Origin of the sequence: Leisingera sp. XS_AS12, assembly GCF_041224635.1 — a bacterium.
Taxonomy (GTDB): domain Bacteria; phylum Pseudomonadota; class Alphaproteobacteria; order Rhodobacterales; family Rhodobacteraceae; genus Leisingera.
This window is the reverse complement of record NZ_JBGFGM010000101.1, coordinates 1-95,224: the sequence shown is the minus strand read 5'-3', so window position 1 is coordinate 95,224 and position 95,224 is coordinate 1. Positions and strand designations below refer to the sequence as shown.

General features: G+C 62.7%; 90 protein-coding genes, 1 tRNA gene and 1 pseudogene. 59 read left to right on the top strand and 33 right to left on the bottom strand.

Annotation, left to right across the window (positions count from 1 at the left end):
- Positions 1 to 145: 145 nt before the first annotated feature.
- The gene (locus tag AB9K35_RS12375) at positions 146 to 760 is read right to left on the bottom strand and encodes a TetR family transcriptional regulator C-terminal domain-containing protein (RefSeq protein ID WP_369926467.1); all 615 of its coding nucleotides are present in this window, start codon (positions 758 to 760) and stop codon (positions 146 to 148) included.
- Between the two features lie 282 nt (positions 761 to 1,042).
- Here AB9K35_RS12375 and AB9K35_RS12370 point away from each other — a divergent pair, with 282 nt between their 5' ends.
- The 7 genes from AB9K35_RS12370 (at position 1,043) to AB9K35_RS12340 (ending at position 8,851) form a co-directional block, all read left to right on the top strand.
- Positions 1,043 to 2,293 carry a Zn-dependent hydrolase gene (locus AB9K35_RS12370; protein ID WP_369926465.1) on the top strand — a complete coding sequence of 417 codons (1,251 nt, stop codon included), beginning with the start codon at positions 1,043 to 1,045 and terminating at the stop codon, positions 2,291 to 2,293.
- Positions 2,294 to 2,423: 130 nt separating this feature from the next.
- Entirely contained in the window at positions 2,424 to 3,878 is a 1,455-nt protein-coding gene (hydA, locus tag AB9K35_RS12365; protein ID WP_369926463.1) for a dihydropyrimidinase, read from the top strand.
- 60 nt (positions 3,879 to 3,938) lie between these two features.
- The gene (locus AB9K35_RS12360; protein ID WP_369926461.1) at positions 3,939 to 4,778 is read left to right on the top strand and encodes an ABC transporter ATP-binding protein; all 840 of its coding nucleotides are present in this window, start codon (positions 3,939 to 3,941) and stop codon (positions 4,776 to 4,778) included.
- A 57-nt stretch (positions 4,779 to 4,835) separates the two neighbouring features.
- Complete coding sequence (locus AB9K35_RS12355; protein ID WP_369926460.1) at positions 4,836 to 5,753, top strand: ABC transporter permease; 918 nt, start codon at positions 4,836 to 4,838, stop codon at positions 5,751 to 5,753.
- A gap of 85 nt (positions 5,754 to 5,838) precedes the next feature.
- The gene (locus AB9K35_RS12350; protein WP_369926458.1) at positions 5,839 to 6,684 is read left to right on the top strand and encodes an ABC transporter permease; all 846 of its coding nucleotides are present in this window, start codon (positions 5,839 to 5,841) and stop codon (positions 6,682 to 6,684) included.
- A gap of 69 nt (positions 6,685 to 6,753) precedes the next feature.
- On the top strand, positions 6,754 to 7,740 hold the full coding sequence (locus AB9K35_RS12345; RefSeq protein ID WP_369926457.1) for an ABC transporter substrate-binding protein: 987 nt from the start codon (positions 6,754 to 6,756) through the stop codon (positions 7,738 to 7,740).
- A 322-nt stretch (positions 7,741 to 8,062) separates the two neighbouring features.
- The gene (locus AB9K35_RS12340; RefSeq protein ID WP_369926455.1) at positions 8,063 to 8,851 is read left to right on the top strand and encodes a 4Fe-4S dicluster domain-containing protein; all 789 of its coding nucleotides are present in this window, start codon (positions 8,063 to 8,065) and stop codon (positions 8,849 to 8,851) included.
- Positions 8,852 to 8,911: 60 nt separating this feature from the next.
- On the opposite strand, the gene AB9K35_RS12335 is transcribed toward AB9K35_RS12340, so the two are convergent.
- From AB9K35_RS12335 to acs, 8 genes are all read right to left on the bottom strand, one after another.
- A complete protein-coding gene (locus AB9K35_RS12335; protein WP_369926453.1) occupies positions 8,912 to 9,412 on the bottom strand; it encodes a flavin reductase family protein in 501 nt (166 codons plus the stop codon).
- Positions 9,413 to 9,472: 60 nt separating this feature from the next.
- Positions 9,473 to 10,882, bottom strand: a complete 1,410-nt coding sequence (locus AB9K35_RS12330; RefSeq protein ID WP_369926451.1) for an exonuclease domain-containing protein — start codon at positions 10,880 to 10,882, stop codon at positions 9,473 to 9,475.
- Between the two features lie 2 nt (positions 10,883 to 10,884).
- Positions 10,885 to 11,400, bottom strand: coding sequence for a hypothetical protein (locus AB9K35_RS12325; protein WP_369926449.1), 516 nt, complete (start codon positions 11,398 to 11,400; stop codon positions 10,885 to 10,887).
- Between the two features lie 85 nt (positions 11,401 to 11,485).
- On the bottom strand, positions 11,486 to 13,309 hold the full coding sequence (locus tag AB9K35_RS12320) for a DUF294 nucleotidyltransferase-like domain-containing protein (protein ID WP_369926447.1): 1,824 nt from the start codon (positions 13,307 to 13,309) through the stop codon (positions 11,486 to 11,488).
- A 193-nt stretch (positions 13,310 to 13,502) separates the two neighbouring features.
- Complete coding sequence (locus AB9K35_RS12315; protein WP_369926445.1) at positions 13,503 to 15,287, bottom strand: sodium:solute symporter family protein; 1,785 nt, start codon at positions 15,285 to 15,287, stop codon at positions 13,503 to 13,505.
- Position 15,288: 1 nt separating this feature from the next.
- A complete protein-coding gene (locus AB9K35_RS12310; RefSeq protein WP_222453707.1) occupies positions 15,289 to 15,573 on the bottom strand; it encodes a DUF4212 domain-containing protein in 285 nt (94 codons plus the stop codon).
- Positions 15,574 to 15,775: 202 nt separating this feature from the next.
- Complete coding sequence (locus tag AB9K35_RS12305; protein ID WP_369926443.1) at positions 15,776 to 16,459, bottom strand: adenylate kinase; 684 nt, start codon at positions 16,457 to 16,459, stop codon at positions 15,776 to 15,778.
- 7 nt (positions 16,460 to 16,466) lie between these two features.
- Positions 16,467 to 18,428 carry an acetate--CoA ligase gene (gene acs / locus AB9K35_RS12300; protein WP_369926441.1) on the bottom strand — a complete coding sequence of 654 codons (1,962 nt, stop codon included), beginning with the start codon at positions 18,426 to 18,428 and terminating at the stop codon, positions 16,467 to 16,469.
- Positions 18,429 to 18,915: 487 nt separating this feature from the next.
- Here acs and AB9K35_RS12295 point away from each other — a divergent pair, with 487 nt between their 5' ends.
- The 3 genes from AB9K35_RS12295 to AB9K35_RS12285 all read left to right on the top strand — a co-directional run bounded on the left by AB9K35_RS12295 (position 18,916) and on the right by AB9K35_RS12285 (position 22,097).
- On the top strand, positions 18,916 to 19,932 hold the full coding sequence (locus AB9K35_RS12295; RefSeq protein ID WP_222453704.1) for a C4-dicarboxylate TRAP transporter substrate-binding protein: 1,017 nt from the start codon (positions 18,916 to 18,918) through the stop codon (positions 19,930 to 19,932).
- An 84-nt stretch (positions 19,933 to 20,016) separates the two neighbouring features.
- A complete protein-coding gene (locus tag AB9K35_RS12290; protein ID WP_222453703.1) occupies positions 20,017 to 20,688 on the top strand; it encodes a TRAP transporter small permease in 672 nt (223 codons plus the stop codon).
- A gap of 5 nt (positions 20,689 to 20,693) precedes the next feature.
- Entirely contained in the window at positions 20,694 to 22,097 is a 1,404-nt protein-coding gene (locus tag AB9K35_RS12285) for a TRAP transporter large permease (RefSeq protein ID WP_369926438.1), read from the top strand.
- Here the strand turns inward: AB9K35_RS12285 and AB9K35_RS12280 are convergent.
- Positions 22,073 to 22,999, bottom strand: a complete 927-nt coding sequence (locus tag AB9K35_RS12280; RefSeq protein WP_369926436.1) for a LysR family transcriptional regulator — start codon at positions 22,997 to 22,999, stop codon at positions 22,073 to 22,075. The two genes, AB9K35_RS12285 and AB9K35_RS12280, sit on opposite strands and share 25 nt — an antisense overlap.
- 93 nt (positions 23,000 to 23,092) lie before the next feature.
- On the bottom strand, positions 23,093 to 24,250 hold the full coding sequence (ampC, locus tag AB9K35_RS12275) for a class C beta-lactamase (protein WP_369926434.1): 1,158 nt from the start codon (positions 24,248 to 24,250) through the stop codon (positions 23,093 to 23,095).
- A gap of 100 nt (positions 24,251 to 24,350) precedes the next feature.
- Between ampC and AB9K35_RS12270 the strand changes: the two genes are divergently transcribed.
- From AB9K35_RS12270 to AB9K35_RS12230, 9 genes are all read left to right on the top strand, one after another.
- On the top strand, positions 24,351 to 25,079 hold the full coding sequence (locus tag AB9K35_RS12270) for a FadR/GntR family transcriptional regulator (protein WP_369926432.1): 729 nt from the start codon (positions 24,351 to 24,353) through the stop codon (positions 25,077 to 25,079).
- A gap of 137 nt (positions 25,080 to 25,216) precedes the next feature.
- Positions 25,217 to 25,981, top strand: coding sequence for a serine acetyltransferase (locus AB9K35_RS12265; protein WP_369926430.1), 765 nt, complete (start codon positions 25,217 to 25,219; stop codon positions 25,979 to 25,981).
- Positions 25,978 to 26,874 carry a VOC family protein gene (locus tag AB9K35_RS12260; protein WP_369926428.1) on the top strand — a complete coding sequence of 299 codons (897 nt, stop codon included), beginning with the start codon at positions 25,978 to 25,980 and terminating at the stop codon, positions 26,872 to 26,874. Before AB9K35_RS12265 ends, AB9K35_RS12260 begins: the two co-directional genes overlap by 4 nt.
- Positions 26,875 to 26,910: 36 nt before the next feature.
- Positions 26,911 to 28,050, top strand: a complete 1,140-nt coding sequence (locus tag AB9K35_RS12255; protein ID WP_369926426.1) for a M20 aminoacylase family protein — start codon at positions 26,911 to 26,913, stop codon at positions 28,048 to 28,050.
- An 8-nt stretch (positions 28,051 to 28,058) separates the two neighbouring features.
- The gene (locus tag AB9K35_RS12250) at positions 28,059 to 28,967 is read left to right on the top strand and encodes a LysR family transcriptional regulator (protein WP_369926424.1); all 909 of its coding nucleotides are present in this window, start codon (positions 28,059 to 28,061) and stop codon (positions 28,965 to 28,967) included.
- A 130-nt stretch (positions 28,968 to 29,097) separates the two neighbouring features.
- Positions 29,098 to 30,009, top strand: coding sequence for an NAD(P)-dependent oxidoreductase (locus AB9K35_RS12245; protein WP_369926422.1), 912 nt, complete (start codon positions 29,098 to 29,100; stop codon positions 30,007 to 30,009).
- Complete coding sequence (locus AB9K35_RS12240; RefSeq protein ID WP_369926420.1) at positions 30,009 to 31,544, top strand: aldehyde dehydrogenase family protein; 1,536 nt, start codon at positions 30,009 to 30,011, stop codon at positions 31,542 to 31,544. The genes AB9K35_RS12245 and AB9K35_RS12240 overlap by 1 nt, the downstream gene beginning before the upstream one ends.
- Positions 31,545 to 31,644: 100 nt before the next feature.
- A complete protein-coding gene (locus AB9K35_RS12235; RefSeq protein ID WP_222453692.1) occupies positions 31,645 to 32,460 on the top strand; it encodes a DUF3100 domain-containing protein in 816 nt (271 codons plus the stop codon).
- A 3-nt stretch (positions 32,461 to 32,463) separates the two neighbouring features.
- Positions 32,464 to 32,943 carry a hypothetical protein gene (locus AB9K35_RS12230; RefSeq protein ID WP_369926417.1) on the top strand — a complete coding sequence of 160 codons (480 nt, stop codon included), beginning with the start codon at positions 32,464 to 32,466 and terminating at the stop codon, positions 32,941 to 32,943.
- Between the two features lie 195 nt (positions 32,944 to 33,138).
- On the opposite strand, the gene AB9K35_RS12225 is transcribed toward AB9K35_RS12230, so the two are convergent.
- The gene (locus AB9K35_RS12225) at positions 33,139 to 33,342 is read right to left on the bottom strand and encodes a hypothetical protein (protein ID WP_222453690.1); all 204 of its coding nucleotides are present in this window, start codon (positions 33,340 to 33,342) and stop codon (positions 33,139 to 33,141) included.
- 157 nt (positions 33,343 to 33,499) lie between these two features.
- Between AB9K35_RS12225 and AB9K35_RS12220 the strand changes: the two genes are divergently transcribed.
- The 5 genes from AB9K35_RS12220 to AB9K35_RS12200 all read left to right on the top strand — a co-directional run bounded on the left by AB9K35_RS12220 (position 33,500) and on the right by AB9K35_RS12200 (position 38,616).
- The gene (locus AB9K35_RS12220; protein ID WP_369926415.1) at positions 33,500 to 34,444 is read left to right on the top strand and encodes a LysR family transcriptional regulator; all 945 of its coding nucleotides are present in this window, start codon (positions 33,500 to 33,502) and stop codon (positions 34,442 to 34,444) included.
- A gap of 122 nt (positions 34,445 to 34,566) precedes the next feature.
- Positions 34,567 to 35,391, top strand: a complete 825-nt coding sequence (locus AB9K35_RS12215; RefSeq protein ID WP_369926414.1) for a YdiY family protein — start codon at positions 34,567 to 34,569, stop codon at positions 35,389 to 35,391.
- Between the two features lie 429 nt (positions 35,392 to 35,820).
- The gene (gene dusA, locus AB9K35_RS12210) at positions 35,821 to 36,843 is read left to right on the top strand and encodes a tRNA dihydrouridine(20/20a) synthase DusA (protein ID WP_369926413.1); all 1,023 of its coding nucleotides are present in this window, start codon (positions 35,821 to 35,823) and stop codon (positions 36,841 to 36,843) included.
- An 89-nt stretch (positions 36,844 to 36,932) separates the two neighbouring features.
- On the top strand, positions 36,933 to 37,787 hold the full coding sequence (locus AB9K35_RS12205; protein WP_369926412.1) for a sulfite exporter TauE/SafE family protein: 855 nt from the start codon (positions 36,933 to 36,935) through the stop codon (positions 37,785 to 37,787).
- Between the two features lie 31 nt (positions 37,788 to 37,818).
- The gene (locus AB9K35_RS12200) at positions 37,819 to 38,616 is read left to right on the top strand and encodes a hypothetical protein (RefSeq protein WP_369926410.1); all 798 of its coding nucleotides are present in this window, start codon (positions 37,819 to 37,821) and stop codon (positions 38,614 to 38,616) included.
- Positions 38,617 to 38,745: 129 nt separating this feature from the next.
- Here AB9K35_RS12200 and AB9K35_RS12195 read toward each other — a convergent pair whose 3' ends face one another.
- The 3 genes from AB9K35_RS12195 to ccmI are packed head-to-tail and all read right to left on the bottom strand — an operon-like array spanning position 38,746 to position 40,691.
- The gene (locus tag AB9K35_RS12195; protein ID WP_222453684.1) at positions 38,746 to 38,979 is read right to left on the bottom strand and encodes a DUF1289 domain-containing protein; all 234 of its coding nucleotides are present in this window, start codon (positions 38,977 to 38,979) and stop codon (positions 38,746 to 38,748) included.
- A 3-nt stretch (positions 38,980 to 38,982) separates the two neighbouring features.
- On the bottom strand, positions 38,983 to 39,456 hold the full coding sequence (ruvX, locus tag AB9K35_RS12190) for a Holliday junction resolvase RuvX (RefSeq protein WP_222453683.1): 474 nt from the start codon (positions 39,454 to 39,456) through the stop codon (positions 38,983 to 38,985).
- Positions 39,453 to 40,691 (bottom strand): c-type cytochrome biogenesis protein CcmI, encoded by a 1,239-nt coding sequence (ccmI, locus tag AB9K35_RS12185; protein WP_369926407.1) that lies wholly within the window; start codon positions 40,689 to 40,691, stop codon positions 39,453 to 39,455. The genes ruvX and ccmI overlap by 4 nt, the downstream gene beginning before the upstream one ends.
- Positions 40,692 to 40,879: 188 nt before the next feature.
- Between ccmI and AB9K35_RS12180 the strand changes: the two genes are divergently transcribed.
- From AB9K35_RS12180 to rarD, 11 genes are all read left to right on the top strand, one after another.
- Entirely contained in the window at positions 40,880 to 42,124 is a 1,245-nt protein-coding gene (locus AB9K35_RS12180) for a sarcosine oxidase subunit beta family protein (protein WP_222453681.1), read from the top strand.
- Between the two features lie 115 nt (positions 42,125 to 42,239).
- Positions 42,240 to 42,449 (top strand): hypothetical protein, encoded by a 210-nt coding sequence (locus tag AB9K35_RS12175; RefSeq protein WP_222453680.1) that lies wholly within the window; start codon positions 42,240 to 42,242, stop codon positions 42,447 to 42,449.
- 249 nt (positions 42,450 to 42,698) lie between these two features.
- Positions 42,699 to 43,052 (top strand): sarcosine oxidase subunit delta, encoded by a 354-nt coding sequence (locus AB9K35_RS12170; protein ID WP_222453679.1) that lies wholly within the window; start codon positions 42,699 to 42,701, stop codon positions 43,050 to 43,052.
- Between the two features lie 37 nt (positions 43,053 to 43,089).
- The gene (locus AB9K35_RS12165) at positions 43,090 to 46,122 is read left to right on the top strand and encodes a sarcosine oxidase subunit alpha family protein (RefSeq protein ID WP_369926404.1); all 3,033 of its coding nucleotides are present in this window, start codon (positions 43,090 to 43,092) and stop codon (positions 46,120 to 46,122) included.
- Positions 46,115 to 46,681 (top strand): sarcosine oxidase subunit gamma, encoded by a 567-nt coding sequence (locus tag AB9K35_RS12160; protein ID WP_369926402.1) that lies wholly within the window; start codon positions 46,115 to 46,117, stop codon positions 46,679 to 46,681. Before AB9K35_RS12165 ends, AB9K35_RS12160 begins: the two co-directional genes overlap by 8 nt.
- 176 nt (positions 46,682 to 46,857) lie before the next feature.
- Positions 46,858 to 47,319, top strand: coding sequence for a hypothetical protein (locus tag AB9K35_RS12155; protein ID WP_369926401.1), 462 nt, complete (start codon positions 46,858 to 46,860; stop codon positions 47,317 to 47,319).
- A 40-nt stretch (positions 47,320 to 47,359) separates the two neighbouring features.
- Positions 47,360 to 47,827, top strand: coding sequence for a hypothetical protein (locus AB9K35_RS12150; RefSeq protein WP_369926399.1), 468 nt, complete (start codon positions 47,360 to 47,362; stop codon positions 47,825 to 47,827).
- Positions 47,828 to 47,932: 105 nt separating this feature from the next.
- The gene (locus AB9K35_RS12145; protein WP_222453674.1) at positions 47,933 to 48,535 is read left to right on the top strand and encodes a superoxide dismutase; all 603 of its coding nucleotides are present in this window, start codon (positions 47,933 to 47,935) and stop codon (positions 48,533 to 48,535) included.
- Between the two features lie 153 nt (positions 48,536 to 48,688).
- Positions 48,689 to 48,883 (top strand): hypothetical protein, encoded by a 195-nt coding sequence (locus tag AB9K35_RS12140; RefSeq protein ID WP_369926397.1) that lies wholly within the window; start codon positions 48,689 to 48,691, stop codon positions 48,881 to 48,883.
- A 4-nt stretch (positions 48,884 to 48,887) separates the two neighbouring features.
- Positions 48,888 to 49,343, top strand: coding sequence for a host attachment family protein (locus AB9K35_RS12135; RefSeq protein ID WP_369926395.1), 456 nt, complete (start codon positions 48,888 to 48,890; stop codon positions 49,341 to 49,343).
- A 72-nt stretch (positions 49,344 to 49,415) separates the two neighbouring features.
- Positions 49,416 to 50,327, top strand: coding sequence for an EamA family transporter RarD (rarD, locus tag AB9K35_RS12130; RefSeq protein WP_369926392.1), 912 nt, complete (start codon positions 49,416 to 49,418; stop codon positions 50,325 to 50,327).
- Here the strand turns inward: rarD and AB9K35_RS12125 are convergent.
- Together AB9K35_RS12125 and AB9K35_RS12120 are read right to left on the bottom strand one after the other, a co-directional pair.
- Positions 50,264 to 50,815 carry a TIGR00730 family Rossman fold protein gene (locus AB9K35_RS12125; RefSeq protein ID WP_369926391.1) on the bottom strand — a complete coding sequence of 184 codons (552 nt, stop codon included), beginning with the start codon at positions 50,813 to 50,815 and terminating at the stop codon, positions 50,264 to 50,266. The two genes, rarD and AB9K35_RS12125, sit on opposite strands and share 64 nt — an antisense overlap.
- 82 nt (positions 50,816 to 50,897) lie before the next feature.
- Positions 50,898 to 51,260 (bottom strand): hypothetical protein, encoded by a 363-nt coding sequence (locus AB9K35_RS12120; protein WP_369926389.1) that lies wholly within the window; start codon positions 51,258 to 51,260, stop codon positions 50,898 to 50,900.
- Positions 51,261 to 51,413: 153 nt separating this feature from the next.
- Between AB9K35_RS12120 and AB9K35_RS12115 the strand changes: the two genes are divergently transcribed.
- The 4 genes from AB9K35_RS12115 to AB9K35_RS12100 all read left to right on the top strand — a co-directional run bounded on the left by AB9K35_RS12115 (position 51,414) and on the right by AB9K35_RS12100 (position 55,455).
- Complete coding sequence (locus tag AB9K35_RS12115) at positions 51,414 to 52,607, top strand: LysM peptidoglycan-binding domain-containing protein (RefSeq protein WP_369926387.1); 1,194 nt, start codon at positions 51,414 to 51,416, stop codon at positions 52,605 to 52,607.
- A 111-nt stretch (positions 52,608 to 52,718) separates the two neighbouring features.
- Complete coding sequence (locus tag AB9K35_RS12110; protein ID WP_369926385.1) at positions 52,719 to 54,551, top strand: ABC transporter ATP-binding protein/permease; 1,833 nt, start codon at positions 52,719 to 52,721, stop codon at positions 54,549 to 54,551.
- A 308-nt stretch (positions 54,552 to 54,859) separates the two neighbouring features.
- The gene (locus tag AB9K35_RS12105; RefSeq protein WP_222453666.1) at positions 54,860 to 55,108 is read left to right on the top strand and encodes a hypothetical protein; all 249 of its coding nucleotides are present in this window, start codon (positions 54,860 to 54,862) and stop codon (positions 55,106 to 55,108) included.
- A 74-nt stretch (positions 55,109 to 55,182) separates the two neighbouring features.
- Positions 55,183 to 55,455 carry a hypothetical protein gene (locus AB9K35_RS12100; RefSeq protein ID WP_222453665.1) on the top strand — a complete coding sequence of 91 codons (273 nt, stop codon included), beginning with the start codon at positions 55,183 to 55,185 and terminating at the stop codon, positions 55,453 to 55,455.
- A gap of 165 nt (positions 55,456 to 55,620) precedes the next feature.
- Here the strand turns inward: AB9K35_RS12100 and AB9K35_RS12095 are convergent, their stop codons facing one another.
- Together AB9K35_RS12095 and AB9K35_RS12090 are read right to left on the bottom strand one after the other, a co-directional pair.
- Positions 55,621 to 59,445 (bottom strand): efflux RND transporter permease subunit, encoded by a 3,825-nt coding sequence (locus AB9K35_RS12095; RefSeq protein ID WP_369926382.1) that lies wholly within the window; start codon positions 59,443 to 59,445, stop codon positions 55,621 to 55,623.
- Positions 59,442 to 60,557, bottom strand: a complete 1,116-nt coding sequence (locus tag AB9K35_RS12090; protein ID WP_369926380.1) for an efflux RND transporter periplasmic adaptor subunit — start codon at positions 60,555 to 60,557, stop codon at positions 59,442 to 59,444. Before AB9K35_RS12090 ends, AB9K35_RS12095 begins: the two co-directional genes overlap by 4 nt.
- Positions 60,558 to 60,849: 292 nt before the next feature.
- On the opposite strand from AB9K35_RS12090, the gene AB9K35_RS12085 reads away from it, so the two are divergent.
- From AB9K35_RS12085 to AB9K35_RS12065, 5 genes are all read left to right on the top strand, one after another.
- Complete coding sequence (locus AB9K35_RS12085; RefSeq protein WP_369926378.1) at positions 60,850 to 61,521, top strand: hypothetical protein; 672 nt, start codon at positions 60,850 to 60,852, stop codon at positions 61,519 to 61,521.
- 94 nt (positions 61,522 to 61,615) lie between these two features.
- On the top strand, positions 61,616 to 62,938 hold the full coding sequence (locus tag AB9K35_RS12080; protein WP_369926376.1) for a PQQ-binding-like beta-propeller repeat protein: 1,323 nt from the start codon (positions 61,616 to 61,618) through the stop codon (positions 62,936 to 62,938).
- 63 nt (positions 62,939 to 63,001) lie between these two features.
- Entirely contained in the window at positions 63,002 to 64,465 is a 1,464-nt protein-coding gene (gene der, locus AB9K35_RS12075; RefSeq protein ID WP_369926374.1) for a ribosome biogenesis GTPase Der, read from the top strand.
- Positions 64,466 to 64,722: 257 nt separating this feature from the next.
- Positions 64,723 to 65,676, top strand: coding sequence for a fatty acid desaturase (locus AB9K35_RS12070; RefSeq protein ID WP_369926372.1), 954 nt, complete (start codon positions 64,723 to 64,725; stop codon positions 65,674 to 65,676).
- Between the two features lie 66 nt (positions 65,677 to 65,742).
- Positions 65,743 to 66,330, top strand: coding sequence for a helix-hairpin-helix domain-containing protein (locus tag AB9K35_RS12065; RefSeq protein WP_369926370.1), 588 nt, complete (start codon positions 65,743 to 65,745; stop codon positions 66,328 to 66,330).
- Between the two features lie 82 nt (positions 66,331 to 66,412).
- Here the strand turns inward: AB9K35_RS12065 and serS are convergent, their stop codons facing one another.
- A complete protein-coding gene (gene serS / locus AB9K35_RS12060) occupies positions 66,413 to 67,705 on the bottom strand; it encodes a serine--tRNA ligase (protein WP_369926368.1) in 1,293 nt (430 codons plus the stop codon).
- Positions 67,706 to 67,913: 208 nt separating this feature from the next.
- On the opposite strand from serS, the gene yajC reads away from it, so the two are divergent.
- From yajC to AB9K35_RS12010, 10 genes are all read left to right on the top strand, one after another.
- The gene (gene yajC / locus AB9K35_RS12055; RefSeq protein WP_222453656.1) at positions 67,914 to 68,198 is read left to right on the top strand and encodes a preprotein translocase subunit YajC; all 285 of its coding nucleotides are present in this window, start codon (positions 67,914 to 67,916) and stop codon (positions 68,196 to 68,198) included.
- A 34-nt stretch (positions 68,199 to 68,232) separates the two neighbouring features.
- Positions 68,233 to 69,894: a protein translocase subunit SecD gene (gene secD, locus AB9K35_RS12050; RefSeq protein WP_369926365.1), complete on the top strand. Its 1,662-nt coding sequence runs from the start codon at positions 68,233 to 68,235 to the stop codon at positions 69,892 to 69,894.
- 1 nt (position 69,895) lies between these two features.
- A complete protein-coding gene (gene secF / locus AB9K35_RS12045; protein WP_369926363.1) occupies positions 69,896 to 70,864 on the top strand; it encodes a protein translocase subunit SecF in 969 nt (322 codons plus the stop codon).
- A 133-nt stretch (positions 70,865 to 70,997) separates the two neighbouring features.
- Positions 70,998 to 71,351, top strand: coding sequence for an Mth938-like domain-containing protein (locus AB9K35_RS12040; protein WP_369926473.1), 354 nt, complete (start codon positions 70,998 to 71,000; stop codon positions 71,349 to 71,351).
- 84 nt (positions 71,352 to 71,435) lie between these two features.
- Positions 71,436 to 72,050: a heme ABC exporter ATP-binding protein CcmA gene (ccmA, locus tag AB9K35_RS12035; RefSeq protein ID WP_369926361.1), complete on the top strand. Its 615-nt coding sequence runs from the start codon at positions 71,436 to 71,438 to the stop codon at positions 72,048 to 72,050.
- Entirely contained in the window at positions 72,047 to 72,703 is a 657-nt protein-coding gene (gene ccmB / locus AB9K35_RS12030; RefSeq protein ID WP_369926359.1) for a heme exporter protein CcmB, read from the top strand. The genes ccmA and ccmB overlap by 4 nt, the downstream gene beginning before the upstream one ends.
- A 56-nt stretch (positions 72,704 to 72,759) precedes the next feature.
- Positions 72,760 to 73,491, top strand: a complete 732-nt coding sequence (locus AB9K35_RS12025; protein WP_369926357.1) for a heme ABC transporter permease — start codon at positions 72,760 to 72,762, stop codon at positions 73,489 to 73,491.
- Positions 73,491 to 73,646, top strand: a complete 156-nt coding sequence (gene ccmD, locus AB9K35_RS12020; RefSeq protein WP_369926471.1) for a heme exporter protein CcmD — start codon at positions 73,491 to 73,493, stop codon at positions 73,644 to 73,646. Before AB9K35_RS12025 ends, ccmD begins: the two co-directional genes overlap by 1 nt.
- Positions 73,639 to 74,178, top strand: coding sequence for a DsbE family thiol:disulfide interchange protein (locus AB9K35_RS12015; RefSeq protein WP_369926355.1), 540 nt, complete (start codon positions 73,639 to 73,641; stop codon positions 74,176 to 74,178). Before ccmD ends, AB9K35_RS12015 begins: the two co-directional genes overlap by 8 nt.
- Positions 74,179 to 74,486: 308 nt before the next feature.
- Complete coding sequence (locus AB9K35_RS12010; protein WP_369926353.1) at positions 74,487 to 75,257, top strand: substrate-binding periplasmic protein; 771 nt, start codon at positions 74,487 to 74,489, stop codon at positions 75,255 to 75,257.
- Between the two features lie 180 nt (positions 75,258 to 75,437).
- On the opposite strand, the gene acnA is transcribed toward AB9K35_RS12010, so the two are convergent.
- Complete coding sequence (gene acnA / locus AB9K35_RS12005) at positions 75,438 to 78,212, bottom strand: aconitate hydratase AcnA (protein WP_369926351.1); 2,775 nt, start codon at positions 78,210 to 78,212, stop codon at positions 75,438 to 75,440.
- A 180-nt stretch (positions 78,213 to 78,392) separates the two neighbouring features.
- Here acnA and AB9K35_RS12000 point away from each other — a divergent pair, with 180 nt between their 5' ends.
- Positions 78,393 to 79,151 carry a DUF1223 domain-containing protein gene (locus AB9K35_RS12000; protein ID WP_369926349.1) on the top strand — a complete coding sequence of 253 codons (759 nt, stop codon included), beginning with the start codon at positions 78,393 to 78,395 and terminating at the stop codon, positions 79,149 to 79,151.
- A gap of 83 nt (positions 79,152 to 79,234) precedes the next feature.
- Here AB9K35_RS12000 and AB9K35_RS11995 read toward each other — a convergent pair whose 3' ends face one another.
- The 6 genes from AB9K35_RS11995 to AB9K35_RS11970 all read right to left on the bottom strand — a co-directional run bounded on the left by AB9K35_RS11995 (position 79,235) and on the right by AB9K35_RS11970 (position 85,440).
- The gene (locus AB9K35_RS11995; protein ID WP_369926469.1) at positions 79,235 to 80,167 is read right to left on the bottom strand and encodes a lysophospholipid acyltransferase family protein; all 933 of its coding nucleotides are present in this window, start codon (positions 80,165 to 80,167) and stop codon (positions 79,235 to 79,237) included.
- Positions 80,168 to 80,308: 141 nt separating this feature from the next.
- Positions 80,309 to 81,436, bottom strand: coding sequence for a flagellar motor switch protein FliG (locus tag AB9K35_RS11990; protein ID WP_369926347.1), 1,128 nt, complete (start codon positions 81,434 to 81,436; stop codon positions 80,309 to 80,311).
- A gap of 76 nt (positions 81,437 to 81,512) precedes the next feature.
- Positions 81,513 to 82,085, bottom strand: a complete 573-nt coding sequence (locus tag AB9K35_RS11985) for a tetratricopeptide repeat protein (RefSeq protein WP_369926345.1) — start codon at positions 82,083 to 82,085, stop codon at positions 81,513 to 81,515.
- A gap of 94 nt (positions 82,086 to 82,179) precedes the next feature.
- Positions 82,180 to 82,317 carry a hypothetical protein gene (locus tag AB9K35_RS11980; RefSeq protein ID WP_369926343.1) on the bottom strand — a complete coding sequence of 46 codons (138 nt, stop codon included), beginning with the start codon at positions 82,315 to 82,317 and terminating at the stop codon, positions 82,180 to 82,182.
- A gap of 254 nt (positions 82,318 to 82,571) precedes the next feature.
- Positions 82,572 to 83,876: an adenylosuccinate lyase gene (purB, locus tag AB9K35_RS11975; protein ID WP_222453641.1), complete on the bottom strand. Its 1,305-nt coding sequence runs from the start codon at positions 83,874 to 83,876 to the stop codon at positions 82,572 to 82,574.
- Positions 83,877 to 84,207: 331 nt separating this feature from the next.
- Complete coding sequence (locus AB9K35_RS11970) at positions 84,208 to 85,440, bottom strand: alpha/beta fold hydrolase (protein ID WP_369926340.1); 1,233 nt, start codon at positions 85,438 to 85,440, stop codon at positions 84,208 to 84,210.
- Between the two features lie 94 nt (positions 85,441 to 85,534).
- Here AB9K35_RS11970 and AB9K35_RS11965 point away from each other — a divergent pair, with 94 nt between their 5' ends.
- Together AB9K35_RS11965 and AB9K35_RS11960 are read left to right on the top strand one after the other, a co-directional pair.
- Entirely contained in the window at positions 85,535 to 86,077 is a 543-nt protein-coding gene (locus tag AB9K35_RS11965; protein WP_369926338.1) for an NUDIX hydrolase, read from the top strand.
- A 92-nt stretch (positions 86,078 to 86,169) separates the two neighbouring features.
- Complete coding sequence (locus AB9K35_RS11960; protein ID WP_369926336.1) at positions 86,170 to 86,943, top strand: DUF3445 domain-containing protein; 774 nt, start codon at positions 86,170 to 86,172, stop codon at positions 86,941 to 86,943.
- 35 nt (positions 86,944 to 86,978) lie between these two features.
- Here AB9K35_RS11960 and AB9K35_RS11955 read toward each other — a convergent pair whose 3' ends face one another.
- From AB9K35_RS11955 to AB9K35_RS11935, 5 genes are all read right to left on the bottom strand, one after another.
- The gene (locus AB9K35_RS11955; RefSeq protein WP_369926334.1) at positions 86,979 to 87,995 is read right to left on the bottom strand and encodes a hypothetical protein; all 1,017 of its coding nucleotides are present in this window, start codon (positions 87,993 to 87,995) and stop codon (positions 86,979 to 86,981) included.
- Positions 87,996 to 88,272: 277 nt separating this feature from the next.
- The gene (locus tag AB9K35_RS11950; protein ID WP_222453636.1) at positions 88,273 to 89,067 is read right to left on the bottom strand and encodes a lytic murein transglycosylase; all 795 of its coding nucleotides are present in this window, start codon (positions 89,065 to 89,067) and stop codon (positions 88,273 to 88,275) included.
- Between the two features lie 109 nt (positions 89,068 to 89,176).
- Positions 89,177 to 90,424 (bottom strand): Hsp70 family protein, encoded by a 1,248-nt coding sequence (locus AB9K35_RS11945; protein ID WP_369926332.1) that lies wholly within the window; start codon positions 90,422 to 90,424, stop codon positions 89,177 to 89,179.
- Between the two features lie 131 nt (positions 90,425 to 90,555).
- On the bottom strand, positions 90,556 to 91,962 hold the full coding sequence (gene glnA, locus AB9K35_RS11940; RefSeq protein WP_222453634.1) for a type I glutamate--ammonia ligase: 1,407 nt from the start codon (positions 91,960 to 91,962) through the stop codon (positions 90,556 to 90,558).
- A 44-nt stretch (positions 91,963 to 92,006) separates the two neighbouring features.
- Positions 92,007 to 92,345, bottom strand: a complete 339-nt coding sequence (locus AB9K35_RS11935) for a P-II family nitrogen regulator (protein ID WP_008554830.1) — start codon at positions 92,343 to 92,345, stop codon at positions 92,007 to 92,009.
- Between the two features lie 173 nt (positions 92,346 to 92,518).
- Between AB9K35_RS11935 and AB9K35_RS11930 the strand changes: the two are divergent.
- Positions 92,519 to 94,101 (top strand): annotated as a pseudogene (locus AB9K35_RS11930) (NAD(P)H-hydrate dehydratase).
- 9 nt (positions 94,102 to 94,110) lie between these two features.
- Here the strand turns inward: AB9K35_RS11930 and AB9K35_RS11925 are convergent.
- The gene (locus tag AB9K35_RS11925; RefSeq protein WP_369926328.1) at positions 94,111 to 94,629 is read right to left on the bottom strand and encodes a Hint domain-containing protein; all 519 of its coding nucleotides are present in this window, start codon (positions 94,627 to 94,629) and stop codon (positions 94,111 to 94,113) included.
- 235 nt (positions 94,630 to 94,864) lie between these two features.
- Here AB9K35_RS11925 and AB9K35_RS11920 point away from each other — a divergent pair.
- Positions 94,865 to 94,949: transfer RNA gene (locus AB9K35_RS11920), tRNA-Leu, on the top strand.
- Positions 94,950 to 95,224 lie beyond the last annotated feature (275 nt).

Sequence of the window (95,224 nt, the reverse complement as noted above, 5' to 3'; positions counted from 1 at the left end):
CCCCCCCCTCCCTCCCCCCCCTCTCCCTCCGCTCCCCCCCCCCTCTTTCCCCCCCCCCCCCCCCCTCCCCCCCCCCCCCCCCCCAACGCCGTCAAGGGAGCGGTGGCATCCCACTGAGGGGTGCCCGCGCAGGAGTGTTATTGGGTTAGCTTTGGGGTGTAAGCATCCGCCGATAAAGCGTTTCCAGGTAGTCCGGGGCGGCATCGAAGGGATCTTCGTCGCCCATCAGAAGCCGCACTTGGGCGTCGAAGTCGGCATAATGCTGCGTCAGTGACCAGATCGAGAACAGCAGGTGCTTGGGATGCGCATGATTGATGCGACCGTCGTCCATCCAGCTTTGCAGCAACGCGGTCTTCTCCTCCACCAGATCCTTCAACTCGCCCGCGATGACCCCATGCAGGCGCGGCGCTCCTTGCACGATCTCATTTGCATAAAGGCGGCTTTCCCGCGGAAAATCGCGGCTCATCTGAAGTTTGCGCTGAACATAGGCGAGGATTTCCTCAAGCGGGTCACCGTCTGCATCCAGACGCCGCAGCGGATCCAGCCAGCTGTCCATCAGCCCGGCCATCAACTCGTTGAAAATGGCTTCCTTGGAGGGAAAGTAATACAGAAGGTTCGGCTTGGAGAGCCCCGCCGCCTTGGCGATCTGATCGACGGTCGATCCACGAAAGCCGCTGCGTGAGAACACATCCAGGGCGGCTTCGAGAATGGTCGCTCGATTCTTTCGCTGAATCCGGGTCGGCGCGCGGGGTGCGGGCATGGTCGTCCTCGTCTGTTGTCGCCGTCCCAGTGTGCGACTGCACGATTCAACGCCTGTTTTTTGGGGGCAGCGCGGTTTTTTCCGGGGCTATGCGTCAATTTCTTGACTGATACCCGTCCCGTGATAGCGTGAGTTTGACCAGTTGGTCAAATCAATGACCGGAACAAAATCCGGTCCGGCACAGGCTGGCACGCAAGTGACCAGCGCCGCGAAGCCACCGAACTCGGAACCATAATCCGAGGCGAGCCTGCAACGACAGGCCCACAGGGAAGGAAGCTCGTGATGACGTCGCTAGGACAAAATCTGAAGATCAATGGCGACAGGCTGTGGGACAGTCTGATGGAGATGGCCAAAATTGGTCCCGGTGTGGCGGGCGGAAACAACCGTCAGACGCTGACCGATGCCGATGCCGAGGGCCGCGCCCTGTTCCAGAAATGGTGCGAGGAGGCGGGGTGCTCCATGGGCTTGGATCAGATGGGTAACATGTTCGCGCGGCGCGACGGAACGGACCCGGATGCGCTGCCGGTCTACGTCGGATCGCACCTCGATACCCAGCCGACGGGTGGCAAATATGACGGTGTCCTGGGCGTCTTGGGCGGGCTGGAACTGATCCGCTCGCTCAATGACATGAACATCAAGACGAAGCATCCGATCGTGGTGACCAATTTCACCAACGAGGAGGGGACACGTTTTGCGCCTGCCATGCTGTCCTCGGGGGTGTTCGCGGGCGTGCACACGCAGGACTGGGCCTACGACCGGGAGGATGCCGAAGGCAAGAAATTCGGCGATGAGCTGAAGCGCATTGGCTGGCGCGGTGAGGAGGAAACCGGGGCCCGCAAGATGCATGCCTTTTTCGAGTTGCACATCGAGCAGGGACCGATCCTGGAGGCGGAAGGCAAGGACATTGGTGTCGTCACCCATGGCCAAGGGCTGAGCTGGACGCAGGTGACGATTACCGGAAAGGATGCCCATACGGGGTCGACCCCGATGCCGATGCGGCGGAATGCCGGTTTGGCAATGGCGCGGATTCTGGAGGAAGTTGACAAGATCGCGTGGTCGCATGCGCCACATGCGGTGGGGGCGGCTGGTCACATCGATGTCTACCCGAATTCGCGGAACGTGATCCCGGGCAAGGTCGTCTTTACGGTCGACTTCCGCAGCCCGGAACTGGACGTGATCACCGATATGGAGAACCGGTTGCGCGAGAAAGGCACCGAGATCGCAGAGGCGATGGGGGTGGAAATCGGCTTTGAAAAGGTCGGTGGATTTGACCCGGTCGCCTTTGATGAGGGCTGCGTCAGTGCGGTGCGCAATGCGGCGCAGCGGCTGGGCTATTCGCATCTCGATATCATTTCCGGTGCGGGCCATGACGCCTGCTGGATCAACCGGGTCGCCCCAACCGCGATGGTGATGTGCCCCTGTGTGGATGGCCTCAGCCACAATGAGGCGGAGGAAATCAGCAAGGAGTGGGCTGAGGCCGGTGCCAACGTGCTGTTCCACGCGGTGGTCGAGACGGCGCAGATTGTTGAATAGGGGGCGCTGCCCCCGCGGCCCGTTGGGCCGCTCCCCCGGAGTATTTCGGGAAAGATGAAAAAATGCCGCGCCAGACGGCGGAAGAGATAAGGAAAGCGCGAGAAGCGCTCCGTTCCAGGGAGATTAAATCATGAGCACAGTCATCCGAAACGGCACCATCGTGACGGCGGACCTGACCTACAAGGCCGATGTTCTGATCGAGAACGGTGTCATTACCCAGATCGGACCGAACCTGAAAGGGGACGAGGAGCTGGATGCCACCGGCTGTTACGTGATGCCGGGCGGGATCGATCCGCATACCCATCTGGAGATGCCCTTCATGGGCACTTACAGCTCGGATGATTTCGAGAGCGGCACCCGGGCGGGGCTTGCGGGTGGGACGACCATGGTGGTGGACTTTGCGTTGCCCAATCCGGGCGAAAGCCTGCTGGACGCGCTGAAGCGCTGGGACAACAAGTCGACCCGCGCCAACTGCGACTATTCCTTTCACATGGCGGTCACCTGGTGGGGTGAGCAGGTCTTTGACGACATGAAGACCGTGATCGAGGAGCGCGGCATCAACACCTTCAAGCATTTCATGGCCTACAAGGGCGCGTTGATGGTCAATGATGACGAGCTTTATGCGTCGTTCCAGCGTCTGGCGGAGCTGGGCGGCATAGCCATGGTACATGCCGAGAACGGCGATGTGGTGGCTGAGCTGTCGGCCAAGCTGTTGGCGGCCGGCAACACCGGCCCCGAGGCGCATGCCTATTCCCGCCCGCCGCAGGTGGAAGGCGAGGCGACCAACCGCGCGATCATGATCGCGGATATGGCTGGCGTGCCGCTGTATGTGGTGCATACTTCCTGCGAGGACAGCCACGAGGCCATCCGCCGCGCCCGCATGCAGGGGAAACGGGTCTGGGGCGAGCCGCTGATCCAGCATCTGACGCTGGATGAGAGCGAGTATTTCAACAAGGACTGGGATCACGCCGCCCGCCGGGTGATGTCGCCGCCGTTCCGCAACAAGCAGCATCAGGACTCCTTGTGGGCCGGTCTGCAGTCGGGCTCCTTGTCGGTGGTGGCCACGGACCACTGCGCCTTCACGACCGAGCAGAAGCGCTATGGCGTCGGCGACTTCACCAAGATCCCGAATGGCACCGGCGGGCTGGAGGACCGGATGCCGATGCTGTGGACCCATGGCGTGGAGACCGGGCGTCTTACGCCGAATGAATTTGTCGCCGTGACCTCGACCAATATCGCCAAGATCCTGAACTGCTATCCCAAGAAGGGTGCAGTTCTGGTCGGCGCGGATGCCGACCTGGTGGTCTGGGATCCGGCCAAGACCAAGACCATCTCTGCCGCCAGCCAGCAGTCTGCGATCGACTACAACGTGTTCGAGGGCCAGAAGGTCAAAGGCCTGCCGCGCTATACGCTGACCCGCGGCCAGGTGGCGGTCGACGACGGCGAGATCAAGTGCCAGGAGGGCCATGGCAAGTTTGTCGCCCGCGAGGCCAACACCACGGTGAACAAGGCGCTATCGACCTGGAAGGAACTGACAGCGCCGCGCCCGGTAGAGCGTAGCGGCATTCCGGCGACAGGCGTGTAATTCAGGAACGGGCTGCCCTTCGGGGCGGCCCGTTTTCCTTTTGGAACTCAAGGCGAAGAAATGAATATGGAAACTCCACCCGAGGCCCTCCGGCCCGCAAGTGCCGCCCCCGATGCCAGCCTTGGCGCGCCAGTGATCGCCGCGCGCAACCTGGACCTGACGTTCGGATCGGGCGAAGGCGCGGTGCATGCGCTGAAAGATGTGAGCCTGGACATCAACAAAGGTGACTTTGTCTCCTTCATCGGGCCGTCAGGCTGCGGCAAGACCACCTTTCTGCGCTGTATCGCGGCGCTGGAAACCCCGACAGGTGGCTCGCTGACCGTCAATGGCATGACGCCGGATGAGGCGCGGCGCAATCGCGCCTATGGTTATGTGTTCCAGGCCGCGGGGCTGTACCCTTGGCGGACGATTTCCAAGAACATCAAGCTGCCGCTTGAGATCATGGGATACTCCAAGGCTGAGCAGGAAAAGCGCGTGAAAGACGTGCTGGAACTGGTTGAATTGTCAGGCTTTGGCGGCAAGTTTCCCTGGCAGCTGTCCGGCGGAATGCAGCAGCGGGCCAGCATTGCGCGGGCGCTTGCATTCGACGCCGATATCCTGCTGATGGATGAGCCCTTCGGGGCGCTGGACGAGATCGTGCGCGATCACTTGAACGAGCAGCTCTTGAAGCTCTGGGCGCGCACCAACAAGACCATCGGCTTCGTCACCCACTCGATCCCCGAGGCGGTGTATCTTTCGACCAAGATCGTCGTCATGTCGCCGCGGCCCGGCCGCATCCACGACGTGATCGACAGCACCCTGCCCAAAGAGCGCCCGCTGGACATCCGCGACAGTCCGGAGTTCATCGAGATTGCCCACCGGGTGCGCGAAGGCCTGCGGGCGGGGCATGCCGATGACTGAACTTGGAATCTCCGGCCGCTCCGCGTTTGCCGCCGACGGGCTGCGGGGGGCGTGGGCATGAAGACGTTTTTTGCCGTTCTGACCGTGCTCGCCGCGATCATTGCGCTGTGGTACGCGGCCTGCGTACCAATGAACATCAAGGGCGTGCTGGACCAGGCCGAACGCGCGGGGGCCGAGGTGACGCCCGCAACCCCCAAGGCGCGCCGCGATCTGGGCACGCTGGGGCTGGTGGCGAACAACAGCTTTGCCATCGGGGATACCTGGGTGCAGGAACGCCCGCGCCTGCCTGCGCCGCACCAGGTGGTGGTTGAGCTGTGGCAGACCACGGTCGAGAAGAAGATCACCTCGAAACGCAGCCTGATCTACCACGGGCAGGTGACGTTGTCGGCGACGCTTCTTGGTTTTGCCATTGGTACGGGCCTCGGGATCCTGCTGGCGGTGGGGATCGTGCACAGCCGCGTGATGGACATGTCGGTGATGCCCTGGGCGATTGTCAGCCAAACCATCCCCATCATCGCACTGGCGCCGATGATTATCGTGGTGCTCTATTCCATCGGCGTGCAGGGGATCATCCCAAAGGCGGTGATCTCAGCCTATCTCAGCTTCTTTCCGGTGGTCGTCGGCATGGTCAAGGGGCTGCGCGCGCCGGACGCGATGCAGCTGGACCTGTTGAAAACCTATAACGCCAGCACTGCGCAAGGGTTCTGGAAACTGCGACTGCCGTCATCGATGCCCTATCTGTTTGCGTCGCTCAAGATCGGCATCGCAGCGTCCTTGGTGGGGGCCATCGTGGGCGAGCTGCCGACTGGCGCGGTGTCTGGTCTGGGCGCGCGGCTGCTGGCAGGCAGCTATTACGGGCAGACCGTGCAGATCTGGTCGGCGCTGTTTGCGGCGGCGATCCTGGCGGCGCTGCTGGTGGCGCTTTTGGGGCTGATTGAACGGCTGGTTCTGAAACGCATGGGGGTCAGCGCATGATCGACCATTTAATTGAGGGCTTCGCCCTCGCCGCTGCGCGACCCACCCAGGGGTATCTCGGCAAGAGGCAGAAAGGCGGTGCGCCATGGTGATGGTCGTGCTTGCGGTGGTGGTGTGGTGTCTCGGCTGGTGGCTGAACGCGCGTTTGGCAACCAGTCCGGCAGCGCAGACCCGAACAGTGCAGCTGCTGGTGCCGGCGATCTTTGGCATGACAGTTCTGCTGGTCTGGGAGCTGTTGGTGCGCGGGCTGGCGGTGTCCCTGGTGATCCTGCCGGCGCCTTCGGTGATTGCAGCGCGCTTTGCCGACAGCCTGCCGATCCTGTGGCAGGACTTCGTGCAGACCATCCTGAAGGGCGCGCTGGGGGGGTATGTGATCGGCTGCGCGGCAGCCTTCCTGACCGCAATCCTGGTGGACCGCAGTGATTTTCTGCGCCGCGGGCTGCTGCCCGTGGGCAACTTCGTGGCCGCGCTGCCCATCGTCGGCACCGCGCCGATCCTGGTGATGTGGTTCGGCTTTGACTGGCAGTCCAAGGCTGCGGTCGTCGTGGTGATGGTGTTCTTTCCGATGCTGGTGAACACCGTGGCGGGCTTGCGCGAAACCACGGCCATCCAGCGCGATCTGATGCAGACCTACGCGGCAAGCTATTGGCAGGCTTTCTTCAAGCTGCGGCTTCCCGCGGCGTTGCCGTTTGTCTTCAACGGGCTGAAGATCTCGACCACCCTCGCGCTGATCGGCGCGATTGTGGCAGAGTTCTTCGGCTCACCCACCGTAGGCATGGGGTTTCGCATATCCACCAGCGTCGGTCAGCTGGCACTGGACATGGTCTGGGCGGAAATCGTGGTAGCGGCGCTGGCAGGCTCGGCCTTTTACGGGCTGGTTGCGCTGATCGAGAAGACCCTGACCTTCTGGCACCCGTCGCAGCGCAGCTGAGGCCGGGCAGGGAAGGACCAACAACAAGAATAAACAGAAGTCAAAAACAACCAACTGGGAGACTATGCGATGAAAAATATCATGACAGCGGCGGCCTTGGCTTTGGCGGCTGGCTCCGCGGTGCAGGCCGCGGATGATGTGACCCTGCAGCTGAAGTGGGTGACCCAGGCGCAGTTCGCCGGCTACTACGTGGCACAGGACAAGGGGTTCTACGAGGAAGAAGACCTCAATGTCACCATTCTGCCCGGCGGCCCCGACATTGCCCCGACCCAGGTGATCGCAGGCGGCGGTGCCGATGTCACTGTGGAATGGATGCCTGCCGCCCTCGCGGCACGCGAAAAGGGCTTGCCGCTGGTCAACATCGCCCAGCCCTTCAAGTCCTCCGGGATGATGCTGACATGTTGGAAGGACACCGGCATTTCCGAGCCCGCGGACCTGGCCAACCGTACCTTGGGCGTGTGGTTCTTCGGCAATGAATTCCCATTCATGAGCTGGATGAGCCAGCTGGGCATTTCCACGGAAGGCAAAAGCGAAAATGGTGTCGAGGTCTTGAAACAAGGTTTCAACGTGGACCCGTTGTTGCAGCGACAGGCCGACTGCATCTCGACCATGACCTACAATGAATATTGGCAGGTCATCGACGCGGGTGTCTCCGAGGATGAGCTGATCACCTTCAAATACGAGGATCAGGGCGTCGCAACGCTGGAGGATGGTCTCTATGTGCTGGAGGACAAGCTGGAGGACCCTGAATTCGTCGACAAGATGCAGCGTTTCGTGCGGGCCTCCATGAAGGGTTGGAAATACGCTGAAGAGAACCCGGATGAAGCGGCAGAAATCGTGCTGGACAACGATGCTTCGGGCGCCCAGACGGAAACCCATCAGCAACGCATGATGCGTGAGATTGCCAAGTTGACGTCCGGAAGCGACGGCGCACTTGATCCCGCAGATTACCAGCGCACGGTGGACACGCTGCTGACCGGCGGTTCGTCGCCCGTCATTACCAAGGAGCCGGAAGGTGCCTGGACCCATGTGATTACCGACGCAGCCTTGAAATAGGCTGCAGGCGTTCGCTGCGTTGTCGCGTGCAGTACACTGCTGCGACCCGCAGCGTCAGCGTAGCCACACCCGCCGTGTCAGATGATGCGGCGGGTTTTGTAATTCCATCGTGAAGTTAAAGGGGCGATAAAACAGAGGAATTTCCCACATACAAGTTTGCGGTGTGGATAAATGTGTTAATATACATCCTATGGGAGAAATGCGCGCCTATATCTCGGAAGGGCAAGCATGGGCTGGCAGTCCACCTCAGAAGTTGTGCCTGTGCGCCTCGTCGGATGTGGATGGCTGTTGCAAGCGTGATGCCGTTCAGGGCCGTCCTGCCTTGCGGTCTCTGATCAAGCGCAGCTGCGACCTCCCTTTGATTTCCCAATGCGATGCGGCCTACCTGCGCAAGCAGGAGACGGGACGCGCGCAGATCTTGCTGCTGTTCGAAGTCGAGCCGATGGTGCCAGAGATGAGCGGCCCTCTGCAGGGGGATGTTTGTCCGGTGGCGGTCTGCTGCCTCGAGAATATAACGCACCCGGATCTGCTGCACGCCTTGGCAGGCGGGTTCGACATGATTTTCCTTCAGACCATTGGTCGCCATGGTCTTCGTGACCAGTTGCGGGAGGTCGAGTTGGCTTGCAGATTGGGCGCTGCCGATCGGATCAAGCTGTTCAACACCTCCAGGGAGTTGCTGCAAGGGTTGTCGCAAGGGGTTGAGTGGCACGCGCCTGTCGACCCCAGAGTGTTGGCCGTGGGCAGCCGTCGTGATTCAGCCCGGGCCAGTGCTGCGGCGCTTCTGCCCCTGGAGCGGAAGCTGGTGCCGTTGCCTGACCAATCGCCCTACGGGGCGGTCGTGCTGGATCGCGACCTGTGCAACAGCTGCAGCAGCTGCGTCTGGGTATGCCCTTCAGACGCGTTGAGCCTGTCGGAAAACGGCTGCGAATTGAACCTTGTTGAAACAAACTGCGTTCAATGCGGATTGTGTGTTTCGATATGTCCGCAACGCGCTCTGGGGTTGGCGCCACAGATGGACTTGTCCGCGGGCGCGGTTCTTCCGTTGCGACTTGCGCCTGCTTCGCCCCGTTCCGTTTCTCCAGCGGAGACGCGGAGGCAGAACGTGTCCTGACCGCAAATGCATCCCCATGCTGCCAGGCGGACAATTCGCGAACTATTGCCTCGACGTGTCTCAGCTTTGCTGCAGGAAGCCGCCGTATTGACCACGTTTGAACATCAGCCCTTTGCCGGGGCGGGTGGTCACATTGTCGACCTGGCCCAGAATGATGCTGTGATCGCCTGCTGGATGGGTCGCGTAATGGCGGCAATCGAACCGCGCTAGAACGCCCTCCAGGGCGGGGGCGCCATTTGCATTGGGCGTCCAGGAGAAGGGGGAAAAATCCTCACCATGGGCGGCAAAATGTTTCGCCATCAGCAGCTGGTCTTCCGCCATTACGTGAATGGCAAAATGCTGTGCGGCGACGAAAGTGTCGTGGCGCAGCGAGCTGCGGGCGGGGCACCACAGCAGCAGCGGAGGATCCAGCGAAACGGAGGTGAAGCTGTTGACGGTGATTGCAAGTGGTCCGTTGGGGGTCATGGTCGTGACGACGGTCACGCCGGTGCCAAAGCAGCCGAGCGCATCGCGGTAGGCCCGGACCATGTCCGGACCGGGAATAAAGCTGGTGTCGGCCATGTCCTGCGCCTTCTCTCCGGTTCGGGCAGTGACCTGCCACGCATGGGCGCAATTGTCTACCTAGTTCATATCCGCAATCAAACGCGAATGCCGTCGGGTTTCCTCGAGCAGCGCCTCAAAGGTGGTCAGACCACGCGCCTGCAGCATGGGCAGCATCTTGCAGAAGGCCTCCGCCGTGGCCCGCGCATCCCCCATCGCGGTGTGGCGCAGCTTCGCAGGGATCGAGATCTCCAGCCGGTCGCAGATCGCATCCAGTGTGTGCGATTGTGAGGCGCCAAACAGCACGGCGCTCAGCAGGACGGTGTCGAGGACAGGCTGGTCCCATGTCACGCCACTGCGCTTGGCGTGGCGGTGCAGAAAGGCCAGGTCGAAAGGCGCGTTATGGGCCACGATCACGGCGTCGGAGGCAAAACGATGAAAGGCGCGTGCCGCTTCGGCGATGCCTGGCGCGCCCTCGACCATGGTGTCGGTGATCCCATGCACCCGCGTGGCGCTGGCGGGGATTTTGATGGCGGGATCAACCAGTGTCTCGAAGGTTTCGCCCGGAATGATGCGGCCGCGGACGACGCGCAGGGCGCCGATCTGCACGATCTCGTCCTTGTGGGGCAACAGCCCGGTGGTTTCGGTGTCGAACACCACGTAGCTGAGACTGTCGAGCGTGCGGTCGTTCAATTCCGCGTGGTTCGAATCGAGCAGGGCAAAATCATAGATCAGAGGGCGGGCCTCCGGCGGGGCAGCGTCTGCTGCGGTGCCTTCGAACAGGATGATATAGCCCGGCGCGTCGCCCAATGGCTTCAGGTGGAGGTCATGAACTCTCTCGCCATTTGCGCTTTTGACGCGCGTGCGCAAGTCGCGACCGCTGCGCATCATGCGGCCATAGGCGGCCTGCAGACCGTTCAGGTCCAAATAGTCCGACAAGGGGGCGTTCAGGCGGGGCGGGGCCTCCTGTGCCAGCACAGCGGCGGCCTGTCCATCATACAGCACGATCTGGTGGGTGGTGCTGGCCATGACCGTCGCGATGGGAATATCGGTGAGCAGGGCGGCGAGACGCTTCTTTTCGGCTTCCAGATGTTCGGTTTCCCGGGCGATGGCTTCGGCAGAGGCGAGCGCCGCCTGACCTAGCTGCCCCGCCAGCCCCTGTGCCGCCGGGGCGAGGTCGCCAAGGTAGCGCGCGCCATGGGTGTCCAGCTCGCGGTTGACGCCTGCATGGGCGCGGGCGCGCATGGCTGCCGCCAGCTGCTCGATGGGTTTGGCGACGTTTTCGTCGAACAGCAGCCAGATCGCGGCGCATAGGCCGAGCATGCAGAACCCGCTGAAGAGGCCGACAAAGACGAACGCATCGCGCAACGCCGGTTCGCCTGCACGGCTGTACCCAAGCCAGAGAGCGGCCAAAGTGACCGCAATGGCCCCGAGGGCCAGGAGGCAGAAAAAGAGGAAAATGCGCAGGCGCAGGCCAAGAGCGGACAGCATGGTCAGGCTCCGCAAGCAACGCGCAGGATGGGGTCATCCTCAGCGGCGGGGATCCAGTTTTCTGCCGCGGGGCGTCCGTCGATGAAGGGCGTGCCGCTCGTGGCAAGGGCGCGGCGCCCACCCGCGCAGTCGAGCCAGACCGGCCGTTTCTGCACGGCGGACCAGCGACCGAAGAAATACACATCCGCGAGGTAGATGCCGGGATGGTCCGCGTGGGACTTGAGGGTGGCCGTGTCGACGGCTGCAAAGCGGTCGACGTAGGGCACAGCATAGGTCCAGGGGCGGTAGAAACTGCGGTTTTCGACGGTTTGTGCGACCACCACCCCCTCGGGCAGGGCAGCCGCGCTGCGCGTGTACCACCCGTATTCCGAGGTGATTGTCGCTGCGATCATGGCTAGGCCCGCAGCCACGGGTGCCAGCCAGCGCGGCAGGCGACCGCCCAGCAACTTGCCCAGCAGCATTACCAGACCCGCAGCTGCGAAACCTGCGAAAATCACGCCGATCAGTTCCAGAAACATGTCTCTTCTCCATAGGCCCGGGGCCGTCCTGTCTTGCTCAATCGGCGCTGGCGTCCAGCGCCCGGCAGGCTGCGAGGGACAAGCATCAGCTCAGCAGTCTCCTGCCGTAACCCACCGCCGATTGCATGGTTTTTACCACAACGAACGCATCACGCAGATGACTTCTCTCAAGATCCGACAAATCAGAAGGCGCCAGATAGTTGTCTGGCATTTCGCCGCTTCGGATTTGCTGCGCCTGATGTTCCAGCCGTGTCTGGGCGATCAGGTCGTAGGCGTCGAGTAGATCCTGCGCACCTGCCGGGCTCAGCAGTCCGGTGGCGGCAGCGGCTTCGAGGCGGGCGCGGGTGTTGACGGAGTGAATGGCGCCGGTCAGCGCATAGATGCGGCCCAGGTCGACCACGGGCACAACGCCGTTGTGCTTCATGTCCAGCGTGTTGCGGTGTTCGCCCGACCGAATGGTCGCCAGACCGCGCAGCAATCCCAGGGGTGGTTGGTGTTTTAGGGAATTGGCCACCATGTGGGCGGTGAAGATAGAATTTTGACGCGCCGCCCCAAGGGTTTCTCCCTGCAGATCGCCATACAGCGAATGGTCGCCGCCGATCGGCCGCAGGTCAAACATGACCGAGGCCAGCATCTGCGCTTCTGGATCGGGGCGCGCGATCCAGTTGCGGAAATAGCTGCGCCAGATGTGAACCGGCTGGCGCCATCTTGCGTTGGTCGCCATCATGTCGCCGGGGCAATAGATGTAACCGCAATGGTGAAGGCCATCGCAGACGATCTTCGCAAGTTGGGCGAAATATGCGTCGTCGCCCGGTGCCAGCCCGTCCGCCAGAATGAGACAGTTATCCTGATCCGTCACGCCGGTCTGCTCGCGCCGACCTTGCGATCCGCAGGCCAGCCACAGATAGGGCACCGGCGGTGGTCCCAGTGTCTTCTCGGCCAGCGCGAGCATACGGCGGGTCACGCTGTCGGCGATGTCGGTGATCAGACGTGTCACGACCTCGTGCCGGTTTCCGGCAGCGACCAGCTGCACCAGCAGACGGGGGATTTCGGCAGTGGCCCGCGCCATGTCCTCGACACTGGTGGCGCGTGCGATGGTCAGCACCAGCTCGCCGGAGTTCACGGCCTGAAACCGCGTGAGGTCGGTCTGCGTGACGATGCCGACCAATGCGTCGCCTTGGACCACCGGGATATGTCCGATGCCGTGTTCCATCATCATCTGCAGGACCTCCGAGCCGAGAGCGGAGGGTGATAGCGTCAGCGGATCCCGGCTCATCACATCGGCGACCGGCGTGGTGGCGGGCCATCCCTGTGCCAGCAGTTTCGACGTGAGGTCGCGGGTGGTGAGGATACCCTTCAGTTGGTCGTGCTGGGTAACGCAGACCGAGGAGATATTCTGATCGCGCATCAGCTGCGCGGCGCCCTGGCAGGTCTGTTCAACCGGGCAGGTGACAGGGGGGCGGGACATGATGTCTGCGACCCGCATGGTGGCCAGGGTGTTGTTCGCCGGGCTACCGGGACGGCGACGGTCAAAGAATCGGGCGACCTTTGGCTGGCTGGCCATCAGGCCGTGAAAGTCCGCTGCGGGCAGCAGCAGCAGCAGGCTGTCGGTGGTGGTCACGGCCGAGGTTACGGCCCGCCCGCCGCGGGTCAGCCCGCGTTCGCCGAAGGAATTGCGCGGCCCGAGGTTGGAGACGGGAATGCCGTTTTCATCGGTGACTTCCACCTCGCCGGTGTGCACCAGGTAAAGCCCGTCCAGATTTTCACCGAGGGTATAGACCTGCGTTCCGGCCGGAGCCTCGATCAGATGGAATTTGGGGGCCAGTTCCCGAAGCTCGACCGGCGGCAGGCTGTCATAGGGATGAACCGAGTTCAGAAAACGGAGCAGGGCGGTGTCGGACAGGGGCATCAGCAGGGCGTCTCCGTCTTCGGGATATCGTTGCCTTCACGGGCCATGGGCCTAGTCTGGCCCGGATGGTCTCCGCAATTGGAGGCTTTGCCTTCAATACGGGGGAGGCAAAAATGGTCCCGCCACGTGTGAACCGGGCGGGACCAAGAGGAAAGAGGCGGGCCGCAGGGAGGACAGCCCGCCTCTGCGGGGATTAGTGGTCCTGCGCGGCACCTGCGCCGCGGGGGATGCGCACGCTTTCCACCAGCTCTTCGATCTCGGCGGGGATCGCCTCGGTCGATTTCGACACGAAGTAGGCCACCGCAAAGTTCACCATCGCCCCGATCGCACCAAAGGAGGTGGATTTGACGGTGCCCAGCAGCGGGTCCGCATCGGTGAAGGAGTTGGTGTCCGGGATGAACAGCCAGCCCTTGTGCAGGAAGATGTAGACCAAGGTCACGATCAGACCTGCCAGCATACCAGCCACGGCGCCCTTGTTGTTCACCTTGGTGAAGATGCCCATCATCAGCGCCGGGAAGATCGAGGCAGCTGCGAGGCCGAAGGCCAGCGCCACGGTCTGCGCCGCAAAGCCCGGCGGGTTCAGACCCAGATAGGTCGCCACCGCAATGGCTACGGCCATGGCGATACGCGCCGACAACAGCTCGCCTTTTTCCGAGATGTTCGGATTGATCGACCCCTTGATGAGGTCGTGCGACACCGCGGACGAGATCGCCAGCAGCAGGCCCGCCGCAGTCGACAGCGCCGCCGCCAGACCGCCCGCCGCCACCAGGCCAATCACCCAGCCCGGCAGGTTGGCAATCTCAGGATTGGCCAGCACCAGGATGTCGCGGTTGAAGTTGGTCAGCTCATTGCCCGCCCAGCCGTTGGCTTCGGCCACGGCCTGCATGTCAGCGTTCTTGTCGTTGTAGTACTGGATCGCACCGTCGCCGTTCTTGTCTTCCCAGCCCAGAAGGCCGGTTTGCTGCCAGGTCGCCATCCAGTCGTACTTGGGATCATCCTCGATCTGCTGCACTGTCACGGCGCCGCCTTCGATGCCGCCGTTCGGCCACATCATCTCGGTGATGTTGAGGCGCGCCATGGCACCGACAGCCGGGGCGGTCAGATACAGCAGCGCGATGAACACCAGCGACCAGCCGGCCGACCAGCGGGCGTCCGCCACGCGCGGCACGGTGAAGAAGCGCATGATGACATGCGGCAGGCCCGCGGTGCCGATCATCAGCGACAGGGTGAACAGCACCATGTTGAAGGTGTCGCCGTGATGCGCGGTGTACTCGTTGAAGCCCAGCTCGGTCACGATGGCGTCCAGCTTGGCCAGCAGTGGCTCGCCGCTTGCAGCGTGGTCGCCGAACAGGCCCAGCGCCGGGATCGGGTTGCCGGTCAGCTGCAGCGAGATGAAGATGGCCGGGATGGTATAGGCCATGATCAGCACGCAGTACTGTGCCACCTGAGTGTAGGTCACGCCCTTCATGCCGCCAAACACGGCATAGGCAAAGACCACACAGGCGCCGATCAGCAGGCCCGCAGTGTTGGAGACCTCGAGGAAGCGGCCGAAGGCCACGCCAACGCCGGTCATCTGGCCGATCACGTAGGTGGTCGAAGCCACGATGAGGCAGATCACAGCCACCACGCGCGCGGTCGGGGAGTAGAACCGGTCGCCGATGAACTCGGAAACGGTGAACTTGCCGAACTTGCGCAGGTAGGGGGCCAGCAGCAGCGCCAGCAGCACGTAACCGCCGGTCCAGCCCATCAGGAAGGTCGAGTTGTCATAGCCGGTGAAGGCGATGAGGCCCGCCATCGAGATGAAAGACGCCGCCGACATCCAGTCGGCCGCTGTGGCCATGCCGTTGGTGACCGGGTGAACGCCCCGGCCCGCGGCATAGAATTCAGATGTGGAGCCCGCGCGGGCCCAGATCGCGATGCCGATGTAGAGCGCGAAGGACGCGCCCACAAACAGCAGGTTGATGGTAAACTGGTCCATCTTATTCTTCCTCCACGCCGTATTCGCGGTCCAGCTTGTTCATCCGGAACGCGTAGAAAAAGATCAGCCCCAGGAACACCAGGATCGATCCCTGTTGGGCGAACCAGAATCCCAGATCGCTGCCGCCGACCTTGATGCCTGCAAGCATCGGGCGCAGCAGGATGCCAAAGCCGAATGACACGACAGCCCAGATCACCAGGCTGACCAGAATGATGCGCACGTTTGCCGCCCAGTAGCCCTTGTCGGACTCGGCGGTCTGCGCAGAATGTGTGGTTTGTTCCGCCATCAGCGGCTCCTCCTTCTTCCTCTCCTGTGCGGCCCGGCCTTCGGGGGCTGGGCACACGCTCTCCGTTTGCCCGGCGCGGGTCAGGGCGCGCAGGCATGCAACCTCCGTGCCGACAGGCGCTGGGCCTGCCGGATCCGGCGGGTATTTCCATTTCGGATAAGACGGGGTCCGGCGCGGTCGGCACCGGCCCCGTTTCTGTTTGTTAGCTGGTGGCCGTCGTCACGATGGCCGCCATGTCACGGGCGATATCGTCGATGCCGCCCATGGCATTTGTCGATTTCAGCACGCCTTTGCCGCTGTAGTAGGCAATCAGCGGCGCGGTCTGCGCGTGATAGGCCTCCAGTCGGCTGGCAACGGTTTCGGCATTGTCGTCGGCGCGGCGCTTCATCTCCGTGCCGCCGCATTTGTCGCAGGTGCCTGCCTTGGCGGGCTGCTTGAAGCTGTCGTGATAGCCTTCGCCGCAACCAGCGCAGGTGTAGCGACCCGAGATGCGTTCGACCATCGCGGCATCGTCCACCTCGAGGCTGATGGCGGCGTTGATCTTCTGGCCGGTCTCGCCCAGCAGATCGTCCAGCGCCTCGGCCTGCACCGTGGTGCGCGGAAAGCCGTCGAGGATCACCCCTTTGGCGCAATCCGGCTCCGCCAAACGGTCGCGCAGGATGTTGATCACGATCTCGTCGCTGACCAGCTGGCCGGCTTCCATCACTGCCTTGGCAGCGAGGCCCGCAGGCGTGCCCGCAGCCACCGCCGCACGCAGAAGGTCGCCCGTGGACAGCTGCACATAGCCAAACTCATCCTCCAGCATCCGCGCCTGGGTGCCCTTGCCGGCGCCCGGAGGCCCCAGCAGGATCAGCACCGCGGGTCGTGTCATAACGTCCGTCGTCATCAGCTGATCACCCCTTGTTTGCACGGTTTGCGATCAGGTCGTCGACCACCGACGGATCCGCCAGCGTCGAGGTGTCGCCGAGGCTGCCAAAGTCGTTTTCGGCGATCTTGCGCAGGATGCGGCGCATGATCTTGCCCGAGCGGGTCTTCGGCAGGCCGGGGGCCCACTGAATGACGTCCGGCGAGGCAATCGGGCCGATTTCCGTCCGCACCCAGGTGCGCAGTTCCTTGCGCAGCTCCTCGGAGGGTTCGCGGTCGTTCATCAGGGTCACGTAGCAGTAGATGCCCTGGCCCTTGATGTCATGCGGATAGCCCACGACGGCGGCCTCGGCCACGGCGGCATGGGCCACCAGCGCGCTTTCGACCTCGGCGGTGCCCATGCGGTGGCCGGAGACGTTGATCACGTCATCGACACGGCCCGTGATCCAGTAATCGCCGTCCTCGTCGCGGCGGCAGCCGTCGCCGGTGAAGTAGTAGCCCTTGTAGTCGGAGAAATAGGTCTTCTCGAAGCGCTCATGATCGCCCCAGACGGTGCGCATCTGGCCCGGCCAGCTGTCCTTGATGCACAGCACGCCCTCGACGCCGTTGCCCTCGATCTCGACGCCGCTGGTGGGGTCCAGAACCACTGGCTGGATGCCGAAGAAGGGCTTCATTGCCGCGCCCGGCTTGGTCGCGTGGGCACCCGGAAGCGGCGTCATCAAATGGCCGCCGGTCTCGGTCTGCCACCAGGTGTCGACGATCGGGCATTTGCCCTCGCCGACCACGTCATTGTACCAGTTCCAGGCCTCCGGGTTGATCGGCTCGCCCACGGTGCCCAGCACCTTGAGGCTGCTGAGATCGCATTTCTCGACGAACTCCGGCCCCTGACCCATCAGCGCGCGGATGGCGGTGGGGGCGGTGTAGAACTGGTTCACCTTGTGCTTTTCGCAGACCTGCCAGAAGCGGCTGGCATCGGGGTAGGTCGGCACGCCCTCGAACATCAGGGTGGTGGCGCCATTGGCCAGCGGGCCATAGACGATGTAGCTGTGGCCGGTGACCCAGCCCACGTCCGCGGTACACCAGTAGATGTCGCCGTCGTGGTAATCGAATGTGACCTCATGGGTCAGCGCCGCATAGGTCAGATAGCCGCCGGAGGTGTGCACCACGCCCTTGGGCTGGCCGGTGGAGCCGGAGGTGTAGAGGATGAACAGCGGATCTTCGGCGTTCATCTCGGCCGGTTCGCAGCTGTCGGCGGCGTTCTGCGCCAGCGCGTTGTAGTCGTGGTCGCGCCCGTCTACCCAAGTGGTCTGGCCGCCGGTGCGTTTCACCACCAGGCATTTCAGCGTATCCTTGGTATGCAGCAGAGCGGCATCGGCGTTCGATTTCAGCGGCGTCTTGCGGCCACCGCGGGGGGCTTCGTCGGCGGTGATGATCACCTTCGCGTCGCAACCATTGATACGAGCGGCCAGCGCATCCGGCGAAAACCCTGCAAAGACAATGGAATGTATCGCGCCGACTCGGGCGCAGGCCAGCATCGCGTAAGCCGCTTCGGGAATCATCGGCAGGTAGATCACCACCCGGTCGCCCTTGGAAACGCCGAGGTCTTTCAGCACATTGGCCATGCGGCAGGTGTTGCGGTGCAGCTCCTTGTAGGTGATGTGCTGCGCGGCCTCGTTCGGATCGTCCGGCTCCCAGATGATGGCGGTCTGGTCACCGCGGGTTTCCAGGTGGCGGTCGATGCAGTTGGCGGAAACGTTCAGCGTGCCATCGGCGTACCAGTTGATCGAAACATTGCCGAAGTTGAAATCGACGTCCTTGACCTTGCTATAGGGCTTGATCCAGTCAATGCGCTTGCCCTGTTCGCCCCAGAAAGATTCGGGGTCGGCCAGCGAAGCGTCATACAACTCCTGGTATTTCGCGGCGTCCACATGTGCACGGGCAACGGTTTCGTCGGATGGCGGATAGACGGCGTCTGCATGCAGCGCGTTCATTCGGTTTCCTCCCAGAAATATATTGGCAAGACAAACGACAACGCTGTGTCGTGGCTGTCAAACCGTTTCCTCCTGTGCCTGATAATACGGCAGCTTGAAAATTTGTGAATAACCATCTGGATTTTCAGCATTTGCTTGTGAAGAAGTTTCCCGAGATCTGAGCCTGGTGTGAAGAAATTTGCTATTTGCCTAAGGTTAGTGCCTGAAATCAGTGTCTTGGGTGTAAATATACTTTTGTGATGTCTTGTCGCAGCCGCCCGGCGGTCCCCGGGTTGGGCCTCCACCGCGTGGCAAATGGCACCGTGTCGGCTGCGGCATATTGTGCCAGGGCCGGGATCGGGGCGCAGCCATGATGCGTCGAAGGTCTGGTGTTGCGCTGACCTCTTAGGGGTTGGCAGCGCTAAACCTTGCCGCTAGCCTGATTTGCAAGCGCACCTCTCCGGCCCGCTGCCGGGCCAAGAAGGGCGCAATAAGGGAGAGTTACATCATGAACAGAATTTTGACCGCTGCCGTGGCGGCCACGGCTGGTGTTGCAATGGCGGGGGAGGCCGCGGCAACAGAATGGAACGTGTCACTGTGGGGCAAACGCCGCGCCTTTACCGAGCACGTCGAAAAGCTGGCCGAGCTGGTTTCGGAAAAAACCAACGGCGAGTTCACCATGAATATCAGCTATGGTGGCCTGTCCAAGAACAAGGAAAACCTTGATGGCATCTCGATCGGTGCCTTCGAGATGGCGCAGTTCTGTGCCGGCTACCACCGGGACAAGAACCCCTCGATCACGGTTCTGGAACTGCCGTTTCTGGGCGTGAACACGCTGGAAGAAGAAGTGGCGGTGTCTCACGCGGTCTATGCGCATCCGGCGGTACAGGCGGATCTGGCGCGCTGGAATGCGAAGCTGCTGATGACCTCGCCGATGCCGCAGTACAACATCGTTGGCACAGGTGAGCCCCGTGACGAACTCGCAGAGTTCAAGGACATGCGGGTGCGGGCCACCGGTGGCATCGGGCAGGCGTTCTCTGCAGTTGGCGCGGTGCCGACCTCGGTGACCGCGACCGAGGCCTACAATGCGATGGAATCCGGCGTCGTCGACACCGTTGCCTTTGCCCAGCACGCGCATCTGAGCTTTGGCACCATCAACAAGGCCGACTGGTGGACTTCCAACCTGAACCCCGGCACCGTGAACTGCCCGGTGGTCGTCAACACCGATGCCTATGAGGCCCTGAGCGATGCCGAGCGCGAAGCGCTGGACAGCTCGGTGGATGAGGCCATCGCCCATTACCTCGAAAACTACGGTGCGCTGCTGGAAAAATGGGACAGCGTGCTCGAGGAAAAAGGCGTTGAGAAAGTGGTCATCTCGGACGAGACACTGGCCGAGTTCCGGAAGGTGGCGGGTGATCCGATCCACGCGCAGTGGATCAAGGACATGACCGATCAGGGCTTGCCGGCGCAGGAGCTGTACGACTTGGTTCAGAAAACGCTGAACGACGTCCGCTCAGGCAGCTGATACGGGCGTGACACGCGGTAGGGCCGGGCGTATCTGCTCCGGCCCTTTCTTGTCGTGGCGAAATTTCCAAGGAGGGGGCAGGGTATGGCCGCAGGCGCAGCAGTGCTGGAAGATGGCAGCCTGATCAGCAGGCTTGATCGAAACTTGGTGCAGGTTGAGCGCCTGCTGGCGTTGCTCAGTGGGCTGGCAGTGTTCTCCCTGATGGTGCTCGCGGTGGTCTCGGTGGGAGGGCGCAACGCGGCCAACGCGCCGCTGCCCGGCTATGTCGACTGGATCGAACAGATCATGCCGCTGATTGCCTTCATGGGCATCTCTTATGTGCAGCGCGGTGGCGGCCACATCCGCATGGACATCTTCATCGGTGCCCTGAAAGGGCGCGCCTTGTGGCTGTTCGAACTGCTCTCAGTTCTGCTGATCCTGTTGCTGATCCTAGCGCTGGTCTGGGGCAGCTGGTCGCACTTTCTGCGCTCCTTCGATTTTGCCGCGCCGATGTGGAGCCGTGACAGCTCTATCGACATCGGCTTGCCGATCTGGCCAGCCAAGCTGCTGGCGCCGGTGGCCTTTGCCGTGCTGGCGGTGCGGCTGCTGCTGCAGGTCTGGGGGTACGGACGGGCGCTGGTTCTCGGGCTGGATCGCCCGGTTGCGGTGCCGCTGATCCAGAGCGCGGCGGAACTGGCGGCGGCCGAAGCAGAGCAGCTGGAGGGTCACGACAGCGATGCCGTCGCGTCCGACCGCGGCGACAACGGGCAGGGGTAAGCAAAATGGAACCGATTGAAATCGGCCTGTGGGTCACGGGCGGGCTGTTGCTGATGGTTGTGCTGGGGATGCGCGTGGCGTTTGCTGCGGGCCTCGCCGGGCTGGTTGGCCTGGTCTGGATCTTCTGGGCCAAGTTCGGCTTTGATCCGAACCGGTTCGGCAAGGCGCTGACCGTGTCGGTCAAGATCGCGGGCCAGGTGCCGCATTCCAAGGTCTCCAGCCAGGCGCTGAGCCTCATTCCGACCTTCATCCTGATCGGCTACCTCGCCTATTACGCGGGTCTTACGCGGGCGCTGTTCGAGGCCGCCAAGCGCTGGCTGGCCTGGGTGCCGGGCGGGCTGGCGGTTTCCACCGTGTTTGCCACGGCGGGTTTCGCCGCAGTGTCGGGTGCCAGTGTGGCGACCTCGGCCGTGTTTGCACGCATCGCCATCCCCGAAATGCTCAAGATCGGCTATAACAAGCAATTCGCAGCAGGCGTGGTGGCAGCTGGCGGCACGCTGGCCTCGCTCATTCCGCCCTCGGCAATTCTGGTGATCTACGCGATCATCGTCGAACAGGACGTGGGCAAGCTGCTGCTGGCAGGTTTCATCCCGGGCGCATTCTCGGCGGTCATCTATGGCTTGCTCATCGTCGGCATCGCGGTGATCTTCAAATCCGTTGGCCCGCCGGTGCGCGGCTTCACCTGGGGGCAGCGTTTTGCGGCGCTGCCCGGTGCGCTGCCGATCATCTTTGTCGTCGTGATCATCATCTGCTTTGTCTACAATCCCTTTGGCGGCGATGCCTGGGGTACGCCGACCGAAGGCGGGGCATTGGGCGCGTTTGTCGTCTTCTGCATGGCGGTCTACCGCGGCATGAAGTGGGCGGAACTGAAGTCTGCGTTGCTGGAGACTGCCAAGCTGACGGTGATGATCTTCACCATCATCTGGGGGGTCCTGATCTACGTGCGCTTCCTCGGTTTTGCCGATCTTCCCGGGGCGTTTTCCGATTGGATCACCTCGCTCGAAATGTCACCGATGGTGATCCTGATCTGCATCCTTCTGGCCTATGCGGTGCTGGGAATGTTCATGGACGCCATCGGCATGCTGCTGCTGACCCTCCCGGTGGTCTACCCGGCGGTGATGGCGCTGAACGGGGGCGAAAGCGTCGCCGCGGCCGACAGTGCGTTTGGCATGAGCGGGCCGATGTGTGCGATCTGGTTCGGCATCCTGGTGGTGAAAATGGCCGAGTTCTGCCTGATCACCCCGCCCATCGGGCTCAACTGCTTTGTCGTGGCGGGGGTGCGCGATGATTTGAGCGTGCAGGACGTGTTTCGTGGCGTGACACCGTTCTTCATCGCCGATGCGGTTACCATCGGGCTGCTGGTGGCTTTCCCGGGGATCGTTCTCTACTTGCCGTCGCTGGCGGGCTGATGGCAAAGCTGGCCCTGCGGCGCTGTTGCGGCAGCGTCGCCCATCTGCTGAAGGAGCCACTCCTGAAAGCAGCGCATCGCCGGGGTTGCCGGTTTATGGGCCGGGCGCGTCAGCCAGTAGCGGCCATTGGTGACTTCGGTTTCAAAGGGCGCGATCAATGTGCCGCGGTCCAGGCGTGCGGCGAACATGGCGGCGGGCAGCAGCGCCACCCCGTCGCCGGATTCGGCAAGGTCAGCCATGGCGATGGAGCTGTCGAAGACCGGGCCGCATAAATTCGGGCAGGCTTCCCCGGCGGCTTCGAACCAGCTGGGCCATTCGTCGGCACGGTAGGAGCGTAGCAAAACCTGCGCCTGCAGATCGCCGGGTGTCCTCAGCTTTGCGGCAAGCTCTGGCGCGCAGAGCACGGTCAGAGGCGTTTCCATGAGGGCAACCGCCTCACAGCCGCTCCACCGTCCGGCCGCAAAGCGGATGGCCATGTTCAGGCCTTCCTTGGTGATGTCCACCCGGTTGTTGTTGGTCCAGAGCCGCAGATCAACGCTTGGGTAGGCGCTGCGAAATTCCCTGAGCCGCGGCATCAGCCATCCGACTGCAAATGTGGTCACGACCCCGACGTGCAAGGTCTCGCGGTAGTGCCCGTCCTGAAACCCGTCGAGCACCCGGGCCACCCGGTCCAGACTGTCGCTGATCACCGGAAACAATGCCATTGCCTCGTCGGTCAACAAAAGCCCCTTGGGGGTCCGGGTGAACAGAGCCACGCCCAGCAGGTCCTCCAACCCCTTGATCTGGTGGCTGACGGCGGCCTGACTGACACGAAGTTCAATGGCCGCGCGGGTAAAACTGCCCTGCCGGGCGGCCACCTCGAATGCGCGCAAAGCGTTGAGTGGGAGATTGGGGCGGTCCATCGAATGGCATGTCCTGGCGGTGGAGCGGGAAGTCCGCACCAGCCTTGCCCGGCGTTCGGGGAACTGCAAGGCAAGACTGGTGCAGAGCGGTGGTCAGCCCTGTGGGTCTGTCAGCAATTTTTGGACAAAGCCATAGGTCGCGCGGATCCGGGCCTCGTTGGGGATGTTGCGGTTGGCCAGCATCACCACGCCGAGGTCTTCACCGGGCAGCAACACGACATAGGCGCCAAACCCGTTGGTCGCTCCGGTCTTGTTGAGGATGACATGCTCCTGCGGCGGCAAGGCCGGGGTCAGCTTGCGCATGGGCTGGGGGTTCAGGATATAAGCGTAGCTGTTGCCCTTGATCATCTGCTCCTGGGCGACGGGCCAGGGGTATTGCTCCCAGATCATACCCTGCACATAGGCCTCCGTTTGGGCCAGTCCGTGCCGTGTTTTTCCCAGTGCAGCGCTGAGTTCCTCGGAGACCTCTGCGTGCCCCAGGTGCAGGTTCAGAAAACGCACCATGTCACGAGCGCTCGATTTCACGCCATACGCCTCGCCGTCCAACACACCGGGGCTGACCCGTATGGGGCGGTCGGTCTTGCGGTCGTAACCGAATGCGTAGCGCTCCATGGCCTGGTCCGGCACGTCGACCCACGTGTTCCCCAATCCCAGCGCCGGGAAAAGATCCTGTTCCAGCGCGTCTGCAAAGTCGCGATCCAGGGCATTTGCCGTGATGTGGCCCAGCAGGCCGATGCTGATATTGGAATAGCTGCGGGCCCCCGGTGTGTCAGGCCGCCAGCCGCGCAGCCACTCCACGAGGTCTTCTGTCGTCTGCGCGGTGTCCGGGACCTGCAGTGGCAAGCCGCCGGATTGATGTGTTGCCAACTCCCGCAGGGAAAGTTCGCCAAAGGCCGTGCCCGCAAGCTCCGGCACGTGATCCGCAACTTGCTGGTTCAGGTCGAGGTGTCCGCGACCTTCGGCCATGGTGGCGAGGGTTGCCGTGAACAGCTTGCTGATTGATCCCAGCTCAAACAGCGTGTCCGGTGTGGCAGCGGTGCCTGCGGCGCGCGCGGCAACGCCTGCTCTGAAATAGTGGTCCTGCCCGCCGTAGGTGATGCCGACCACAAGGCCAGGCACATTGAATTCTTCCATCAGCGGCGCAAAGCTCTGCGCGGCGAGCGCCTGCACCTCGGCTTCGCTGCGGGGGGCGGCAATCAGCGCGGTGGGAAACGACAGCAGCGCAAGCGCTGCGGCGGTAAAAATTTTCATGTCAGCCTCATTGATTTGCCCTTGGTTGGGCAAAATCCGCTCTAAGGCTTGCGGTTTGTCGCCTCAAACGAGAAAAAATTGGCTGCGGTATTAGAAAAATTTGTCTGGTTGGGAGGGAACGTTGCGGAGAAGTCAGAAGGAGGTCCTGGACGAGCTTCGTCAGGCCATTGATCGCTTGGCGCCCATCAATGGCGATCGTCTGCCACCAGAGCGGAGTTTATGTTCCATGCTGGCGTGCAGCCGCGAAACGCTGCGTCGGTGCTATGCACAGCTGGAGGCCGAAGGTCTGATCTGGCGGCACGTCGGGCAGGGGACCTTTCGCGGTCGCCGCCCGGTGCATTTGCCGATCCGCGATACGCTCCTGGTGGAAGGCGCGACACCGCCGGACATCATCCGCGCCCGCCTCTTGCTGGAGCCCCAGGTCGCCGCCGAGGCCGCGTTGGCAGCGGACGAGAACGATGTGCTCCACCTGCGGGACAAAGTTGCCCAGGGCCGCCGGGCTACGGATCGGGCCGCTTGCGAACAGGCGGACGACGCCTTTCACCGTGCGGTTGCGGAAACCTCTCGCAATCCGGTTTTGATCGGGTTTCTCGTCTATCTGTCAGGCGCGCGTCGCCGGGTTGCCTGGCAACGCGAGTGGGATCGAACCTATCGCAGAATTGCCCCCAACGAGTTCCAGAGCATTCACAGCGATCAACATGATGCCGTCGTGGATGGGATCGCCAATCGCGATCCGCAAGAGGCAGCATCGGCGATGCGCCTGCATCTCGAAACGATCCAGGCGGCTATGACATTTCAACCCGACATAGCGGGCACCGGGCCGACCTGACGCGGACGCAGGGGGGGTGTTCTCGTCAGGGCAACACGGTAGGGGCGTTTCCGGTCTTGTGCGCAGCACTGCCTTCGGGGCAACTTTGCGCAGAACCGTCGTTCCTGATCCGAGGTCCCATGAGTGCCAGCGTGTTGATGCAAACGCTTCTGTCCGAAACGCGCGACGTGCTCGGCAGCGACCCTGCGATGTCGGGGCTTGTCGGGATCAAGGCGGGCGAGGTGTCCGATCTGCCGGATCTGCTCGGCGCGACGCTGGCCGCCTGCCTGCCCGCAGGCGATTCCCGAGGTCAGCTGCATCAATTGGCAGCCGAGCAGTTTCGCAATGATGCGGACCTGCTGGAGACAGCTTTTGACGATCTGCTGGTGACCAGTGCGCGCGACGATCAGCCCGGCGGCGCGCCGCAGGTGCTGCTGTTCGCCAACGGCTACCACGCGCTGTTGTCCTACCGGCTCAGCCGCGCGCTGTGGCTGTCTGGGCGTGAAACCCTGGCGCTTGCGGTGAAGGCACAGTTCACCCGCGCCCTCTCGGTCGAGATATGGCCGCAGGCGCAGATCGGGCGCGGTGTCTGGATTGATCACGGGCTTGGGCTGGTGATCGGCCAGACCGCGGTGATCGAAGAAGATGTCAGCCTCTGGCACGGCGTTACGCTTGGCTCGAACTTTGTCGACATGGGCGAGGGGCGTCACCCGACGCTGCGCCGCGGTGCCGTGATCGGGGCCGGGGCGCTGATCCTTGGTCCGGTGGAGATCGGCGCGGGCGCGACTGTGGCCGCAGGGGCGATCGTCACCAGGGACGTGCCGCCCGGCCATGTGGTCGCAGGTGCGCGCGCCGCTGACCGGGGCGCGGGCCGGTTTGCCGGATTTGCTCCGCTCTCAGATCTGAAGGGGCGCCAGACGTGACCTCGCTCGGCATCGATCATCCGCTTGTCTGTGTGCGCGATCTCGCGGCTGCGCGTAAGGCCTACCTGTCCCTCGGATTTTGCATGAAACCGCCGGGGATGCACCCGTGGGGCACTTCGACCGCGCTGGTGATCTTTGAAAACCAGCTGCTGGAGTTGGTGGGCATCAGCGATGAGACCCTGCTGGATGGCTTTGCCGCCGGGGAGTTCCGCTTTGGACGCCACGTCCAGCATTGGCTGGCCGAGCGCGAAGGGGTGCCGCTGACGGCGCTGAACTCGACCGATGCGGCGGCGGATGAGGCGGCCGTGGTGGCCCGTGGCGGCCATTGCGAAGGCACCATAGAGTTTGGCCGCGACGTGGTCTGCGATGATGGCACCCCCGACCGAACCGCAACCACGCTGAAGATCTTTTCCCGGCCCGGCCTGCCGCGGCTGACCATGTTCGCCTGCCAGCAGCACCGCCGCGACCTGATCGAATTTCCCGGGTGGATGGACCACCCGAACGGCGCGCATGGTTTCGTTTCCGCCACGATCCTGGCCGAACCGGACGACCAGCCCGCGGTGAAGGACTGGCTCGCCACGCTGCACGGAGCCGATGCAGTTGCCGATACGGACCGGGGCTTTACCGTTGCCACCGGCAGGGGGCACTGGCGAGTGTTCAGCCGCGACACCGCCAGCGACCTGTTCGGCCCGCTGCCCCAAGACCTTGCCCTCGATGGCGCACCTTCGGTGGTGTCGCTCGACATCGCCTGCAGCGCGCTTGACAAGGTCCGCCCCTTCGTCGAGGCAGGCGGCTTTGATTTTCGCGAGACCGGCGGCGCGCTGGTCCTGACTGAGCCCGCCCGGCTGGGCGGCATCCTTCTGACCTTCCAGGAAGCGCCCAAGGCGCCCTGACACAAGCCGCGGCGCCTCCGCGCCCAAAGGAGACCCATGTTCGACCAAGATCACATTGCCGAGGCCATCGCCTGGCGTCACGACCTGCACCGTCACCCCGAGCTGGGATTCGAGGAACACCGGACCTCCGAGATGATCGCCGGGCTGCTCAGCGCCTGGGGGTGGCGGGTGCACCGCGGCCTTGCAGGCACCGGTGTTGTGGCGCAGATGGGGCAGGGTGCGCCCATGATCGGCCTGCGCGCCGACATCGACGCGCTGCCCATACACGAGGCTTCGGGCGTCGATTACGCCTCGACCGTTCCCGGCAAGATGCATGCCTGCGGCCATGACGGCCATACCGCGATGCTGCTGCTCGCCGCGCGCAAGATCGCCGAGGAAGGGGTTGAGTCCGGCACCGTCACGCTGATCTTCCAGCCCGCCGAGGAAAACGAAGGCGGCGCGCGGGTGATGGTCGAGCAGGGGTTGTTCAAACAATTCCCGGTCGACAGGGTGTTTGGCATCCACAACTGGCCGGGTCTTGCGCCGGGCCGTTTCGTGGCGCGCGACGACAAGATGATGGCGGCTTTCTCGGTCTTTGATATCGAGATCCGCGGCAAGGGCGGCCACGGCGCCATGCCCGAGCAATCCGACGGGGTGATTGCCGCCGCCGGGCGCATGGCGGCCGCGCTGCAGGAAATTCCAGCCCGTGCGCTGTCCCCGCTGGAGCCGGGCGTGGTCTCGGTCACCCAGATCCACAGCGGCTCCGCCTACAATGTCTGCCCCGACCGCGCCGTCCTGAGCGGCACCTGCCGCTGGTTCGATGCCGAGGCCGGAGACATCATCGAAGAACGCCTGCGCCGTGTTGCCAATTGCGCGGCGGCGGCGCAGGGGTGCACCGCCACGATCGATTACCAGCGCCGCTATCCCGCCACCATCAACACCGCCGCCGAAGCCGTGCTGGCGCGCGAAGTGGCGGCGGATATGGGGCTGGATACGGCCATGACCGACCCCAGCATGGCTTCGGAAGATTTCGCCTTCATGCTGAACGAGGTTCCGGGCGCCTATCTGTGGCTCGGCGCCGCGCGCGAGGGCGAAAATCCCGGGCTGCATTCGCCCAAGTTCGACTTCAACGACGCCGTGCTCCCCGCCGGGGCGGAGTTCTGGGTTCGGCTTGTCCGCCGCGCGGCGCGGGGCTGAGGCGCGCAATGGACGCGCTCGACAGCCGCTTCCTGCGCGAATTCCTCGCGGTGGCGCAGGAGGGATCGATCCGCCGCGCGGCGGAGCGGCTGAATGTCGTGCCCTCGGCGATCTCGCGCAAGATTTCCGAGGCCGAGGCGCGTCTCGGTGTCACCCTCTTCGAGCGCAGCTCAAAAGGGGTGACGGTAACCGCGGCGGGGGAGCTGCTGCGCGAGCACGCGCTTCACCTTCAGGATGAACAGACCTTCCTTCTGGACCAGATTGGCCGCTACCGTTCCGGCCGTATGCAGACCGTTCGGATCGCGCTGGGCGAGGGGTTTACCGTGGACCTGATGGAAAACGGGCTGGCGGAGCTGGGCCGCCTGCAACCCGATCTGCGCTTTTCCATCGATCACGCCGGCACCGAGGAGCTGCAGCGCCGGGTGATCGAGGGCGAGGCCGACATCGGCATTGCCTACAATCCGGTGGTGACCGAGGCGACCCGCTCGCTGGCGGTGGGGCGGCAGCCGCTTTGCGCGGTGGTGCCGGCCGATTCCCCGCTCGCCGGGCGGCAGCGCGTGGCGCTTGCCGAGGTTCTGACCCATCCCGTCGCCATGCTGGATACCCGCCACGCCGTGCGCCACCTTGTCGGGCAGGTCGCCGCCGAACGCGGGCTGGCGCTGCGGGTACAGGTAGAGACCGCTTCCATCGCGCTGCTGCTGCGCTACGTGAGCGCCGGCATGGGCGTCACCTTCCTGCCGCGGTTTTCCGCCTCCAGCCAGGCTGATCGCGGCGACCTGTCGGTAGTGGAACTGGACGAACCGGCGCTGCACCGGGTCAGCTCGCACCTGATGGTGCGCGCCCGCCGACGTCTGCCGAAATCGGTGGAGCTGGTCGCGAGCTTCCTGTCCGACCGTATGGTGGCTTTCCGCACGTGACGGTTTTGCGTTGCTGTAGCGGCAACGCAATGTGCGCACGATACCCCCTATCTGTGAACACCCCTTGTCCGCTTAGCTGGCTGCAGGACCGGCCCGCGGCGGCCGGCAACGGACAGGGACAGGAATTCACATGGCAGATGATACGGTCAAACGGGCCGGGGTGATCGGACTGGGGGCGATGGGCTTTGGCATGGCGTCGAGCCTCGCGCGGGCCGGTTTCGAGGTGTCGGGCTACGATCCCGCACCGGCAGCACAGGAACGCGCAAGCGACGCGGGCATCGCACCGCTGGCCAGCCCCGAGGATGTCTTTGCCACTGCGGAGATCATCGTGCTTTCGCTCCCCGCTGCGGCGCATGTCGAGGCCGCGATTGCCGCGGCGCAGGGGGCCGGGCTTCTGGCCGTGGGTGCCGCCCCGAAGGTGATTATTGACACCTCCACCTCCGAGGCCGAGGTCAGCCGCAAGCTGGCGGCCGAGCTGGCGGACGCGGGGCACGGTTTTCTCGATGCGCCGGTCAGCGGTGGGCCGTCCGGTGCTGCAGCTGGGCAGCTTTCGGTAATGCTCGGCGGCGACGAGGCATGGGCGGGCCGTGCCATGCCCGCGCTGGAGGCGATGGCGGCGAAGATCCTTCACGTCGGCCCCAGCGGCGCGGGCAATGTGGCCAAGCTGGTCAACAACATGCTGGCCGCCAGCCACATGATCACCACGCTGGAGGCGCTGCGGCTGGCCGAGGCGGCCGGGGTCGGCGCCGAGGATGCCCTGCGGGTGATAAACTCGGCCACCGGGCGCAGCGCGATTTCGGAAATTCACTACCCCAACTGGGTGCTGCCACGCAGCTTTGACTCCGGCTTCAGCACCGGGCTGATGCGCAAGGACGTGCGCCTCGCGCGGGAGCTGGCCGAACGCTCCGGCTGCGCCATGCCGGTGGCCGATCTGGTGGCGGAGCTGTGGGCCGAGGAGAACTCGGGCCTGAAGGACGCGGATGATTTCATGCACATGGGCGATCCCGCGGTGGATCGGCTCAGCAAAAAGGAGAAGATGTGATGGGCATTGAAACGGTCGATACGGCGGCCCGCGTGGCCGGGCTGTTGAAGGAACTCACCGGCTCGTCCGAGGTCCAGTCCTGGGTTGGCGGCGCGCTGGTTCCGGGCTCCGGCAAGGAGCTGGAGCTGACCGACCCGGCCACGGGTGAAGTCTTCGCGCGCTACCGGGACGCAGGGGCAGACGTGGTTGCCCAGGCCGCCGAGGCCGCCAGCCTCGCCCAGAAGGAATGGTATGCCAAGACCGCCTCGGAGCGCGGGCGGATCATGTTCGAGATTGGCCGCCAACTGCGCGAGAACGCAGCGGCGCTGTCCGAGCTGGAGGCGCTGTCCTCTGGTCGCCCGATCCGTGACACAACCGGCGAGCCTGCGCGCATGGCGGAGATGTTCGAATATTACGCCGGCTGGTGCGACAAGATCTCCGGCGACGTGATCCCGGTGCCCTCGACGCATCTGAACTACACCCGCCACGAGCCGCTGGGCGTTGTCGGCCAGATCACCCCATGGAATGCGCCGCTGTTCACCTGCTGTTGGCAGGTTGCCCCGGCGATCTGCGCGGGCAACGGCGTGATGATCAAGCCGTCGGAGCTGACGCCGCTGTCGTCCATCGTAGTCGGCATCCTGTGTGAAAAGGCGGGCGTGCCCAAGGGGCTTGTCAATGTCATCGCAGGCGACGGTCCCGGCACGGGTCAGGCGATGATCGAGCACCCGGAAACGGCGCTGGTGGTCTTTGTCGGCTCCGCCGAGGCGGGCAGCAAAATCGCGGGTGCCGCAGCCAGGCGGCTGGTGCCGTCTGTGTTGGAGCTGGGCGGCAAATCCGCCAATATCGTGTTTGGCGATGCCGATCTCGACCGCGCGGTGGTGGGCGCACAGGCGGCGATCTTTGCCTCCTGCGGGCAAAGCTGCGTGGCGGGGTCGCGGCTGCTGGTGCACCGGTCCGTCCATGCCGAAATGGTCGAAAAGCTGAGCGTCGCGGCCGCCAACATCCCGGTTGGGGCGCCGATGGATCCCGCCACGCAGGTCGGTCCGGTGAACAACGCGCGGCAATGGGCCAAGATCGACCAGATGGTGCGCGAGGCCGAAGGGCAGGGGGCAGAGATCACCAGCGGCGGAGCCAAGCCTGCGGCCCTTTCTGAGAGCGGCGGGTTCTATTTCGCCCCCACGGTGCTAGACCGGGTAACGCCGCAGATGACCATCGCCAACGAGGAGGTTTTCGGCCCCGTGGTCTCGGTCCTGCCTTTCGATACCGAGGAAGAGGCCATCGCGCTGGCCAATGCCACGCCCTACGGGCTGGCAGGTGCGGTCTGGACGCAGGACGTGGGCCGCGCACACCGCATGGCGGCGCAGGTCCGTGCAGGCACCTTCTGGGTCAACAGCTACAAAACGATCAACGTCATGTCACCGTTTGGCGGTTTCGGCCGCTCCGGCTATGGCCGCTCATCCGGACGCGAGGCGCTGGCCGCCTACACGCAGACCAAGTCCGTCTGGGTCGAAACCGCGGAAAATCCTGTGCAGGGCTTCGGTTACGCGCCCGGCTGATCAAAAAGTAATTACACTTCACAATCTGCTGCGGACCGGGTATGGGCCCGGTCCCGGCCAATGCGTCCCCCGAAGGGGACGCCAACAGAGAGGTCCCCTCATGCCAATTAAAGACATCCTCCTCGACTGGCGGCTCCATCTGAGCATGCTGGTCATCACCGTGATCGCCGAGCTGGTCGGCGTCATCGCCGTGCCGATCGGCATTGGCTCGATCCTGCTGCTGCCGCTGCTTTATGCCTTCGTGATGGGGCTTCTGATCAACCCCAATGTCATCTCCGGTGCCCGTGCCCTGATCCGGGACCGCCAGGTGAACGCCGCCTCGCCGATGATCGTCATCGCAATCATGCCGTTCATCGCCAAGTTCGGCACCATCATCGGCCCGTCGATGGACAAGATCGTCGCCGCCGGTCCCGCGCTCATCCTGCAGGAACTGGGCAATCTCGGCACCATCGTGCTGGCCTTCCCGATCGCCGTTCTGGTGCTGGGCATGGGTCGCGAGGCGATCGGCGCCTGCTTCTCCGTGGCGCGCGAACCCAATATCGCGATCATCGCCGACAAATATGGCCTGAAAAGCCAGGAAGGCGCCGGTGTCATGGGCGTCTATGTGATCGGCACCCTCTTTGGCACTTTCATCTTTGCCATCCTCGCCTCGATCCTTGCCACCACCGGCGCCTTCTCGGTCGAGGCGCTGGCGATGGCCTGCGGCATTGGCTCGGGCAGCATGATGGCGGCCTGTTCCGGCGCGCTGGTGCACGCGGTGCCGGAAATGGAGGAGCAGATCCTCGCGCTCGCGGGTGCGTCCAACGTGCTGACCTATGCCACCGGCCTCTACCTCTGCGTCTTCGTGGCGCTGCCGGTGACCGAAAAACTCTATGACCTCTTGGGCCGCAAAGAGCCCGCCAAAGCCGGAGCCTGAGCCATGAGCGACACACACATCCAAGATCTCGACCTGTCCGAAGAAGCGAAGTTCGGTCTCGGTGCCCACGCGGCGGCGCTGGCGGTGGTCTGCGTCATCGCCCTTGTCGGCAACACCGTGGCGACCGAGAACACCGTGCCGGAAGGACTGGTAGGGCTGATCGTCCTGTGGATCATGTGCATGATCGGCATGCTGCTGACCAAATTCGTGCCGTTCAAGCTGCCGTCGGTGGCCTGGATTTCACTTGTCGGGATCCTTGCGACCATGCCCTGGACGCCCGGCAGTGACTGGGTACTGGACAAGGTGAGCCACGTGAACTTCCTGACGCTGGCAACGCCCTGTCTTGCCTATGCAGGTGTCGCCATCGCCCGGCGCGAGATCGAGATCGCCAAGACCTCGGGCTGGAAGATCGCCGTGGTTGGTGTCCTGGTGATGACCGGTACATATGTGGGCTCGGCCATCGTGGCACAGGCTTTTCTCTGATCACTGAATGATCCCCCACGGGCCGATTTCCCGGCCCGTGGGGCAGTCCATTGCCAATGATGCCATTCGCGGCTGTGTGCTGGCCGCGTGCCATGCGTCGCTTGGCAACAAGCTGTCCCCGAGACAGCCAAGGCTCATCGCGTTATTGCCCCGTCCGGAAGACGCTCGGGGGCTAAAATCAATACGATGAGGCGCTTATTCGCCTCCGACCACCAGAGCCTTGCCGCCCTTGTAGGCGAGCTTGCCCGCGCCGACGGCCCCTTTGGCCAAAACCTTCGTGGTTCCGGCCGCAACGCCGACGGTGTTGTCGATTGCCCGGTCTGCCGAGCATGCGGACAATGCGAAGCCGGCGAAGATCAGAGCGGCAGAGGTCGTCTTGAAGAGCACGTTCAGTTTCATTTCAGTCTCCTTCCCCGTGGTGCGGGTTCGTCGTGGGATGTGCGGCGAAGGGCGGGGGTGCCCTTCCGCTTGATGGCCTGACCATAGGGGGTTCAATATCTTCAGAAAAACGAATAGGAATTATGGTTGTCGCAAGTATTCATTATGGATTGAGCTGATGGACATTGCTCTCATTCGGACCTTTCTGGAGGTCGCCGCCACCGGCTCTTTCGTGAATGCCAGTGAACGACTGTTCGTGACGCAGTCAGCCGTCAGCCTGCGCGTTCAGCGATTGGAGGAGGCCTTGGGCAAACAATTGTTCACGCGCTCCAAAGCCGGTGCTGAACTGACCCCGGCGGGTCGGGAATTCGAGCGCTACGCGCTGTCGCTGATCAAGATCTGGGAAGAGGCACGCCAGCAGGTTGGTGTGCCCGAGGGCTATACCAAGTCCCTCACCATCGGCGCGCAATATTCCTTGTGGCCGCGTCTGGGATTTCGCTGGATTGATACGATGCAGCGGGAAATGCCGTCGCTGAACATCCGGGCCGAGCTTGGCATGCCGGACCGGATCATGCGCTTTCTCATCGAAGGCGTGGTGCAAATTGGCCTCATGTACAGCCCGCAATTGCGGCCCGGTCTGACCGCCCACAAGTTCATCGAGGAAGACCTGGTGCTCGCGGCATCCTGGCCTGCCTCCTTCGAGGAAATCGTGCCCCACTATGTCTTCGTCGACTGGGGCCCGGAGTTCGTTCACGCCCATGCGCTTGAGTTGCCGGAGTTGACCAACCCGGGGTTGACCCTGTCGCTCGGCGCGCTGGCGGCCGAATACATCGTCTCTCGCCGGGCCGCTGCCTATCTGCCCGCCCGCTACATCAAGAAATACCTGGACGAGGGCCGCCTGCACCTGGTGGCGGACACGCCGCGCTTTCCATATCCGGTCTGGTCGATCTGGCGCGACGATCTGGACGCCGAGGTGCGGGCCAATGCCGAGGCAACGCTTGTGGCAATTCGGTCACAGATTGACGCCGAGCAAGACGCTGTCATCGCTGAGCTGCGCGATCTGAGCACCAATGACATTGTCGAAGTGCTTGGAAACGCTGAGAACGGCTTTTCAAGTGAGTAATTATTGAGTCATCATCAATTATTACGAATTTCACTTATCCATCAGCAGGTTCTATTTCCATCCCAGGCAGTGATGCCCCCGCCCATCCGGGACGGGTCACTAGATTGGGAAAGGATAGACCCATGCAAACACGTAACACTCTGGCCGCGTCGGTCCTCGCTCTCCTCGTGGCTGCGCCTGTATTCGCGCAGGGCGCCATCGTCGGCATCGAGGATCTGGACGACCGCATTGACGACATCCAGGAGGACGTCGGCGACGATCTGGCCGAAGGCGGCGACAAGGACCGCTTCGGGCCCAACCAGTACGCCCAGGGCTGGAGCGGCAGCGTGTCACTCGGGTTTTCCGGCACCACCGGCAACACGGACACTGCCGATCTCGATTTCGCGGGCCGCCTGCGCTACGGCCACGGGCTGTGGAACCACACCCTGGGCTTTGCGGGCGAATTCTCCGAAGACAATGACGTGCGCAACAAGGAAGAAATCTTCCTGACCTATGACGTGAACCGCTACTTCAATGAGCAGTTCTACGTGTTCGGCCTTGGTTCGGTGCGCTACGACGATTTCGACTCCAACCGTCTGGACGCTTTTCTGGGCTTTGGACCGGGCTACCGGGTGATCAACACCCCGACCCAGACCTGGCGGGTCCAGGCAGGCCCAGGCGTGCGCTACATCGAGGATCAGCTGCGTAACGACACCACCGAAGTGGCAGGCATCGCGGCGTCGCGCTACTACTTCGCCTTCAGCGAAACCGCGTTCCTGACCATGGACACCGACGTGCTGTTCTCGGACGCGGACACGGTGGTGACCAACGACCTCGGCGTGAACTTCAAGATCACCGACCGGCTTGCGACCCGGGTGTCCTACCGCACCGAATGGGACAGCGATCCACTGCCGGGCCTGAAGAGCACCGACAACAAGCTGGGCGTCTCGCTGGTCTACGGTTTCTGACAGGGGAGGGACCGACGAGGGTTGCCATGCCCTCGCTCACCTCGGGGCGGAGAAATCCGCCCCTTTTTTTGTCCCGCGAGTCGGGGCGTGCAGGTTGAGAGACCACCAGCCTTTCGCGTCTCGAGGCGTCTTCCCCATGGTCTTGATCTTGCGCGGGTCGTCGCCCGCGGCACCAAGCCTTGAGGCCGCTTTGGGGGTCAGGCGTTGGCGGAAGACCTCTTGGCGAACATTCGGACTCCGCGATGACCCCATTGACCTTTCCTTTTGGTGGCAATTCGTGCGAGATAGGCGGTCGAACCGCCCTTTCGCTTGCGCTCGATCATGTTGGCTATAGCGGAACCACTTTTGGAAATCGGGACAACCTTTGGTGTTCCAGCCCGACAAAACGGGTCGGAACAGGCAAAATTCGGCTGTGAATGAGCAACTGGCATGAGTGACAAGATCGTTGAAAAACAAGTGAATGAGCCCATCTGGCGCTCCGCACGCCTTTCCGTCGCACCCATGATGGATTGGACGGATCGCCATTGCCGGTACTTGCATCGGCTGCTCAGCCGCGAAACCCTGTTGTACACCGAAATGGTCACCGCTCCGGCCTTGGTGCGGGGCGGGGCGCTACATTTGCTGACATTCAACCCAGAGGAACATCCCCTGGCCTTGCAGCTGGGAGGGTCCGACCCGGTGGAGCTTGCCGAGGCGGCCCGTCTTGGTGCCGAAGCGGGCTATGATGAAATCAACCTCAATTGTGGTTGCCCGAGCGACCGCGTGCAATCCGGGGCTTTTGGCGCTGTTTTGATGCAGACACCTGAGCTGGTGGCCGATTGCGTGGCCGCGATGCGCGAGGCGGTGGACGTGGAGGTGACCGTCAAATGCCGCATCGGTGTCGATGAGCAGGACCCGGAGAAGGTGCTGCCCGACTTTCTCGAGAAAATTCGCGCAGCGGGCTGCAATCGGGTGACGATACACGCGCGCAAGGCATGGTTGCAGGGCTTGAGCCCGAAGGAAAACCGCGACATCCCTCCACTGGATTATGACCTAGTGCACCGGATGAAGGCGGCGTTTGCGGACATGCATGTCTCGATCAACGGTGGCATCGCAACCTTGGATGAAGCGCGGTCACATCTCGAGCGTGGGCTTGACGGGGTGATGATCGGCCGGGCGGCCTATCACCAGCCGGCCGATATCCTGTGTGCCGCAGATCTGCAGATCTATGGCGGCGGTCAGGTGAGCGATCCGGCCGAGGCGGTGCGCCGGATGTTGCCCTATATCGAGGCGCAACTGGCGGGCGGCGCCAAGTTGAACCAGATCACGCGGCACATGCTGGGACTGTTCGCGGGCAAGCCGGGTGCGCGGCAATGGCGCCGCACCCTGTCCGAAGGGGCCTGTCGCAGCGGGGCCGGGCCGGAGCTGGTGGAACAGGCGCTGGCTGAGGTTACCCGGCAGGCTGCGGCCTGATATCCCGGTAACCCGGTATTGGCTTGCGGGGGGGCGCTGGGGTCGCTAACCCTTTCGCAACAGACACATACGCCCGAGGTTCCGCCCGCATGACCGATCCCAACATTACTGTCGCACTCTGGCCGGAGCCGGGTCTTTTGATGCAGATGGCCGCGCTTCTGGTTGTCATTGGCGGGTTCGCGGGCGTGCTTGCGGGGTTGTTGGGCGTGGGGGGCGGCATCGTGCTGGTGCCCGCGTTTTTCTATGCCTTTCAGACGCTCGGCTACGGCAGTGACCAGCTGATGCAGATTTGTCTGGCGACCTCGCTGGCGACGATCATCGTCACGTCGCTTCGCTCGGTCATGAGCCACAACAAGAAAGGCGCCGTGGACTGGCAGATCCTGCGCGGCTGGTGGGTCGGCATTGCGCTGGGGGCGGTCGTTGGCGTGCTGGCGGCCTCGGCGCTGCGGTCTTCGGTTTTGCAGGGGGTGTTCGGCGGCCTCGCCCTTGTGATCGGTTTCTACCTGGGGTTCGGCAAGGCGGACTGGCGGCTGGCCGAGGCCATGCCCAAGGGTATTCGGCGCGTGATACTGTCGCCGGTGGTTGGCTTTCTGTCAGTTCTGATGGGAATTGGCGGCGGCAGCTTTGGCGTTCCGCTGATGACCTTGCACGGGGTCGCGGTGCACCGGGCGGTTGCCACCGCGGCGGGCTTTGGCGTGATCATCGCGGTTCCCTCCGTGGCGGGTTTCCTGCTGCTGCAGATCGATCCGGCCAATCGGCCTCCGTTGACCTTTGGCGCCGTCAACCTTCCTGCCTTCCTGATCGTGATCGCGATGACGCTGATCACCGCGCCCTGGGGCGTCAAGCTCGCCCATGCGATGGACCCCAAGCCGCTGAAGCGCCTGTTCGGGGGGTTCCTGGTACTGGTGGCGTTGAATATGCTGCGCAAGGCGCTTGGCTACTGACCGGGATCGACCGGCATCGGACGGAGGCGTGATGCAGGACGCGGATCTTCACTATCTGGATAAGGGCTGGCTGCGCTTTGGGTACGATCCGCAGCTTGCGGCCTGGGCCGAGCACGCGCTGCCGTACGGCGTTGCGGCGCTCGACGATCCGGCCTGTGCCGATTGGTTTCAGTGCGAACGGACCTGGTTCATCGGCGTGGATGCGCTGCCCAATGATACCACGGGTCGGCTGCCGGACGGCCCTCCGCTGGCCGGGGAGGCGTTGCGGTTCATTGCCGACCATCACGGCCCCTTGCCGAGCCTGCACCGCGCGCAGGTATCCTCGGTCTTTCCCGGCTATCCGCGCCCGCGTCCCGGCGAGGGAGAAGCGGCGTTCCGCTACCGCGTCAAGCGCGATGCGGCGCATGTGGACGGGGTGAAGATGTACGGCGATCACCGCCGCCGCAAGGTCGAGGAGCCGCATGCCTGGGTGCTGGGGATCCCGCTGAACGAAAGCAGCCCGGATGCGGCCCCGCTGGTGATCTGGGAGGGGAGCCACAAGATCATGCGCCGCGCCTTTGCCGCCGCGTTCGATGGGGTGTCGCTTGCGGCGTGGGCGGATGTCGATGTGACCGACGCCTATACGGCCGCCCGCGCCGAGGTGTTCGAAACCTGCCCGCGGATCACGGTGCACGCCAAGCCCGGTGAATCCTACCTGATGCACCGGCTGTGCCTGCACGGGGTTGCGCCCTGGGGCGAGGGGGCAAGCGCGCCGGAAGAGGGCCGCATGATCGCCTATTTCCGCCCGGAGCTGGCGGATTGGACGTCGGCCTGGCTGGCAGAGGGGTGATCTGACCCCGACAGGCCGACGGCGCGGATCGGATAGGTCAGCACCCCTGCCTGAATGTTTCGCGCGCGAAACATTGGGTCAGCATCCATTCCGCATGGTTGACAAGTCGTTACTTCGTCGTTTGCGGCGCTACCTGCGCTTCAGCCTTGCGCTGCGCCCGCCGCGGCGCTTGACCAATCTGCTGGCGCGGTCTGGCAGCTCGGTCATGATCTCTGCGCGCTGGCCATTGGTCATTTTCGACCAGTCGCGGATCTCGTCGATGGAGCGGTAGCAGCCGGTGCAGATGCGCGCCTCGGGGTGGACGACGCAGATCTTGATGCAGGGGGACTGGATCTCGTCCCGTTTCCAAACCTCATCCGTCATCGCTCACCCATTCTTCAAATGCCGCAGCCGGTCCAGCGCGCCCTGGAGGATATAAGAGGCCGCAACATGGTCGATCACTTCGGCACGGCGTTTGCGGGTGGTATCCGCCTCCAGCAGCGCCCGTTCCGCTGCCACGGTGCTGAGCCGTTCGTCCCAGAAGCCGATCGGCAGATCGCTGAGCTGCGCCAGGTTGCGGGCAAAGGCGCGGGTGGACTGGCAACGCGGGCCTTCTGTGCCGTCCATGTTGCGCGGCAGGCCTAAAAGGATGCCGCCGATGTCGCGTTGCTGGATGATCTCCTGCAGGCGGGCGGCGTCCAGTGTGAATTTCTTGCGCTTCACGGTTTCCAGCGGCGTCGCCACCGCGCCGATGCGGTCAGAGACGGCAACCCCGATGGTCTTGGTGCCAAGGTCCAGCCCCATCAGCGCGCTCATCGGCGGCAGGGCGGCGGCGAAGTCTTCGAATACGTCGTGGATCATTCAGCCACTCCTGCCTGTCGGGCGGTTGTCTGCAGCAGCGTCAGGGCTTCACTGTCGCTCGCAAAGACCATTTTCGCCTCATCATAGATTGCACGGGCGCGGGCGCTGTCGCCCAGAACCGACAAGGCACCGATCAGCCGCGCCCATTCCTCGGCGCTGCCGCCCTCGGTTGCCAGCCGGTCGGACAGGCGGCTGACCATGCCGCGGATCATCTCCTGACGCTCCTCGGAGCTGAGCTCTCCTGCGGCTTCCATGTCCTCGGCGCTTGGGCCGGGCAGGGGGGCAGCGTTGGATCCGCCCGGTGTGATCGGCTGGTACTGGACACCGGCGCGATAGGCCATGTCTTCAATCTGCGCCTGAATGCCTTCGACCCAGGGCGCGCCAGCGGGGCCGTCACGCAGGGTTGCGGCCCACTCGCGATAGGCAAGGTCAGGCCGCCCCAACTGCCCCAGCATCAAGCCCCAGTAGTAGCGGGCAGGTCCGTGGGTGGGATCGAGCGACAGCGCCTGTTGCAGGTCGCGTTCCGCCTCGGGGGAGACATACCCACCGGCGGCCATGATCCGGAGCTCCGCCAGTTCGGTGTAGTCGCGGGCCGTGGCCTGTGGCCCCAGAAGGTCGATTTGACGGCTTTTGGCGGCATATGCGGCGGAAAAATTGCCAAGGTTCGCTTCGTGCTGGGCGAGCAGCGCCTGCCCCTGGGCATCATCGGGACGGCTGCCTGCGGTCTGGCGCAATTGTTCGACCAGTTGCAGATAGCTCTCGTCGACCTGCGGTTTGCCCATCGCGGGCATCTCGGCCTCGGCGGCGGCCTGGGAGGGGCGGCTCTCGGCGCGTTCTGCAGCCAGTCGGATGCGGTCCCGCAAGCCAAGATCACCATAGCCGGGCGCGCCCAGATGCCAGTACAGACCCAGCGTGCCGCCCACGATCACCAGCGCCGTCACGGCGGCCATCGTGCGCGACAGACCCGATGGCTGGCTCGCGCCGTTGCGGGCCTGTTGCAGTTGGGTGTCGGCCGCGAGAATGCGGCGGGAAATTTCGGTGCGGATGCGTTCGGCGTCGTTTTGCTGGATGACGCCGCGGGCGAGATCCTTTTCAACTTCACGCAACTGCTGGCGATAGACACGCAGGTCGTAGGCTGCGGCGGGTTCGCTCTGTTCGCGGGCGCGGATGAGAATCATCGCCAGCAAAAAGGCTGCCGCGGATGCGATGAGTGCGGTGACTGTCCAGAATACCATGCCGTCTCCGTGGTTTGTTCCTCATCTATAACCGGGGACGGTGGAACAAAAGGGCCAAACTGCCGCGGCGTCTCTGCAGCTCCCCGACATGAATGTCGCAATAGCGCAGAAAGAGGACGATAAACGGCGTCGGTCAGCCATGCATTTCAGGCATACCGGCTAACAGACACGAACCATCGGATTCGCCCATGAAACGCTATTCAGTTTTTGCCGTCGCGCGGGAAGCCCTGCGCTATCACACCGGGTGGGAGCGCGCCTGGCGCTCGCCGGAGCCCAAACGCCATTATGATGTGGTCATTGTCGGCGCGGGCGGCCATGGCCTCGCGACTGCCTATTACCTGGGCAAGAATTTCGGCATCACCAATGTCGCCATCATCGAGAAGGGCTGGCTGGGGGGCGGCAACACCGGCCGCAACACCACCATCATCCGCTCGAACTACCTGCAGGATCCCTCGGCTGCGATCTACGAGAAGGCGCGCAGCCTGTATGAGACCATGTCGCAGGATCTGAACTACAACGTGATGTTCTCCCCCCGCGGCGTCATCATGCTGGCGCAGACCGAGCATGAGATCCGCGGCTACAAGCGTACCGCGCATGCGAACCAGCAGCAGGGTGTGCAGACCGAATGGATCACGCCGGAGCGTGTGAAGGAACTGGTTCCGATCATCAACCTGCACGGGCCGCGTTACCCCGTTCTGGGTGGCTTGTGGCAGGAGCGCGGTGGCACCGCGCGCCACGATGCGGTGGCCTGGGGCTATGCGCGGGCCTGTTCCGACATGGGCATGGACATCATCCAGAAATGCGAAGTCACCGGCGTGCGTGTCGAGAACGGTCGCACCGTCGGTGTGGACACCACCAAGGGCCCGATCGACTGCGACAAGCTGGGCATGGTCGTGGCCGGCAATGCCTCGGTTCTGGCAGAGCAGGCAGGCTTCCGTCTGCCGATGGAATCCGTGGCGCTGCAGGCGATGGTCTCCGAGCCGATCAAGCCCTGCATGGACGTGGTCGTGATGGCCAACACCGTGCATGGCTACATGTCGCAGTCCGACAAGGGCGAGATGGTGATCGGTGGCGGTACCGACGGGTTCAACAACTACACCCAGCGCGGCTCGTTCCATCACATCGAGGAAACCGTGCGCGCGCTGGTCGAGACCTTCCCGATGGTCAGCCGTCTCAAGATGCTGCGCCAGTGGGGTGGTATCGTCGACGTGACTGGCGACCGCTCGCCGATCATCTCGAAAACGCCGGTCGAAAACTGCTTTGTCAACTGCGGTTGGGGCACCGGCGGCTTCAAGGCGATCCCGGGGTCCGGCTGGGCGATGGCCGAGCTGATGGCCACCGGCCATTCGCCGCTGACCGAGGAGTTCTCGATGATGCGCTTCCGCGAAGGCAAGTTCATCGACGAGAGCGTTGCGGCCGGGGTGGCGCACTGATGCAGACCCGTTTGGCAAAGTCCTGCCTGCCGCAGCCGCGACAGGCAGAGACGGGGAACCTCCATGCAGGTTCGGGCGTTGTTGACCCGAATTGCAAACTGCACAGGAGGCTCTCATGTCTGACGAAATCCACAACAACTCCGGTTCTGGTTCCGGCGGCGGTATGGGCGCGCTGGCCTTCATCCTCGGCGGCGTCGTTGTCGCGCTGGCCGTCATCGGCTGGTTCGTCCTTGGCGGCGAAAACCCGGTGGATGAACCGGATCTGCGCATCGAACTGCCGGACGGCAGCGCCATCGAAGGTGAAGTCGAAGGCGCAAGCCAGTAACCATCGCGGGCACGCTGCCCGCAGTGGCGGCGTGCCGGTTTCTCCCGGTCGCACCATGCTGGCCCGTCTGGTGCGTGATACCAAAGGGTCTGCCGTCCTGCGGCAGGCCGCGGGCTCGTCCCGACATCCGATGAACCGTTCAACCGGTGCCGCGTCTGCGGACCGGGCCGCGCTTGCGCGCCAGGCCCGCTCCACGCCTCGTGGCCCTGGACTGGGCGCTGTTGTTTCCCTCACCATGGAGCACGCACAATGCTGATCCTTGAATGCCCTTATTGCGGTGTCAAAGCCGAAGAAACCGAACTGGCCGCAGGCGGCGAGGCGCATCTGAAGCGCTATGGCCCCGGCTCCTCGGATGATGAGTTCCATGATTACCTGTTCATGCGCGAAAACCCCAAGGGGGTGCATTTCGAGCGTTGGCGCCACGCCAACGGCTGCGGCAAGTGGTTCCACGCGGCCCGCTGCACGATGACGCTGGAGGTGTTCGGCACCTATCCCGCCCAGACCACCGAGCCGCCGCAGGAGATCTGTGACAAGATCACCGCCAAGCGTCCCGGCTGGAGCTGGCGCGAATTCTCCGACGGCCGCAAATCTTCTGCCGCCTGACAAAACAATCTGACATTCCTCTGAAGGATCAGCAAATATGAGCACGCGTCTTGCCAAGCATGGCCGGCTGATCGACCGCTCCAAACAGATCGACTTTACCTTCAACGGCAAGACCATGAAGGGTTACGCCGGCGATACGCTCGCGTCCGCCCTGCTGGCCAACGGCCAGGTCATGATGGGCCGTTCGTTCAAGTATCACCGCCCGCGCGGCGTGGTGGCATCCGGTGCCGAAGAGCCCAATGCCCTGATGCAGCTGGGCACCGGCGACCGCTATGAGCCGAACCAGCGCGCGACCACGACCGAGCTGTTCTCGGGCCTGCAGGCGCAGTCGCAGAACCACTGGCCCAGCCTCGAGTTCGACGTTCTGTCGATCAACAACAAGCTGTCGCGGTTCCTCACCGCAGGCTTCTACTACAAGATGTTCATCCACCCGCGTCCGCTGTGGAAACACGTCTATGAGCCGATCATCCGCAAATCCGCGGGCCTCGGTGCCGCGCCGGATGCGGAGTTGAAAGACGCTGACACCTACGAGCATTTCTACTTCTTCGCAGATGTGCTGGTCATCGGCGGCGGCGTTGCCGGCCTGCAGGCGGCCAAGGCGGCGGCGGCTTCGGGCGCCAAGGTGCTCGTGCTCGAACAGAACAGCTACTGGGGTGGCCGCGCGCCGGTCGATGGCGGCACCATCGACGATGAGGCCCCCGAGGCCTGGATCGAGAAGACCCTGGGTGAGCTGCGCGCCATGGATAACGTCACCCTGCGCGACCGCTGCATGGGGTCCGGCGTCTATGACCACGGCTATGCCCTGGGCTATGAGCGTCTGACCGATCATGCGCCCGGCCAAGGTGGTCCGCGCCACCGTCTGTGGCGGATCCGCGCCAGCCAGATCGTTACGGCGACTGGGGCGATCGAACGGCCCTTGTCCTTCGCTGGCAATGACGTGCCGGGCGTGATGCTGGCCGGAGCGATGCGGGACTACGTGGTGAACTGGGGTGTCAAACCCGGAGAGCGCGTGGTCGTGGCCACCAACAACGATGACGCCTATCGCACCGCGCTGGTGCTGCATGACGCAGGCGTCGAAGTGGTGCGCGTGGTCGACACCCGCGAGACCGGCGGCGGCGCGCTGATGGAAGCGGTGCGCGAAAAAGGCATCCGGGTTGAACTGGGTCGGGCCATCGCCAAGGTCAAGGATGGCAAATCCGTCACCGAGGTCGCGATCTGCGCGCAGAACGGCGAAGGTGGTGCGCGCGAAATCGTGCAGGCCGACGCGGTTGCGATGTCCGGCGGCTGGTCGCCGGTGGTTCACCTCTGGTCCCACTGCGGTGGCAAGCTGATCTGGGACGAAGTCACCGCCAGCTTCCGCCCCGATCCCGAGCGCCCGCCGCTGGGTGACAAGGGGCAGGGCTTCGTGGTGCCTGCGGGGGCCGCCAACGGCGAGTTCGGCCTGGCCGCGCTGCTGGAGGACGCCGCTGCGGCGGGGGCAAAAGCGGCCGAGGCTGCAGGGTTCCCCGCGACGACCGTGGCTGCGGCCAAGGGCGAGTCGGTGGCCGAATCCCAGACGGAAGCCGTCTGGCTGATGCCTGCAAAGGCCGACGTCAAACTGCGCATGAAGTCCTGGCTCGACTACCAGAACGACGTGAAGGTGTCGGACGTGCAACTGGCAGCCCGCGAAGGCTACGAGAGCGTCGAGCACACCAAGCGTTACACCACGCTGGGTATGGCGACGGACCAGGGCAAGCTGTCCAACATCAATGGTCTTGCGATCCTGGCCGACAGTCTGAATGCGGAGATCCCGCAGGTCGGGACCACCACGTTCCGCCCGCCGTACCATCCGATCTCGCTCGGCGCGATCGCTGGCGAAGCGCGCGGCGAGATCTTCCAGCCGATCCGCAAGACGCCGATGTACGATTGGCACGATCGCAACGGCGCGGATTGGGAACCTGTAGGCCAGTGGCGACGTCCCTTTGCCTACCTGCGCGACGGTGAAGACCGTCATGCCGCGGTCAATCGCGAGGTAAAGAACACCCGCGAGAACCTCGGCCTGCTGGATGCCTCGACGCTGGGCAAGCTGATCGTCAAAGGCCCGGACGCAGGCAAGTTCCTCGACATGATGTACACGAACATGATGTCGACGCTGAAGATCGGCAAATGCCGCTATGGCCTGATGTGCTCGGAAAACGGGTTCCTGATGGACGACGGCGTGGTGGCCCGCATCGACGAGGACACCTGGCTGTGCCACACCACCACCGGCGGCGCCGAGCACATCCATGGCTGGATGGAAGAATGGCTGCAGACCGAATGGTGGGACTGGAAGGTCTATGTCGCCAACGTGACCGAGCAATACGCCCAAATCGCCGTGGTCGGCCCAAACGCCCGCAAGGTGCTGGAAAAGCTGAACGCGCAGGCGGGTGGCGGCATGGATATCAGCCGCGAGGCGCTGCCGTTCATGGAATGGCGTGATGGTCAGATCGGCGGCTTTGATGCACGCGCCTACCGGATCTCCTTCTCGGGGGAGCTGTCTTACGAGATCGCGGTTGCGGCTTCGGAAGGTCAGGCATTCTGGGATGCGCTGATGGAAGCGGGCAAGGAATTCGGCGTCATGCCCTATGGCACCGAGACCCTGCACATCCTGCGGGCCGAGAAGGGCTTCATCATGATCGGGGACGAGACCGACGGCACCGTGATCCCGCAGGATCTGGGCCTGAACTGGGCGCTCTCCAAGAAGAAGGAAGACTACCTGGGCAAACGGGCGCAACAGCGGTCGCACATGGTGGACCCGGATCGCTGGCAACTGGTGGGCCTGGAGACCGTGGACGGTTCTGTGCTGCCCGATGGCGCCTATGCGGTGGGTGAAGGCGTCAATGCCAACGGCCAGCGCAACATGATCGGACGCGTGACCTCGACCTATCATTCGGCAACGCTGGGCCGCGGTATCGCCATGGGGCTGGTCAAGCATGGCCCCAAGCGCATGGGCGAGGTGATTGAGTTCCCTGGCACCGATGGCAAGACCTACAAGGCCAAGATCGTTGATCCGGTCTTCTACGACAAGGAAGGGGAAAAGCAGAATGTCTAAGGCTGTTTCCGAACTGAACGGTGCCCGTTACGCAGGTCTGGCGGAAGTCGCTGACGCTGGTTTGCGTGGGATGATTACGCTGCGCGGCGATCTGGACTCTGCGGTGCTGAAGTCGGCCGTGCAGGCCGCGACTGGCGCTGGGATGCCGGGGATCGGGCGGATCTCCGTTGCGGCAGATGGCGCCGTGGCGTGGATGTCGCCGGACGAACTGCTGCTCCTCGTTCCCTACGAAGAGGCCGACGCGAAACTCGCCGCGTTGCAGGCGGCGCTGGCCGGAGAACATGCACTCGCCGTCAACGTTTCGGACGCACGGACCTACCTGCGTCTGTCCGGCGAGGGCGCGCGCGAGGTGCTGGCCAAGGTCAGCCCGGTCGATCTGGACCCGGCGGCTTTTGGTCCGGGCCAATTCCGCCGCTCGCGGCTGGCCCAGGTGGCAGGTGCCTTCTGGATGGAAGAGGATGGAAGCTTTGGCATCATCTGCTTCCGCTCGGTTGGGGAGTATGTTTTCAAATTGCTGAAGACAGCCGCCCATCCGCAGAGCAAGGTTGGCGTCTATTAACATTGTTACTCGCTTTCTGCTTGTGACGTGATACTGCGTCAATTACGGTGCGCGACAGGGATGTCGGGCACCGTTTTTCATTGGTCGGCATTCTGCCCCTGTTGGGGGAAATATTTGATCCTGGGCGCAGATCCGGGGTCCAAAAAAATTGAGCATAGTGAATTGGGGAGGACCAGATGCGAGCGTCGGCATGTGCGGTATTGGCGTCGGCTTGCTCACTTGTGTTTACCAGTGCCTTTGCCAGCGCCACGTATGATTGCGCGGTGACACCTTTGTCTCGTTCCAGCTGGATGCCGCAGAATTACAAGATCGAGTTCGCCCGCGGGTTCGTGCAGGCAAAGGTCGTCGACACGGTGATGGATCGTATCGAGACGGCAATCGTGCGCCACCGAAGCCCGCGCTCTCTGGTGCTGACATGGAACGCGGCCATGCATGAGCCAGTCGACGACGACATCGACGGCGACGCTGTCGGCTCACGTCGGTTTCGGGTCGTGCTCAATGTCGACAATCTGAAGATGAGCGTGGTTGTTGCGCCTAGTCACTCTGTCAACAAATTGGTGCGGGGGGCCGGGCGGTGCTACCGGGTGCAGTCGCGGCGCTACAGCCCATACCCGCTGTATATTCAAGGACAAATCTGAAGAACCTGCCCGACCTGCGCGCAATCTCCGGGTTCCTGCGGTGGAGCTGGGCGGGGCTGGCGAAAAGAAGGAAATTGGAAACAATATGAAGAAACTGATGTTTGCCGCCATTGCGATGATGTGCGCCGGAACCGGGGCCCATGCGGTCGTTCAGAACTATGACTGCACTGTCAAAAGCATCGAACAGCATGGCTGGATGCCCGACCGCGTGCAGCTGTCCTTCGACCCAGAGACCGGAAAGGCGCGGGCATATGATGGGTTTATCCATCACGCGCACGAGAAGCCGATTGATGTGAAGTTCAAAACGGTGCGCGGCAAGTACCGGATGAACTGGAGACTGCAATTGCCGAGCCGGGGCTCGGGAAAATTGCGCGTGAACTATACCGCGACGCTGACACCCGGCAGCAATGAGCTTCAACTGAAAGCGTCGTTTCCGATGAACAATGCGGCCAACTTGCCGCGCGGTGTCGGTCGTTGCCAGGAAGTCAAGGGCCGGTCTCTCTACTGATTGCGCAGATGGAATGCAGGAATTCACACAGCTGCTCTTGACCTGCTCAACTATGAATCGCATGTATCTGCTCAGCAACGCAAACTTTAATGACAGGGGGCCCAAATGGCTTTTGAACTTCCCGATCTTCCCTACGCTCATGACGCGCTGGCCGACAAAGGCATGTCCGCGGAAACCCTGGAATACCACCACGACCTGCACCACAAGGCCTATGTCGACAACGGCAACAAGCTGATCGCCGGCACCGAGTGGGAAGGCAAGTCGCTGGAAGAGATCATCACCGGCACCTACGACAAGAACGCCGTTGCGCAAAACGGTATCTTCAACAACATCTCGCAGCTCTGGAACCACAACCAGTTCTGGGAAATGATGGGCCCGGGCGAAAGCAAGATGCCCGGCGAGCTGGAAAAGGCACTGGTTGAGAACTTCGGCTCGGTCGACAAATTCAAAGAGGAATTTTCCGCAGCAGGTGCCGGCCAGTTCGGTTCCGGCTGGGCCTGGCTGGTGAAGAACGCCGATGGCTCGCTGGCGGTAACCAAGACCGAGAACGGCGTCAACCCGCTGTGCTTCGGCCAGACCGCGCTTCTGGGCTGCGACGTATGGGAGCACTCCTACTACATCGACTTCCGCAACAAGCGTCCGGCCTACCTGACCAACTTCCTGGACAACCTGGTGAACTGGGAAAACGTGGCCTCCCGCCTGGGCTGAGGTCACATTCCTCCCGCCCACCTCCGTCGCCGGGGGCAGGGCTGACACAGTCGCCCGCGCAGCCTTGGCTGCGCGGGCTTTTTCTTGCCCGACAGGAACCCGGCCCAGCTCGTCCGCGTTGACTCCCTACATGTTGAAACGATGGAGGTTGCGATGGCTGAACGTAAAAGATCCAAGGACGGGCACCGCGAGACCGAAGAGATCCCGGGCGCACAGGGCACGATTTCCCAACAGGGACGGATCGGCGGCGACCTGCAGCGCGACATTGCTTCCGAAGACGAACTGAAGCGATCGAAATCGCGACCTGCGGGGAAAACCCGCGTCACCAAGTCGAAAGAGCAGGAGTAACACCATGGTCATGCTGAAGAAAGGCACCTGGGTTCTTGTCGCTGACAGTGAGAAAGCACTGTTTCTGGAAAATGTGACCGACACGCAGGACCCGCACCTGAAGGTGCGGCGCAAGGATGAGCAGGACAACCCGTCCGACCGCGAGCAATCGGCCAACCGCCCGGGACGGTTCAACGACGGTCCCAGTGTGCACCGTTCGGCCGTGGATGACACTGACTGGCACGAGCTGGCCAAGGAGCGTTTTGCATCCGACCTTGCGGACCGCCTCTATAAGCTGGCGCACAAGGGCGAGTTTGAACAACTGGTGCTGGTCGCGGCCCCCGAGGTTCTGGGCGAGCTGCGCAAGAACCTGCACCAGGAGGTGTCGGACAAGGTGATTGGCGAGGTCGCGAAGAACCTGACCAACCATGAAACCAGCAAGATTGAACAAATGGTCAAAGAGGCGATTTCGGATCTCTGATGGCCGAGCCGGGGACTTGACCATCGCCCCTGTCCGGTGTCTGTCATGGCAGGCACGGGGCAGGGGCAGAACATGCGCGAAACACACAAGGGCGTCTTGGCGATGATCGCCGCCTGTACGGTCTGGGGACTGTCGGGCATCTATTACAAGGCGCTGTCGCATATTCCGCCGGAACAGGTGCTGTCGCACCGCGCGGTCTGGTCGTTTATCTTCTTTGCCCTGGTCCTGATGCTGCAGGGGCGGTTGCGCGAGCTGGCCGCCGCCTTTGCCGAGCGGCGCAATGCGCTGCTCTTGGTCTGCGCCACGGTGATGATCTCGCTGAACTGGTTCATCTTCATCTTTTCGGTGCAGTCTGGCTATGCTACCGAGGCGAGCCTGGGCTATTACGTATTCCCGCTGCTGAGCGTGCTTTTGGGGCGGCTGCTTTTCGGGGAGCGTCTGGCAACGGTCCAGCTGGTTGCCGTGGCGCTGGCAGGGCTTGCGGTGGCGCTGCTGTCCTTCGGGCTGGGGGCCGCGCCCTGGATTCCACTGGCGCTGGCTGTCAGCTTTTCCCTCTATGGAGTTGCAAAGAAACAGCTTCTTCTGGGGCCGGTGGTCTCTGTCACGGCTGAGGTCCTGCTGCTGCTGCCGCTGGCGCTGCCGCTGATCTGGCTGACCGACGGCGGCGGTTTTCTGGGCGGCACGCGTGATGCCGCGATGCTGGCGTTCTCGGGCCTGCTGACCGGGCTGCCGCTGATCCTGTTCGGCTATGCCGCGCGGCGGGTGCAGCTGGGCACCGTCGGGGTGCTGCAGTACCTGAACCCGACACTGCAATTCCTGGTGGCGGTGCTGATCTTTGCCGAGCCCTTCAGCCCGTGGCACGCCGCCTCCTTTGTGCTGATCTGGAGCGCGGTTGCGGTGTTCTCGATGTCGGCGCTGCGTCAGGAGCGCGCGTCGCGCAGGGCGGCAATGGCAGCCACCGGCGTGTCGGCCCAGATCAGGTAGTCCGCGGTCTCCGGTCCGGCAAACCCCTGTTCGGTGACCTGCCGAAGCAGCGCCCGCAGCGGATCCCAGTAGCCATTGGTGTTCAGCACGACAATCGGCTTGCCGTGCAGCCCCAGCTGCCGCCAAGTCAGCGCTTCGAACAATTCGTCCAGCGATCCGGCACCGCCGGGCAGCAGCAGGATGGCATCGGCGTTCCACAGCATGACTTTCTTGCGCTCATGCATGGTCTCCGTCACGACATAGGTGGACAGATCGCTTTTACCGACCTCTCGGCGGACCAGGTGCTCGGGAATGACGCCAAAGGTGCGCCCACCCGCAGCCTGTGCGGCGCGCGCGACTTCGCCCATCAGGCCGACATCGCCGGCACCGTAAACCAGCTGCAGCCCTTGCTGGGCCAGCAAGGTGCCGGTTTCCCGCGCGGCCTCGGCATAGGCTGGATCCGCACCGTGGCGCGACCCGCAGTAGACGCAGACGGATTTGATGCTCATTGGCCAGCCTTTCTGTGGAATTTCAAAGCGAAACGAAATTGGTGTTTTGACCAGTGATAGCGAGGTTGCTAGGTTTGCTCAACTAAGCGGAAGGGAACATTCCGCAAACGTCGAAGGGATCGAAATGGCGGATGGAACTGGAAGCAGGAGCCTCGGGGCTCTGACCATTGGAGGTATTGTCGGAACGGCGGTCGTCGTTGGCGGTGTCGTGCTGTATCAGCTTGGCGTGTTCTCGATACATGGCCCGGATGCGGTCAACACGCCGCGGCAGGAGGCCGACCGCAACACCCAGAGCGCCGATTTTGACGGCGCTGGCGATGAATCCGGTCAGCCCTTGCAGAACCGTTCCAGCCAAGAGACCGCGGTCGCAGAAGAACAACCGGCGCAGAGTACAGGACAGGAACTGGCGGAAACAGACGCCCCGCAAGCCGGTGATCAGGATCAAGGCGGGTCCCAAGCCGTTGCCCCGGAGAGCGGAGATGTCTCGGCGGCGGAACATGAAGATATTGCTGCAAGCATCGATTCTGAAAGGATAAATCCAGATCCTGAAGGTGCGTCTTCGATCGCTGGCGACGCAGCCGCGTCGGGAGAACCCGAGATGGATGGGGCGAAAACGGAAGGGGATCGCCCGGCAGAACTCGCAGTTGAGGTGGTAACGGAGGACGGCGCGGACAGTGCTGCCTCGGGCACGGAGGACACCACGGCGGCTGGGGAGGCACAAGATGGTGTGCTTGTGGCGCCGTCGCTGGACCTGGTGCGGGTGGACCGTGATGGGTCCGTGGTGATTGCCGGTCAGGCACAGGGCGGCGTGCAGTTGACCGTGCTGGTTGACGGCGCGCCACTGGAGCAACTGGAAGTGCCTGCCGGGGGCGAGTTCGCGGTGCTGACCACGATCACACCGAGCGATACACCCCGGGTGATTTCCCTGCTCGCTGAACATGCAGGAAAGAAGATCGCCTCGGCCGAGAGTTTCATTCTTGCCCCGGCCGACCAGATCGTCGCCGCGGGCACGCCGGAGGCGGAGCAACAGTCGCCTGCTGGAGATAGTGAGGGCACGGCCTCGGTCACCGAGGAGACTGTCGCAAGTCTGTCCGAGGGTAATCAGGACGTGGACGAACAGGGGGCGGACCTCATGGGCTCGCAACCCGAGGCGACTGGGCGCGCAACGTCCGAGGGGCAGAGCAGTCCTGAGGATGCCACGCCTGCCACTTCGGGGGCAGACCAGCAGCCGGGGCAGGCGGTCGCGGTGTTGCGTGCCGATCAGGACGGGGTCGAGGTCGTACAGCCCGCCATACCCGCCGATCCCGAGCTCAGCGATGAGGTCGCGCTGGATGCGATCAGCTACAATGGGACCGGTGGCGTGGAACTCTCGGGGCGCGCGCGGCCGCAGTCGCGGGTCCGGATCTATGTGGACAACCGGGCCGTCGCCGAGCTGGAAGCTGCGGAAGATGGTCGCTGGAGTGGACGGCTGGAAGGTGTGTCTCCCGGGATCTACACCCTTCGGCTGGATGAGGTTGAGGTCGCGACTGGTTCTGTCGTGAGCCGTCTGGAAACCCCGTTCAAGCGGGAAGCCCCGGAAGCCTTGCCGACGCCAACCGGCGATCCTGCCCCGGATGCGGCTGCGCCGCTGGTGCGGGCTGTCACGGTCCAGAAGGGCGACACATTGTGGGCGATTTCTCAGCAGCGCTATGGCAGCGGGTTTCTGTATGTCCGCGTGTTCGAAGCCAACCGGGAAGCCATTCGCGATCCTGATCTGATCTATCCGGGGCAGGTCTTTACGATCCCCGAGTGATTTCCCCCTGCGTCTGTCGGCACGCGCGTTGATCCGCCTCTCGCGGTTTTGCGGGAAAAGCATTAATCGTGCCGGTTCAGACACCCTAGCCCGCCTTCGCCAGGAGCAGCCATGAGCCAGACCGAGCAAGCCGCCGCGCCATCGTCTTCCACCGCAATCGCAAGGGCCGAACGGCGTTCCGGTCTGCGCACCTTGCGGAAAGTGGGACCGTACCTTTGGCCGCGCGGCAATCGGGGCGTCAAGCTGCGGGTGGTGCTGGCTCTGGCGGTTCTGGTGCTGGCCAAGATCATCGCTGTTTACACGCCGATGCTGTACAAGGGGGCGGTCGATACCCTGGCCGGGGAAGGCGTGCCCCCGCTTGCGCTGGGGGCCGTTGGGCTGACCGTGGCATATGGCGTGGCACGGATCCTCACCACTGGTTTCCAGCAATTGCGCGATGCGGTGTTCGCCCCTGTCGGCCAGCGCGCGCTGCGTCGGCTGGCGCTGGAGACCTTTACCCATATCCACCGCCTGTCGATGCGCTACCACATCACGCGCAAGACCGGTGGTCTGAGCCGGATCATCGAGCGCGGCGTGAAGGGCGTCGAGTTCCTGCTGCGGTTCATGCTGTTTTCCATCGGGCCGCTGATCCTGGAGCTGTCCCTGGTGGCGGTCATTCTGACAGTCTTGTTCGATGCGCGCTATCTTGCCGTGGTGGCCGGGACCATCGCGCTCTATGTCTGGTTCACCTTCGCTGTCACCGAGTGGCGGGTGAAGCTGCGGCGGGAGATGAACCAGCAGGATACCGACGCCAATCAAAAGGCCATCGACAGCCTGCTGAACTATGAAACCGTGAAGTATTTCGTGGCCGAAGAGCGTGAGGCCGCGCGCTATGACAGCGCGATGAAGGCCTATGCGCAGGCGGCACTGAAGACAGCCTACTCGCTGGCCTTTCTCAACTTCGGCCAAAGCGTCATCATCACTGCGGGCCTTGTCGGCGTGATGGTCATGGCGGCTATCGGCGTGCAGCAGGGCGGATTGACGGTGGGCGATTTCGTCATGGTCAACGCCTACATGATCCAGATCACCGTGCCGCTCAATTTCCTGGGCACGGTATACCGGGAAATCCGTCAGAGCCTCGTCGACATGGGGGAAATGTTCGACCTTCTGGGGCAGCCAGCGGATGTCAGTGATCGTCCCGGAGCAACTGAGCTGAAGGTCTCGGGTGGCCGGGTCACTTTGGACAATGTGCGGTTTTCCTACGAGCCGGACCGGGAGATCCTGAAAGGGATTTCACTCGACGTGGAGCCGGGCCAGACCGTGGCAATCGTCGGCTCCACCGGATCGGGAAAATCGACCATCGGTCGGCTGTTGTTCCGTTTCTACGATGTCCGCGGCGGCGCGCTGTGCATCGATGGTCAGGATGTTCGCGATGTGACGCAGAAAAGCCTGCATCAGGCGATTGGCGTCGTGCCGCAGGACACGGTGCTGTTCAATGACACCATCCGCTACAATATCGCCTATGGCCGCGAAGGCGCCACGCAGGAGGAGATCGAGCAGGCGGCGCGGGACGCCCAGATCCATGACTTCATAGCGGCCTTGCCCGATGGCTATGACACCCAGGTGGGCGAGCGCGGCCTGAAGCTGTCTGGCGGCGAGAAACAGCGGGTTGGTATTGCGCGGACCCTGTTGAAGAACCCGCCGATCCTTCTTCTGGACGAGGCGACCTCGGCGCTGGACAGCGATACCGAGCAGGAAATCCAGGGGGCGCTGGCGCGTGCCGGGCAAGGGCGCACGGTGATTACCATTGCCCATCGCCTGTCCACGATCGCTGACGCTGACCGTATTGTCGTTCTGGAGCAGGGCGAGATTGCCGAAACCGGCACCCATCAGGAGCTTCTGGCCCGCCAGGGGCGCTATGCCCGGCTGTGGCAACGACAGCAATCGGATCAAGACAGCGCTTGATGGCCGTCACGGTCTGTTTTGGCACTTGAGAAAAAGTTCCCTGAAAAACGCCTGTCCGCGTCCGGGATGAGGCGTATGGCGGAAACCTGCAAGATGCACACCTCAGGTTGAGCGGAGAAAGGTTCAAGCGGATCGCTGGGGCGGCTTTGCGCTCAGCCCCGGGCCGGGTTTGGGCGAGCGGACGCCGGAAATTTGCTGTTCCGCGCTGGCATCTGGCGTGGAGCGCGGCCTCCACTTACCTCTGTTCATGGCTCACGGGAGAAACCGTGGGTCTGGAAAAAATGAACAGAATGAATGGAGTATCTCAAATGAAGTCCTTTGCACTGACGGCTGCTGCCGTGACCGCGCTTGCTGCTTCCCCTCTGGCTGCGCTGGATCTTGATGGCGCAACGGATATGGATGGCGACGGCTCCTACTCGCTGGATGAGCTGCAGGTTGTCTACCCTGAATTGAGCGCCGAAACCTTTGCCACCATCGATGCCGACGCTGATGGCGAGGCAACCGAGGACGAAGTGCAGGCCGCGGTGGATGCGGGCCTGCTGACCAAGGAAGGCTGATTCTCGTGACTTTCTTTGGCGCGCGAGGGCTTCGCGCGCCGTCCTCTCACACAGATGAAAACGGAGTGTACAAGATGAAGACTTTTGCCCTGACCGCCGCCGCCCTGACCGCACTTGCCGCTGCACCGGTTGCCGCGCTGGACCTGAACACCGGCGTCAGCGTTGGAATCGGCGCAGAGGCCGATGTGGACGGCAATGGCACCTTCTCGATGGAGGAGCTGCAGGCCGCCTATCCCGAGCTGGACGCGGAAACCTTTGCCGCGATTGATGCCAACGCGGACGGCGAGGCCGACGAAGAAGAAGTTCAGGCGGCCGTGAACGCCGGCGTTCTGGCGAAATCTGGGTAACGCCGGGGACGCATCTTTGGCCTGACCCCGTTCAGGACAGGTCGGCTCTGGACCTCCCCCAAGCAAGAGCCTCGAGACCAACTGTACGTTTCCCCCCAAACGGGTGAGGCCGAGATGCCATGGACTGGCCCCGTCTAGATGACGGGGCCAGTTTGTTAGGGCAGCCTATTCAGCGGCGCGCAGGTCGCCACCGGCTGAGGGCGCTTGCGAGGGGGTCTGGGGATCGGAGGTCGTCGCATCGGTGTCGTCGTCTTCCCACAGAACCTCGGTGCTCGGCAGGGTCCGGGCCTTTTTGAAGAGGCGCGAATCCTGTGCGATGCGGCTTGAGCGGCCACGGGTAATCCGGGACAGCACCCGCCCGAGGGCGTGCATGTAGGTCGACAGCCAGACCCGGATCGCCAGCAAGGACGGGGTCACCACCAGCGTCAGTACGGTGGCAATGCCAAGACCAAAGACCACAGCAGTCGCCAGCTGCTTCCACCACAGCGCCGTGGGGCTGTCGATGGAGTAACCGCCGTCGATGAAGTCGAGGCTGACGCCGAACATCATCGGGGTCAGGCCCGCCATTGTGGTGATGGTGGTCAGCAGTACCGGTCGGATGCGGGCTTCGGCGGTGCGGATGATCGCCTCGATCCGGGGCATCTTCTGGCTGAACTCCTGGTAGGTGTCGATCAGCACGATGTTGTTGTTCACCACGATCCCCGCCAGCGCCACGATGCCAGTGCCGGTCATGATAATCGAGAAGGGCTGCTGCATCACCATCATGCCGATGAGCACGCCGGTGGTGGACAGCACCACTGCCAGAAGCACCAGAACCGAGTTGTAGAAGCTGTTGAACTGGGCCAGCAGGATCACGAACATCAGCGCCAGCGCCCCGGCAAAGGCCTTGGACAGGAAGGCACCGGATTCCTCCTGCTCCTCCTGATCGCCGGTCCATTCCCAGCTGATGCTGCGCGGCAGCGGGTCGGTTTCCAGCCATTCGGTCAGCACCGAGATCCGCTCGTTCGGGTTCACCGGGCTGATCTTTGCACCATCGTCGAGGGCGGCCTGCAGCGCCTCTATGCTGTCGGCTCCGGTGAGCTGCACCAGCTGCAGTCGCTTGCCATTGGAGCCGACGATGGTATCGGATGCCGCAGGGGCGCCTTCCGGCAGCTCCCGCAGAACCGCCAGGCGGGTCGCTTCACCGCTGTCAGGGTCAGTAGCGACAACCTTGCTCAGGCCCAGCTCAACATCCGCTTTCACGTCGTAGTAACGTTCCTGCTCGATGCGGCTGATCTTGGCGAGTTTCGGAACCGGTTTGCGCGTGACGAAGTTCGACAGCGGCACAAGCCCGTCGGCGGTGCGCACCTTGAGCGTGTCGAGGGTGGAGAGCACCCGGTCTTCTTTGGGCAGGCGGACGCGGATCTCGATTTCTTCGTCCGAGCTGTCGACGCGCATGGTGTCCAACAGGATACCGCGGGTGACCAGTTGCACCATCGCGCCCACGGTCGCCACATCGGCGCCATAACGGCCGGCCTTCTCGACATCGACGTCGATCTGCCAGTCGATGCCGGGCAGCGGCAGGCTGTCTTCGATCAGGATCAGGCCCGGGGTTTTGGCGAATTGCTCGCGCGCGGCGATTGTGGCGGCGGTCAGGTCGTCCCAGCTGTCACCGCGCAGACGCAGGTGAACAGGCTTGCCGCTTGCCGGTCCCTGGGCGAGCGATCTGACTTCGACCTCAAAACCGGGCAGGGCGGCGAGTTGGCTGTTCAGCTCGTCAATGACGGTATTGCCATCGTATTCCTGCGCGATCACCTTCTTCTCAAGGCCGAGGTTCTCGCTCAGCCAGCGGCCAAACCAGCCATCCATGGGTTCGGTCTCGGTGGGACGATCTTCCCACGGGATGATCTCGAACTGGACCTGACCAACAGTGTCCGGCGGGATCGAAGCGCCCGAGCTGTCCGTGTTTAGGCCGCCGTCACCTGCAAAGGAGAAAACATTGATCACAGCGTGGTGGTTCAGGATGACCTGCTCGGTCGCACGGACGAGGGCATCCTTTTCCTGAAGCGAAATGTTGCCGCGGGCCCGAACATAGGCTGTCGCCTGTTCGGGTTCCGATTCCACAAAGAATTCAACGCCATAGTTGTTCTCGCTGAACATCGAGAACACCGTCATGATGCCAAAGCCGACGGCGGCGATGGTCACCACCGGCATGACGGGATTGCCGGCGATGAATTTGATGAAATGGCCAAACGGGGAATGGTGGTAGCCGGTTCTGACTTCCCGTTCTTCGCGTTCGATCTTAACCGCGCTGAGGGTGATCGAGGCGGCAAACGCGCTGAGGGCAAAGACCAGCGCACCAAACACCACCGGGCCGATCCCGGCGGCATCAGCGCCAAGCAGATAGCCCGGGTTCAGCATCTGCATCGCACCGGCAAACATGCCCCACATGGGAAGCGGCACAAGGGCGGCGCGCAGCCACCAGGGGGCGACCATGCGCAGGGTGCGGGACGCGCCTTCGAAGGTCCGGCTGATGCGGCCGGTCACACCGCCCATCACCGGCAGGTAGATCAGCGCCACCACCAGCGAGGCCGACAGAACGAAGATCAGGGTCACCGGCAGCATGCCCATGAATTCACCCGGCACGCCGGGCCAGAACAGCATCGGCAGGAAGGCGCAGAGGGTGGTCGCGGTGGAGGACACGATCGGCCAGAACATCCGCTGCGCTGCCTCGACATAGGCGTGCATCGGGCCGGTGCCTTCCTTGATCCGCTTGTCGGCGTATTCCACCACCACGATGGCGCCATCGACCAGCATGCCGACGGCAAGGATCAGGCCGAACATCACGATGTTGGAGATCGAAATCCCCATCAGCGCCAGAAGGGCAAAACACAATAGGAAGGAGGTCGGAATGGCAAACCCGACCAACAGCGCGGCACGGCTGCCAAGCGCCGACAGCACCACGATCATCACCAGCGCGATGGCGGTCAGCACCGAGCCCTCCAGCTGGCTGACCATGGAGCCGACCACGCGGCTCTGGTCGTTGGAGGTGCCCACCGTCACCGCAGCCTGCAGTTCCGGCGGCCACTTCGACTTGGAGACCTCCAGCGTTTCCTTCACCAGGTTGACGGTGTCGATCAGGTTGTAGCCCTTGCGTTTGACCACCTGCAGCGCCACCGTGTCTTCGCCGTTGAAACGGGCGGTGCCTTCGCGGTCCTCGAAGGTGAAATTGATCTGGGCCAATTCGCCAAGCGTCACCACCCGGTCGCCATTGGTCTTCACCGGCAACTGGTAGATATCCTGAACATCATCAAAGGACGACGGGATCTTCACTGCAAAGGAGCCCTGGGCGGTGTCGACTTCGCCCGCGGCAATCAGCTGATTGTTGTTCTGCACAACGTTGATCAGCTCAAGAGCCGTGACGTTATAGGCCTCGAGCCGCAACGGGTCGATCAACACTTCGACCATTTCGTCCCGATTACCGGCGATCCCTGCCTCCAGAACGGCGTCGAGGGCCTCAAGGTCATCCTGCAGGTCCTTGGCGATGCGCGCCATGGTCCGTTCCGGCACCGCCCCTGTCAGGTTCACGATGACGATCGGGAATTCCGAGAAGTTGATCTCGTTGATGGTGTATTTCTCGGCGCCCTCGGGGAACTCGGCCTCGGCCTTGTCCATCGCGTCGCGCACATCCGCCATCACCGCGGTCTTGTCCCAGCCGAACTCGAACTCCAGCGCCACACCGGCATAGCCCTCGGCGGCGGTGGAGGTCATCTTGTCGAGCCCGTCGAGGTCGGCAAGCTCGGTTTCCATCACCTTGACCAGCAAGGTTTCTGAATCCTCGGCGGAAATGCCGGGGAAGGGGACCGAGATGAACAGAGCCGGAATTTCGATGTCCGGCTCGCCTTCCTTGGGGAGCATGGAATAGGCAAACCCGCCCACCAGGAGCGAGATTGCGATGAATGCAAGAACCATCCGGGCCCGATTGGCGGCCCAGCCTACGATACCGGTCACTGGTCAGCCTCCCGATATGTGGCTGCCACGGGTACGCCTTCGGTTACGAAATCCTGCCCGACCACGATGATGTCGGCTTCTGCTGGCAGCCCGCCCAGCCAGACGCCGTCAGCCTCGTCTCGCAGCAGTTCGACGGGAAAGAACTCCACCGTGCTGTCCTCGCCAACCACCCGCACGCCCAGACGGCCTTCGTTGTTGAGGGTCAGCGCCGATTGCGGAAGCTTGTGGGCGAGAGAGCCGGCCGAGGAAATCGCGATATCGGCCGTTTGCCCGTCGCGGATCGACAGGTCCGGGTTCGGCACCGTGATCTCGACCTCGAAGGTCCGGGTTTGCGGGTCCGCGGAGCGGCTGAGGAAGGTGACCTTGCCCTGAACCTGCTGACCAGTGGCCAGCTTGGCGCCCGCAGAGGCCCCCAGGGTGACCTTGTTCACCTCGGCTTCGGGCACGTAGCCCACCAGTTTGATGGTGTCGAGCTGGATCACGGTGCCGCAGAGGCTGCCGGGTTGCAGCAGGCTGCCCAGCTCGGCGGTATCACTTTCCAGCAGACCGTCGAAGGGGGCGGTGATCTTCAGGTTGGCGATTTCCCGTTCGGCGGCCGCCACGGCGGCTTGCGCGGTACGTTCGGCTGCCTCGGCGGCGGCCAGCCGCGTTTCGGAGGCATAGCCACCTTCCGACAGCTTGGAGGCTGCGGTGAGATTGATCCTGGCTTCTTTCAGCTGTGCCTGTGCCTGCAGCAGGGTGGCAGGGCGGGTGCCGGGATCCAGTTCACACAGAAGATCGCCCTTTTTGACTGCGGCGCCCTTGCGCAGCGGTTCGGAAATCACGGTCGACGTGGTTTCTGCCCGCACCTCCACCTGGCGGATCGCCTGTGTCTGCCCCCGCAGGATCACCGCATTGCCGATGGTGCGGGCTTGGCTGCGCAGCGCGACAACCCCGATCCGTTTGTCGCCACCTTGCGCGGCGGAAGGCGCCGACGTGTCTTCGGTCACGGGTTCTGTGGCCTCCGGAGCGGTTTCCCCTCTGGCAAATGCCATCAGTTTGTCCCGTTCGATGATCACCATATAAAGACTGGCAGTCACCACGACGGCTGTCAGCATTGGGACAATACGCATGTCGGGCCTTTCTAAAATTCTTGCTTGGGTCCCGGAAAATATGTGCCGTCCGGCACAGGGCGCGGACTGTGGGGCAAAGGGACTCGCGCGGAATTGATAGGCCAGATATAGGAGATGTCCATTCTAAACTAAGTGGTTCAGTTCATATTTCTGCCTTTTCCTGTCGGTTTTCCGGGGTTTCTGATGCAAACGGGCCACTTGGCTTGGTTTGGAAGGCAGGGTAAGAGGGGCACGAACGCATTCAATGCTGGCCCTTCTTCGACCGTCGGGCCGCGCAGACCAGGGGCTTTTAATGAGCGACACCGACAGCTTTATCGACGAGGTGACCGAAGAGGTCCGCCGCGACCGGTTTTTCCACGCACTGAAGCGGTATGGCTGGATTGGCGGTGTCGCGGTCGCACTGATCGTTGGCGGCGCGGCCTATCGCGAATACAGCAAGGCGCAGGAACTCGCTGCAGCCCAGGCTCTGGGAGACCAGATCACCGCGGCGCTGGAGCTGGAAGAGGATACGGCGCAGGCCGAGGCGCTGGCATCTATCGAGGCTGAGACCGCCCGCGGGCGCGCCATCGTGGCCATGCTGGAAGCCGGTGCGCGGGCCAAGGCCGGCGACACCACTGTGGCCAAGGATGAGCTGGAAGCCGTTGCCACCGATGCCGAAGTGCCGTTGATCTATCGCCATATTGCGAGCTTCAAGGCGCTGACATTGCAGGCCGACAGCCTGAGCATCGATGAGCGCCGACTGCAATATGAAGCCTTGGCGCAGCCCGGTGCACCTCTGGCGCTGCTCGCGTCCGAGCAGCTGGCGCTTCTGGATGTTGAAGACGGCAACACCCAGGCGGCAATTGATCGGCTGCGGTCAATTTCGCAAGACGCCGGTGCGAGTGCGGACTTGAAAGAACGTGCAACGCAGGTGATTGTGGCGCTTGGTGGTTCGATCGAGGCCACCGATACCCCGGAAGGGTAAGTCACGCAGACGCAGCCACGGACGCTACGACGACAGACCAGAGAGACCGGGACGAAGACCGGCACCACGGCACAGGGGCAGACAGGGCACGGCCATGAAAACATTCTCGACTTTCTCCGGCGCACGGGCGCTTTTGTGTGGTACGGCCCTGGCCGGGCTTCTGGTCGCTTGCGCCGAAGAGGAAGTCATCCTGCGCGGCGAGCGCGAGGACATTCGCCCGGAATACGCGGTGGAGGTCGTGAACCAGTCGCGCGCCATTTCGCTGCCGCAGCAGACGGTCAACACGAGCTGGCCGCAGGGCCATGGTGCCGAGGCGAGCCGGACCGCGCATCCAGCATTGTCGGTGGCCCCACAGAGGGTGTGGTCGGTGGGAATTGGCGCCGGTGACAGCCGCCGCCAGCGTATCACCGCAACGCCGGTTGTCGGAGGCGGTCGCATCTACACGCTGGACAGCGGGGCTCAGGTTTCTGCGGTGTCGCCGCAGGGGCATCTGTTGTGGCAGGCCAAGCTGGTGCCTGCGGCGGATGACGACGGCCAAGCCACCGGTGGCGGGCTCGCCTATGACGATGGCGTGCTTTATGTGTCTTCCGGCTTTGGCGTGCTGACTGCACTTGATGCCGCAACCGGGGCCCAGATATGGCGGCAGGAGCTGGAGGCGACCGGCTCCGGCCAGCCGCGGGTCAGCGGAGGCTTGGTATACCTGGTGGCCGGCGATGACACCGGCTGGGCGGTTAACACCAAGGATGGCCGGATTGCCTGGCAGGTCGAGGCGGCCCCGTCGCCGTCCAATATTCTCGGCGCACCGGCGCCGGTGGTATCACGTGATCTGGCTATTTTTGCCTTTGGCTCTGGCGACCTGATTGCCACCTTCCGCCGCGGTGGCCTGCGGCGCTGGACCGCCTCGGTTGCTGGCCAGCGCACTGGGCGGACCTTGTCGCGGATCACCGATGTCACCGGGGCGCCGGTGATTTCCGGAAAGCGCCTTTATGTCGGCAACAACTCAGGCCGCACGGTGGCGATCGATCTGGACACCGGCGATCGGTTGTGGACCGCGAGGGAAGGCGCCAGCGGGACCGCCTGGCCCGCGGGAGACAGCCTGTTCCAGGTCAGCGATCTGAACCAGCTGCTGCGGCTGGATGCCCGTACGGGTGAGGTCATCTGGGCGGTGGATCTGCCGGGCTACGTGAAAGACAAGCCAGGCAAACGGGGACGCATTTATGTGCACCACGGGCCGGTTGTTGCGGGTGGCCAGATTGTCGTTGCGTCCAACGATGGGGTGCTGCGCTTCTTCAATCCGCAGGATGGCAGCCTGACGCGTACCATCGAGGTTCCGGGCGGCGCGACAACCGCGCCGGTGGTTGCGGATCGCACGCTTTACGTGGTTTCCTCCAAAGGAGAGCTGCTGGCCTATCGCTGAGCGCTGGCACTTGCCGCGCGGATGCGCTATGGGGCACAACTTGAGTCGAAGAAAGCTGGTCTGATGTCCTTTACCCTCGCCATCGTGGGCCGTCCCAACGTGGGCAAATCCACCCTGTTCAACCGTCTTGTCGGCAAGAAGCTGGCCCTGGTCGACGACCAGCCGGGCGTCACCCGCGATTTGCGTGAAGGCGCGGCGCGGTTGGGGGATCTGCGCTTTACTGTGATTGACACCGCGGGTCTGGAAGATGCCACCGACAATTCGCTGCAGGGACGCATGCGCCGACTGACTGAGCGTGCGGTGGACATGGCCGATATCTGCCTGTTCATGATCGACGCCCGGACCGGTGTGACGCCAACGGATGAAATCTTTGCCGATATTCTGCGCCGCAAGTCTGCCCATGTGATCCTGGCGGCCAACAAGGCCGAGGGCAATGCCGCCGAAGCCGGCGTTCTGGAAGCCTATGGTCTGGGCCTGGGCGAACCGCTGCGCCTGTCGGGCGAACATGGCGAGGGCATGCCGGACCTCTACGGTGTTTTGCAGCCGCTGGCGGAAAAATTCGAGGCCGAGGCGGAACGCCATGCCCCGGCGACCGATGTGGCCGTGGACGACGAAATCGGCGAGGATGAAGAGGAAAGCATTCCTGTTCCCACCGATGCCAAGCCGCTTCAGGTGGCGGTGGTCGGGCGCCCCAATGCCGGTAAATCGACGCTGATCAACAAGATCCTGGGCGAAGATCGGCTGCTGACCGGTCCCGAGGCCGGAATTACCCGCGACGCGATTTCGCTTCGGATCAACTGGAACGACGTGCCGATGCGGGTGTTCGACACGGCCGGCATGCGCAAGAAGGCCAAGGTGCAGGAGAAGCTGGAAAAGCTGTCTGTCTCCGATGGTTTGCGCGCGGTGAAATTCGCCGAGGTCGTGGTGGTTCTCTTGGATGCCAGCATCCCGTTCGAACAGCAGGATCTGCGCATCGCGGATCTGGCCGAGCGGGAAGGCCGTGCGGTCGTTGTGGCGGTCAACAAATGGGACGCCGAGGAGCACAAGCAGGAAAAGCTGCGCGACCTGAAGGAGGCCTTTGGCCGTCTGCTGCCGCAGCTGCGGGGCGCGCCGCTGGTCACGGTTTCGGCCAAGACCGGCAAGGGGCTGGATCGGCTGCATGACGCGATCATGCGTGCCTATACCACCTGGAACCGTCGGGTGCCCACCGCGGCGCTCAACCGTTGGCTGGTTGGCATGCTCGAACAGCACCCGCCGCCGGCGCCTCAGGGCAAGCGGATCAAACTGCGCTACATGACCCAGGTCAAGAGCCGCCCGCCGGGGTTCGTTGTCATGTGCTCGCATCCCGACAAGCTGCCGGATAGCTACAATCGCTATCTGATCAACGGCTTGCGCGAAGATTTTGACATGCCGGGAACGCCGATCCGCCTGTACATGCGCGGCCAGGGGGACAAGAACCCCTACAAGGGCAAACGCCAGAAGAATGCAGGGGCGCTGGCCAAACACCTGAACAAGCGCGGCAGCTGACGCGGCTGCGGCTTCGCCCGCGCTAGGGGTTGGCCCTCGGGTTATCTGCCTCTCGAAATTGGGCACTCCGGGCAGGATACGCTGCGCGGGGCTGGCGTCACCTGAACTCACGGTGGCGCCTTTTTTCTGGCTATTCCGCGCACGTCCTCGCGAGGCTTGCGTCTTGCAGATGTGTCAGCGAGACTTACCTCTACTGCAGAGTCATTTTCGCGGCCGGTTTCAGCAGGCCGTCATATTCTGCATTTATGAGGTGTCTTATGGATCTGAGGACACATACCCGCGCCTATTGCGACAAGGACAACCGCTTGGCCGCGCTCAGCTATTTCGGAACATTTGCGGTTTACTTCGGAGCGTTGTGGCTTGCCATCGTCCATGTGGACCGTTGGTACATTCTTCTGCCGGCCGGTGTTGTCTTCGCTTTTTCCGCCGTCCGCCTCTATGTGTTGCAGCACGATACCGGACATCATTCACTGTTCGAAACCCGCGCCCAGAATGAGCTGGCGGGGCATGTGTTGTCACCTTTCACCTTTGCGCCTTTTGAGGTGATGAAGCAGAACCACAACCTGCATCATGCCAATGTCGGCAATCTAGAGCATCGCGAAACCGGTGAAATCTACACGATGACACTCCGCGAGTGGCAGCAGGCGGGGTTCTGGAAGCGGCTGCAATACCGGCTTTACCGTAACCCGTTTATCTTGGTGCCGCTGGGGGCGGCCTTCACCTATTTCATCCGCTATCGCTGGCCCAAGAATACGCTTGAGTTCGGCGTATGGGGGGTGATCCTGCACAATCTGGCAATCATCGGAATGCTGACGCTGCTGTATGCAGTTGCGGGGATGACCGGCGTCTGGGTGTGGCTGGTGTTTTCTTTCCTTGGCGGCATGATCGGGGTTTTCCTCGTCTACTTGCAGCATAATTTCGAGGACACCTACTGGGATCGCCGTCCGGATCTGAACCCGCAGGTTGCGGCCCTTCAAGGTTCGTCCTGCCTGGATTTCGGTTGGCTGTTTGACCTGGCGGTGGCGAATATCACGCTGCATGATATCCACCATTACAACGCGCGGATTCCTTCATACCGATTGCGCGAGTGTCACTACAGCCTCCCTGCTGAACTGGGCCTGCGGCGGATCGGATTTCTCGAGGCACTGCGCGCATTGACGCTGAAGCTTTGGGATGAGGACAAGCAAGCGCTGGTTCCGTTTCCGAGCTGACGGTCATTTGACCAACGTGACCGATAACCGGGGCCTTGGCCTCCAACAACAGGGAAAAGGACAGGCATGATACCAGTTCAAAAATTGCGCGGCGTTGGCCCGGCACTGGCAAAGGTCTTGGCGGCCAACGGCATCCGGACGGCAGAGGACCTTTTGGCGCTGGAAGAAACGCGATTGCGCGAAATTCCTGCCATCGGAGCAAACCGGGCAAAAAACCTGCGGGCAACGGCGAAAGCAGCCGTAAAAGAGGCCAAACCGGAAGCCGCCCCGGCGGATGCGCCCACAGAGCAGGGCGCGGTGAACGGCAAACCTGCCAATCGGATCGAAGCCGCTGAGAAGGCGGTTCAGGATGCGAAAGCGCGTGTCGAAATGAAGGCTCGCCTCGCCCGGGCCGAAGCGGCGCGGGTCGCTGCCGAGACAAAGGCTGCCAAGGCGAAAGCCAAAGCCGCCAAGGCCAAGCGCAAGGCCGCGAATTTGGCCGAGGAATTCGCCGAAGCCAAGATCAAGGCCAAGTTGAAGGCCAAGAAGGTGAAGGCCAAGGCCAAGAAGGCCATCGAGAAGGAAAAGGCCAAGGCGAAGGCTATCCTGGAAGGAATAAAGCCGGTGGAGCAGGAGAAGTCTTCGCGAAAGAAAAAGAAGAAGTCCAAGTCCTGACCGCGCAGGGCATTGACGCAAAGCAAAACGGCGCCACCGGGCGCCGTTTCGTTGTTGGGCTGGTTGTGTGCAGCTGGCCGGATCAGGCCAGTTTGCCCTCGGCGGTCAGGGTGCGCTTTCCGCCGAGATAGGGCGCAAGCACTTCCGGCAATTGAACCGAACCGTCTGCCTGCTGGCCATTCTCCAGAACCGCGATCAGGCAGCGTCCGACCGCCAGACCCGAACCGTTCAGAGTGTGCAGGAACTGCGGCTTGCCGCCGTCGGCGGGTTTGAACCGCGCGTTCATGCGGCGTGCCTGGAAATCGCCCGTGGTGGACACCGAGGAGATCTCGCGGTAGGTGTTCTGACCCGGCAGCCAGGCTTCGATATCAAAGGTGCGGCGGGCGCCAAAGCCCATGTCACCGGTGCAGAGAATCACGGTGCGGTAGGGGATCCCAAGCCGCTCCAGCAGATCTTCGGCACAGCGCAGCATCCGCTTCTGCTCGGCATCGGACTCGTCCGGGTGGGTGATCGACACCATTTCGACCTTCTCGAACTGGTGCTGGCGCAGCATGCCCGAGGTATCCTTGCCTGCGCTGCCGGCTTCGGACCGGAAACACTGGGTGTGGGCGGTCAGGCGGATCGGCAGGTCGGCCTCGTTCAGCACCTCGCCAGCAACCGAGTAGGTCAGCGTCACCTCGGATGTGGGCACCAGCCACCAACCGTTGGTGGTCTGATAGCTGTCGTCCCCGAATTTAGGGAGCTTGTCGGTGCCGTACATTGCCTCGTCACGCACCAGCACCGGGGTCTGGGTTTCGGAGAGGCCGTTTTCGTCGACATGGACATCGAGCATGAACTGCGCGAGCGCCCGGTGGATGCGGGCCACTGCACCGCGCAGGAACACGAACCGCGAACCGCTGGTCTTGGCGGCGGTCTCGAAATCCATGCCGACGGCCACACCGGGGATTTCAAAATGCTCTTTCGGCTCAAACCCCAGCGCCTTGGGTTCACCCCAACGGTTGACCTCGACGTTGTCATCCTCGTCGGCACCTTCCGGCACGTCGTCTGCGGGCAGGTTCGGAATCCGGGCGAGCTTGTCGGTAAGCTGAGCGTCCAGCTCCTTTGCCTCGGCATTCATCGCCGCGACTTCCGCCTTTTTCTCGGCCACGAGCGCGCGCAGGCGTTCAAACTCGGCCTCGTCACCGCGGCCCTTGGCTGCGCCAACTTCCTTGGAGGCTTTCTTCTGTTCCGCCTGGGCGGTTTCCGCGGCGAGAATCTTGGCGCGCCGGGCTTCGTCGAGGGCCAGGATCTCGGCTGACACGCCCGCATCCCCGCGCCGCGCCAGTGCAGCGTCAAAGGCGGCAGGGTTTTCGCGGATTGCGCGGATGTCATGCATGAGAGTCTCTCCTGGCTTGGAAACAATTGAATCACTGGCCCCATCCTATGACGCAAGGGTGAACAAAGGGGAAGGGGGGCGTAAGGTCTATGTGCAACGGCGCCCGGAAAGCGCTGCTCGAGCCTTGCAACCCTTTGTCCCAGCGCATAGGTTCCGCTGCAAATTTCCGGCGCTAACGTCAGCGCCGCTTTGACAGAAGGAATATCCCATGGACGGTGGCGCAGTCGCCCAATTTCTCCCGCTTATCCTGATCTTCGCGATCATGTACTTCCTGCTGATCCGCCCGCAGCAGAAGAAGATGAAAGAGCATCAAAAGATGATCGACCAGGTTCGTGTGCGGGACCAGGTGGTGACCCAGGGCGGCCTGATCGGCAAGGTCACCAAGGTCAAGGAAGACAATGAGATCGAGGTCGAGATTGCCGACGGCGTGAAAGTCCGCGTCATCAAGTCGACCCTTGCCCAAGTGCTGAGCAAAACGGATCCCGTATCCTGAGCTCGGGCCAATAATATACTGAAAAGGCAGGGCAATGCTGCAAATTGATCTCTGGAAGAGGGTGCTTATCTGGCTGGTCTGTGCGGCCGGTGTGATACTTGCCCTGCCAAACGGATTCTATACCCGCGTCGAACAGGCGAACGACGCGGCGGCCGAAATCATCGCCAAGGGTGAAACGCCTGAGCGTCTGGAAGCGATTAGCCAGTGGCCGTCGTTCCTGCCCTCGGGGTTGGTGAACCTGGGGCTGGATTTGCGCGGTGGTGCGCATCTGCTGGCCGAGGTGAAGGTCGAGGACGTGTATGAGGCGCGGATGGACGCGCTGTGGCCGGAGGTGCGCGACGCGCTGCGTCCGGAACGCGCCACGGTCGGCACGTTCCGCCGCCAGCCTGGTCCCGCGGATCAGATTCGCCTGAAGATTTCAAAACCGGAAGGAATGGCCCGTGCGCTGGAAGTGGTGCGCGGTCTGGCCAATCCGATCACCACGCTGACGGGCGTCGGGGCCAATGACATCGAGGTTTCCGCCCAGGGCGATATCCTGACGGTGCAGTTGAGCGAGGCCGAGAAGCTGGCCTCCGACGATCGCACCGTGCGCCAGGCGCTGGAGATCGTCCGCCGTCGTATCGACGAGGTGGGCACCCGCGAGCCGACCATCCAGCGACAGGGCGCCGATCGTATCCTGATCCAGGTGCCCGGTATCGGCTCGGCCTCGGAGCTGAAGGCGATTATCGGCACCACGGCGCAGCTGACCTTTAACCCGGTTGTGGGCCGTGGCAGCGACCCGGATGCCGCCCCCGGCATCGGCAACAAGGTGATCCCTTCGCTGGATGAACCCGGCGTCTATTACACCATCGAAGCCGCCGCCGTTGTGACCGGCGAGGACCTGGTGGATGCGCAGCCGTCGTTTGATCAGAACGGCCAGCCTGCGGTGAACTTCCGCTTCAACACGTCCGGCGCGCGCCGGTTCGGGGATTACACCGCGGAAAACATCGGCTCGCCCTTTGCGATCGTGCTGGATGACGAGGTGGTCTCGGCCCCGGTGATCCAGTCGCATATTCCGGGCGGCTCCGGCATCATCACCGGCAATTTCACCATCGAGGAAAGCACCAACCTGGCCGTGCTGCTGCGCGCAGGTGCGCTGCCGGCGGAGCTGGAGTTCCTCGAAGAGCGCACCATCGGTCCCGAACTGGGGCAGGACAGCATCGACGCCGGCAAGATCGCCACCATCGTGGCCTTTGTCGCGGTGCTGGTGTTCATGGGCCTCAGCTATGGTCTGTTCGGCCTGTTTGCCAACGTGGCGCTGGTTCTGAACATCGCGCTGATCTTCGGCATGCTCAGCCTCATCGGTGGCACGCTGACGCTGCCGGGTATTGCAGGGATCGTTCTGACGGTCGGCATGGCGGTCGACGCCAACGTGCTGATCTTTGAACGGATCCGCGAAGAACTGAAGGCAGGTCGTGGCCCGGCCCGTGCCATCGACGAAGGCTACTCCAAGGCGCTGAGCGCCATTCTGGACGCCAACATCACCACGTTCATCACGGCCGTGATCCTCTTTGCCATGGGCTCTGGTCCGGTGCGCGGTTTCGCGATCACGCTTGGCCTCGGCATCCTGACATCGGTCTTCACGGCGATCTTTGTCACCCGGCTGATCATCGTGATGTGGTTTGAACGGCGCCGTCCGAAAACGATTGAGGTGTAAGATGCGGCTGAAACTTGTTCCCGAGAAGACCTCGTTCGATTTCTTCCAACGCTCCAAGCTGTGGCTGGGCATTTCCGCGCTGATGATGGTGGTGGCGTTGGTCTCCTTCTTCTTGCAGGGGCTGAATTTTGGCATCGATTTCCGCGGCGGCACCACGATCCGCACGGAAGCCGCCGAATCGGTGGACGTGGGCGCCTACCGCGATGCGCTGGATGTGCACGAGTTGGGCGATGTGAGCATCACCGAGGTTTTCGACCCTACGTTCGAGGATAACCAGCATGTGGCGATGATCCGCATCCAGGCCCAGGACGACGGTGAGGCAATCTCGGGCGAAATGATCGAGGCGCTGAAAGCGACGCTGGAGATCGTTGCTCCCGGCATCAAGTTCGTTTCGGTCGAATCGGTTGGTCCCAAGGTCTCGGGCGAGCTGATCCAGACTGCTGTCATCGCGGTGGCGCTGGCGATCGGTGCGGTTCTGATCTACATCTGGCTGCGGTTTGAGTGGCAGTTTGCCCTCGGTGCGGTGGCGGCCCTGGTGCATGACGTGGTGCTGACGATCGGTGTGTTTTCCGAGCTGCAGATCAAGTTCGATCTGGCGATCATCGCCGCCCTTCTGACCATTGTCGGCTACTCGCTGAACGATACCGTGGTGGTGTTCGACCGCGTCCGCGAGAACCTGCGCCGCTACAAAAAGAAGGATCTGGCCGAGGTTCTGAACATCTCGATCAACGAAACACTCAGCCGGACGGTGATGACCTCTGTCACCACGCTGCTGGCGCTGATCTCGCTCTATGTGCTGGGCGGCGACGTGATCCGCGGCTTTGTCTTTGCGATGATCTGGGGTGTCCTGGTCGGGACCTATTCCTCGGTCTTCGTGGCCTCTGCCATTCTGCTGAAGTTGGGGGTCAAGCGCGATTGGTCCAAACCCAGCAACACGGCCGGAAACCAGTTTGCCAATATCGACGCCTGACCTTCGCGGGATGACTGACCGGATGGGGCTGCGGGGAAACCTGCGGCCCTTTTCGTTTTCGCCCAGCCTATTCCCCGCAGTGGGCGCGCATGATATCGAGCCACAAGGCAACACCAACAGCGGAGCCCAAGCGATGCGTCTGAACGAAGTGAGCTATAGTGATGCACAGCCGGTGGACGGCTATGGCGCCGGTTTTTTCCGCATTGGCGGGAAGGTGCATCAAGGCGGCGTTTTGACCTCGGCTGCTGGCACGATGTCCTGGGGCGGGTTTGAGGACACCGATCCGTTGCTGGCGTTGGTGGGAGACATCGATGTTCTCTTCATCGGGACGGGCGGAGAGGTGGCGCATATTCCGGCGGCGCTGCGCCAATCGTTGGAGGACGCCGGGTTGGGCGTTGAAAGCATGAATTCACCGGCTGCATGCCGCACCTACAATGTACTCCTGTCCGAAGGCCGGCGCATAGCGCTGGCGGCGCTGCCGGTCTGAAGTCGTGCTGCAATTGACCTGCCGCAAGGCGCACAGGCGCATTTGGTCTATGGATTCGCGCGAACGGTTGGACAGGCGGGCCCCATGACATTGACGGTAACGGATCTCAGCGTGGCGCGCGGTGGTCTTCCGGTGCTGGAGGGCGTGAGTTTTAACTTGCGCCCCGGTTCGGCGCTGATCCTGCGTGGCCCCAATGGCATCGGGAAGACGACCTTGTTGCGCACCCTCGCAGGACTTCAGCCGCCGCTGGCGGGGCGCGTCGAGGGCGCTGAGGAGCAGGTCGCCTATGCTGCGCATTCGGACGGCTTGAAGCCGACACTGACGGTGGCCGAGAACCTGACCTTCTGGGCAAGTGTCTTTGGGCAGAACGGCATAGATGCAGCCCTGGACGCCTTTGATCTGCAAGCCCTCAGGGATCGGGCAGCCGGGGCCTTGTCCGCCGGGCAGAAGCGGCGGCTGGGGCTGAGCCGGATGCTGGTCACGGGGCGCCCGGTCTGGATCATGGATGAACCCACGGTGAGTCTCGACACCGCCGCCGTCGCGATGTTCGCCAATGCGGTTCGGGCGCATCTGGGGCAGGGGGGATCGGCGCTGATTGCCACCCACATCGATCTGGGACTGGAGGCCGAGGTGCTGGACGCTGGCCTCTACAAGGCCAAACCGCCTGCGCTGGACGACTTCGATGGAGGGTTCCTGTGATAGCCTTGTTGTTCCGGGATCTGAAACTGGCTTTGCGGGCAGGCGGCGGCTTTGGGCTGGGGCTGGCATTCTTCCTGATTGTCACTGTGATGGTGCCGTTTTCCGTTGGCCCGCAATCCGAGCTTCTGGCCCGCATCGCACCGGGTGTTCTGTGGTTGGGCGCGCTGCTGGCCTGCCTGCTTTCGCTGGATCGCCTGCTGGCGCTGGACTGGGAAGACGGATCCCTAGACCTGTTGGCCACAGCGCCGCTTCCACTGGAAGGGACCGTTACGATCAAGGCGCTTGCCCATTGGATCACCACCGGATTGCCGTTGGTCTTGGTCGCACCCGTACTTGGTGTCCTGTTAAACCTGCCGGTGCAGGGGTTTCTATGGCTGCTGGTTTCGCTGCTTCTGGGCACGCCCGCGCTGAGCGTCATCGGCACCTTCGGGGCAGCATTGACCGTGGGGTTGAAACGGGGCGGGCTGCTGTTGTCGCTGCTTGTCATGCCTCTTTATGTGCCGACGTTGATTTTCGGTGCAGAGGTCGCGCGACGCGGGGCTGAGGGGCTTGCGGTGCAGACGCCGCTGTTGCTGCTGGCCGGGATTTCTGCAGCGTCGATTGCCTTGCTGCCCTTTGCCAGTGCTGCGGTGCTGCGCGTCAATTTGCGCTAGGAAATCTGCCCCGTGCAGCAATTGTGAAACCCGAGAACAAGAGCTAAATAGCCAACATGTCGATCTGGGAATACGCCAATCCGAAAAAGTTCCTGGCCACCACCGAGCGGGTGATGCCGACGCTGTGGATCAGTTCCGCAGTGCTGATCAGCGTTGGTCTGGTCTGGGGGTTTTTCTTCACGCCGGACGACTACCGGCAGGGCTCAACCGTCAAGATCATTTTCCTGCACGTGCCTTCCGCACTGATGGCGATCAACGCGTGGTTCATGATGTTGGTGACCTCGTTGGTCTGGGTGATCCGCCGCCACCACGTGAGCGCGCTGGCCGCTCGCGCCGCGGCGCCCGTGGGTGTTGTGATGACAGTGATCGCCCTGGTGACCGGTGCGATCTGGGGCCAGCCCATGTGGGGGACATGGTGGGCATGGGATCCCAGGCTGACATCCTTTTTGGTGCTGTTCCTGTTCTACCTTGGCTACATCGCCCTGTGGGAAGCGATTGATAACCCCGACACCGCGGCGGATCTGACATCGATCCTGTGCCTGGTGGGGTCGGTCTTTGCGGTGTTGAGCCGTTATGCGGTGAACTTCTGGAACCAGGGGCTGCATCAGGGGGCATCGTTGTCGCTCGACAAGGAAGAAAATGTCGCGGACGTCTTCTCCAACCCGCTCTACGTTTGCATGGCCGGGTTTGTCCTGTTGTTCATCGCCCTCGTGTTCTACCGCACCGGAACAGAAATCCGGGCGCGCCGGATCAAGGCTTTGATCGCGCGTGAAAGGCTGGAGGCATGATGCCCGATCTTGGAAAATATGCAGACGCGGTTCTGTCGGCCTATGCGGCGTCACTGGTCCTGCTTGTTGCGCTGGTGCTTTTGACGCTTTGGCGTGGTCGTAAGGTGCGTCGTGAGATGGAAAATCTTGAATCCCGGATAAAGCGAAATGGCTAAAATCTCTCCGTTGATGGCGGTTCCCGGCGTGGTATTTGCAGGGTTTGTCGGCCTCGCCCTTGTCGGGATGTTCCGCGAGGATCCTGACAGCCTGCCTTCTGCGCGTGAAGGCCAGCCCGCGCCGCCAGTGGTTCTGGAGGAGTTTCCCGGCAAAGAGCTGTTCAGCGACGAGACCTTGCGGGATGGCACCGTCAAGCTGGTGAACTACTGGGCAAGCTGGTGCGCCCCGTGTCGGGCCGAGCATCCGAAATTGGAGGCGCTGTCGGCCGACGGCACCCCGATATACGGCGTCAACTACAAGGACCAATTGGCCAACGCCACGGCTTTCCTTGAAGAACTGGGCGATCCTTACACGGCTATCGGGCGGGACGAAAAGGGGCGTATGGCAATCGATTGGGGCCTTTACGGGGTTCCGGAAACCTATGTCATTGATGGCAACGGGACGATTGTTTTGCGTTGGGCAGGCCCGATCACCCAGCAGGTCATCGATAAAACTCTGCGCCCGGCGATGGAACGGGCCGCGGGTAACTGAGGCCTGTCAGCGCAGTTGTTTCTGGCCAGGTGCGAAACGCTTTGAAAATCCCGCCTAGCTCGCCCTCTCAGACAGGTGGGCTGTCATTGCGAGCTTGGTTTCTGTCCTATGCTCGTGAGGCTGTAAAAGGGCGGGCAGCAGAAAAAAGAGTCAATCGTTGCGCGTGAGGGTTGATTGATATGCCCGTGCCTGCAAACCTGAGCTTCAGAAAGCGCCACCTTTTCTGACCGGGCACAGTACAGTGCTGTCGGGCGGCCAGAGACGGTGCGATCTTGTCCCGTCGTGTGGACGATTAAGGGGAGGGATCCGTGAGCCTGTTGAAACGCCTGAGCTGTCTGGTGAGCACTGCAACGTCTGCGCTTGGTCTGATGTCCTGCATGGCATCGGCCGAGACCATGCTGACGTTTTGCTTTGATCCTTACCCACCCTACACTTATGCCTCCGGCGGGAAGATCACCGGGGGGCTGAAAGTGGACCTGCTGCAGGCTGTCGTCTCGAAGATCGAGGGTGTCAGTGCGGAGGTCCAGATGTTGCCCTGGAAGCGCTGCCAGGTTCAGGCCGAAGCGGGAAATGTCGATGGCATTCTGCCGCTATTCAAAAGTGCGGACCGGGAGCGCTTTCTGGCGTTTACCGATGCGACCTTCGAGGAGAGTTACAACTTCTGGTTCAGCACCGAGCGCTTTCCTGATGGGTTCGAATGGGACGGACGCGTGGAAAGTGTCGCGGGGCTGCGGTTGGGGGTGTTGACCGGAGCCTTTGTCTCGCACGAACTGATTGCCGGGCTTGGCAGTGACAAATCGATCGTCTGGGTCAAGGACATCGAGAGCCTGATGCAGATGCTGAAGTTCGGCAGGGTCGATCTTGCCGTGTCAGACCGGTTGGTTGGGCATCACACCGTGCGCCAGAATGGCTGGCAGGACAGCTTGCGTCCAGTCGACCCCGATATCACCAGCAAGCCGGCGCATTTCGGTCTTTCCCGTCTGACCGGCGCAGAGGCGTACCTCGAGGATTTCAACCGGGCTCTTGGCGAATTGAAGCGCGACGGGACAATCGACGACATGTTGCGTTCCACTCGCTGACAGGCGGTCTGGAAACGCGCATCGATCGTCGGCTTTCAGAACCCAGCCTCGAATGCAGGTGGGCTATCCGACATCGCGTCTTGATAGGCGGCGTGCCGTGTTGCCAACCGCTTTGGCCGTGGACAGGTCGCCCCGAGCAATTCGCGCCGGGGCCTGCCCAGCGCGAATATGGGTCTGGCGTCAGGACTTGGCCAACTTGCGCAACACGTAGTGCAGCACGCCGCCATGTTCGATGTACTCCTTCTCGGGAGCGGTATCGATCCGACATTTCAGCGTGATGGTCTTGGTCGTGCCATCTGCGTAGGTGATATCGCAGGGGACCTCTTGCTGCGGCTCAATGGTGTCGAGGCCGCGGATGGACACGGTCTCATCCCCGGTCAGGCCCAATGTCTTGCGAGTGTCACCCCCGGTGAACTCGAAGGGAATAACCCCCATGCCAACAAGGTTGGAGCGGTGGATCCGTTCAAAGCTCTCGGCAATCACGGCCTTCACACCCAGAAGTGCTGTGCCCTTAGCCGCCCAGTCACGCGACGAGCCGGCGCCATACTGCTCGCCGCCGAACACCACCAACGGGGTGCCATTGGTCTGGTGCGCCATCGCGGCCTCGTAGACCGAGGTCTGCTGCCCGTCCGGCCCCTTGGTATAGCCGCCTTCGACGCCATCCAGCATCTCGTTCTTGATGCGGATATTGGCGAAGGTGCCGCGCATCATGATCTCGTGGTTGCCGCGACGCGAACCATAGGAGTTGAACTCCCTGGGCTGGACCTGACGTTCCAACAGGTATTCGCCTGCGGGGCTTGTGCTGGCAAAGGACCCTGCGGGCGAGATGTGGTCGGTGGTGACCATGTCGCCGAGCATCAGCAGAACTTTTGCGCCTTCGATGTTGGAGATGCTGCCCGGCTCCGGCCCCATCCCCTGGAAGTAGGGCGGGTTCTGGATGTAGGTCGAGTGCGCCGGCCAGTCATAGGTCTCGGCATCGGTGACCGACACCGACTGCCATTTCTCGTCGCCCTTGAAGACATCCGCGTATTTCGACTGGAAGGCTTCGCGGGTCACGGTCTTCTCAACGAGGTCGGCGATCTCTTTCTGGCTCGGCCAGATGTCCTTCAGGTAGACGTCATTGCCGTTCTTGTCCTTGCCGAGCGGCGCCGTGGTGATGTCGACGTTCATGTCACCGACCAGGGCGTAGGCCACAACCAGCGGCGGCGACGCCAGGTAGTTCGCCCGCACATCCGGGCTGATCCGGCCCTCGAAGTTGCGGTTGCCCGAAAGCACAGAGACGCCGATCAGGTCATGGTCGTTGATGCATTTCGAGATCTCCTCGGCCAGCGGGCCGGAGTTGCCGATGCAGGTCGTGCAGCCATAACCGACAAGGTTGAAGCCGATGGCATCCAGATGTTCCTGCAATCCCGCCGCTTCGAGGTATTCGGACACCACCTGCGAGCCGGGCGCGAGCGAGGTCTTGACCCAGGGTTTGCGGGTAAGGCCGAGTTCATGCGCCTTTTTGGCCACCAGACCGGCACCAATCATCACGTATGGGTTCGAGGTATTGGTACAGGAGGTGATCGAGGCGATCACGATCGAGCCATCATGCAGTTGATAGTTGCCATTTTCCGAGGTCACATAGCCCAGCTTGTGGTGGCCTTCGTTGCCGGGGATCTCCTGCGGTTCCGGCTGACCGCCTTCGGCCTCCCAGCGTCCTTCCGCGTTATCCGAGGCATCCTTGGCGCTGCGCAACCCTTCGACATACTTGTGGAAAGTCGATGCAGCCTTGTCCAGCGCGATATAATCCTGCGGGCGTTTCGGCCCGGAGATCGCGGGGACGATCGTGCCCATGTCGAGCGTCAACGTGTCGGTGTAGATCGGCGCATAATCCGCGTCGCGCCACAGGCCGTTTTCCCGTGCGTAGGCCTCGACCAGGGCAATGCGGTCCTCGTCACGGCCGGTGTTGCGCAGGTAGCGCAGGGTCTCATTGTCGATCGGGAAGAAGCCACAGGTGGCACCGTATTCCGGGGCCATGTTGGCAATAGTGGCGCGGTCCGCCAGGGGAAGCCGGTCCAGCCCGTCACCGAAGAATTCGACGAATTTGCCAACCACGCCCTTGGCGCGCAGCATTTCCACAACCTTCAGAACCAAGTCGGTGCCGGTGGTGCCTTCGACCATTTCACCCGTCAGTTCGAACCCGATGACTTCGGGGATGAGCATGGAAATCGGCTGGCCCAGCATGGCCGCTTCGGCCTCGATGCCACCAACGCCCCAGCCCAGCACCGCGGCGCCGTTCACCATCGTGGTGTGGCTGTCAGTGCCCACCAGCGTATCAGGATAGGCAACCTCGTCGCCGTTCTGGTCCACGTCGGTCCAGACGGTCTGGGCCAGGTACTCCAGGTTCACCTGATGGCAGATACCGGTGCCGGGTGGCACCACGCGGAAGTTGTCGAACGCGGTTTGTCCCCATTTCAGGAACTGGTAGCGCTCCATGTTGCGCTCGTACTCGCGGTCGACGTTCATCTGGAACGCGCGGGGGTTACCGAACTCGTCGATCATCACCGAGTGGTCGATGACCAGATCCACCGGCACCAGCGGGTTGATCTTGGCAGCGGAGCCTTTCAGCCCGACGATGCCGTCGCGCATCGCGGCGAGGTCAACAACCGCGGGGACGCCGGTAAAGTCCTGCATCAGCACGCGGGCAGGGCGGTAGGCGATCTCACGCGGGTTGCGGCCGCCTTGCTCTGCCCAGGTGCCGAAGGCCCGGATGTCGTCCGTGGAGACCGAAAAACCGCCATCTTCGAAGCGAAGCATGTTTTCCAGCACCACCCGCAGCGCGGCGGGCAGCTTGGAGAAGTCGCCGAGTCCGGCTTCGGAAGCGGCGGGAATGGAATAGAAGGAAAGAGATTTTCCGTTGACCGTTAGCGTTTTACGCGCCTTTGCAGTGTCTTGTCCGACGGTGATAGGCATTTGTGGCCTCCCTTCGAGAGTTTGATGAGGGATATCGCTGCCCGAATTTCTGCCAAAGGCGGGGCGGGCTTTCAATAGGACTGTGAGGGTTCAACTGCCGCGGACGGCAATTCGTTGCGATTTTTGTGACTTGTGGGTGCTTTGCCGGCTCAAAAATGATTGATTGGCCAAAGGACCGGTATGGCAGTACATCTGGTGTTCCTAATGAGGGGCGCCAGTGAAGGAATTGAGCATTTGATGAGAGTTTTGGCGTCGATCTTTGCCTTGTGTGGGCTGGTGTTTCCCGCCTTCGGTCAGTCCAGTGCCAGCCCGGTTGTGGTAGAGCTTTACACGTCGCAAGGCTGTTCTTCCTGCCCACCTGCTGACGCGCTGCTGCACCGCCTGGCGGCGCAGGACGATGTGCTGGCACTGGCGCTGCACGTGGACTATTGGGATTATATTGGCTGGAAGGACAAGTTCGCCCGCCCCGAGCACACGCGGCGGCAAAAAGGCTATGCCCACGCCGGAGGGCGGCGGATGATCTATACGCCGCAGATGATCATCATGGGGCAGCAAGCCGTCGCCGGATCGGATGCCATGGAGATTGCGGCGGCAATCGGCGAGCATCAAGCGCAGGCTAGACCTGTTGAACTGACGGCAGATCGGGACGGGGATCGGCTGTCGATCCACCTGAACCCCAAGGTTGCGTTGGACTCGCGGAAAATGCTGGTTCAGATTGTCCGCTTCCAGCCAGAGCGCAGCGTCAACATTACACGGGGCGAGCTGGCCGGGCGCAACTTTACCTATGCAAATGTGGTGGAGGACTGGCATGTCGCGGCGGAGTGGGACGGGAAGGATGAACTGACCTTGTCCCACACGCTGACGGGGCCGGCTCCTGCTGCTGTCCTGGTACAGGAAGTCGGCTATGGCAGAATTCTGGCCGCTGCGCGTGTTGAGTAAAGATACCAGTGAAGACGAAAGGCTTCGCCGCTCAGGCTAATGTCCTCTCGCCATAGGGACCTGCCGTGGCAGGGAGCTGGCTATCAGTTCGTCTTCGCTTCGGTTGGCATCGGCTCGGCGTTTCGGGCACCGACGGGTTTCCAGCGACGATGAATCCAGAACCATTGCCCTGTGTGCTTGCGAACAATGGATTCGAGATCAGCGCTGAGGGCCTTGGTCATGGTCAAGGGATCGCTGTGGGGAATTTCGGCGTTCATCACGATTTCGAAGTCCAGGCCGTTTTCCTGCCGCACGGCGTAAACCGGGATGACAGCGGCGTTGTATTTCAACGCCAGTTCGGCAGGAACGGTTGAAGTGACAGCCGGTTTTCCGAAGAAATCAATCCATGCCCCACCGTGAGCATGAAGGTCGGTCACAATGGCAACGATACCGCCCTTTTTCAGGTGGCGGACAAGTTCCACCATACCCCGCTTGCCCTGTTCGAACATCAGCCCGTGGTTGGATTTCATTGCGTCCACGTAATGCGCATTGAAATAGGGGTTGGCCATGCGCCGATACAGCGAGCCCATCTCGTGGCCGCGGGCCACAAGTGCCGCCCGCGCCGCGTCGTAGTTCCCGAAATGTGCGGTCGCGAGAAGCACAGGACGCCCCTGCGCGCGCGCCTCTTCCAGCGCCTTCAGGCCCGGTCCGCGGAACGGAGCTGCATGCGCGCGTTCATAGAACGGTTGCCCGGCGTAGAGTTCCGCAATCATCCGGCCTGCGTTGTTGCTGACCTCGCGATACAGCTGGTCCGGGTCCAGCTCGGCCAACTCCGGACTGACATGGGCGAGGTTCTGGCGCACGCGTTTGTCAAACCCGGCCAACCGTCCCAGGGCCGTGACCATCCGACCCATCAGCGGGACACGAAACCGGTAAGGCAGCAAGCGCGCACCAAGGAGTAGCCCGCGCAGAAACAGGTTGCTGCCAAAGTATTTGACATGACTCCAGGTGGAGAGCTCGGAGGGATCTTTGGGCATATCGTCTGGATGTCTGCGGTGCCGATAAGTGGCGGGAACTTCGCATAATAAGTGCTGGGCATCGCCAGTACAAGCCACTGCGGGGACGCCGCTGTGCACAAGCTGGCGGCGGCTCCGCGTTTGCCCTCAGACGGTCACCGTTTACTCGGTGTCCTCTTCCTCGTCGGAGCGCAGCTCGATTTCGCCGGTGGCGATCAGGTCGCGCAAGGCCGAGATGATCACGCCGAAGGCGGCTTCGCCATCGGAGCGCTTCACCTTGCCGCGTTCGGCCACTTCCTCACGGATGTTGTCGGCCATCCGGCTGGACATGTTTTTCAGCAGGAATTCGTTGGTCGCCACGTCGGCCTCATCGGTGGCGAAGGCCATGGCAGTCACGAGGTCCGGTTGGGCCAGCACGCGCATCAGCTTTGGCACGTCCATCGGGTTCATCCGCTCGGCGATCAGCGCGTAGGTGAAGATGGCCTTGCGCACCTTGATGGCGAATTCCTCGTCCTGTTCGTCCAGGGCGGTCAGCACTTCGTCGCGCTTGGCCGCGGCGGCCTCGGTCAGGATGGCGCCCATTCGCTGGCCCGGCGTCTGGTCAAAGGCCACTTCCGGACGTGCTTCGACCTGCGCGGCCAGTGACAGGCCGATGCGGTCAACGGTGTCGGGTGTCACATTTGCGGTCTGGCTGACGGCATAGGTGATCCGTCGCGCGGTCGGTCCGGGCAGATGGACCAGCATTTGCGCCGCCTTGGCGGTGTCGAGCTTCGACAGGAGGACAGCCGCAACTTCGGTGCTTTCGGCCTGGGCGAGTTCGGCCAGCTCCTCGGGCGGGAGCTGCTTTAACCGCTCCCAAGGGTCTCCGAACTGCCGCACCCCCGCCTCCTTGCGCAGACGGTTGTGGGTGTAGCGGCTGATTTTCCCTTCCATGGCGGACAGCGCGCCTGCGAGGCCATTGGGAAAGTGCAGTCCGACGTTGTCCAGAAGATCGGCAAATTCACCGGCAACCGAATGCAGCGTGTCCCGGTCAACGATGCGCATCTTGCCCATCTGTTGGGTCAGCTCCAGTTGCAAGTCATCCGGAAGCTCCTCCAAGGGAATTTCAGCGCCCTCGTTCAGAAGCAGTCGTACGATAATGGCAGCCTTTGCTTTGCCGCTGAGACCGGCTGCCCCCGCGCCGCTTCCGGCAGGCATGGTGGAACCGCCCATCGGGGCCGGAGCGGCAAACCCGCCGAGGTCCGGTCCGTCATTGCCCATTGGAAGCGCCAGCATGTTGTCTTGAGGCATTCTCGCACCCTAGATGAAAAGATTCTTCTTCGAACGAAGGCAGGATACGTCGAAAGCGGTAAAGAAAGGCTGAAGCTCAGTAGCTGTAAGAAACGCCTGTTTCCAACGCCTTGCGCAGCGAGGCCTCGGCCCAGCTGCCGCTGCCGCCACGGGCCCGGATTTCCTTCCATTGCGCCAGCGCCAGCCCCAGTTTGCCCTGTTCGACATAGCCCTGGCCCATGTAGGAGCGCGCCAGAATGTTGTCGGGGTCCTGCATCAGCGCCCGGTCGTAGAAATGCTGCGCCTGCTGCATGTTGCCCAGCTTGCGGTGGGTAAATCCCCAGTAGGTCAACACCATCGTGTCGTCCTGGTCGGTCATCGCCGCCAGCACCGCCTGGGCGCCTTCATGACGCTCGGCATAGGCCAACTCGCGCGCGGCCTGCATTAGCTGCTGCTGGTTCAGCGAGGATTTGCGCGGCCGTACGCAGCGCTTCTTGTCTTCGTCCCAGACCCGGTTGCCCTTGCAGGTGCGGGTGGTTTCCGAGGGCTTGGGCGGGTTCCAGTCATTGCCCCCGGCGGCGGACGCCGCTTGCGGCGTAAGACTGACCATCAGGAGCAAGGCCGCAAGCGGGGCTGCAATCGGGGCGGATCTCGGGGCAAGTCGGCGCATGTCTGAAGCTCCTGCGGCGTGGTTTGCGGTCAACCTAGCCCAGCTTCCCCGGCAAACGCGAGCCGGATGTGTTCAAATTCGCGTTGGTTGCGGTTCAGGTCTGCTGGTGCGCTGGATCCCGGGAGGTTGGTGCAAAGACATCCGCAAGCCGCTGCCGTGCGCGGCTGTTTTCGGCGGGGCCGCGGGCGGTCAGCTTGGGCCATTCGATCATGAGCTTGGCGCGCAGATACATGCCTGTTACCGTCTGACTCGCGGAAAAGCGCGTGTCATGAAAGGTGCCGTCTCGGCCGAGGTAGACCGGTTTGACTACAGAGTAGCGTAGATCCTTGGGAAATGCGCTTCCAGCCGACGTTCCGCCGGGGACTTTCCGCAAGAGTGCGTGCGGTTGTTTGATCCGAGGGGTCGGGCCCGCAGGTGTTGAAATTGCGACAAAAAACGCCCCGTCAACGAGACGAGGCGTTATTGGATCTGCAAGGGTAGCCCGGTTTACTCGCCGAAGACCCGGCGGAAGATCGTGTCGACATGTTTGGTATGATAGCCCATGTCGAATTTCTCGTTGATCGCTTCTTCGCCAAGGGCGGCGACCACATCGGCATCGGCCAGCAGCAACTCGCGAAAATCGACGCGGTCTTCCCAAACCTTCAGAGCGTTGCGCTGTACCATGGCATAGGCGTCCTCGCGGCTGACGCCGGCTTGGGTCAGGGCCAGCAGCACCCGCTGCGACATCACGAGGCCGGGGAACTTGTTCATGTTCTCCAGCATGTTTTCCGGGAACACCAGCATCTTGTCGATGACACCGGCCAGTCGATGCAGGGCAAAATCGAGGGTCACCGTGGCGTCCGGGCCGATGCCACGCTCGACGGAGGAGTGCGAAATGTCGCGCTCATGCCACAGCGCCACGTTCTCCATCGCCGGGATCACCGCCATGCGCACCAGGCGCGCGAGGCCGGTGAGGTTCTCGGTCAGCACCGGGTTCTTCTTGTGCGGCATCGCGGAGGAGCCTTTCTGGCCCATCGAGAAGAACTCGGCGCCTTCCAGCACTTCGGTACGCTGCATGTGGCGGATTTCCACCGCGATGTTCTCGATCGAGGAGGCGATGACGCCAAGGGTGGCAAAGAACATCGCGTGACGGTCACGCGGGATCACCTGGGTGGAAATCGGTTCGGGGCGCAGACCCAGCTGCTCGCAGACGTATTCCTCGACGCGCGGGTCGATGTTGGCAAACGTGCCCACGGCGCCGGAGATTGCGCCGGTGGCAACTTCCTCGCGCGCGGCCAGCAGGCGGGCACGGTTGCGGTCCATTTCAGCGTAGAAGCGGGCAAAGGTCAGCCCCATGGTGGTGGGTTCGGCGTGGATGCCGTGGCTGCGGCCGACGCGCACGGTGTTCTTATGCTCCAGCGCCCGTTTCTTCAGGGCGGCCAGCAGTTTATCCATACCAACCAGCAAGAGGTCAGCGGCACGGACCAGCTGCACGTTCAGGCAGGTGTCCAGCACGTCCGAGGAAGTCATGCCCTGATGCACGAAGCGTGCTTCTTCCGAGCCGACATGCTCGGCCAGATGGGTCAGGAATGCGATGACGTCATGCTTGGTGACGGCCTCGATTTCGTCGATGCGGGCGACGTCGAACTCCACGTCCTTGGCTTTCCAGACGGCGTCTGCGTTCTCGCGCGGGATCACGCCGAGGTTTGCCATGGCTTCGCAGGCGTGGGCCTCGATCTCGTACCAGATCTTGAACTTGGTCTCGGGGGACCAGATGGCAACCATATCGGGACGGGAATAGCGGGGGATCATGGGCGAGGGCACCTTTTCATGTGACTGTGCAGCAGATGCCCGGCCTCATAGATCAGCAGGCGCAAAACAGCAAGGCTGGGCAGTCGGGATGAGGCAGTTTGCCCTGTTGGCCTGACCCGCTTCCGCTCCCATCTTCCGGGCCACAGTCGGTTTTAAGGGCGCAGCGCTCCCGCCCGCGCTGCGTGCATTCGGGACATGCACTGGCGCAGTTGGGCGTGGTACCGCGCAGCGCGCGGTGCCACGCCCAAGGCCGTTGGCCTTGCAGCCTGGCTGCAAGGTCCGGGCGCGGGAGCGCCGCCGAATTGAGGGACCTGCGAGCTCCGAGAACCGATCACTCTTCCAGCGGACCTGAAGTCGCGAGAGAGGTCACCACGCGGGCACCGGCCTCCAGCGTGCGGTGAACCGGGCATTTGTCGGCGATTTCCAGAAGCTTGCTGCGCTGCTCGTCACTCAGGGGACCTGAGAGGCGGATCCTGCGGGTGAACTGGTCGATCTTGGCAGGACCGCTGGGCAACGCATCCTGCGCGTGCACCTTGTCATGACTGATGTCGACGCTGATGCTTTCCAGTGGCCAGCCCTTGCGGCGCGCATACATGCGCAGGGTCATGGATGTGCAGGCACCAAGCCCTGCGGAGACAAAGCCGTAAGGAGACATTCCCCTGTTGGTGCCGCCGTAGGCGAGTGGCTCATCGGCCAGCGCGTGGTGGTGAGGGCCGGATTGAACATCCTGGAGAAAGCCGTCGGGATCTGCCTCCGTGACCCGCAGTACGCCTTCCGGAGCGCCAGGAGGTGGTGCAGGAGGGGTCATGTCTATGTAGCGTTTCGCCCAGGCAGCGATCACCTCTGCCGCGTACTCGGCGTCTTCTGCCCGGGAAATGAGATGGTCGGCATCATCCAGCGTGATGAAGCTTTTGGGGTGTTTTGCTGCCGTGAAGATCGACGCCGCGTTGTCGATGCTGACGGTTTCGTCACGCGGGGCGTGCAGCACCAGAAGCGCGGCCTTCAAACCCTCGATCGCCGGTTCCAAAGCCTCCGCACGAATATCGTCGACGAATTCCTTGCCGATCACAAAGGGGCGCCCGCCCAATGTGACCTCTGCCTTGCCCTTGGCTTCGATCTCGCTCAGGGCTGCGTCAAAGTGATGTGTCACGTGACCGGGATCGAAGGGCGCGCCGAGGGTTACCACGCCCCGAGCAGAAGGGATGTCCGCGCGCGCGCGAAGGACTGCCGCACCACCCAGCGAGTGGCCGATCAACAGGTCGGGCGGGAGTTGGCGGTCAGCCAGATACTCCGCGGCGGCGATCAGGTCCGCGACATTGGACGTGAAGGTGGTGTTCGCGAACTCTCCCTCCGAATGTCCGAGCCCGGTGAAGTCGAACCTCAGCACCGCGAAGCCCATCGCCGCCAGTCGCGCGGCAATGCGGCGGGCGGCCGGGATATCCTTGGAGCAGGTAAAGCAATGGGCAAACAGGGCGGTGGCCAGCACCGGCCCTTCGGGAAGATCAAGCCGTGCGGCAAGGCGGTCTCCGGTCCGGCTGTTAAAACTGATGCGTTCAGTGGGCATGGCGTGGCCTTTGTTCTGTGCTCGCTTTAGACTGTGACCGCAGCCCCGGCAGGACAAGCCCGCCGTGGGGAACGTCACGGGATGGTGAAGGCAAATGAGCGACAGGATCAGCGGTATTGGGAGTTACCGGCCGCAGTCGGAGCGGGACCGCGCGATGTGGCAGCGGCTGGACCGGTTTTGCCAGAGCGAGCCGCTTGCCTTTGAGCGGGACCCGACCACCGGCCATGTGACAGGCTCAGCCTTCGTGATGTCGGCGGATATGGAAAGCGTACTGTTGACCCATCATCGTAAGCTGGATCGCTGGCTTCAGCTTGGGGGGCATTGCGATGGCATCGCCGATGTGGCGTTTGTCGCATTGAAAGAAGCATATGAAGAAAGCGGGCTCAGCCGTATTCGTTTGCTGTCGTCGCAGGTGTTTGACGTCGACATTCACCAGATCCCCGAAAGACCCGGGGAGCCAGCGCATCTTCACTATGACGTGCGCTATTTGTTTGTCGCCGAAGCAGGCCAAATACGCGCCAGCGCGGAATCCAAGGCGCTGGCCTGGGTGCCGGTGTCGCAGCTTCCCGAGCTGACGGACAGCGCTGGTGTCCTTGTCCTTGCGGAAAAACTGGGATCGTTTCTGCGGGGCTGTTGAAGCATAGCTTGTAAACCGCGACGCTGCGCTCTTGCGGGGCTTGAAGCGATTTTGCATGTGGCAAAAGCCATGGCAGCTGCTACCCCTTGGGGATGACTGCGATTCTTCAGACCACGATCCCCTATGATCCTTTGAACGCGCGTAAATTGCCGGGTGTTCAGCCGCTGGTGCCCGAGGACTGGATTCAACGTGACGAGGCTTATTCAGCGCAGATCGCTGAACGCGAACGCTTGCTCGCCGATCGCCGGGATCAGGTTCTGAAAATGTCATCCTCGGCACTGCCTGCGGCTACGGAATTGCTGGAGATGGTGCTCGCGGCTGGGGAGACGGTCGAGGATGGCGCGGTGATCCGCCAGGATGGCCGACGGGTGGCGCTGGATTGGCAGGACCCGCTCGGCAGCCTGGGGCGCATCGCACAGCAGGACTTCTGCATTCTGGAGAAGCCGACGGGTTCGCCGGAGCATATCCTCACCGGGGCGGTTCTGTGTTTCCCGGCGAGCTGGACGCTGGCTGAGAAATACATGGAGCCACTTACCGCGATCCATGGGCCGGTGGACAGCTATGATGCCGGGATCGCCGCGCGGGTTCAGCGGTTGTTCGATGGTGTCCAGCCGGGGCGCCCGCTGTGGCGCTTCAATGCCCTTTGGTATGAGGATCCAACGCTGTTTCAGCCGCGCAGCCAATCGGCACCGCGTCAGCACAGCAGGCAAGATCAGGCGCTGTACCTGCGCAGCGAACGTCAGGCAATCCTGCGCCTGCCGCGAACGCGTGCGGTCGTCTTCTCTATCCACACGCGGGTTTTGGCACGAGCGGCCGTGATGCGGCAATGGGGGCATCCCGCGGCGGCTGGCGCAGACCTCGCGTGAGGCGCCAGCCGTCCAGGCCGGGTGAATTGCGCCTGTCAGGGCAAGAGTGGACGGGCGGCCTGAACGGTACCGGCGCTGTCGAGAAACAGCAGCAGGGCCGAGACGAGCAGTAGGTGTCCCACAAATTGCATGCGACGTATGTCGCCGAACCGGAGCGTCGCGCGCTTCAACGGCTGCAAACGGTTCGCGCAGCCATCGGCAACCGCCAGAATGCGGCTGCTATTCAGCAGCGTGCTTGGCGCAGTTTTTAGTCGATTGCGCAGCGAGGGTTGGGTCTGATCTTCGCCCTGTGCCCGAAAATTGGCCGTCAGAACGGCGTCGTGGCTCCGCTTTTGCGCGCGCTTCCGCTGCGCCGCAAGGTGCAAGCTGTAGTCGCCGCGATTGATTCCGGCTGCCCGGAAAACCCTGTCGCAATGCGCGTCGAGCGCCGGTGCCGCCTGATCGATCGGAGCGAAGCAGGCGCGCCCGCGGGGCCGCTGCGCCTTGCGTTGTGCGGATCGTGGCGTCTTCGGCTTGGGGGGCGGCGTTTCATGTCCTTGCGGGGCGGTCGTCCGTTCCTTCAACGGCGCAATGGCGGGCACCACCGATGAAGGCGCTACAGTGGAGGCAGGTCGCAGCGCAGGTGAAGATGTGAAGGCGCTGAGAAACTCTTCGCAGCTCAGGACCACAGGCGCATCTTGCCATTCTACGGAGGTGGCTTCCAGATTTTCGATCAGTCTGCGCAGCATTTCAGCCAAGAGCAGCTCACTGATTTCGCGGTCGCAATGGTCGGGAAACACTGGCGTCAAAGACAAGTCCAGCAGCGCCGTAGGCTGCATGATGTGACTTGCTAGGCGGCTGGTGCGCCGCAGCGGGACGCGCCGCAGGCGAAGGGTTACATGGTAGGAATCGCAGAGCAGCCGGGCAGTGTTTTCCGCGCGGGCCTCCATCGTTTCGGCTGGATGCCCGAAATCGTCAAGCAAGTCGAAGATGACCGAAACCGCTGCCCCGAGGGTTGCGTTGTCCCGGCTTTCCAATCCCAGTTTGCCTGTGAATTCAGCGTTCTCTGCCATGTTTCGGTTCCTCCATTCAAGGTGCCGCTGGGAGAACGATAAAATTTGAACGGGTTCAAAGTTGGGCAGAAGTCGGAAGCATTAAACATAAATGCGAACTAGTTTTTATTGAAATGTGAAATTGTTTAAGTGGTTGAAGTTACGATAAATATTCTGGACGCCGGACGCCATGTATCGGCGAATGCGGCCCAACTGTGGCGGTTGCCCGACACATTGGCGCCGCAAGGTTTACAGTGACGGGGAATCGCAAAAACTGTTTTCCCCCTGGCTGTTCGAGTCAGCCGTCGATCTGTCGCCCCATGATGGCCAGGGCTTGCTGATAGACAGTCGCGGCGTTCCATTCCTTGAGGATGCGGAAGTTGGGTTGTCCGGGTTGATAGCCCTTGCCCGGTTTCCAGCCTTTCTGGCGCAGGAAATGCGCGGTCGAGGCCAGCGCATCACCCATGTTGTAGAAATCAACCCGGCCGTCGCGGTTCCAGTCGACGCCATAACGCAACGCATTTCCGGGCAGAAACTGGGTATGGCCCAGCTCGCCGTGCTTGGCACCCTTGGTGGTGGCGGTGATGGCGCCCTGGTCGACCAGCTTCAGCGCCCCCAGCGCATGCGGGCGGAAGAAGTCGGAGCGGCGGCAATCATAGGTCAGCGTCACGATGGCCGAGACCACCTGGCTGTCGCCCATGTAGTTGCCAAAGGCGGTTTCCATGCCGTGAATGGCGATCAGTACACCCGCGGGGACGCCGTATTTGCGCTCAAGCGCGGCATAGAAATCGGCGTTGCGTGCCTTGCGCTTGCGGCCCTGCGCGACAATGGTGGCCGAGCCGCGGACCTGCATGAACTTCTCCAGCGAATAGCGGAAGCTCTTCTGATTGCGGTCGGCGGCGATGGTGCGGCTGGCGTATTGGGCGCTGGCCAGCGCCTGCAGTCCTGCCTTGCCGACGCCTGCACGCTTGGCCTCGCGGCTGAAATCCTGTTTCCAGGCATTGAACCCGGAGGAAGTATTGCCGCAAGTTGCGGCCAGGGCGGGGGAGGCAAGAAGGGCGGAAATCAGGGCAGGGGCAATCAGCCGACGCATTGGGAAACTCTCAGCAGGGATACATCCGGGCCAGCCTAACGCGGCGGGCGCGCATGTCTAACGAGAAATCCGGCTGCTTGTTCCCATCCGCGCGAAATCGCCGGTGCGTTCAGGCGAACGCGGTTTCAGCCGCCAATGCCAACCCGTCCGCCACTGCCGTCATCGCGTTCTGTGTTTCCAGCCGGGCAGTGGGGCAGAGTTGCTGCATCTGTGCCTGCACGGCTGCCAGCAGCGAGGAGCCGCCCACCAGCACCACGCGCGTGACCTGCTCTGGTGAGATGCCCGCCTGCTGTAAAGTTTCCTCGGCACAGGCGCCGATGGCGGCGGTCTGCTCTGCCAGCGTCGCGTTCATCGCCTGCGCGCCCAGCGGCACCGACAGCCCGCGCTGCAGCAGCTTCAAATCGATGCTGCCGTCACCGTCTGCGCCATTGGAACGGATCTTGCCGCGCTCCACCGCAAAAGCCAGCTCATGGCCCAGCTCATCCTCCAGCACGGTGACCAGCCGGGCGAGCTTCTCCGGTTCCACCGCGTTGGCTGCCAGATCCCGCGCTGCGCGGCGGCTTTCCGGCGCATAGAGGAACGGGATCATCTGCCAGGTGGCCAGATCGTTGAACAGCCGGTTGGGCGCGGGCAGGGTGCCGCCCCCGAAGGTGTTGCGGATCTGGCTGCCGCGCCCCAACAGCGGCATCACGTGCTGAATGCTGAGCTGGCGGTCGAAATCGGTGCCGCCCAGCCGCACCCCGTGCGAGGCGAGGATCCGGGTGCCGCCATCCGCTCCTTGCTCGAACGCGGTGAAGTCCGAAGTGCCGCCGCCGATATCGACAATCAGTCCCAGCCCCGGTGCAGGTGCCGCCGCGCGCAGGGCGGCCTCGGGTTCGTACATGAACAGAACGTCATGAAACCCGGCCTCCAGATAGCAGGCGCGCAGGTCTGCTTCGGCCAGTGCATTGCGGGTGTCATCCTTGGAGTGAAAGCGCACCGGCCGCCCGGACAGCGCGTGGGTGAACTCCATATGGGTTGCCGTCTCGGCGCGGGTTTTCATTGCCGCCAGGAAGCGCGCGATCAGGGTGGCAAAGCTGATCCGCTCGCCGCCCAGACGGCGTTCCTCGTGCAGAAGCGGGGTGCCCAGCAGGCTTTTGAGCGCGCGCATGAACCGGCCTTCCTCGCCGCTGATCAAGGCGCGGGTGGCGCTGTGGCCGATGCGCATGACGCGACTGTCTTCCTCGAAGAACACCGCCGTCGGCAATGTCTGCTCACCCGGTTCCATCTCGACCAGCCAAGGGCGGCCCGCAACCGCTATCCCCGCGGCGGAGTTGGAGGTGCCAAAGTCGATGCCAAGAGTGTTGGGAATGGCCATGATGAGGCTCCTGCTCTGGGGTCCAAGCGGGCCTGAGTAGCGGCAGCCGTGGCAAGGATCAACCGTGCAGTCATTGCGCAACGAAAAAGGGCGCCGCGAGGGGCGCCCTTAGCCATAGTCTAATCAGCGGCTTAGCAGCTGTAGTACATGCCGAACTCAACCGGGTGCGGGGTGTGCTCGTACTTGTAGACCTCTTCCATCTTCAGCTCGATGTAGCCGTCGATCTGGTCTTTGGTGAACACGTCGCCCTGCAGCAGGAAGTCGTGGTCGGCGGCCAGGGCGTCCAGTGCTTCGCGCAGCGAGCCGCAGACGGTCGGGATGCCTTCCAGCTCTTCGGCCGGCAGATCGTACAGGTTCTTGTCCATGGCTTCGCCCGGATCGATCTTGTTCTTGATGCCGTCCAGGCCGGCCATCAGCAGCGCGGCAAAGCACAGGTAGGGGTTTGCGGACGGGTCGGGGAAACGCGCCTCGACGCGCTTGGCTTTCGGGCTTTCGGTCCACGGAATACGAACACAGCCGGAGCGGTTGCGAGCGGAGTAGGCGCGCAGAACGGGGGCTTCGAAACCGGGGACCAGACGCTTGTAGGAGTTGGTCGAGGGGTTGGTGAAGGCGTTCAGGGTCTTGGCGTGCTTCAGGATGCCGCCGATGAACCACAGGGCCTCGTCCGACAGGTCAGCGTATTTGTCGCCTGCGAAAAGCGGCTTGCCGTCCTTCCAGATCGACATGTTGACGTGCATGCCGGTGCCGTTGTCACCGTAGATCGGCTTGGGCATGAAGGTGGCGGATTTGCCGTAGGCGTGGGCCACGTTGTGGATCACGTATTTGTACTTCTGCAGCTCGTCGGCCTGCTTGGTCAGCGTGTCAAAGATCAGACCCAGCTCGTGCTGGCAGGACGCAACCTCGTGGTGGTGCTTGTCGACCTTCATGCCCAGACGCTTCATGGTCGAGAGCATTTCGGAGCGCAGGTCCTGGGCTTCGTCGGTGGGGTTGACCGGGAAGTAGCCGCCCTTCAGGCCCGGGCGATGGCCCATGTTGCCCATTTCGAACTCGGCGTCGGTGTTCCAGGAACCGTCGGTTGCGTCGACCTCATAGGACACCTTGTTGATGGTGTTGGAGTAACGCACGTCGTCGAACAGGAAGAATTCAGCCTCGGGGCCCATGTAAGCCACGTCGCCGATGCCGGAGGACTTTAGGTAAGCCTCGGCCTTTTCGGCGGTGCCGCGCGGGTCGCGTTCATAGGCTTCGCCGGTGTCGGGTTCGACGATCGAGCAATGCAGACACAGGGTCTTCTCGGCGTAGAAGGGATCCACGTAGGCGGAGTTGGTGTCCGGGATCAGCTTCATGTCGGAGTTTTCGATCGACTTCCAGCCAGCGATCGAGGAGCCGTCGAACATGAAGCCCTCTTCCAGGAAGTCCTCGTCGACCAGATCGACGTCCACCGTCACGTGCTGCAGCTTGCCACGCACGTCGGTAAAGCGGATGTCGACATAGGCGATGTCTTCGTCCTTGAGTGTCTTGAGAACTGCGTCTGCGCTCATTCCCTCGGTCCTTTTATAGAAAAACAGTTAGAATTTTGGGTGCGTTACAGCGCATCCGGTCCGGTTTCGCCGGTCCGGATACGAATGGCTTGCTCGACCGGCGAGACAAAGATCTTGCCGTCGCCGATCTTGTCGGTCTTGGCGGCGTCAACGATGGCTTCGATCGCCTGGTCGACCTGATCGTCGTCCAGCACGACCTCGACCTTCACCTTGGGCAGGAAATCCACCACATATTCGGCGCCGCGGTACAACTCGGTGTGGCCTTTCTGACGACCGAAGCCCTTGACTTCGATCACGGAAAGACCCTGCACACCAACGTCCTGCAACGCTTCCTTCACCTCATCCAGTTTGAAGGGTTTGATGATGGCTTCGATCTTTTTCATCGGTGTGGCTCCTCACAAGCTTGTTGAGGACGTCATTTCATTTCTAGATGATGTCAGCAATGCGCGGCTGGGGAGCTGCGGCAATAGTGGGCAGTTTTTGAACCGATGTGATTAAAAATTAGGCGAAGCGATTTAAAAATGTGCAGAATTGAAACTCGCGGGAGTAAAACGTGATGGCGCCACTGACTGCGTCCCAGATGCGCGCCGAGGAGCAAGCCGCAATCGCCTCCGGCGCGGTGAGCGGTCTGGAGCTGATGGAGCGGGCTGGCCGGGGCGTTGTGGAGGCCATTTTCGAGGAGTGGCCGACCGTTTTCGACGGGCGCGACGGCAGATCGTCAGCTTGCCCCGCGCATTCGGACGAAACCGGGGCCGCGTGTCAGGCAGTGGTTCTCTGCGGGCCGGGCAACAATGGCGGCGACGGTTTTGTGGTGGCGCGTCTTCTTCGGGCGCGCGGGTTTGCCGTCGAGGTTTTCCTCTACGGGGACCCGGCGGCATTGCCCCACGATGCGCGCGTGAACTATGCAAGCCTGGCCAAGTCGGGAGCGGCTCAAAGTTGGAGTGGTTCGGCAATACAAGATGCCGTTGACCGTTTGGCGGGGACGCCGCCCTTGGTGATTGATGCCTTGTTCGGTATCGGTGTCAGTCGTGAGTTGCCGTGTGAAATGCAACGGATGTGGGGCGCCTTGTCCCGTTTCACTATTGTTGCAATAGACTTGCCAAGCGGGATCGGAAGCGACGATGGCGCGAACTACGGTGCATTGGCCGCGGATCTGACGGTCACCTTTCACCAGGAAAAGATCGGCCATATGACGGGCGCAGGGCCAGAGTTCTGCGGTAAGGTAATTGTGAAAGATATTGGATTATGACTGAAGCACAGTCGAATCTCGGAGCCGTGATGCAGCCTATCGAACAAGAAAATTTGCCGGACCTTCAGAAGCTTGTCGGGCACAAATACTCTCATGGGCATGCCTTGGTGCTGTCGGGGGGTCACGGGAAGTCGGGGGCGGCCCGGCTGGCTGCCCGCGCGGCATTGCGAATTGGAGCAGGGCTGGTCACGGTTGGCTCGCCGCGCTCGGCCATGCTGGAAAACGCGGCCAACCTTACTGCGATCATGCTGCAGCAGATCGACGGCGCGCATGGCGTCAGTGAGCTGCTGGAGGACAAGCGCTTCAATGCCGTCTGCCTGGGCCCGGGTCTTGGGCGCGGTGCCGATACCCAGGCGCTGGTGATGGCGGTTCTGAAGGAAAAACGGGTAACGGTTCTGGACGCGGACGCGCTGACGCGGTTTGAACTCAAGCCAGACGCGCTCTTTCAGATACTGCATGAGGGATGCGTGCTGACGCCGCATGGTGGAGAATTTTCCAAACTCTTCCCCGATTTGGCGGAAAGGCTTGAGGGCAACGCGGATGACGTCCCCCGTGCGCTCAAGGTCGAGGTGACCCGCGAGGCCGCCAGTCGGGCCGGCTGTGTTGTGCTGCTCAAGGGTGCAGAAACAGTGATTGCCGCGCCAGATGGGCGTTGCGCTGTGAACGCAGCGACGGGCGCTCGGGCCGCGCCGTGGCTGGCGACGGCCGGGTCCGGGGATGTGTTGGCAGGCTTTATCGCAGGATTGTTGGCGCGTGGATTTGAGCCGATGGAGGCAGCAAGCAGCGCCGCCTATATTCATGTCGAATGTGCGCGCAGCTTTGGCCCTGGCTTGATCTCCGAAGATTTGCCGGAACGGATCCCGACGGTGTTCCGGCAGATGGGTCTTTAGCCGCTGAGGTTACGCTGCAGGGCGGAGGCTTTCCTCCGGCGCTGCGGCGGCTGCCAACTCCAGCCCGTTGGCGTAAATCACATGGGGGCGGGCGAATTCCAGGATCACCAGGTTGGCCATCTGCATCCCGAGGTCGCAGATGGTCACGCCATCGACCAATTCGTAGGCGGGAACAACCGCTTGGGGCTGGCCGAACATCACTTGCGCGAGCCGGTCGCGCACCAAGATACGCTGATCCCAAGGCACAACCTGGCACGAGCCGTTGGCGGATGCGTGGCCGGACACCCGCACCGTCTGAATCATTGCCTTGCGGGATCGTACGGCAATAATCTCGGCAAGCCCGCCGGTTCGCGTGACCAGCTGATCTCCGGCATCAAGGGTTTCGACCGGGCACGGTCCAGTAGCGGTTTCGACCCGCGCGCCCTGCAGAAGAGTAACGGTCTGTCGCCCTTGGAGCAGGCGACGAGTTTGCACGCGTGAATTGATCGCTGCCCTTGCGCGCAGGGCAGCGCTGTCAAACGGTTTCATTGTTGTTGTGCTCGCTTTGTCTGCCTCAGACTTTTCCCCGACACTACGGCATTAGGCGAATGGAGGCCCAGTGCTTTTGAGCGAAAAGCCGCGCATGACAGTCAGTTTTGATAGAGTTTGTTGCGTAAATGCACTGTTCACTACGGTTCCAGAAAGAGTGTCTTTTCCTCTCGCATCCGCCTGAAAGCTTTGCTATTGAGCGCGGCATGTGGCGGCCAGGGCTGCTGCGATACGTGCGGGTGTGGCGGAATTGGTAGACGCACCAGATTTAGGTTCTGGCGCCGCGAGGCGTGGGGGTTCAAGTCCCTTCACCCGCACCACCTTGTTTTTAATCGAAAAATTCCGCTGATCTTGGGCCGTCCTTCGACGTGTGCTCGGAGTGTTTTACACTTTGTTTTACACTCTGGGATCTGTTCTCATTCCGTTTTTGTTCTGTTCCTGGAGTGCCCCATCTGAATTGGCCCACCGTTATGTTCAGGAAACGGAGGACTGAGAATGGCGAACAAGCGACACAAGCCTGAGGAAATAGTTCAGAAGCTGCGGCAGGTTGATGTGCTTGTCGGACAGGGGATGCAGCGCGTGGATGCGATCCGCG

Excerpts from the sequence above, each read along its gene's own strand:
- AB9K35_RS12375 (WP_369926467.1), bottom strand. The coding sequence starts at position 760 with ATGCCCGCACCCCGCGCGCCGACCCGGATTCAGCGAAAGAATCGAGCG.
- AB9K35_RS12370 (WP_369926465.1), top strand. The coding sequence starts at position 1,043 with ATGACGTCGCTAGGACAAAATCTGAAGATCAATGGCGACAGGCTGTGG.
- hydA (WP_369926463.1), top strand. The coding sequence starts at position 2,424 with ATGAGCACAGTCATCCGAAACGGCACCATCGTGACGGCGGACCTGACC.
- AB9K35_RS12360 (WP_369926461.1), top strand. The coding sequence starts at position 3,939 with ATGAATATGGAAACTCCACCCGAGGCCCTCCGGCCCGCAAGTGCCGCC.
- AB9K35_RS12355 (WP_369926460.1), top strand. The coding sequence starts at position 4,836 with ATGAAGACGTTTTTTGCCGTTCTGACCGTGCTCGCCGCGATCATTGCG.
- AB9K35_RS12350 (WP_369926458.1), top strand. The coding sequence starts at position 5,839 with ATGGTGATGGTCGTGCTTGCGGTGGTGGTGTGGTGTCTCGGCTGGTGG.
- AB9K35_RS12345 (WP_369926457.1), top strand. The coding sequence starts at position 6,754 with ATGAAAAATATCATGACAGCGGCGGCCTTGGCTTTGGCGGCTGGCTCC.
- AB9K35_RS12335 (WP_369926453.1), bottom strand. The coding sequence starts at position 9,412 with ATGGCCGACACCAGCTTTATTCCCGGTCCGGACATGGTCCGGGCCTAC.
- AB9K35_RS12330 (WP_369926451.1), bottom strand. The coding sequence starts at position 10,882 with ATGCTGTCCGCTCTTGGCCTGCGCCTGCGCATTTTCCTCTTTTTCTGC.
- AB9K35_RS12325 (WP_369926449.1), bottom strand. The coding sequence starts at position 11,400 with ATGTTTCTGGAACTGATCGGCGTGATTTTCGCAGGTTTCGCAGCTGCG.
- AB9K35_RS12320 (WP_369926447.1), bottom strand. The coding sequence starts at position 13,309 with ATGCCCCTGTCCGACACCGCCCTGCTCCGTTTTCTGAACTCGGTTCAT.
- AB9K35_RS12315 (WP_369926445.1), bottom strand. The coding sequence starts at position 15,287 with ATGGACCAGTTTACCATCAACCTGCTGTTTGTGGGCGCGTCCTTCGCG.
- AB9K35_RS12310 (WP_222453707.1), bottom strand. The coding sequence starts at position 15,573 with ATGGCGGAACAAACCACACATTCTGCGCAGACCGCCGAGTCCGACAAG.
- AB9K35_RS12305 (WP_369926443.1), bottom strand. The coding sequence starts at position 16,459 with ATGACGACGGACGTTATGACACGACCCGCGGTGCTGATCCTGCTGGGG.
- acs (WP_369926441.1), bottom strand. The coding sequence starts at position 18,428 with ATGAACGCGCTGCATGCAGACGCCGTCTATCCGCCATCCGACGAAACC.
- AB9K35_RS12295 (WP_222453704.1), top strand. The coding sequence starts at position 18,916 with ATGAACAGAATTTTGACCGCTGCCGTGGCGGCCACGGCTGGTGTTGCA.
- AB9K35_RS12290 (WP_222453703.1), top strand. The coding sequence starts at position 20,017 with ATGGCCGCAGGCGCAGCAGTGCTGGAAGATGGCAGCCTGATCAGCAGG.
- AB9K35_RS12285 (WP_369926438.1), top strand. The coding sequence starts at position 20,694 with ATGGAACCGATTGAAATCGGCCTGTGGGTCACGGGCGGGCTGTTGCTG.
- AB9K35_RS12280 (WP_369926436.1), bottom strand. The coding sequence starts at position 22,999 with ATGGACCGCCCCAATCTCCCACTCAACGCTTTGCGCGCATTCGAGGTG.
- ampC (WP_369926434.1), bottom strand. The coding sequence starts at position 24,250 with ATGAAAATTTTTACCGCCGCAGCGCTTGCGCTGCTGTCGTTTCCCACC.
- AB9K35_RS12265 (WP_369926430.1), top strand. The coding sequence starts at position 25,217 with ATGCAAACGCTTCTGTCCGAAACGCGCGACGTGCTCGGCAGCGACCCT.
- AB9K35_RS12255 (WP_369926426.1), top strand. The coding sequence starts at position 26,911 with ATGTTCGACCAAGATCACATTGCCGAGGCCATCGCCTGGCGTCACGAC.
- AB9K35_RS12250 (WP_369926424.1), top strand. The coding sequence starts at position 28,059 with ATGGACGCGCTCGACAGCCGCTTCCTGCGCGAATTCCTCGCGGTGGCG.
- AB9K35_RS12245 (WP_369926422.1), top strand. The coding sequence starts at position 29,098 with ATGGCAGATGATACGGTCAAACGGGCCGGGGTGATCGGACTGGGGGCG.
- AB9K35_RS12240 (WP_369926420.1), top strand. The coding sequence starts at position 30,009 with ATGGGCATTGAAACGGTCGATACGGCGGCCCGCGTGGCCGGGCTGTTG.
- AB9K35_RS12235 (WP_222453692.1), top strand. The coding sequence starts at position 31,645 with ATGCCAATTAAAGACATCCTCCTCGACTGGCGGCTCCATCTGAGCATG.
- AB9K35_RS12230 (WP_369926417.1), top strand. The coding sequence starts at position 32,464 with ATGAGCGACACACACATCCAAGATCTCGACCTGTCCGAAGAAGCGAAG.
- AB9K35_RS12225 (WP_222453690.1), bottom strand. The coding sequence starts at position 33,342 with ATGAAACTGAACGTGCTCTTCAAGACGACCTCTGCCGCTCTGATCTTC.
- AB9K35_RS12220 (WP_369926415.1), top strand. The coding sequence starts at position 33,500 with ATGGACATTGCTCTCATTCGGACCTTTCTGGAGGTCGCCGCCACCGGC.
- AB9K35_RS12215 (WP_369926414.1), top strand. The coding sequence starts at position 34,567 with ATGCAAACACGTAACACTCTGGCCGCGTCGGTCCTCGCTCTCCTCGTG.
- dusA (WP_369926413.1), top strand. The coding sequence starts at position 35,821 with ATGAGTGACAAGATCGTTGAAAAACAAGTGAATGAGCCCATCTGGCGC.
- AB9K35_RS12205 (WP_369926412.1), top strand. The coding sequence starts at position 36,933 with ATGACCGATCCCAACATTACTGTCGCACTCTGGCCGGAGCCGGGTCTT.
- AB9K35_RS12200 (WP_369926410.1), top strand. The coding sequence starts at position 37,819 with ATGCAGGACGCGGATCTTCACTATCTGGATAAGGGCTGGCTGCGCTTT.
- AB9K35_RS12195 (WP_222453684.1), bottom strand. The coding sequence starts at position 38,979 with ATGACGGATGAGGTTTGGAAACGGGACGAGATCCAGTCCCCCTGCATC.
- ruvX (WP_222453683.1), bottom strand. The coding sequence starts at position 39,456 with ATGATCCACGACGTATTCGAAGACTTCGCCGCCGCCCTGCCGCCGATG.
- ccmI (WP_369926407.1), bottom strand. The coding sequence starts at position 40,691 with ATGGTATTCTGGACAGTCACCGCACTCATCGCATCCGCGGCAGCCTTT.
- AB9K35_RS12180 (WP_222453681.1), top strand. The coding sequence starts at position 40,880 with ATGAAACGCTATTCAGTTTTTGCCGTCGCGCGGGAAGCCCTGCGCTAT.
- AB9K35_RS12175 (WP_222453680.1), top strand. The coding sequence starts at position 42,240 with ATGTCTGACGAAATCCACAACAACTCCGGTTCTGGTTCCGGCGGCGGT.
- AB9K35_RS12170 (WP_222453679.1), top strand. The coding sequence starts at position 42,699 with ATGCTGATCCTTGAATGCCCTTATTGCGGTGTCAAAGCCGAAGAAACC.
- AB9K35_RS12165 (WP_369926404.1), top strand. The coding sequence starts at position 43,090 with ATGAGCACGCGTCTTGCCAAGCATGGCCGGCTGATCGACCGCTCCAAA.
- AB9K35_RS12160 (WP_369926402.1), top strand. The coding sequence starts at position 46,115 with ATGTCTAAGGCTGTTTCCGAACTGAACGGTGCCCGTTACGCAGGTCTG.
- AB9K35_RS12155 (WP_369926401.1), top strand. The coding sequence starts at position 46,858 with ATGCGAGCGTCGGCATGTGCGGTATTGGCGTCGGCTTGCTCACTTGTG.
- AB9K35_RS12145 (WP_222453674.1), top strand. The coding sequence starts at position 47,933 with ATGGCTTTTGAACTTCCCGATCTTCCCTACGCTCATGACGCGCTGGCC.
- AB9K35_RS12140 (WP_369926397.1), top strand. The coding sequence starts at position 48,689 with ATGGCTGAACGTAAAAGATCCAAGGACGGGCACCGCGAGACCGAAGAG.
- AB9K35_RS12135 (WP_369926395.1), top strand. The coding sequence starts at position 48,888 with ATGGTCATGCTGAAGAAAGGCACCTGGGTTCTTGTCGCTGACAGTGAG.
- rarD (WP_369926392.1), top strand. The coding sequence starts at position 49,416 with ATGCGCGAAACACACAAGGGCGTCTTGGCGATGATCGCCGCCTGTACG.
- AB9K35_RS12125 (WP_369926391.1), bottom strand. The coding sequence starts at position 50,815 with ATGAGCATCAAATCCGTCTGCGTCTACTGCGGGTCGCGCCACGGTGCG.
- AB9K35_RS12115 (WP_369926387.1), top strand. The coding sequence starts at position 51,414 with ATGGATGGGGCGAAAACGGAAGGGGATCGCCCGGCAGAACTCGCAGTT.
- AB9K35_RS12110 (WP_369926385.1), top strand. The coding sequence starts at position 52,719 with ATGAGCCAGACCGAGCAAGCCGCCGCGCCATCGTCTTCCACCGCAATC.
- AB9K35_RS12105 (WP_222453666.1), top strand. The coding sequence starts at position 54,860 with ATGAAGTCCTTTGCACTGACGGCTGCTGCCGTGACCGCGCTTGCTGCT.
- AB9K35_RS12100 (WP_222453665.1), top strand. The coding sequence starts at position 55,183 with ATGAAGACTTTTGCCCTGACCGCCGCCGCCCTGACCGCACTTGCCGCT.
- AB9K35_RS12090 (WP_369926380.1), bottom strand. The coding sequence starts at position 60,557 with ATGCGTATTGTCCCAATGCTGACAGCCGTCGTGGTGACTGCCAGTCTT.
- AB9K35_RS12085 (WP_369926378.1), top strand. The coding sequence starts at position 60,850 with ATGAGCGACACCGACAGCTTTATCGACGAGGTGACCGAAGAGGTCCGC.
- AB9K35_RS12080 (WP_369926376.1), top strand. The coding sequence starts at position 61,616 with ATGAAAACATTCTCGACTTTCTCCGGCGCACGGGCGCTTTTGTGTGGT.
- der (WP_369926374.1), top strand. The coding sequence starts at position 63,002 with ATGTCCTTTACCCTCGCCATCGTGGGCCGTCCCAACGTGGGCAAATCC.
- AB9K35_RS12070 (WP_369926372.1), top strand. The coding sequence starts at position 64,723 with ATGGATCTGAGGACACATACCCGCGCCTATTGCGACAAGGACAACCGC.
- AB9K35_RS12065 (WP_369926370.1), top strand. The coding sequence starts at position 65,743 with ATGATACCAGTTCAAAAATTGCGCGGCGTTGGCCCGGCACTGGCAAAG.
- serS (WP_369926368.1), bottom strand. The coding sequence starts at position 67,705 with ATGCATGACATCCGCGCAATCCGCGAAAACCCTGCCGCCTTTGACGCT.
- yajC (WP_222453656.1), top strand. The coding sequence starts at position 67,914 with ATGGACGGTGGCGCAGTCGCCCAATTTCTCCCGCTTATCCTGATCTTC.
- secD (WP_369926365.1), top strand. The coding sequence starts at position 68,233 with ATGCTGCAAATTGATCTCTGGAAGAGGGTGCTTATCTGGCTGGTCTGT.
- secF (WP_369926363.1), top strand. The coding sequence starts at position 69,896 with ATGCGGCTGAAACTTGTTCCCGAGAAGACCTCGTTCGATTTCTTCCAA.
- AB9K35_RS12040 (WP_369926473.1), top strand. The coding sequence starts at position 70,998 with ATGCGTCTGAACGAAGTGAGCTATAGTGATGCACAGCCGGTGGACGGC.
- ccmA (WP_369926361.1), top strand. The coding sequence starts at position 71,436 with ATGACATTGACGGTAACGGATCTCAGCGTGGCGCGCGGTGGTCTTCCG.
- AB9K35_RS12025 (WP_369926357.1), top strand. The coding sequence starts at position 72,760 with ATGTCGATCTGGGAATACGCCAATCCGAAAAAGTTCCTGGCCACCACC.
- ccmD (WP_369926471.1), top strand. The coding sequence starts at position 73,491 with ATGCCCGATCTTGGAAAATATGCAGACGCGGTTCTGTCGGCCTATGCG.
- AB9K35_RS12015 (WP_369926355.1), top strand. The coding sequence starts at position 73,639 with ATGGCTAAAATCTCTCCGTTGATGGCGGTTCCCGGCGTGGTATTTGCA.
- acnA (WP_369926351.1), bottom strand. The coding sequence starts at position 78,212 with ATGCCTATCACCGTCGGACAAGACACTGCAAAGGCGCGTAAAACGCTA.
- AB9K35_RS12000 (WP_369926349.1), top strand. The coding sequence starts at position 78,393 with ATGGCAGTACATCTGGTGTTCCTAATGAGGGGCGCCAGTGAAGGAATT.
- AB9K35_RS11995 (WP_369926469.1), bottom strand. The coding sequence starts at position 80,167 with ATGCCCAAAGATCCCTCCGAGCTCTCCACCTGGAGTCATGTCAAATAC.
- AB9K35_RS11990 (WP_369926347.1), bottom strand. The coding sequence starts at position 81,436 with ATGCCTCAAGACAACATGCTGGCGCTTCCAATGGGCAATGACGGACCG.
- AB9K35_RS11985 (WP_369926345.1), bottom strand. The coding sequence starts at position 82,085 with ATGCGCCGACTTGCCCCGAGATCCGCCCCGATTGCAGCCCCGCTTGCG.
- AB9K35_RS11980 (WP_369926343.1), bottom strand. The coding sequence starts at position 82,317 with ATGTATCTGCGCGCCAAGCTCATGATCGAATGGCCCAAGCTGACCGCC.
- purB (WP_222453641.1), bottom strand. The coding sequence starts at position 83,876 with ATGATCCCCCGCTATTCCCGTCCCGATATGGTTGCCATCTGGTCCCCC.
- AB9K35_RS11970 (WP_369926340.1), bottom strand. The coding sequence starts at position 85,440 with ATGCCCACTGAACGCATCAGTTTTAACAGCCGGACCGGAGACCGCCTT.
- AB9K35_RS11965 (WP_369926338.1), top strand. The coding sequence starts at position 85,535 with ATGAGCGACAGGATCAGCGGTATTGGGAGTTACCGGCCGCAGTCGGAG.
- AB9K35_RS11960 (WP_369926336.1), top strand. The coding sequence starts at position 86,170 with ATGACTGCGATTCTTCAGACCACGATCCCCTATGATCCTTTGAACGCG.
- AB9K35_RS11955 (WP_369926334.1), bottom strand. The coding sequence starts at position 87,995 with ATGGCAGAGAACGCTGAATTCACAGGCAAACTGGGATTGGAAAGCCGG.
- AB9K35_RS11950 (WP_222453636.1), bottom strand. The coding sequence starts at position 89,067 with ATGCGTCGGCTGATTGCCCCTGCCCTGATTTCCGCCCTTCTTGCCTCC.
- AB9K35_RS11945 (WP_369926332.1), bottom strand. The coding sequence starts at position 90,424 with ATGGCCATTCCCAACACTCTTGGCATCGACTTTGGCACCTCCAACTCC.
- glnA (WP_222453634.1), bottom strand. The coding sequence starts at position 91,962 with ATGAGCGCAGACGCAGTTCTCAAGACACTCAAGGACGAAGACATCGCC.
- AB9K35_RS11935 (WP_008554830.1), bottom strand. The coding sequence starts at position 92,345 with ATGAAAAAGATCGAAGCCATCATCAAACCCTTCAAACTGGATGAGGTG.
- AB9K35_RS11925 (WP_369926328.1), bottom strand. The coding sequence starts at position 94,629 with ATGAAACCGTTTGACAGCGCTGCCCTGCGCGCAAGGGCAGCGATCAAT.